This window comes from Amycolatopsis sp. NPDC051061 (assembly GCF_040682935.1).
In the GTDB taxonomy this organism is placed as follows: Bacteria; Actinomycetota; Actinomycetes; order Mycobacteriales; family Pseudonocardiaceae; genus Amycolatopsis.
Genome location: NZ_JBFBBZ010000009.1, coordinates 169,219 through 269,387, shown reverse-complemented (window position 1 = coordinate 269,387; position 100,169 = coordinate 169,219). Strand labels below are relative to the sequence as shown.

The 100,169-nt window shown below is 69.4% G+C and carries 104 protein-coding genes, 4 tRNA genes and 1 pseudogene; 22 read left to right on the top strand and 87 right to left on the bottom strand.

Features of this window, described 5'->3' with window-relative positions; translation table 11 throughout:
* The coding region (locus tag AB0N03_RS15410) for an Hsp70 family protein (RefSeq protein WP_364370990.1) at positions 1 to 1,216 on the bottom strand (1,216 nt) is incomplete at its 3' end.
* Positions 1,217 to 1,352: 136 nt separating this feature from the next.
* Positions 1,353 to 5,366: a type VII secretion protein EccCa gene (gene eccCa, locus AB0N03_RS15405; RefSeq protein ID WP_364370988.1), complete on the bottom strand. Its 4,014-nt coding sequence runs from the start codon at positions 5,364 to 5,366 to the stop codon at positions 1,353 to 1,355.
* 608 nt (positions 5,367 to 5,974) lie between these two features.
* On the opposite strand from eccCa, the gene eccD reads away from it, so the two are divergent.
* Positions 5,975 to 7,339 (top strand): type VII secretion integral membrane protein EccD, encoded by a 1,365-nt coding sequence (gene eccD, locus AB0N03_RS15400; RefSeq protein WP_364370985.1) that lies wholly within the window; start codon positions 5,975 to 5,977, stop codon positions 7,337 to 7,339.
* 20 nt (positions 7,340 to 7,359) lie between these two features.
* Complete coding sequence (locus tag AB0N03_RS15395; protein ID WP_364370982.1) at positions 7,360 to 8,988, top strand: S8 family serine peptidase; 1,629 nt, start codon at positions 7,360 to 7,362, stop codon at positions 8,986 to 8,988.
* Positions 8,989 to 9,019: 31 nt separating this feature from the next.
* Here the strand turns inward: AB0N03_RS15395 and AB0N03_RS15390 are convergent, their stop codons facing one another.
* The 3 genes from AB0N03_RS15390 to eccB all read right to left on the bottom strand — a co-directional run bounded on the left by AB0N03_RS15390 (position 9,020) and on the right by eccB (position 12,176).
* Positions 9,020 to 10,144, bottom strand: coding sequence for a WXG100 family type VII secretion target (locus AB0N03_RS15390; protein ID WP_364370979.1), 1,125 nt, complete (start codon positions 10,142 to 10,144; stop codon positions 9,020 to 9,022).
* Positions 10,144 to 10,461 (bottom strand): hypothetical protein, encoded by a 318-nt coding sequence (locus AB0N03_RS15385; RefSeq protein WP_364370976.1) that lies wholly within the window; start codon positions 10,459 to 10,461, stop codon positions 10,144 to 10,146. The genes AB0N03_RS15390 and AB0N03_RS15385 overlap by 1 nt, the downstream gene beginning before the upstream one ends.
* Positions 10,462 to 10,529: 68 nt before the next feature.
* Complete coding sequence (gene eccB, locus AB0N03_RS15380; protein ID WP_364370973.1) at positions 10,530 to 12,176, bottom strand: type VII secretion protein EccB; 1,647 nt, start codon at positions 12,174 to 12,176, stop codon at positions 10,530 to 10,532.
* Positions 12,177 to 12,427: 251 nt separating this feature from the next.
* Here eccB and AB0N03_RS15375 point away from each other — a divergent pair, with 251 nt between their 5' ends.
* From AB0N03_RS15375 to AB0N03_RS15365, 3 genes are read left to right on the top strand one after another with little or no spacing between them, the layout of a single operon-like run.
* Positions 12,428 to 12,844, top strand: a complete 417-nt coding sequence (locus tag AB0N03_RS15375) for a hypothetical protein (RefSeq protein ID WP_364370970.1) — start codon at positions 12,428 to 12,430, stop codon at positions 12,842 to 12,844.
* Positions 12,808 to 14,043, top strand: a complete 1,236-nt coding sequence (eccE, locus tag AB0N03_RS15370; RefSeq protein ID WP_364370967.1) for a type VII secretion protein EccE — start codon at positions 12,808 to 12,810, stop codon at positions 14,041 to 14,043. Before AB0N03_RS15375 ends, eccE begins: the two co-directional genes overlap by 37 nt.
* Complete coding sequence (locus AB0N03_RS15365) at positions 14,040 to 14,759, top strand: hypothetical protein (protein ID WP_364370965.1); 720 nt, start codon at positions 14,040 to 14,042, stop codon at positions 14,757 to 14,759. The genes eccE and AB0N03_RS15365 overlap by 4 nt, the downstream gene beginning before the upstream one ends.
* 132 nt (positions 14,760 to 14,891) lie before the next feature.
* Here the strand turns inward: AB0N03_RS15365 and AB0N03_RS15360 are convergent, their stop codons facing one another.
* From AB0N03_RS15360 to AB0N03_RS15150, 43 genes and pseudogenes are all read right to left on the bottom strand, one after another.
* On the bottom strand, positions 14,892 to 15,053 hold the full coding sequence (locus AB0N03_RS15360) for a hypothetical protein (RefSeq protein ID WP_364370962.1): 162 nt from the start codon (positions 15,051 to 15,053) through the stop codon (positions 14,892 to 14,894).
* Between the two features lie 62 nt (positions 15,054 to 15,115).
* Positions 15,116 to 15,946 carry a tRNA pseudouridine(38-40) synthase TruA gene (truA, locus tag AB0N03_RS15355; protein ID WP_364371011.1) on the bottom strand — a complete coding sequence of 277 codons (831 nt, stop codon included), beginning with the start codon at positions 15,944 to 15,946 and terminating at the stop codon, positions 15,116 to 15,118.
* Between the two features lie 239 nt (positions 15,947 to 16,185).
* Positions 16,186 to 16,689 (bottom strand): annotated as a pseudogene (gene rplQ / locus AB0N03_RS15350) (50S ribosomal protein L17); the annotation flags it as partial.
* Positions 16,690 to 16,731: 42 nt separating this feature from the next.
* Positions 16,732 to 17,802, bottom strand: coding sequence for a DNA-directed RNA polymerase subunit alpha (locus AB0N03_RS15345; RefSeq protein WP_004558887.1), 1,071 nt, complete (start codon positions 17,800 to 17,802; stop codon positions 16,732 to 16,734).
* Between the two features lie 103 nt (positions 17,803 to 17,905).
* On the bottom strand, positions 17,906 to 18,511 hold the full coding sequence (gene rpsD, locus AB0N03_RS15340) for a 30S ribosomal protein S4 (RefSeq protein ID WP_284745404.1): 606 nt from the start codon (positions 18,509 to 18,511) through the stop codon (positions 17,906 to 17,908).
* A 23-nt stretch (positions 18,512 to 18,534) separates the two neighbouring features.
* A complete protein-coding gene (gene rpsK, locus AB0N03_RS15335) occupies positions 18,535 to 18,942 on the bottom strand; it encodes a 30S ribosomal protein S11 (protein WP_020643222.1) in 408 nt (135 codons plus the stop codon).
* 18 nt (positions 18,943 to 18,960) lie between these two features.
* Complete coding sequence (locus tag AB0N03_RS15330) at positions 18,961 to 19,146, bottom strand: hypothetical protein (protein WP_020643221.1); 186 nt, start codon at positions 19,144 to 19,146, stop codon at positions 18,961 to 18,963.
* Positions 19,143 to 19,523, bottom strand: coding sequence for a 30S ribosomal protein S13 (gene rpsM, locus AB0N03_RS15325; RefSeq protein ID WP_020643220.1), 381 nt, complete (start codon positions 19,521 to 19,523; stop codon positions 19,143 to 19,145). The genes AB0N03_RS15330 and rpsM overlap by 4 nt, the downstream gene beginning before the upstream one ends.
* A gap of 205 nt (positions 19,524 to 19,728) precedes the next feature.
* Entirely contained in the window at positions 19,729 to 19,842 is a 114-nt protein-coding gene (gene rpmJ, locus AB0N03_RS15320) for a 50S ribosomal protein L36 (RefSeq protein ID WP_004558882.1), read from the bottom strand.
* A 100-nt stretch (positions 19,843 to 19,942) separates the two neighbouring features.
* Positions 19,943 to 20,164: a translation initiation factor IF-1 gene (infA, locus tag AB0N03_RS15315; RefSeq protein ID WP_004558881.1), complete on the bottom strand. Its 222-nt coding sequence runs from the start codon at positions 20,162 to 20,164 to the stop codon at positions 19,943 to 19,945.
* A gap of 282 nt (positions 20,165 to 20,446) precedes the next feature.
* Complete coding sequence (gene map, locus AB0N03_RS15310) at positions 20,447 to 21,223, bottom strand: type I methionyl aminopeptidase (RefSeq protein ID WP_364370957.1); 777 nt, start codon at positions 21,221 to 21,223, stop codon at positions 20,447 to 20,449.
* A gap of 44 nt (positions 21,224 to 21,267) precedes the next feature.
* Positions 21,268 to 21,822, bottom strand: a complete 555-nt coding sequence (locus tag AB0N03_RS15305) for an adenylate kinase (RefSeq protein ID WP_364370955.1) — start codon at positions 21,820 to 21,822, stop codon at positions 21,268 to 21,270.
* Positions 21,819 to 23,126, bottom strand: a complete 1,308-nt coding sequence (gene secY / locus AB0N03_RS15300; RefSeq protein ID WP_364371008.1) for a preprotein translocase subunit SecY — start codon at positions 23,124 to 23,126, stop codon at positions 21,819 to 21,821. Before secY ends, AB0N03_RS15305 begins: the two co-directional genes overlap by 4 nt.
* 267 nt (positions 23,127 to 23,393) lie before the next feature.
* Positions 23,394 to 24,026: a LysE family translocator gene (locus tag AB0N03_RS15295; protein ID WP_364370952.1), complete on the bottom strand. Its 633-nt coding sequence runs from the start codon at positions 24,024 to 24,026 to the stop codon at positions 23,394 to 23,396.
* 44 nt (positions 24,027 to 24,070) lie between these two features.
* Entirely contained in the window at positions 24,071 to 25,099 is a 1,029-nt protein-coding gene (locus AB0N03_RS15290; protein ID WP_364370949.1) for a hypothetical protein, read from the bottom strand.
* A 57-nt stretch (positions 25,100 to 25,156) separates the two neighbouring features.
* A complete protein-coding gene (locus AB0N03_RS15285; RefSeq protein WP_364370946.1) occupies positions 25,157 to 25,789 on the bottom strand; it encodes a hypothetical protein in 633 nt (210 codons plus the stop codon).
* A gap of 100 nt (positions 25,790 to 25,889) precedes the next feature.
* A complete protein-coding gene (gene rplO, locus AB0N03_RS15280; RefSeq protein WP_364370943.1) occupies positions 25,890 to 26,336 on the bottom strand; it encodes a 50S ribosomal protein L15 in 447 nt (148 codons plus the stop codon).
* Positions 26,333 to 26,518 (bottom strand): 50S ribosomal protein L30, encoded by a 186-nt coding sequence (rpmD, locus tag AB0N03_RS15275; RefSeq protein WP_155548877.1) that lies wholly within the window; start codon positions 26,516 to 26,518, stop codon positions 26,333 to 26,335. The genes rplO and rpmD overlap by 4 nt, the downstream gene beginning before the upstream one ends.
* 1 nt (position 26,519) lies before the next feature.
* The gene (rpsE, locus tag AB0N03_RS15270; RefSeq protein WP_328445515.1) at positions 26,520 to 27,167 is read right to left on the bottom strand and encodes a 30S ribosomal protein S5; all 648 of its coding nucleotides are present in this window, start codon (positions 27,165 to 27,167) and stop codon (positions 26,520 to 26,522) included.
* 34 nt (positions 27,168 to 27,201) lie between these two features.
* On the bottom strand, positions 27,202 to 27,600 hold the full coding sequence (rplR, locus tag AB0N03_RS15265; protein WP_364370940.1) for a 50S ribosomal protein L18: 399 nt from the start codon (positions 27,598 to 27,600) through the stop codon (positions 27,202 to 27,204).
* Positions 27,601 to 27,602: 2 nt separating this feature from the next.
* Positions 27,603 to 28,142, bottom strand: a complete 540-nt coding sequence (rplF, locus tag AB0N03_RS15260) for a 50S ribosomal protein L6 (RefSeq protein WP_285482331.1) — start codon at positions 28,140 to 28,142, stop codon at positions 27,603 to 27,605.
* A 16-nt stretch (positions 28,143 to 28,158) separates the two neighbouring features.
* The gene (rpsH, locus tag AB0N03_RS15255) at positions 28,159 to 28,557 is read right to left on the bottom strand and encodes a 30S ribosomal protein S8 (RefSeq protein WP_020643211.1); all 399 of its coding nucleotides are present in this window, start codon (positions 28,555 to 28,557) and stop codon (positions 28,159 to 28,161) included.
* 91 nt (positions 28,558 to 28,648) lie between these two features.
* The gene (locus AB0N03_RS15250) at positions 28,649 to 28,834 is read right to left on the bottom strand and encodes a type Z 30S ribosomal protein S14 (RefSeq protein ID WP_284745392.1); all 186 of its coding nucleotides are present in this window, start codon (positions 28,832 to 28,834) and stop codon (positions 28,649 to 28,651) included.
* A gap of 4 nt (positions 28,835 to 28,838) precedes the next feature.
* Positions 28,839 to 29,402, bottom strand: coding sequence for a 50S ribosomal protein L5 (gene rplE / locus AB0N03_RS15245; protein ID WP_284745391.1), 564 nt, complete (start codon positions 29,400 to 29,402; stop codon positions 28,839 to 28,841).
* On the bottom strand, positions 29,402 to 29,716 hold the full coding sequence (gene rplX / locus AB0N03_RS15240; RefSeq protein ID WP_364370935.1) for a 50S ribosomal protein L24: 315 nt from the start codon (positions 29,714 to 29,716) through the stop codon (positions 29,402 to 29,404). The genes rplE and rplX overlap by 1 nt, the downstream gene beginning before the upstream one ends.
* Positions 29,716 to 30,084: a 50S ribosomal protein L14 gene (rplN, locus tag AB0N03_RS15235; RefSeq protein WP_004558867.1), complete on the bottom strand. Its 369-nt coding sequence runs from the start codon at positions 30,082 to 30,084 to the stop codon at positions 29,716 to 29,718. Before rplN ends, rplX begins: the two co-directional genes overlap by 1 nt.
* Positions 30,085 to 30,174: 90 nt before the next feature.
* Entirely contained in the window at positions 30,175 to 30,453 is a 279-nt protein-coding gene (rpsQ, locus tag AB0N03_RS15230; RefSeq protein WP_284745390.1) for a 30S ribosomal protein S17, read from the bottom strand.
* Complete coding sequence (rpmC, locus tag AB0N03_RS15225) at positions 30,450 to 30,695, bottom strand: 50S ribosomal protein L29 (protein ID WP_285482328.1); 246 nt, start codon at positions 30,693 to 30,695, stop codon at positions 30,450 to 30,452. The genes rpsQ and rpmC overlap by 4 nt, the downstream gene beginning before the upstream one ends.
* Positions 30,695 to 31,114 carry a 50S ribosomal protein L16 gene (gene rplP / locus AB0N03_RS15220; protein WP_004558864.1) on the bottom strand — a complete coding sequence of 140 codons (420 nt, stop codon included), beginning with the start codon at positions 31,112 to 31,114 and terminating at the stop codon, positions 30,695 to 30,697. The genes rpmC and rplP overlap by 1 nt, the downstream gene beginning before the upstream one ends.
* A gap of 3 nt (positions 31,115 to 31,117) precedes the next feature.
* On the bottom strand, positions 31,118 to 31,960 hold the full coding sequence (gene rpsC, locus AB0N03_RS15215; protein WP_364370931.1) for a 30S ribosomal protein S3: 843 nt from the start codon (positions 31,958 to 31,960) through the stop codon (positions 31,118 to 31,120).
* Positions 31,960 to 32,373, bottom strand: coding sequence for a 50S ribosomal protein L22 (gene rplV / locus AB0N03_RS15210; protein WP_364370928.1), 414 nt, complete (start codon positions 32,371 to 32,373; stop codon positions 31,960 to 31,962). The genes rpsC and rplV overlap by 1 nt, the downstream gene beginning before the upstream one ends.
* 28 nt (positions 32,374 to 32,401) lie before the next feature.
* Positions 32,402 to 32,683 (bottom strand): 30S ribosomal protein S19, encoded by a 282-nt coding sequence (rpsS, locus tag AB0N03_RS15205; RefSeq protein WP_026468892.1) that lies wholly within the window; start codon positions 32,681 to 32,683, stop codon positions 32,402 to 32,404.
* A gap of 18 nt (positions 32,684 to 32,701) precedes the next feature.
* Entirely contained in the window at positions 32,702 to 33,538 is an 837-nt protein-coding gene (gene rplB / locus AB0N03_RS15200) for a 50S ribosomal protein L2 (RefSeq protein WP_364370926.1), read from the bottom strand.
* A 15-nt stretch (positions 33,539 to 33,553) separates the two neighbouring features.
* Positions 33,554 to 33,865 (bottom strand): 50S ribosomal protein L23, encoded by a 312-nt coding sequence (gene rplW, locus AB0N03_RS15195; protein WP_003102087.1) that lies wholly within the window; start codon positions 33,863 to 33,865, stop codon positions 33,554 to 33,556.
* Positions 33,862 to 34,551 (bottom strand): 50S ribosomal protein L4, encoded by a 690-nt coding sequence (rplD, locus tag AB0N03_RS15190; RefSeq protein WP_364370924.1) that lies wholly within the window; start codon positions 34,549 to 34,551, stop codon positions 33,862 to 33,864. Before rplD ends, rplW begins: the two co-directional genes overlap by 4 nt.
* Positions 34,548 to 35,204, bottom strand: coding sequence for a 50S ribosomal protein L3 (gene rplC / locus AB0N03_RS15185; protein WP_364370922.1), 657 nt, complete (start codon positions 35,202 to 35,204; stop codon positions 34,548 to 34,550). Before rplC ends, rplD begins: the two co-directional genes overlap by 4 nt.
* Positions 35,205 to 35,235: 31 nt before the next feature.
* Complete coding sequence (gene rpsJ / locus AB0N03_RS15180) at positions 35,236 to 35,541, bottom strand: 30S ribosomal protein S10 (RefSeq protein ID WP_003102098.1); 306 nt, start codon at positions 35,539 to 35,541, stop codon at positions 35,236 to 35,238.
* A gap of 394 nt (positions 35,542 to 35,935) precedes the next feature.
* A complete protein-coding gene (gene tuf / locus AB0N03_RS15175) occupies positions 35,936 to 37,129 on the bottom strand; it encodes an elongation factor Tu (RefSeq protein ID WP_364370920.1) in 1,194 nt (397 codons plus the stop codon).
* A 128-nt stretch (positions 37,130 to 37,257) separates the two neighbouring features.
* Complete coding sequence (gene fusA, locus AB0N03_RS15170; protein ID WP_364370918.1) at positions 37,258 to 39,357, bottom strand: elongation factor G; 2,100 nt, start codon at positions 39,355 to 39,357, stop codon at positions 37,258 to 37,260.
* A 63-nt stretch (positions 39,358 to 39,420) separates the two neighbouring features.
* Positions 39,421 to 39,891, bottom strand: a complete 471-nt coding sequence (gene rpsG, locus AB0N03_RS15165) for a 30S ribosomal protein S7 (RefSeq protein ID WP_003102106.1) — start codon at positions 39,889 to 39,891, stop codon at positions 39,421 to 39,423.
* Positions 39,891 to 40,265 carry a 30S ribosomal protein S12 gene (gene rpsL, locus AB0N03_RS15160; protein ID WP_003102113.1) on the bottom strand — a complete coding sequence of 125 codons (375 nt, stop codon included), beginning with the start codon at positions 40,263 to 40,265 and terminating at the stop codon, positions 39,891 to 39,893. The genes rpsG and rpsL overlap by 1 nt, the downstream gene beginning before the upstream one ends.
* 569 nt (positions 40,266 to 40,834) lie before the next feature.
* The gene (locus AB0N03_RS15155) at positions 40,835 to 40,990 is read right to left on the bottom strand and encodes a hypothetical protein (RefSeq protein WP_364370916.1); all 156 of its coding nucleotides are present in this window, start codon (positions 40,988 to 40,990) and stop codon (positions 40,835 to 40,837) included.
* Between the two features lie 224 nt (positions 40,991 to 41,214).
* Complete coding sequence (locus AB0N03_RS15150; protein WP_086675511.1) at positions 41,215 to 41,436, bottom strand: hypothetical protein; 222 nt, start codon at positions 41,434 to 41,436, stop codon at positions 41,215 to 41,217.
* 58 nt (positions 41,437 to 41,494) lie between these two features.
* Between AB0N03_RS15150 and AB0N03_RS15145 the strand changes: the two genes are divergently transcribed.
* Positions 41,495 to 41,974 carry a GNAT family N-acetyltransferase gene (locus tag AB0N03_RS15145; RefSeq protein WP_364370914.1) on the top strand — a complete coding sequence of 160 codons (480 nt, stop codon included), beginning with the start codon at positions 41,495 to 41,497 and terminating at the stop codon, positions 41,972 to 41,974.
* Here the strand turns inward: AB0N03_RS15145 and AB0N03_RS15140 are convergent.
* From AB0N03_RS15140 to AB0N03_RS15110, 7 genes are all read right to left on the bottom strand, one after another.
* The gene (locus AB0N03_RS15140; protein ID WP_364370913.1) at positions 41,967 to 42,131 is read right to left on the bottom strand and encodes a hypothetical protein; all 165 of its coding nucleotides are present in this window, start codon (positions 42,129 to 42,131) and stop codon (positions 41,967 to 41,969) included. The two genes, AB0N03_RS15145 and AB0N03_RS15140, sit on opposite strands and share 8 nt — an antisense overlap.
* A gap of 134 nt (positions 42,132 to 42,265) precedes the next feature.
* Positions 42,266 to 42,496 carry a hypothetical protein gene (locus tag AB0N03_RS15135; RefSeq protein WP_364370911.1) on the bottom strand — a complete coding sequence of 77 codons (231 nt, stop codon included), beginning with the start codon at positions 42,494 to 42,496 and terminating at the stop codon, positions 42,266 to 42,268.
* Positions 42,497 to 42,510: 14 nt separating this feature from the next.
* Entirely contained in the window at positions 42,511 to 42,717 is a 207-nt protein-coding gene (locus AB0N03_RS15130) for a hypothetical protein (RefSeq protein WP_086857720.1), read from the bottom strand.
* A gap of 26 nt (positions 42,718 to 42,743) precedes the next feature.
* Complete coding sequence (locus AB0N03_RS15125; RefSeq protein ID WP_364370909.1) at positions 42,744 to 44,444, bottom strand: hypothetical protein; 1,701 nt, start codon at positions 44,442 to 44,444, stop codon at positions 42,744 to 42,746.
* 54 nt (positions 44,445 to 44,498) lie between these two features.
* Positions 44,499 to 46,355: a hypothetical protein gene (locus AB0N03_RS15120; protein WP_364370907.1), complete on the bottom strand. Its 1,857-nt coding sequence runs from the start codon at positions 46,353 to 46,355 to the stop codon at positions 44,499 to 44,501.
* A gap of 309 nt (positions 46,356 to 46,664) precedes the next feature.
* Entirely contained in the window at positions 46,665 to 47,306 is a 642-nt protein-coding gene (locus AB0N03_RS15115) for a zinc ribbon domain-containing protein (protein WP_364370905.1), read from the bottom strand.
* 61 nt (positions 47,307 to 47,367) lie between these two features.
* Positions 47,368 to 48,540, bottom strand: a complete 1,173-nt coding sequence (locus tag AB0N03_RS15110; protein WP_364370903.1) for an MFS transporter — start codon at positions 48,538 to 48,540, stop codon at positions 47,368 to 47,370.
* Positions 48,541 to 48,635: 95 nt separating this feature from the next.
* Between AB0N03_RS15110 and AB0N03_RS15105 the strand changes: the two genes are divergently transcribed.
* Complete coding sequence (locus tag AB0N03_RS15105) at positions 48,636 to 49,136, top strand: Lrp/AsnC family transcriptional regulator (protein ID WP_364370901.1); 501 nt, start codon at positions 48,636 to 48,638, stop codon at positions 49,134 to 49,136.
* 46 nt (positions 49,137 to 49,182) lie between these two features.
* Positions 49,183 to 49,965, top strand: a complete 783-nt coding sequence (locus tag AB0N03_RS15100; RefSeq protein ID WP_364370899.1) for a M15 family metallopeptidase — start codon at positions 49,183 to 49,185, stop codon at positions 49,963 to 49,965.
* Between the two features lie 53 nt (positions 49,966 to 50,018).
* Here the strand turns inward: AB0N03_RS15100 and AB0N03_RS15095 are convergent, their stop codons facing one another.
* The 17 genes from AB0N03_RS15095 to rplJ all read right to left on the bottom strand — a co-directional run bounded on the left by AB0N03_RS15095 (position 50,019) and on the right by rplJ (position 73,066).
* Complete coding sequence (locus tag AB0N03_RS15095; protein WP_364370897.1) at positions 50,019 to 51,725, bottom strand: hypothetical protein; 1,707 nt, start codon at positions 51,723 to 51,725, stop codon at positions 50,019 to 50,021.
* Positions 51,726 to 51,886: 161 nt separating this feature from the next.
* Positions 51,887 to 55,798 carry a DNA-directed RNA polymerase subunit beta' gene (locus AB0N03_RS15090; protein WP_364370895.1) on the bottom strand — a complete coding sequence of 1,304 codons (3,912 nt, stop codon included), beginning with the start codon at positions 55,796 to 55,798 and terminating at the stop codon, positions 51,887 to 51,889.
* A gap of 95 nt (positions 55,799 to 55,893) precedes the next feature.
* The gene (locus AB0N03_RS15085) at positions 55,894 to 59,397 is read right to left on the bottom strand and encodes a DNA-directed RNA polymerase subunit beta (RefSeq protein WP_364370893.1); all 3,504 of its coding nucleotides are present in this window, start codon (positions 59,395 to 59,397) and stop codon (positions 55,894 to 55,896) included.
* A gap of 678 nt (positions 59,398 to 60,075) precedes the next feature.
* Positions 60,076 to 61,056 carry a hypothetical protein gene (locus tag AB0N03_RS15080; RefSeq protein ID WP_364371005.1) on the bottom strand — a complete coding sequence of 327 codons (981 nt, stop codon included), beginning with the start codon at positions 61,054 to 61,056 and terminating at the stop codon, positions 60,076 to 60,078.
* Between the two features lie 81 nt (positions 61,057 to 61,137).
* Positions 61,138 to 61,725, bottom strand: a complete 588-nt coding sequence (locus AB0N03_RS15075) for a hypothetical protein (RefSeq protein WP_364370891.1) — start codon at positions 61,723 to 61,725, stop codon at positions 61,138 to 61,140.
* Positions 61,726 to 61,761: 36 nt separating this feature from the next.
* The gene (locus AB0N03_RS15070; RefSeq protein ID WP_364370889.1) at positions 61,762 to 63,027 is read right to left on the bottom strand and encodes an MlaD family protein; all 1,266 of its coding nucleotides are present in this window, start codon (positions 63,025 to 63,027) and stop codon (positions 61,762 to 61,764) included.
* Positions 63,027 to 64,205: an MCE family protein gene (locus AB0N03_RS15065; protein ID WP_364370887.1), complete on the bottom strand. Its 1,179-nt coding sequence runs from the start codon at positions 64,203 to 64,205 to the stop codon at positions 63,027 to 63,029. The genes AB0N03_RS15070 and AB0N03_RS15065 overlap by 1 nt, the downstream gene beginning before the upstream one ends.
* The gene (locus AB0N03_RS15060) at positions 64,202 to 65,386 is read right to left on the bottom strand and encodes an MCE family protein (protein WP_364370885.1); all 1,185 of its coding nucleotides are present in this window, start codon (positions 65,384 to 65,386) and stop codon (positions 64,202 to 64,204) included. The genes AB0N03_RS15065 and AB0N03_RS15060 overlap by 4 nt, the downstream gene beginning before the upstream one ends.
* Positions 65,383 to 66,369: an MCE family protein gene (locus AB0N03_RS15055; protein WP_364370883.1), complete on the bottom strand. Its 987-nt coding sequence runs from the start codon at positions 66,367 to 66,369 to the stop codon at positions 65,383 to 65,385. Before AB0N03_RS15055 ends, AB0N03_RS15060 begins: the two co-directional genes overlap by 4 nt.
* The gene (locus AB0N03_RS15050; RefSeq protein ID WP_364370881.1) at positions 66,366 to 67,394 is read right to left on the bottom strand and encodes an MCE family protein; all 1,029 of its coding nucleotides are present in this window, start codon (positions 67,392 to 67,394) and stop codon (positions 66,366 to 66,368) included. The genes AB0N03_RS15055 and AB0N03_RS15050 overlap by 4 nt, the downstream gene beginning before the upstream one ends.
* Positions 67,391 to 68,716 (bottom strand): MCE family protein, encoded by a 1,326-nt coding sequence (locus tag AB0N03_RS15045; protein ID WP_364370879.1) that lies wholly within the window; start codon positions 68,714 to 68,716, stop codon positions 67,391 to 67,393. The genes AB0N03_RS15050 and AB0N03_RS15045 overlap by 4 nt, the downstream gene beginning before the upstream one ends.
* Positions 68,713 to 69,549 carry an ABC transporter permease gene (locus AB0N03_RS15040; RefSeq protein ID WP_003060266.1) on the bottom strand — a complete coding sequence of 279 codons (837 nt, stop codon included), beginning with the start codon at positions 69,547 to 69,549 and terminating at the stop codon, positions 68,713 to 68,715. The genes AB0N03_RS15045 and AB0N03_RS15040 overlap by 4 nt, the downstream gene beginning before the upstream one ends.
* 4 nt (positions 69,550 to 69,553) lie before the next feature.
* Positions 69,554 to 70,306, bottom strand: a complete 753-nt coding sequence (locus tag AB0N03_RS15035) for an ABC transporter permease (RefSeq protein ID WP_360676183.1) — start codon at positions 70,304 to 70,306, stop codon at positions 69,554 to 69,556.
* 38 nt (positions 70,307 to 70,344) lie between these two features.
* Positions 70,345 to 71,541 (bottom strand): ABC transporter ATP-binding protein, encoded by a 1,197-nt coding sequence (locus AB0N03_RS15030; RefSeq protein ID WP_364370877.1) that lies wholly within the window; start codon positions 71,539 to 71,541, stop codon positions 70,345 to 70,347.
* 288 nt (positions 71,542 to 71,829) lie between these two features.
* On the bottom strand, positions 71,830 to 71,973 hold the full coding sequence (locus AB0N03_RS15025) for a hypothetical protein (RefSeq protein ID WP_364370875.1): 144 nt from the start codon (positions 71,971 to 71,973) through the stop codon (positions 71,830 to 71,832).
* Positions 71,974 to 72,074: 101 nt separating this feature from the next.
* Positions 72,075 to 72,461, bottom strand: a complete 387-nt coding sequence (rplL, locus tag AB0N03_RS15020; RefSeq protein WP_364370873.1) for a 50S ribosomal protein L7/L12 — start codon at positions 72,459 to 72,461, stop codon at positions 72,075 to 72,077.
* Between the two features lie 50 nt (positions 72,462 to 72,511).
* Positions 72,512 to 73,066, bottom strand: a complete 555-nt coding sequence (gene rplJ / locus AB0N03_RS15015; protein WP_364370871.1) for a 50S ribosomal protein L10 — start codon at positions 73,064 to 73,066, stop codon at positions 72,512 to 72,514.
* A 276-nt stretch (positions 73,067 to 73,342) separates the two neighbouring features.
* On the opposite strand from rplJ, the gene AB0N03_RS15010 reads away from it, so the two are divergent.
* A complete protein-coding gene (locus tag AB0N03_RS15010; protein WP_364370869.1) occupies positions 73,343 to 74,206 on the top strand; it encodes a hypothetical protein in 864 nt (287 codons plus the stop codon).
* A 1-nt stretch (position 74,207) separates the two neighbouring features.
* On the opposite strand, the gene AB0N03_RS15005 is transcribed toward AB0N03_RS15010, so the two are convergent.
* From AB0N03_RS15005 to AB0N03_RS14980, 6 genes are all read right to left on the bottom strand, one after another.
* Positions 74,208 to 74,981, bottom strand: a complete 774-nt coding sequence (locus AB0N03_RS15005) for an alpha/beta fold hydrolase (RefSeq protein ID WP_364370867.1) — start codon at positions 74,979 to 74,981, stop codon at positions 74,208 to 74,210.
* Positions 74,982 to 75,051: 70 nt separating this feature from the next.
* The gene (gene rplA / locus AB0N03_RS15000; RefSeq protein WP_284747830.1) at positions 75,052 to 75,771 is read right to left on the bottom strand and encodes a 50S ribosomal protein L1; all 720 of its coding nucleotides are present in this window, start codon (positions 75,769 to 75,771) and stop codon (positions 75,052 to 75,054) included.
* A gap of 191 nt (positions 75,772 to 75,962) precedes the next feature.
* Complete coding sequence (gene rplK / locus AB0N03_RS14995; RefSeq protein ID WP_364370865.1) at positions 75,963 to 76,397, bottom strand: 50S ribosomal protein L11; 435 nt, start codon at positions 76,395 to 76,397, stop codon at positions 75,963 to 75,965.
* 73 nt (positions 76,398 to 76,470) lie between these two features.
* Positions 76,471 to 77,313, bottom strand: coding sequence for a transcription termination/antitermination protein NusG (gene nusG, locus AB0N03_RS14990; protein WP_364370863.1), 843 nt, complete (start codon positions 77,311 to 77,313; stop codon positions 76,471 to 76,473).
* 73 nt (positions 77,314 to 77,386) lie between these two features.
* Positions 77,387 to 77,827 (bottom strand): preprotein translocase subunit SecE, encoded by a 441-nt coding sequence (gene secE, locus AB0N03_RS14985; protein WP_364370861.1) that lies wholly within the window; start codon positions 77,825 to 77,827, stop codon positions 77,387 to 77,389.
* A gap of 26 nt (positions 77,828 to 77,853) precedes the next feature.
* A tRNA-Trp gene (locus tag AB0N03_RS14980) sits at positions 77,854 to 77,926 on the bottom strand.
* Positions 77,927 to 78,132: 206 nt separating this feature from the next.
* Between AB0N03_RS14980 and AB0N03_RS14975 the strand changes: the two genes are divergently transcribed.
* Together AB0N03_RS14975 and AB0N03_RS14970 are read left to right on the top strand one after the other, a co-directional pair.
* On the top strand, positions 78,133 to 79,062 hold the full coding sequence (locus AB0N03_RS14975) for a TIGR03619 family F420-dependent LLM class oxidoreductase (RefSeq protein WP_364370859.1): 930 nt from the start codon (positions 78,133 to 78,135) through the stop codon (positions 79,060 to 79,062).
* Positions 79,063 to 79,144: 82 nt separating this feature from the next.
* A complete protein-coding gene (locus tag AB0N03_RS14970) occupies positions 79,145 to 80,047 on the top strand; it encodes an SGNH/GDSL hydrolase family protein (RefSeq protein ID WP_364370857.1) in 903 nt (300 codons plus the stop codon).
* 181 nt (positions 80,048 to 80,228) lie between these two features.
* Here AB0N03_RS14970 and AB0N03_RS14965 read toward each other — a convergent pair whose 3' ends face one another.
* The 6 genes from AB0N03_RS14965 to AB0N03_RS14940 all read right to left on the bottom strand — a co-directional run bounded on the left by AB0N03_RS14965 (position 80,229) and on the right by AB0N03_RS14940 (position 84,290).
* On the bottom strand, positions 80,229 to 80,627 hold the full coding sequence (locus AB0N03_RS14965; RefSeq protein WP_364370854.1) for a MaoC family dehydratase: 399 nt from the start codon (positions 80,625 to 80,627) through the stop codon (positions 80,229 to 80,231).
* A complete protein-coding gene (locus tag AB0N03_RS14960) occupies positions 80,624 to 81,073 on the bottom strand; it encodes a MaoC family dehydratase N-terminal domain-containing protein (RefSeq protein ID WP_364370851.1) in 450 nt (149 codons plus the stop codon). Before AB0N03_RS14960 ends, AB0N03_RS14965 begins: the two co-directional genes overlap by 4 nt.
* Before the next feature lie 80 nt (positions 81,074 to 81,153).
* Positions 81,154 to 81,318, bottom strand: a complete 165-nt coding sequence (rpmG, locus tag AB0N03_RS14955) for a 50S ribosomal protein L33 (RefSeq protein ID WP_005152047.1) — start codon at positions 81,316 to 81,318, stop codon at positions 81,154 to 81,156.
* A gap of 50 nt (positions 81,319 to 81,368) precedes the next feature.
* Positions 81,369 to 81,441 (bottom strand) — tRNA-Met (locus AB0N03_RS14950).
* A 50-nt stretch (positions 81,442 to 81,491) separates the two neighbouring features.
* Positions 81,492 to 81,564: transfer RNA gene (locus AB0N03_RS14945), tRNA-Thr, on the bottom strand.
* 80 nt (positions 81,565 to 81,644) lie between these two features.
* The gene (locus AB0N03_RS14940) at positions 81,645 to 84,290 is read right to left on the bottom strand and encodes an EAL domain-containing protein (protein ID WP_364370848.1); all 2,646 of its coding nucleotides are present in this window, start codon (positions 84,288 to 84,290) and stop codon (positions 81,645 to 81,647) included.
* Between the two features lie 295 nt (positions 84,291 to 84,585).
* Between AB0N03_RS14940 and AB0N03_RS14935 the strand changes: the two genes are divergently transcribed.
* The 4 genes from AB0N03_RS14935 (at position 84,586) to lon (ending at position 89,797) form a co-directional block, all read left to right on the top strand.
* A complete protein-coding gene (locus AB0N03_RS14935; RefSeq protein WP_364370845.1) occupies positions 84,586 to 85,524 on the top strand; it encodes a GNAT family N-acetyltransferase in 939 nt (312 codons plus the stop codon).
* 70 nt (positions 85,525 to 85,594) lie between these two features.
* Entirely contained in the window at positions 85,595 to 86,449 is an 855-nt protein-coding gene (locus tag AB0N03_RS14930) for an SAM-dependent methyltransferase (protein ID WP_364370842.1), read from the top strand.
* The gene (locus AB0N03_RS14925; protein ID WP_364370839.1) at positions 86,446 to 87,294 is read left to right on the top strand and encodes an SAM-dependent methyltransferase; all 849 of its coding nucleotides are present in this window, start codon (positions 86,446 to 86,448) and stop codon (positions 87,292 to 87,294) included. The genes AB0N03_RS14930 and AB0N03_RS14925 overlap by 4 nt, the downstream gene beginning before the upstream one ends.
* Positions 87,295 to 87,394: 100 nt before the next feature.
* Positions 87,395 to 89,797, top strand: a complete 2,403-nt coding sequence (gene lon / locus AB0N03_RS14920; RefSeq protein ID WP_364370836.1) for an endopeptidase La — start codon at positions 87,395 to 87,397, stop codon at positions 89,795 to 89,797.
* Positions 89,798 to 89,857: 60 nt separating this feature from the next.
* On the opposite strand, the gene AB0N03_RS14915 is transcribed toward lon, so the two are convergent.
* Complete coding sequence (locus AB0N03_RS14915; RefSeq protein WP_364370833.1) at positions 89,858 to 90,874, bottom strand: LacI family DNA-binding transcriptional regulator; 1,017 nt, start codon at positions 90,872 to 90,874, stop codon at positions 89,858 to 89,860.
* Positions 90,875 to 91,047: 173 nt separating this feature from the next.
* Here AB0N03_RS14915 and AB0N03_RS14910 point away from each other — a divergent pair, with 173 nt between their 5' ends.
* From AB0N03_RS14910 to AB0N03_RS14890, 5 genes are read left to right on the top strand one after another with little or no spacing between them, the layout of a single operon-like run.
* Entirely contained in the window at positions 91,048 to 92,697 is a 1,650-nt protein-coding gene (locus tag AB0N03_RS14910) for a glycoside hydrolase family 13 protein (RefSeq protein ID WP_364370830.1), read from the top strand.
* A 19-nt stretch (positions 92,698 to 92,716) separates the two neighbouring features.
* The gene (locus tag AB0N03_RS14905; protein ID WP_364370828.1) at positions 92,717 to 94,066 is read left to right on the top strand and encodes a hypothetical protein; all 1,350 of its coding nucleotides are present in this window, start codon (positions 92,717 to 92,719) and stop codon (positions 94,064 to 94,066) included.
* Positions 94,063 to 95,019, top strand: a complete 957-nt coding sequence (locus tag AB0N03_RS14900; RefSeq protein ID WP_364370825.1) for a sugar ABC transporter permease — start codon at positions 94,063 to 94,065, stop codon at positions 95,017 to 95,019. Before AB0N03_RS14905 ends, AB0N03_RS14900 begins: the two co-directional genes overlap by 4 nt.
* Positions 95,016 to 95,876, top strand: a complete 861-nt coding sequence (locus AB0N03_RS14895) for a carbohydrate ABC transporter permease (RefSeq protein WP_364370822.1) — start codon at positions 95,016 to 95,018, stop codon at positions 95,874 to 95,876. The genes AB0N03_RS14900 and AB0N03_RS14895 overlap by 4 nt, the downstream gene beginning before the upstream one ends.
* A 26-nt stretch (positions 95,877 to 95,902) precedes the next feature.
* Positions 95,903 to 98,761 carry a CBM35 domain-containing protein gene (locus tag AB0N03_RS14890; RefSeq protein WP_364370819.1) on the top strand — a complete coding sequence of 953 codons (2,859 nt, stop codon included), beginning with the start codon at positions 95,903 to 95,905 and terminating at the stop codon, positions 98,759 to 98,761.
* Positions 98,762 to 98,809: 48 nt separating this feature from the next.
* On the opposite strand, the gene AB0N03_RS14885 is transcribed toward AB0N03_RS14890, so the two are convergent.
* Positions 98,810 to 98,892, bottom strand: a tRNA-Tyr gene (locus tag AB0N03_RS14885).
* Between the two features lie 118 nt (positions 98,893 to 99,010).
* Between AB0N03_RS14885 and AB0N03_RS14880 the strand changes: the two genes are divergently transcribed.
* Positions 99,011 to 99,502 carry a YajQ family cyclic di-GMP-binding protein gene (locus AB0N03_RS14880; RefSeq protein ID WP_284747809.1) on the top strand — a complete coding sequence of 164 codons (492 nt, stop codon included), beginning with the start codon at positions 99,011 to 99,013 and terminating at the stop codon, positions 99,500 to 99,502.
* A 31-nt stretch (positions 99,503 to 99,533) separates the two neighbouring features.
* Here the strand turns inward: AB0N03_RS14880 and AB0N03_RS14875 are convergent, their stop codons facing one another.
* Positions 99,534 to 99,707 carry a hypothetical protein gene (locus AB0N03_RS14875; RefSeq protein ID WP_364370816.1) on the bottom strand — a complete coding sequence of 58 codons (174 nt, stop codon included), beginning with the start codon at positions 99,705 to 99,707 and terminating at the stop codon, positions 99,534 to 99,536.
* Between the two features lie 12 nt (positions 99,708 to 99,719).
* Here AB0N03_RS14875 and AB0N03_RS14870 point away from each other — a divergent pair, with 12 nt between their 5' ends.
* Positions 99,720 to 100,112 (top strand): UTRA domain-containing protein, encoded by a 393-nt coding sequence (locus AB0N03_RS14870; protein WP_364370814.1) that lies wholly within the window; start codon positions 99,720 to 99,722, stop codon positions 100,110 to 100,112.
* Positions 100,113 to 100,169 lie beyond the last annotated feature (57 nt).

Below are 100,169 nucleotides of genomic sequence, written 5' to 3'. Positions count from 1 at the left end.
CCGGGTTGAGGCCGCCGCCCGGCACCGCGCCGAGCCGGGCCATCGCCTCGCCGGGCAGCGCGCCCGTGCGGTCCGGGTCCACCAGCACCGCCCGCAGCGCGCCGCGCGCGACCACCGTCTCGGGCTGGTCGAGGCTCGTCGGCACGACGCCGGTGCGCTCGTGCACCAGCCGCGAGATCATCGGGATCCGGCTCGATCCGCCGACCAGGAAGATCGCCGTGAGCTGCTTCGGCCGCAGGCCGGCGTCGCCGATCGCCGCGACCGTCAGCTCCACCGCGCGCCCCAGCGGCGCCGTGATCAGCCGTTCGAGGTCTTCGCGGGTCACGTGCGCGTCCGCGAACGGCGGTGGCATCGGCACGTCGGTGTAGGCGTGCCGCGACAGCGTTTCCTTGGCCCCCCGCACGTCCTGCCGCAGCACGCGGCGGCGGCGCCGGTCGACCAGCTCGCGCCCTTCGACGAGCTGGCGCCACGCGTCCTGGTCGGCCCCGGCCACGAGCGCGCCGACGTGCTCCAGCAGCGCCTGGTCGATGTCCGCGCCGCCGAAGGCCGGGTCGCCCCGGGTGGCCAGCACCTGGAAGCCGCCGCGCTGCGGGCGGCCGGCGCGATCGCGCGCGGTGTCCGGCGGCAGCCGCCGCACCACGCTCACGTCGACCGTGCCGCCGCCGAGGTCCAGCACCGCGAGCGCGTCGCCGGGGCGGCCGCTGAACTCGACGGTGCGATCGTTCGTCACGTCCTGCGGCGCGAACGTCGCCGCGTGGTAGACCGCCGCCGCGACCGGCTCGGGCACCAGCGCGACCTCGCGCGCCAGCCCACCGGCCGCCTGCCGCAGCAGCCGGGTGCGGATGGCACCCCAGTCCGCCGGGTGGGTCAGCACCAGCAGGTCGACCTCGGCTTCGCCGGCGAGGCGGCGCGCCTCGGCGACCGCGCGGCCCAGCACGGCGTGCACGACGTCGGTGACGCGCAGGACGCTGTCGCCGAGCAGCAGCTCGCCTTCGTCGATCCGGCGCTTCGGGTTCGGCTCGTACCGCGACGGGTCGACGGCCGCCTGCCGCTCGGCCTCCTGGCCGACGAACAGCGTGCCGTCCGCCGCCGCGAACACCGCCGAGGACATCAGCGGCTGGCCGTCGATCACCACGACCTGCGGATCGCGCCCGTTCACCGAGGCGACGACGCAGGTGCTCGACGTCCCGAAGTCCACCGCAACCCGGACCGTCACCAGCAGCTCCCGCAGATTTTGTCGCGTTCCCCCACGCCCGGCCGACGGGGCGCGCCCTCGGGAAGGAACCTACCCTTCGCCGCCGGGCGCCCCGCCGCCTGTTCCCGAGGGTCGGATCGGGAACGAACGACACAGTTCAGTCGGGCTGGATCCACGACACCTGGACGAGCTGCTTGCCGGCCTTGCGGGTCAGCATGTTGCCCCGGCCCGGCGGCATCGCGCTGGCCTTGATGTTGCCGATCAGCGCGCCCTCGTCCCGCGAGCCGTTCATGACCATGCCCGGCGCCGCGATCTCCTTGAGCTTGCCGATGATCGGGTCGTACATCGCCTTGCTGGCACCACCGGTGCGGCGGACGACCACCAGGTGCAGGCCGACGTCCTTGGCCTGGGCCAGGAAGTCCGAGATCTTCCGCAGCGGGTTGGTGGACGACGTGGCCACCAGGTCGTAGTCGTCGACCAGGATGAACAGCTCCGGCCCCTTCCACCACGAGCGCGTCTTCAGCTGCTCCTGCGTGACGTCCGGGCCCGGCAGGCGCCGCGTCATCGAGTTGAAGACGTCGTTGACCATGCTCTCCAGCTGGGCGGCCGACACCGCGTAGCCGAGCAGCGAGTCGCCCTGGACGAAACCGAGCATCGTGCGCCGGTAGTCGACCAGCAGGATGAGCGCTTCCTTCGAGGTGAACCGGTCCGAGATACCGCGGGCGATCTGCCGCAGCAGGTTCGTCTTCCCCGACTCGCCGTCCGCGAACGCGTAGAAGTGCGGCTCGGCGTTGAAGTCGAGGTAGATCGGCTGCAGGTCCTCTTCGTTGACCCCGATCGGGATCAGCTTGGACTCGCGGGCCTGGTCGAGCTTCAGCACCTCGTCGTAGGTGATCAACTCCGGCAGCAGGCGGACCTGCGGCGCCACCCGGCCCCGCCAGGCACCCTTGATCTTCGCCACGGCGTCGGCCACACCCGCCGCGATCGTCTCCGGGTCGCTCGACCCGTCGATCCGCGGCAACCCGCCCAGCAGGTGCAGCTTCTCCCGCGTCAACCCGCGCCCCGGCCGGCCGGACGGGATGTTCACCGCGACCCGGCGGTCGATGTCCGACTCGGTCGGGTCACCGAGGCGCAGCTCGAACCGGGTACCGATCATGTCCTTGATCGCCGGGCGGATGTCCGCCCACCGGTTGGCGGCGACGATGACGTGCACGCCGTAGGACAGGCCCTGGGTCGCGATCCGGGTGATCGTGGTCTCGAGCTCTTCGAAGTCGTCGCGCAGGGCCCGCCAGCCGTCGACGACGAGGAACGCGTCGCCGAACGGGTCCTGGTCCGGCCGGATCTCGCCGCGGCGCTTGCGGTTGCGGAACTCGGTCATCGAGTCGATGCCCATCGCCCCGAACCGGCCTTCCCGCTCGGTGAGCAGGGTGGTCAGCTCGGCCACGATCCGCCGGGCCTTGTCCGGCTCGCGCCGCGCCACCGCGACGCCACCGACGTGCGGCAGGTCCGCCAGCCCGGCCAGGGTGCCACCACCGAGGTCCAGGCAGTAGAACTGCGCCTCCTCCGGGGTGTGGGTCAGCGCCATCGACATGATCAGCGTCCGCAGCATCGTCGACTTCCCCGACTGCGGGCCGCCGACGATCACACCGTGCCCGGACGCGCCGGAGAAGTCCGCCCACAGCGGGTCACGCCGCTGCTCGTACGGCCGGTCGACGATGCCCAGCGGCACCTGCAGCCGGCCGTTGCCGAAGAAGCCGACCGGGGACAGGCCGCGGTCGTCGGTCGGGTTCAGGTTCGGCAGCAACGTGTCGAGGGAGTTCGGGTCCTTCAGCGGCGGCAGCCACACCTCGTGCGCCGGCGGGCCCTGCCCGATCAGCCGCGAGACGATGACGTCGAGCTCGCTGGGCTCGACCGCCTCTTCGGGCTGCTGTCGCACCGCTTCCTTGGGCGCCTCGGTCAGCTCCGGTTCCGGCTCCTTCGGCAGCTCGACGAAGTCCGGGACGAACAGCTGCGGCCGCTTGTCCGCGCGGACCACGGTCGCCGCCGGGCCCGCCGCCTGGATGCCGGCCGGCCGGTACGGGCCCGAGACGTAGGACGCCTTGAACCGCACCAGCGTGGCGGTGTCGAACTTGAGGTACCCGCCACCGGGGACCGACGGCAGCTCGAACGCGTCCGGCACGCCGATCGCGGCGCGGGATTCCGCGGCCGAGAACGTCTTCAGGCCGATCCGGTACGACAGGTGCGAGTCGAGACCGCGCAGCTTGCCCTCTTCGAGGCGCTGGGAGGCGAGCAGCATGTGCATCTGCAGCGACCGGCCCAGCCGGCCGATCGCGACGAACAGGTCGATGAAGTCCGGCTTCGCCGCCAGCAACTCCGAAAACTCGTCACACACGATGAACAACGCCGGCAACGGGTCGAGGTCGGCGCCGTTCTCGCGCGCTTTCTCGTACTCCCAGACGTTCTTGAAGTTACCGCCGTTCTTCAGCGCTTCCTGACGGCGGTTCATCTCCCCCGCCAACGCGTCCCTCATCCGGTCGACCAGCGTGACCTCGTCCGCGAGGTTGGTGATGACCGCGGAGACGTGCGGGGCCTTGTCGAGACCGAGGAAGGTCGCGCCACCCTTGAAGTCGACGAGGACGAAGTTGAGCGTGCTCGACGAGTGTGTGGCGAGCATGCCCAGCACCAGCGTGCGCAGGAACTCCGACTTGCCGGAACCGGTCGCGCCGATGCACAGGCCGTGCGGGCCCATGCCTTCCGCCGCCGCTTCCTTGATGTCCAGCTCGACCGGCTGGCCGTACTCGCCGACGCCGAACGGGACGCGGTAGCGGTCGCGGATCGGGCGGGGCCGCCACGCCTGCTGCACGTCGAAGGTCATCGGGTCGCCCGGGATGCCGAGCAGCTCCAGCAGCGACGGGTTGGACAGCAGCGGCTCTTCGTCGCCGACGTCCTGCCCCGCCGCGCCACCGACGCGGTACGGCGAGATCAGGCGGGCCAGCGACTCGGTCTCGACCAGGCTCAGCGTGTCCGGCCGGCCGAACCACTCGACGCCGCCGGCACTGCGCGCGCCCAGCCTGTCGGCCTCCACGACCAGCCGCAGGCCGCGGCGGGCGGCGAGGTTGCCGAGGGAGTCCGACAGGTCGACCAGCGTGACGCCGACCAGGCCCTCTTCGAGGACGATCTGCTCTTCGCGGGTGACCTCGGCGTCGTCGATGATGATCACGACGTGCGGCTGGTCCGGCGCCGGTGTGGCGTTGCGGGAGAACCGCTGGCGGTCACGCAGTTCTTCGTCGAGCCAGTTTTCGATCTGGGCCAGCGAACCGGCCATCATGCGGAGCTGGCCGATGCCGTCGGCCAGGGTCGGGTGCTGGGCGTGCGGGAGCCACTTCGCCCACTCCCACTCCTCCTTCGCCCGGCCCGCGGTGGCGACCGCGATCAGCACGTCGTCGGGGCTGTGGAAGGTGACCATCTGCGCGAGCATCGCGCGGGTCAGGCCGCGGGTCAGCGCCCGGTCGCCCTGCATGCTCACCGCGGCGAACCCGCGCAGGGTGATCTGGGTCGGCAGGTCCGGGACGATCGAGTGCGCGCGCACGAACCGGCGCAGCGCGAGGGTGGCGATCGGCTCCAGCTCGTCGACCGGCCCGGTCTGCGGCGGGACCAGCCGCGTCGCGAGGCGGTGCGAGCTGCGCCCGACGCGCAGGTGCAGGAAGTCCTGGTCGTTCTGCCGGCGCTCCCACATGCGGCGGCTGGCGGCCAGCGACCACAGGGACTGGGGGTCGGGGTGCACCCACTCGAGCGCCGCGCGCTGGTCGACCATCGCCTCGCGGGCCCGGTCGCGCATCTGGCCCAGGTAGCGGAGGTAGTCCTTGCGGTCTTCGTCCATCTCGGCGCGCTTGGCGCCGCCGCCCTTGCCGCCACCGCCGGCCATCATCCCGAGCGTGCCGACGACCATCATGCCGCCCATGGCCATCATCATCGGGTTCCGGTTGCTGGCCTGGAACATGAAGACCATCATCCCGAGCGACGCGACGATCATGACGACCGGAAGCGCCTTCATGACGATGTTGCCGGGGATGACGCGGGGCACCTCGGGCGGCGGCTCGAGGTGCACCTCACCGCCCGGCGGGCGCGGTGCCGCCAGCCGCGGCGACTTCTTGAACTGCAGCGTGCTCATCGAAGGACCCCTCATTCAAACTCGACGATGGCGGCCACCGCTTGGTGCGCGAACAACCTATCGAACGCCGCTGAGGAATTCCGGCGGATGCCGGAACCGCTCGTGAGCGCTGCCCCACCCTCGCCTGGCGAGTGTAGGGCCCACCACCGACAGTAACGCCAGGTTCCGGGTCCAGTGCCTCGCTCTGCCGGCGGCCGGATCGCGGTGGGGACGGCGGGCCGGACGTTGTGAACGACTCGTTCATGTCGCCGGACGAGGTGAACGGGTCGTTCATGTCGCCGGTCGGGCGCTCGAAACCGGCTGGGACCGGGCCCTGACCTCGGACAAGGTGATGTCGTCTCGCAGTGGCGACGCGGGCCGCACGACATGAACGACTCGTTCATGTCGCCGGACGAGGTGAACGGGTCGTTCATCACGTGGCCGGGCTTCCGGCGGCCCGGGCGGAACCCGCCCGTCCCGGAACCCGCCCCGGAACCCGACCTGCGGATGACGGTGAATTTCGGACGTTCGATGATGTGGGCACCGGGGTTCGGTATAAGTTCCCCCGGGAGCAGTCTCGACCGAGCGGGGGCAGTGCAGTGGCCACGGGCACGACAGTTTTCAGCAGGGTGACGGTCGTCGCGCCCTCGACGCGGATCGACGTGGCGCTGCCCGCCGACGTCGCGGTGGCCGATCTGCTGCCCATGCTCCTGGACATGGCCAAGGAGTCGTCGCCGGACGGCGGGGCCCGCCACGGCGGCTGGGCGCTGGCCAAGCTCGGGGACGCCCCGCTCGACCCGAGCCGCACCCTGGCTTCGCTCGGCGTCATCGACGGCGAACTGCTCCAGCTGCGCAAGCGCAACGAGAACCCGCCGCCGCCGCTGTACGACGACGTCGTCGACGCCATCGCGGAGTCCTCCCCCGACAGCTTCCGCCCCTGGACCAAGGAGACGGCGAACCGCTTCGGGCACGTCGCGGGTGGGCTGGCGCTGATCACCGCCGCGATCGCGCTGTTCATGAGCGGCTCGCTCTACGGCGGCAACGCGCTCGGCGCCGCCATCGCCGGCGGCATCGGCGCGATCGCGTGCGTCGCGGTCGGCGCGACGCTCGCCAAGGCCTACCACGCCGAGGCGACCGGGGTGCTCATCGCCGCCGCCGGCGGCCTGCCCCTGGCGTTCGTCAGCGGCTTCTACATCGTGCCCGGGCTGTCGATACGGGCGAACCTGCTGCTCGGCGCGGTCCTCGTGATCATCGTCGCGTCCGTCTGCATCATGGTCATCGGCGCGGGCATCACGACGTTCATCGCCGCGGCCACCGCGGGCACCTTCGGCGGGCTGGCGTTCCTGTTCGGCACGCTCGTCGCGCACCCGGCGGCCGGCATCGCGGCCGGCACGGTCGCGGTCGCCCTCGCCTGCATCTCGATCCTGCCGCGCGCCACGATCTGGCTCGCGAAGCTGCCGCTGCCGCACGTCCCGGGCAGCGCGGAGGAGCTCAAGGAAGACTCCGGCTTCCCGGACTACCGGGCGATCGAACGCCGCACGGCGGTCGCGCACAACTACATGACCGGCCTGATGGTCGGCTGCGGCGTCACGGTCGCGGTGTCCGCGATCATCGCCGCGAGCGCCCCCGGCACGTTCGGGATCATCCTGGGCGTCGTCGCCACGCTCGTGCTGCTCCTGCGCGCTCGCGCGTACGCGAACGGCAGCCAAGCGGTCGCCCTGCTCACGACGGGCCTCGTCGCGGCGACCGGGATCGCGGTCGGCTGGCTCGTCTCGGCGAGCGCGCAGAACCGCCTGCTCTACGTCTTCGGCATCCTGATCCTGCTGGCCGCGGGCGCGCTCGTGGTCGGCGTGATCTTCCCGAACCAGCGCTTCTCGCCGCCGCTGCGGCGCACGGTGGAGATCATCGAAGCGCTCTGCATCGCCTCCGTGCTGCCGCTCGCCCTGGGCGTGATGGACCTGTACACCACCCTGCGGCACCTGAACTTCAAGTGACCGGATCGGGTGAATCTCGGATGGCAGTAGGACGGCGTTTCGGCGTCACCCGGCGGACCACGACCGCGTTGCTGACCGGCACGATCGGCTTCCTGTCATCCGTGGCCGTCGCGGTGCCGGTCTGGGCGCAGCAGGCGCCCGCCGACGGCTACTTCGCGACCCCGCCCCCGGTGGACCTGAGCAAGCTGCTCCCGGACGCCGGCCAGCCGGACAAGAAGTACAAGCAGTCGAAGGGCTGCGTCCAGCGCAGCACCCTCGGCCAGAACATCGTGCTCAAGAACCGCCCGTGGGGCCAGGACTACCTGCAGATCTCGAAGGCGCAGGAGATCGTCAAGGCGGCCACGGGCGGCAGCGCCGGCGGTGGCGTCCGGGTCGCGGTCGTCGACACCGGTGTGACCCGCCACCCGTGGTTCCAGGACCGGGTCAAGTCCGGTGGCGAATACGTCGCGACACCGACGAGCGGGCAACCGCCGGGACTCGAGGACTGCGACGGCCACGGCACCGAGGTCGCGGGGATCATCGCGGGCAAGCCGGACAACCCCGAGGTGGGCTTCACCGGCGTCGCCCCGGACGCGACGATCGTGTCCTACCGCCAGCTGAGCGAGAACTACGAGCCCGACACCTCGACGTCGACGCCGCCGGCCAGCAACACCACCGGGGGCACCCCGTCGTCGAGCACCAACCCGCCCACCGGTTCGGGGTCTTCGCTCCCCCCGACCAGCGGCGGTGGCGGTGGCAGCGGCGAGGGCGACCAGACGTCTCCCGGGCAGTCGAACGGCGGGCGGCAGCTGGAAAAGGCCGGCACCGCGGGCACGCTGAAGACGCTGGCCGAGATCATCCGCGGCATCGGTGAGCGGAAGGAGGCCGACATCATCAACATGTCGGTCGACAACTGCCGCACCGCCGACGGCAACATCACCGAAGGCGAGCAGCAAGTCCAGGCCGCGGTGCACTTCGCCGCGTCGCAAGGTGTCGTGATCATCGCCGCCGCGGGCAACGCGACGGACACCTGCCCGCAGAACGACCAGCCGGACACGAAGAAGCCCAAGACGATCGTGACGCCGCCGTGGTTCGCCGACGACGTCCTCTCGGTCGGGGCGATCGACGAGTCCGGCGGGGTGGCGCCGTTCAGCGTGCACGGCCCGTGGGTCGGCGTCGCGGCGCCGGGGACGAAGATCATTTCGCTCGACCCGGCGGAGGGCTCGGACGGCCTGGCGAACCTGACGTTCGAAAGCGGCGACAAGGCCAGCGAAATCCAGGGAACGAGCTTCGCCGCGCCGTACGTCGCCGGCCTGGCCGCCCTGGTCAAGGCCAAGTACCCGAACCTCGACGCCAAGGGCATCATCAACCGCATCAAGGAGACGGCCCAGCACCCGGCCGCACCGGGCGGACGGGACAGCTTCGTCGGGTACGGCGTCGTCGACCCGGTGGCGGCGCTGACGCAGAGCCTGCCGTCGGAGGTGGGCAACCAGGCGCCGATCCCGCCGCCGCAGCTGGCCCAGCTCCCGCCGGCGAACGACCACAGCTCGACCCCGATGATCGTGGCCTTGGCCGGCACCGGCGGTGGGCTCGTGGCGCTGCTGATCACCCTGTTCGTGATGCGCACGATCCGCCGCAACCGGCCCGAAGAAGCCGCTTCCCGCCGCTGACGCTTCCCCGGCCGCGAGCCGGGGAAGCGGGTTACTTCGCCGGCGGCGCCGGGGGTTTCTTCTGCTGCGCCGGCTTCTCTTCCTCGCCGATCACCGGCGGGGCCACCAAACCCGGCTCCCCCAACAGCTCCGACGGTGAAGTCGTCGGGCGTGTCTTCGACTGGCGCCGGCCTTGGCCGCCGCCTCCGCCGAACGAGCCGAAGCCCATCATCGGCATCATCGGCATGCCCGACGACGTCGCGTGGTTCGCCGAGCTGTCCTCGGCCGGCTGCGGCTGTGGTGCCGCGTCGGCGGGCTGAGCGGCGTCCGGCGTGCCCACGCCGGTGTGCTTCGGCTCCGCCGGGTCTCCGCTCGCCGAGGACGGCGTCGTGACCTCGTCCGAAGCCGACTCCGAAGGCGACTCCGTGGTCTCGCCCGCGGCGGCAGGAGCGCCGGATTCCGTTTCGCGCAGCCGGAACCGCTCCTCCGGGTACCGGTGCGCGACCTCGATGCTCCGGGTGGCCGCGTCGGGGTCGTCGACGCCGTCGCAAAGCCGGTCGAACGCCTCGAGGACGTCCCGCGCCGTCTCGTACAGCGCTTTCGCCGAATCTTGCGTCTCCCGCAGCTGAACCCGCGCCCGCTTGGCGCCGCCGCTCGGCAGCGTCATCGTCTCGGAGACCAGGTCCGCGGCGTCGACCAGCACCTCCGCGAGGTCGACGACGACGTGGCGGAGGGTGGTCACCAGCTCGTCGAGCGCGCCGGCGAGGACGGTGAGCGCCTCCTGGAGGTCACCGCCCGCGGCCCCGATCTCCCGCATGTACGCGACGAACGCGTCGGCGTCCCGGCCCTCCCAGCCACCGTCGAGACGGCCGAGGCCGTCGTCGAGCCGCGTGGACACCTCGGCCGCGGCGCTCGCGGCCTGGCGCAGCCGCCCGGCTTCGGCGCCGAGCTCGCCCCAGCGGCCGATCAGCGGACGGAAGTACGTCTCGACGGGGTCGATCACCCCGAGCTGGTGCGAGACATCGGTGAGGTAGGCCAGGTACGGCTCGGCCGTGGCGGCGATCTGGTCGCCTTCCTCGTCCGGGGCGGACGCCACCACGGGCGCGGCGGGCGCCGGGGCGGCCTTCTTGGCCAGTGGGTGCGGGATGGAGTCCGTGGCTTCCGGTTCGGCGAACATCATTCGACCCGCCCGGCGCGCTCGATCAGCTCCGCGGCCTCCGCGTCCTGCCCGCTGTGGCGGACCGTGACGTGCCGTAGCGCTTCCGCCGCCGACTTCAGCGCCTCGGCGCCGTCGGCCAGCTGGCGCCGCAGCGCGCCGGCCGCGCGGCCGTACGACTCACCGAGCCCGATCTGCGCCCCCAGCGCGCCGTAGGACTCGCCGGAAACCCCTTCGCCCCCCACGACAGCCGCCGCCGCGTGCAGGTCGTCAGCGGCCTCCTCGGCCGTCCGGGCGTACTCGGCGACGACCACGCCGTCCATCCTCAAGCCGGCCATGGCACCTCTCCGCTCACCGGAAGAATCCTTCGGGCGTGTGACGTGCGCCGCCGCCCGATGGTTCCGCCTCAGCCGCCGGCCTGCGGAGTCTGGCTCGGGAACGAGCCGGCGTTCGGGTCGATCGGCACCGAGTCGAACTGCTTGAGCACGTCCTGGGTGTTCAGCGAAGCCCCGGTCGGCAGCAGGCCGATGATCGACTCGGGCGCGGGCTGCCGGTTGTTCAGGCCGATCGCGTCGGCGGTCGCGGCGTCCGGGACGCTGTAGCGGATGCCGCGGTCGGAGATCAGCTGGATCGCGCCCTTGCCGAAGCTGGCCTTGCCGGTGGCGGACTGCACCACCGCGCCGAAGCCGGGCTGGAGGTAGAAGCCGTTGATGGGCACGCGGTTCGGGCCCGGCGTGGTGACCTTGGTCGTGCCGAACTTCGCACCGCGGCTGTTCTGGCCCGGCAGCTGGGTTTCGATGTAGACCGAGGTGTGGGCGTCGCGGTTGTCGCCGTCGCCGACGACGGACCAGCCGAGGCAGGCGACCGCCGAGTTCTTCGTCGCGTCGAGGACCGTCGGGACCGACCGCGGGAACTCGTCGACCGGGATGTAGCTCGGGTCGCCGGGCTTGAGAACGCTGACGCCGGACAGCTTGTCGAGGCCGAGCGTCCGGAGCTTGCTCGCGCTGCCGTGCTTCGCGACGCGCATGATGTCGGCGACCGCGTTCGACACCTGCTGGATGCCGTTCGTGGTGATCGCCCAGTACTGCGGCGCGGCACCGGTCGGCTGCGTGGAGAAGACGTCGCCCGCGGTCAGCCCGTCGAAGTCGCCCGGGGCCACACCCTCCGGAACCTGCGGCGGGGTCAGGGGCGGGACCTCGGGGATCGCGTTCAGCAATCCCTGCGTGATCTTCCGCGGCTTCTGGTTCAGCTGCAGGGCCGTCGAAACCGCGTTGCGCGTGTCGCTGGCGTCGATCTCGGCGCGGACGGTGTTGGCGTTCGGGCGGTTCTGGGTGCTCGGCAGGCGGTAGATCAGGTAGGTCTTGCCGTTGTCCCCCTTCGCCAGCAGGGCCTCGTTGTCGCCCAGCTCGGTGCCGAGGGCACTCGGCGCGACGCCGCCGAAGACGTAGGTGTTGGTCTGGTCGACGCTGTCGGGCACCGGCAGCGTCGGGTCGAGCTGAACCTGGTCGCACACCGCCCAATTGGGCGAAATCCGCTGGGAATCGGTCGGGATCAGCTGCGGTCCGTCCGGAATTCCGGTCAGTTTTCCGCGCGGAATGTCCTTCAGCTGGTCGTCGGAAACGACCGTGGGATTCTTCACACTCTGGGTGCTCGCCGCGGCCGGCGCGGCGGCCGCGGGCGCGCCGGCGGTGCCGCCCGAGTTCGACTGCTGCTTCTGCTGGGCCAGCAGAAGCAGCCGCGCCGACGCGAGGTTGAACGTCGGGACGAGCATCTTCGGGTTCCCCCCCATCACCACGTAGACCGTGCCGGACTGCTCGCCGATCACGATCCCACCGGCTTCCGGGACCGACGGGGCCGGGCTGAGCAGCCCCCAGACGACGAACACGATCATGCCGAGGGCGCCGAGCACCACCCCGACGATCGTGGCCCTCGTGTGGGTGCGCATGGGGTCGTGCAGCATCACGGCGTCGCGCCGGACCAGCGCCGACTGCATCCGGCGCAGGACGAACTTGTACGCCTGAACCTGAGACTTAGTCGTGGGTGTTGATGGCATTCTCGACCTACAGCTCTCCCCGTCGCGGTACGGTTCCGCAGGATAGCCGTACGGGGACCGTCTGGTGTGGGGTTTCTACCAACTCCGGCTAGGGTCGGACTCCCCGGGACCCGGCTTCCGGGTACGCAGCAAGCACCGAGGGGAAGAGAAAGCGCGGATGTCCGTCACCACTCCTCCACGTCCGCCTGGCCCGCCCGGGCCCCCGCCTCCCGGCCGCCCGCCGGGCCCGCCGCCGCGGCCGGGGAGACCCGGTGGTCCCGGCGGTCCGGGAGCTGTGCCCGGCGGTCCCGGCGGTGTTCCCGGTGGACCCGGTGGTGGCCCTGGCGGACCCGGCATGCCCCCGCGCGGTCCCGGCGGCCCCGGTCCGGGCCCTGGTGGCCCCGGCGGACGTCCCGGCGGACCCGGTGGCCCGGGCGGCGGCGGTCCTGGTGGCCCCGGTGGGCCTGGTGGCCCCGGCGGCGGCAGTCCTGGTGGACCTGGCGGTCCTGGTGGGCCTGGCGGACCCGGCGGCGGCGGTCCTGGTGGCCCCGGTGGACCTGGTGGGCCCGGCGGTGGTGGACCCGGCGGTCCCGGCGGTCCGCAGGGACCCGACGACAGCGGCCCCGCCACTCCCCCGCCCAGTCCGGTGCGGATGGCGCCCCCCGCGCGGCGCCGGTCCTCGGGGGTGACCCTCGGCCCGCTCCCCGTGGCGAACCTCGTCGTGCTCGAGGTCGGCCTCGCGGTCGGGCTCGTGCTGCTCGCCATCAACATGTCGATGAAGTACGTCGCGATCGGCGTCGTCGGCTTCGCCCTCATCGTCGCGCTGCTGCGCTGGCGCGGCCGCTGGTTCACCCAGTGGATCGGGCTGACGATGCGCTACTCCTTCCGCTCGCACGACCGCGTCGCGGAGCCACTGCCGCCGAGCACGGTCGAGGAGCTCGCCGCCGAAGAGACCACGGTCACCGGCCCGGACGACGCCCGCGTGAACCTGCTCCGCATCGCCGTGCCGGACCTCGTCGTCGCGCACGGCGTCGACCACGAACGCCAGCAGGTCGGGCTCGCCTGGAACGACGGCACCTGGACGGCGGTGCTGCTCGTCGAGCCGGCGCCCGCGCTGATCACCCAGGCGGGTGGCGCGCCGAGCCTGCCCCTGTCGGCGCTCGCGCCGTGCCTCGAGGACCGCGGCGTGGTCCTCGACTCGATCCAGATGATCTGGCACTGCTACCCGGGCAGCGCGGCGCTGCCGGCGGATTCGCCCGCGCTGAGCTCCTACATGGAGGTGCTCGGGCCGCTGCCCGCGGCGGCGCGGCGGACGACGTGGGTCGCGATCCGGCTGGACCCGAGGCGGTGCCCGGCGGCGATCCGGGAGCGCGGCGGCGGCGTCGTCGGCGCCCACCGCGCGCTGATCGGCGCGCTTTCGCGGGTCCGCAACGCGCTGGAGTCGCAGGGCGTGCCGACCCGGCCGCTCGACCCGGACGAGCTGCTGCGCGCGAGCATTTCGGCCGCGGAGCTCACGTCCGTCGCCGGCTCGCCGAGCAAGGTCACGCTGCAAGAGCGGTGGTCCGGCGTGACCGCGGCCGGCATCGGCCACGCGAGCTACGCGATCACCGGCTGGCCGAAGGGCAAGATCACCGGCAGCCTCGACGCGCTGACGAGCGTCCGCGCGCTGTCGGCGACGCTCGCGATGTCGATTTCCCCCGCGTCCGACGAGGGCAAGATCGGGCTGCGCGGCGTGGTCCGGCTGAGCGCGCGCAACCCGCGTGAGCTCGACGCCGCCGACCAGCGGCTGAACGGGCTGTCCGAGCGGCTGAACGTGAGCCTGACGCCGCTGCGCGGGCTGCAGGTCTCCGCGTTCGCCGCGACGCTGCCGATCGGAGGTACCGCATGAGCTCCCGCGTCCGTGACGCCGGGCAGAACACCGGGATGGCACCGGAGTTCACCGTGGACCCGGCCATGCTCGACGCGGTCAGCCCCTCGGGCGACCGCGGCGGCATCGTGCTTGGCTCGGGCCTGAAGGGCGAGCCGCTGACGATCTCGGCGCTGCGCTCGACGCCGACCCGCATCGTGCTGGTGGGCGGGCTGTACCTGGCCCGCCAGGTGGCGATGCGCGCGATGGCGGTCGGCGCGTGGGTCGTGGTCGCGACCGGGCGCCCGACCGAGTGGCAGGTCCTGTCCCGCGCGGCCGGCAGCCGCGACGGCCGTCCGTCGCCGCTGGTGCAGATCCGGCGGCTGTCGCCGGTCGAGCTGCCGCGGCCGTCGGAGGACGCGCCGCTGCTGGTCGTGACCGACGGCGGCCCGACCCCGCAGGACCTGTTCCCGCCCCGGTCGCCCTGGCAGACGACGGTGTACGTGCTGCCGTACCTGCACCCCCAGGCGGGCGTGACGGCGAACGCGGCGGACTTGGTGCTGATGCAGCGCCTCCCGGCCGGCCAGGCCGAGCTGGCGGGCCGCATCTGGAACCTGCCGCCGCAGATGATGCGCCAGCTGACGATGCTGAAGGACGACCAGGTGGTGGCCCTGGGCCGCAACCTGTGGCGGCCGCTGCGGCTGGTGACGACGGGCAAGGAGCAGCAGCTCCTGGGCCCGGTCCGCCGCGGCGACTGAGGCCACTCCGACCAAAGCCGTGAAGGCCACCTTGAGGAACTTTAAGTTCCTGAAGGTGGCCTTCACGGCTTTTGGCCACGGGTCAGGCGTCCGGCTGGGACGCGCTGCAGATCAGGTTGCCGGCGGAGTTCTTCAGCAGGTGTTGGCGCAGTGCCGGTAGTGCGCGTCCATCCCCTGTGAGCTGTACCCACAGGGGAAGGCGGCCGGCACCGCGGTGGCGGTGGCGGGGATGGCCAGAACGGCGCCGAAGGTGGCCGCGATTCCCGCGGTGATGCGACGAAGACTTGTCGACATGCTTCGAACATGCCACATCCCGAACGGCGTGCTCGCCGCCTTCACCCGATCCGATGATCTTGTCAGGACGGTGCCGTGCGGACGTTCCTGGTCTGCTCCGCCCGGGCGGCCAGCTCCTCGTCCGGCGGGTAGTCCACCGCCGTCAAGGTCAGTCCGTGGGCCGGCGCCACCGCGCTGTCGCGGACCCCGCTCGCCAGCACCTCCGCGGGCCAGTCACGCCCTCGCCGGCCGTCGCCCACCAGGAGGAGGGCGCCGACCAGGCTGCGGACCATCGAGTGGCAGAACGCGTCCGCCGAGACCGCGACCTCCAGCAGGTGCTCGTCCACCCGCCGCCACTCCAGGCGCTGCAGCTCACGGATCGTCGTGCCCGTGTCGCGCTGCTTGCAGTACGCCGCGAAGTCCTGCAGTCCCAGCAGAGCTGACGCTGCCTCGTTCATCGCGTCCGTCGACAGTGGACGGTTCCACGCCAGCGTGTCGCTGCGGCGCAATGGGTCTGCGCCCCACGGAGCGTCGGAAACGCGGTAGCGGTAGTGGCGGCGGATCGCCGAGAACCGCGCGTCGAAACCCTCCGGGGCCACGCGGGCGCCGAGCACCCGGACGTCGCCCGGCAGGAGGCGGTTCCAGCGCCCGGCCATGCGGCTCAGGTCCGGGATGCCCTCCGACGACACCGGAATCCGGCCCGAAGGCTCCGAAAGCGGGACGACGTCGACGTGCACCACCTGGCCCGTCGCGTGTACCCCGGCGTCCGTGCGGCCCGCGACCACCACGGACTTGGGGATCGACGCCCCTGGCGGCTGCCGCTGCAAGGCCTCTTCCAGAACGCCCTGGACCGTGCGACGCGAGGGCTGACGGGCCCAGCCCGAGAAGTCCGTGCCGTCGTAGGAGACGTCCAGGCGCAGACGAACGAGCCCGCCCTCCCCGGGGGGAGTGGCGGGCTCGTTCGGAACGGCTTCCGTCGTCAGGACTCGTCGTCCTGCTGCGACGGCGGCAGCGAGAAGCCCGCGGCTTCGGCAGCCTCGGTCGAGGCGAACCACACCTCGGCGTTGGTCTGCTCGTAGTACGGGCTTTCCTCGGTGTGGTAGTACTTCGACTCGTCGTTGCCCTTGATCGGGAAGCCCTCGGGCTGCGTCCCGTCCTCGAGCGGCGCGTGGCTGCCCTCGCCGTAGGGAGCCTCGGTAGCGGCTTCCTCGGTGACAGCAGGCACAGCCTCCGCGGCGGTCTTCTTCTCGTCCTTGGCGAACTTCGTCTTCCGAGCGCGCTCGGCTTCCGAGGTCACGGTCTTCTCGGGCACCAGTTCGATGACCGCCATCTTGGCGTTGTCACCCTTGCGGGGCATCGTCTTGGTGATCCGGGTGTAGCCACCCGGACGCTCCGCGAAGTGCGGACCGATCTCGGCGAACAGCTTGTGGACGACGTCCTTGTCACGGACGACGCGCTGAACCTGACGACGGTTGTGCAGGTCGCCCCGCTTCGCCTTCGTGATCAGCTTCTCGGCCAGCGGACGGACCCGCTTCGCCTTCGCCTCGGTCGTCGTGATCTTGCCGTGCTCGAACAGCTGCGTGGCCAAGTTGGCCAGGATCAGCCGCTCGTGCGCGGACGACCCGCCGAGCCGGGCTCCCTTGGTAGGGGTGGGCATTGGTTCTCCTACTAGTTCAGCTCACAGCGTCCGGGCGAAGGCCTAGAGCTGCTCGGTCTCTGCGTAGTCCTGGCCATCGTCGTGGCCGTCCGAAATCCCGTCGGCGATGCCACCGACACCCTCCGACCAGCCTTCACCGTCGTAGCTGGCGGCCGCCGCGGTCGGGTCGAACCCGGGCGGGCTGTCCTTCAGCGCGAGGCCGAGGCCGACGAGCTTGAGCTTGACCTCGTCGATCGACTTGGCGCCGAAGTTGCGGATGTCGAGCAGGTCCGCCTCGCTGCGCGAGACCAGCTCGCCCACCGTGTGGATGCCCTCGCGCTTGAGGCAGTTGTACGACCGGACGGTGAGGTCCAGATCCTCGATCGGCATCGCGTAGGCGGCGATGGTGTCCGCTTCCTGCGGCGACGGGCCGATCTCGATGCCCTCGGCGTCGACGTTCAGCTCGCGGGCGAGACCGAACAGCTCCACCAGCGTCTTGCCGGCCGACGCGACCGCGTCGCGCGGCGTGATCGACGGCTTGGTCTCGACGTCCAGGATCAGCTTGTCGAAGTCGGTGCGCTGCTCGACACGGGTGGCCTCGACCTTGTACGTCACCTTGAGCACCGGCGAGTAGATCGAGTCGACCGGGATCCGGCCGATCTCCGCGCCCGCCTGCTTGTTCTGCAGGGCCGGAACGTAACCGCGGCCGCGCTCGACGACGAGCTCGATCTCGAGCTTGCCCTTGCCGTTCAGCGACGCGATGTGCAGATCCGGGTTGTGCACGGTGACACCGGCCGGCGGCACGATGTCGGCTGCCGTGACCTCACCGGGGCCCTGCTTGCGCAGGTACATGGTGACCGGCTCGTCCTCTTCCGAGGACACCACGAGCTCCTTGAGGTTCAGGATGATGTCGGTGACGTCTTCCTTCACCCCCGGGACGGTGGTGAACTCGTGCAGCACGCCGTCGATGCGGATGCTCGTCACGGCCGCGCCCGGGATGGACGACAGCAGCGTACGACGCAGCGAGTTGCCGAGCGTGTAGCCGAAGCCGGGCTCCAGCGGTTCGATGGTGAACCGGGAGCGGGTCTCGTTGACCGTCTCTTCGCCGAGAGCCGGCCGCTGGGAAATCAGCATTCTTCCAATTCCTTTCCAAACGGCGACCGCCATATGACGCCGAAAGGGGTGGCGAGGCGGCGGCGCACCTGTTGCGCCGCCGCCCGGTCCGACCGGGGCCGGACTACTTCGAGTAGAGCTCGACGATCAGCTGTTCCTGAACCGGAACGTCGATCTGCGCGCGCTCCGGCAGCTGGTGGACCAGCACGCGGAGGTTGGACTGGACGACCTGCAGCCACGCCGGGATCGGGCGGTCGCCGTAGGACTCCTTGGCCACGACCAGGGGCAGCATCGTGAACGACTTCGGCCGCACGTCGATGATGTCCCACTTCGAGACCTGGTAGGACGGGACGTTGACCTTGACGCCGTTGACCAGGAAGTGGCCGTGGCTCACCAGCTGACGCGCCTGACGGCGGGTGCGGGCGATGCCGGCGCGGTAGATCACGTTGTCCAGGCGGGACTCGAGGATCTGCAGCAGGTTCTCACCGGTCTTGCCAGGACGCCGGACGGCTTCCTTGTAGTACCGGACGAACTGACGCTCGAGAACGCCGTAGGTGTAGCGAGCCTTCTGCTTCTCCTGCGACTGCAGGAGGTACTCGGACTCCTTGATGCGCCCGCGGCCGTGCTGGCCCGGCGGGTAGGGGCGACGCTCGAAAGCCTGGTCGCCGCCGATGAGGTCAACCTTGAGGCGACGCGAAATACGCGTCGCGGGGCCGGTGTAACGAGCCATTTCTTCTTACTCCTCCCCGTTCCTCAGACCCGGCGCCGCTTGGGCGGGCGGCAGCCGTTGTGAGGCTGCGGGGTCACGTCCTGGATGGTGCCGACCTCGAGGCCGGCGGCCTGCAGCGAGCGGATCGCCGTCTCGCGGCCCGAACCCGGGCCCTTCACGAAGACGTCGACCTTCTTCATGCCGTGCTCGGCGGCCTTGCGGGCAGCGCTCTCGGCGGCCATCTGCGCGGCGAACGGAGTGGACTTACGCGAGCCCTTGAAGCCCACGTGACCACTCGACGCCCACGCGATCACGGCACCGGTCGGGTCCGTGATCGAGACGATGGTGTTGTTGAAGGTGCTCTTGATGTGCGCGTGACCGTGCGCGACATTCTTCTTTTCCTTGCGGCGGACCTTCTTGGCCCCCGCCGCAGTACGAGACTTCGGTGGCATGTTGTGAGGGATCTCCTGTTAGCGCGCGTTCTCTTGGTGAGCGGCGACCGCTTCGGCCTGGCCGCGCCGGATGATCGATCCGGCGTCGGTGTACAGGTTGCGGAGCGCCATCGGGCGGGCGTAGAGCGCCTTGGGCGAGACACAGGCCGAGCCGCGACGCTGGGCGCCGCCCATCTGCACGACCTTCTTGCCCTGGACGCTCACTTCTTGCCAGCCTTCTTCTTGCCGGCGACCGTCTTCTTCGGACCCTTGCGGGTACGGGCGTTGGTCTTCGTGCGCTGACCGCGGACGGGCAGTCCGCGACGCCACCGAATGCCTTCGTAACACCCGATCTCGATCTTCCGACGGATGTCGGCGTTCACCTCGCGGCGAAGGTCACCCTCGACCTTGAAGTTCTCTTCGATGTAGACACGCAGCTTCGCGAGGTCGTCATCTCCGAGATCCTTCACGCGGGTGTCCGCGTTGAGCTCGGCAGCCTTGATCAGCTGCTTCGAGCGGGTACGGCCGATGCCGTAGATGTAGGTAAGCGCGATCTCCAACCGCTTTTCGCGGGGGAGGTCTACGCCAGCGAGTCGTGCCATTGGCGTTGATGCTCCTTCATAGGATTCGTCTTCAGGTCTGCTCCCCGTCCGGTTCCGGGACCGACTCGCCTGTCGTGCCCTCGGCTTGCGCTTCGGGTGTCCCGGCCCCGGCCTGAAGCCCGGGGGTGAACCGGCCCACTCGCGTGGACCGGCAGGTGCGGGGAGGTTGTGTAGCCGTCAATCCGCTCTGCTCGAGTGCGGGTGATCAGCCCTGCCGCTGCTTGTGCCGCAGGTTCTCGCAGATCACCATGATCCGGCCGTGACGGCGGATCACCTTGCACTTGTCGCAGATCTTCTTGACGCTCGGCTGAACCTTCACGTCTTCTGCTCTCCTGCTTCTGTAACAGCCGGGGCTTCGCCCCGGGCCGGGGGCTCCGCCACCCGGACCCCCGAAACCTCCGCTGAGCTGCTCTTCGTGATCACTTGTAGCGGTAGACGATGCGACCACGAGAGAGGTCGTAGGGCGAGAGCTCCACGACAACCCTGTCCTCGGGCAGGATGCGGATGTAGTGCTGCCGCATCTTGCCGCTGATGTGTGCCAGGACCTTGTGACCGTTCTCCAACTCGACGCGGAACATCGCGTTGGGGAGCGGCTCGACTACGCGGCCTTCGACCTCGATGGCCCCGTCTTTCTTCGCCATGTCCTCCGCTTTTCCTTGTCGACAACTCTGCTGTCGCAGTACTGCCTGTCGCTACACTGTGTGATCAGATGAGCACGAGTGCCTGTCTGGGTGGAACGTCGGCACACTGGTGCCCGAGTCCCATGACCGTGAATTCACGAACGCGCAGGATCCGGGCGCGATAAGTGCGCCGACTTGATAGTGTACGCATCTCGTGTCGCGACCCCCAAACCGGGGGTGACCGTGCTAGATGACGGTGCAGGTGGGCGAGAATATGCTCGCCACGACAGGTGAAAGCGCAGGTCAGGCTTCTTCAGGAGCCGTCAGAACCCACGGGCCGTCGTCGGTGATCGCGACGGTGTGCTCCCAGTGGGCGGCGCGGGAGCCGTCGGCCGTGACGACCGTCCAGCCGTCGTCCAGCTCGCGGGTCTCCCCGCCGCCGCCGGTCAGCATCGGCTCGATCGCCAGCGCCATGCCGGGCTTCAGCCGCGGGCCCTTGCCCGGCTTGCCGATGTTCGGCAGGAACGGGTCCATGTGCATCTGGCGCCCGATGCCGTGGCCGCCGTACTCGACGATCATCCCGTAGTCGATGCCGTCGTCGCGGCCCGCGCGTTCGGCGGCCGACTGGACGGCGTAGGAGATGTCGGTGAGCCGGCCGCCGGCGCTGACCGCCTCGATGCCGGCCCACATCGCCGCTTCGGTCGCCGCGGACAGCGCCAGGTCGGCGCCGGAGACGTCACCGATCGCCAGCGTGACGGCGGAGTCGCCGTGCCAGCCGTCGAGGATCGCCCCGCAGTCGACGGAGATGATGTCGCCGTCGGCCAGCACCTGGGTCTTCGCCGGGATGCCGTGGACGATCTGCTCGTTCACCGACGCGCAGATCGACGCCGGGAAGCCGTGGTAGCCCTTGAAGGACGGCACCGCGCCGGCGTCCCGGATCGTCTGCTCGGCCAGCTCGTCGAGCTCGGCCGTGCTGACGCCCGGTTTCGCTGCGGCGTGGACCGCCGCGAGCGTGCGGGCGACGACGAGCCCCGCGGCCCGCATCGCCTGGAGCTCGTCCGAGGTCTTGACCTCGATCATGCGCCCACGCCGGAGCACTTGCAGAACACGCAACCCTCCGAGATTCACGTGCGGTCGCGCAGCGCTTTCAGCACGCGGCCGGAGATCTCCTCGACGCTGCCGACGCCGTCGACGGTCACCAGGATGCCGGCGTAGTACTCGAGCAGCGGCGCGGTGTCCGACACGTAGATCTGCTGGCGGCGGCGGATGACCTCTTCGGTGTCGTCCGCGCGGCCGCGGGACATGAGGCGCCCGACGACGACGTCCTCCGGCACCTCGAGCTGGATCACGGCGTCGAGCGAAACGTCGGCGTCGCCGAGGATCTCGCCGAGGACCTCGGCCTGCTTGGTGTTGCGGGGGAAGCCGTCGAGCAGGAAGCCGGCCTTCGCGTCCGGCTCCGCCAGCCGCTCCCGGACCATTTCGTTCGTCACCGAGTCGGGCACGAGCTCGCCCGAGTCCAGGTAGCGCTTGGCTTCCTGGCCCAGCGGGGTCTCCTGGCCGACGTGCGCGCGGAACAGTTCACCCGTGGAGATGTGCGGGACGCGCAGCTGCTCCGACAGAGCCTCCGCCTGCGTACCTTTGCCCGCGCCTGGCGGACCGACGAGAACCAGCCGCGTCACTTCAAGAACCCTTCGTAGTTGCGCTGCATCAGCTGGCTTTCGATCTGCTTCACGGTGTCGAGCCCGACACCGACCATGATCAGCACAGCCGTGCCACCGAACGGGAAGTTCTGGTTGTTCCCGCTACCGGTCACCGACAGGAAGAAGTTCGGAAGAATCGCGATGATGCCCAGGTACAGCGAACCCGGAAGGGTGATCCGGCCGAGCACGAAGCTCAAGTACTCGGCGGTGGGGCGGCCCGGGCGGATGCCCGGGATGAAGCCACCGAACTTCTTCATCTCGTCCGCGCGCTCGTCCACGTTGAACGTGATGGTGATGTAGAAGTACGTGAAGAAGATGATCAGCGCGAAGTACAGCGCGATGTGCACCCAGCTGGACTGGTTCACGACGTAGTTCTTGATGAAGACCTGCCAGCCGGAGTTGCTGTTCTGGTCGCCGACGAGGCGGCTGATCAGGTCCGGCAGGTACAGCAGGGACGACGCGAAGATGACCGGGATGACGCCGGCCTGGTTCACCTTGATCGGCAGGTAGGTCGACGTGCCGCCGTACATCCGGCGGCCGATCATGCGCTTGGCGTACTGCACCGGGATCCGGCGCTGCCCCTGCTCGACGAAGATGACGCTCGCGATGATCACGAGGCCGAAGACGCAGATCATCGTCAGCGCGACGCCACCGCCGTTGCTGAGGATGTTGCCGCCCTCGACCGGGATGCGCGCCGCGATGTTCAGGAAGATCAGGACGGACATGCCGTTGCCGACACCGCGTTCGGTGATCAGCTCGCCCAGCCACATCATGACGGCGGTGCCCGCGGTCATGGTGATCACGATGATGGCGAGCGAGTAGACGCTGTTGTCCGGGATGATCGGCTGGTCGCAGTCCGGGAAGAGCTGCTTGCGGTCCGCGAGCGCGACCACGCCGGTGGCCTGCAGGATCGCCAGCGCGACCGTCAGGTACCGGGTGTACTGGGTCAGCTTGCCCTGGCCGGCCTGGCCTTCCTTCTTCAGCTCCTCGAACCGCGGGATGACCACGGTCAGCAGCTGGATGATGATGCTCGCCGTGATGTACGGCATGATGCCGGTCGAGAAGAGCGACAGCTGCAGCAGCGCACCGCCGCTGAACAGGTTCAGCAGCTGGTAGACGCCTTCCTGCTGCGCCTGGGAACTACAGGCCTGTACCGCCCCGTAGGAGATCCCGGGTGCCGGAATGGTCGCACCGATTCGGTAGACCGCGACGATGGCTAGCGTGAACAGGATCTTCTTGCGTAGATCCGGCGTCGCGAGAGCCGAGCGGAAGGCGCTGAACACGCGGGGGACCTCCTCGGCGTCGTCGGCCGTCCTCAACCGACGATCGGCTTGGCCGGCACGGGCGGCCGGCAGGAACACACAGCACTACTGGCACGCAAGCCAGGAACGCTTCGGGGCACACTCGTCCCGAAGCGTGTCGCCGACTCTAACAGCTTCACAGGGCGTGTCCGCAGTGCGTGTGCGTTTTCCGTACCAAGGTTGCTCCGGCGGGTTGATCCACATCGCCGTCTTGCCCGTAATCCTTGACACACGAGGACAAGAACGGGATCAAGCGCTCGACGTCGCGAGCACGCCGGCGAGGCCGACGAGGACCACGCCGGTGCCGCGGTCGACGTTGCGCCGGGCCCGCCGCGTGAGCTCGACCGACTTCACCGCGGCGCCGACGCCGACGTACACCGAGCCGGCCAGGAACTCGGCGAGGAGGTAGACGCCGCCCAGCAGCGCGATTTGCGCCGAAAATGGTCCGTGACCTGCGTCGATGAACTGCGGGACGAACGCGGTGAAGATGAGGATCGCCTTCGGGTTGGTGATCGCGACGCCGAATTCCTTGCGCGCGACGCGCCACGCCGTGGCCGGTGCCGTGGTCGTCCGGGCGGCTTCGGGTTCGCCGTCCGCGCGCCGGATGGTGGACCACAGGATCCGCACGCCGAGGTAGAGCAGGTAGGCCGCGCCGGCCCACTTGATGATCGTGAGGGCGGTCTCGGACGCGGCCAGCAGCTGCCCCAGCCCGGCCGCGACGGCGGTGATCAACAGGGTGAACGCGGTCAGCCGGCCGAGCAGTCCGGCGAGGCCGCGGCGGACACCGTGCGTCATCCCGTGGTGGAGACCGAGCAGGTTGTTCGCCCCTGGCGTAAGCGCGATGAGCACGGACGCCCCGAAGAAGACCAGCAGCCACGACACGACGACCACCTCCGGTCCCCACGGTAGCGCCGGGGGCGAGCGGGTTATCCGGATTGCCGGGGTTGTTCGGGTTCGTCCGGCGGCAGCACTGTGATGGCGACGCCGGTGGGCGGGGTCGGGGCGTCGGCGTAGGCGAGGGTCGGATCGGCCCAGTCGTCATCGACGCGCCGCCAGGCGGGCAGGTAGGCCAGCACGGCCGCGACGGCGACCAGGACGGTGGCCCCGATCAGCAGCCACATGCCGGCCGCGGTGATGACTTCGAGGTCCAGGTTCTCCGCCATGTCGGACCACCCGACACCGCTCATGCCGACGGTGGTGACGACGCCGGCGGTGAAGAAGGCGCCCGCGGCGATCAGCCACCGGCCGCGCTCCGGCCGCGAGAAAGCCGTGAAAGCGGCGGCGGCCAGCACCAGGGCGGCGAGGATCAGCGGGATGCCGACGGGCGAGCCTCCCTGGTCGACGGCGTCCTGCCCGGGGATTTCGATGCGGCGGCCCCAGGCGGTTTCGGTGATGGTGAGCTGGGCTTCGAAGGACCGCTGCCGGACGCTGACGTGCTGCTGGAGCCGGACGAGGGGGAAGAAGAGGCCGCCGACGGTCATGAGCGCCGCGACGGCGGTGAGGAGGGGCGGGAGGAAGCGGAGGAGGCCGGAAGGGGGGTTTGCGGCTGCCGCCGTGGCCGGGATCGGTGCGGGCCCGGCGGCTGGGAGGGGCGGAGGGACGGCGGTGGCTCCGCCGGGCAGTTCGGCGACCGGGAACGGCAGTTGTGCGGGCGGGTGGGGTGCTCGCGTGGCCTGGGCCGGGAAGGCGAGCGGATCGGCGGACGCCGCTGCGGTTGCGGCCGGGTAGGCCGGTGGAGCAGCAGGCAGCGGCGTGGCTTCCGTCGGGAAGCTCAGCGGATTCGCGGGCGGCGACGCGGCTTGCCCCGGAACAAGCGGGTCAGCAGGCGCGGCTTCCGCCGGAACAGGCGATGCGTCGACGGGCGAGGCGACCTCGACCGGAAAGCTCAACGGCGACTCCGCGGCCTCGGACGGCGGGCCCGGCCGCTCGGGCGGCTCCTGCGACGGTCTGTCCACCCTGTGATCCTCCGTCCGGATCCGCGCCACGGCAAGGAAGGCCACGAACCTGTCCGGTCAGTCGTCCGCCGGGGGAAGCACCGTGATCGAGACCCCGGACGGGGGTGTCGTCGTGTCCGCGAACGCCACCGCGGGATCCGCCCACTCCGGGCGGCCCGCGGGCGGGCGGCGGTGGCTCAGCACCGCGGCCGCGGCGGCGGCCACCACCGCCGCCAGGAGCACCCACAGGCCGGCCAGGAAGGTCATCTCCGTCTGGGGCGGGCCGTCGTCCAGGAGGCGGCGGGCGCTCTGCATCCCGATCGTGCAGACCGCGCCGGCCAGGAAGGCCGCGGCGCCGAACGTCGTCGCGCTCGCGGCCGCGCCCGGGTGGCGGGTCGCCGCCTGCCGGATGCCGAGGACCAGCGCCGCCAGGAGGATCGCGCTCGCCAGCAGCAGCGGGAGCCCGAGCGGCGCGGACGGCGAGCCGATCTCCGCCTGGCCCGGGAACGTGAAGTCGATCCGCCAGGCGCTCACGGTCGTCCGCGCGACCCCGCCCGTCTCCCAGCCGACCGGCTGCTCGGTGCGGTAGAACGGCAGGAAGGTCCCGGCGACCGTCAGGGCGAGGGCGAGCGCGACGAGCCCAGGCGCCAGGAAGGCACCGCCACGACGAGCCCGTGCGGGCGATACCGGCGGTTCAGGAGTCAGGTCCACCCCCGCGATCCTTCCGCCGGGACGCGGCGGCCACAAGCGAACCCGGGAACGCCGATGGCCCGCCTGGCGAACCAGGCGGGCCATCGGAGGAAGAACGAGCTCAGTTGGTGGTGGCGGTGCCACCGGCCGCTTCGAGCTTCTCCTTGGCGGAGCCGGAGAAACCGTCGGCGGTGATGTCGAGCTTGACGCCGTTCAGGTCGCCGTTGCCGAGGACCTTGACGAGCTTGCCCTTGCGGACGAGACCGTTCGAGGCGAGCTCCTCGACGCCGACCTTGCCACCGTCCGGGAAGACGCGGGCGATGTCGCCCAGGTTCACCGGCTGGTACTCGGTACGGAAGCGGTTCTTGAAGCCGCGAAGCTTCGGGAGCCGCATGTGGATGGGCATCTGCCCACCCTCGAAGCCGGCGGGCACGTTCTTCCGGGCCTTGGTGCCCTTCGTACCGCGACCGGCGGTCTTACCCTTCGAACCCTCACCACGACCGACGCGCATCTTCTCGCGCTTCGCGCCCGGAGCCGGACGCAGGTGGTGGATCTTGATGGCCGTCATGCCTTGACCTCCTCGACCTCCACCAGGTGGCGGACGGTGTGGATCAGGCCGCGCACCTGGGGGGTGTCTTCCCGCACGACGCTCTGGCGGATCTTGCGCAGCCCGAGGGTGCGCAGCGACTCGCGGTGAGCGTGCTTCGTGCCGATCTTGCTCTTGACCTGCGTGACCTTGAGCTCAGCCATGTCAGACCCCCTGGCCCGCGCGCTGGCGCAGCATCCGGGCCGGCGCGACGTCCTCGAGCGGGAGACCGCGGCGGGCCGCGACCTCTTCGGGACGCTGCAGGCCCTTCAGGGCCGCCACGGTCGCGTGCACGATGTTGATCGCGTTGTCGGAGCCGAGCGACTTCGACAGCACGTCGTGGACACCCGCGCACTCCAGCACGGCGCGCACCGGGCCACCGGCGATGACGCCGGTACCGGCGGACGCCGGGCGGAGCAGCACGACCCCGGCGGACGCCTCACCCGTGATCGGGTGGGGAATGGTGCCGCCGACGCGGGGAACGCGGAAGAAGTTCTTCTTCGCTTCCTCGACGCCCTTGGCGATCGCCGCGGGAACTTCCTTGGCCTTGCCGTAGCCGACGCCGACCTGACCGTCACCGTCACCGACGACGACGAGGGCGGTGAAGCTGAAGCGACGACCACCCTTGACGACCTTGGCGACGCGGTTGATCGTCACGACCTTCTCGAGGTGCGGGGTCTTGTCCTGGCCGGCCCCGCCACGGCCGCTGTCGCGCCGGTCCCGGCCGCCACCGCGACGGTCATTGCGGTCGTTGCCGCCCTGCCCGCCGGGTCCGCCCTGTCCGCCGCCGAATTGCCGTGTACGTCCCGGCATCAGGCTTTCCTTCCGTTAACAAGCTTCTGCATCGTCAGAACTCCAACCCCGCCTCACGGGCGGCGTCGGCGAGCGCGGCGATGCGGCCGTGGTAGGCGTTGCCCCCACGGTCGAACACCACAGCCGAGATCCCGGCGTTCTTGGCACGCGCGGCGACGAGTTCCCCGACCTTCGCGGCCTTGGCCTTCTTGTCGCCCTCGAGTGCCCGGACGTCCGCCTCGAGGGTGGACGCCGACACCAGCGTGTGGCCGACCAGGTCGTCGATGACCTGCACGGCGATGTGCCGCGAGGACCGCTTGACGACCAGGCGGGGACGCTGCTCGGTGCCCGAAACCTTCTTGCGGAGCCGGAAGTGCCGACGGGCCTTCGCGACGCGGCGGCGGGTCGAGATGTCCTTGCCCACCGGCTTGCGCTTCGTAGTCGTGTCGCTCATGATCACTTACCCGTCTTTCCGACCTTGCGGCGGATCTTCTCACCCTCGTAGCGCAGGCCCTTGCCCTTGTAGGGGTCCGGGCGCCGCAGCTTGCGGATGACGGCCGAGATCTGGCCGACCTTCTGCTTGTCGATACCGGAAACCGAGAACCGGGTCGGGGTCTCCACCTTGAAGGTGATGCCCTCCGGCGCCTCGATCTTCACCGGGTGCGAGTAGCCGAGGGCGAACTCGAGGTCCGAGCCCTTGGCCTGCACGCGGTAACCGACACCGTGGATCTCGAGCTTCTTCTCGTAGCCCGCGGTCACACCCACGACCAGGTTGTTCACCAGGGTGCGGGTGAGGCCGTGCAGGGCCTTGCTGGTGCGCTCGTCGTCCGGGCGCTTCACCAGCAGGGTGCCGTCGTCGTCGCGCTCGACCGTGATCGGCTCGGCGATGGTGTGCTCCAGGGTCCCCTTGGGGCCCTTGACGCTGATGTGCTGACCATCGATGGTCACCTCGACCCCGGAGGGGACGGCGACCGGCAGCTTTCCGATGCGTGACATGTCTGTGCCCCCTTCCTTACCAGACGTAGGCGAGGACTTCGCCGCCCACGCTGTTGCGCTTGGCCTGACGGTCCGTCTGCAGCCCCGAAGACGTCGAGATGATCGCGACGCCGAGGCCACCGAGAACGGACGGCAGTTCGGTCGATTTTGCGTAGACCCGCAGACCCGGCTTGGAGACGCGCCGGAGGCCGGCGATGCTCCGCTCGCGGTTGGGGCCGTACTTGAGTTCGACGACGAGGTTCTTGTGCTTTTCGCCCGGCTCGTCGTGGTAGCCCGCGATGTAGCCCTCGCGCTTGAGGATCTCGGCGATGTTCGCCTTGAGCTTCGAGTGCGGGAGCTTGACCTCGTCGTGGTACGCCGAGTTCGCGTTACGCAGACGCGTCAAGAAGTCTGCGATGGGGTCGGTCATCGTCATGGTGACCTGTCAACCTTTCTCGCCCTGGTTCCCCGCCGCCCGGTGAAGGGCGGCAGGGCCTGTGGCGAAGTGGGAGTTAAAGAAAAAACTCTTACCAGCTGGACTTGCGGACGCCGGGCAGTTCGCCCGCGTGCGCCATCTCGCGAAGGCAGATCCGGCAGAGCCCGAACTTGCGGAACACGGCGTGCGGGCGGCCGCACCGCTGGCAGCGGGTGTAGCCGCGCACGGCGAACTTCGGCTTCTTCGCGGCCTTGTGGACCAGTGCTTTCTTGGCCATCGGCTCAGTTCTCCTTGAACGGGAAGCCGAGCTTGCGCAGCAGCGCCCGGCCCTCGTCGTCGTTCGTGGCGGTCGTGACGACGGTGACGTCCATGCCGCGCGGGCGGTCGATGGAGTCGGGGTCGATCTCGTGGAACATCGACTGCTCGTTGAGACCGAACGTGTAGTTGCCGTGGCCGTCGAACTGCTTGGGCGAAAGCCCGCGGAAGTCGCGGATACGCGGCAGCGCGATGGTCAGCAGCCGGTCGAGGAACTCCCACATCCGGTCGCCGCGCAGCGTGACGCGCGCACCGATCGGCTGGCCCTCGCGCAGCTTGAACTGCGCGATGGACTTGCGGGCCTTCCGGACCTCGGGCTTCTGGCCGGTGATCAGGGCGAGGTCCTTGACCGCGCCCTCGATCAGCTTGCTGTCGCGGGCGGCGTCACCGACGCCCATGTTCACGACGACCTTCACGACGCCCGGGATCTGGTGGACGTTGACGAAGGAGAACTCCGCCTGCAGCTGGCCCTTGATCTCTTCGCGGTAGCGCACCTTGAGGCGCGGCGCGACCTTCTCTGCGGTGGTCATCAGATGTCCTTACCGTTCCGGCGCGAAACCCGGACCTTCTTGCCGTCCTCGCCGAAGCGGTAACCCACCCGGGTCGGCTTGCCGTCCCCGTCGACCACCATCACGTTCGAGACGTGGATGGGGGCCTCCTGGGTGACGATGCCACCGGACTGCGCACCGCGCTGGGTCTGGGTGATCCGCGTGTGCTTCTTGATCCGGTTCACGCCCTCGACCAGCACGCGGTCGCGCTCCGGGTAAGCCTGGATGACCTTGCCCTTGGCGCCCTTGTCCTTGCCGGCGATGACGACGACCGTGTCGCCCTTCTTCACCTTCATCACAGCACCTCCGGCGCGAGCGAAATGATCTTCATGAACTTTCGGTCGCGCAGCTCGCGGCCCACCGGGCCGAAGATGCGGGTGCCCCGGGGCTCGTTGTCGTTCTTGATGAGCACGGCGGCGTTCTCGTCGAACCGGATGTAGGAACCGTCCGGACGACGACGCTCCTTGACCGTGCGGACGATGACGGCCTTGACGACATCGCCCTTCTTCACCCCGGCGGCCGGGATGGCGTCCTTCACGGTGGCGACGATGATGTCGCCGATGCCGGCGTAGCGCCGCCCGGAACCACCGAGAACGCGGATGCAGAGGATTTCCTTCGCACCCGTGTTGTCGGCTACCCGAAGCCGCGACTCCTGCTGGATCACGTCAACTCCTGTATGTCGCGCCGGTTCTCGCCCGCTTGTGAGGTCCACATTGGCGAGCCTTGCGGAACTAAGGACTCCGAAGAGCCCTGCTTACTTGGCCTTCTCCACGATCTGCACCAGGCGCCACCGCTTCGTCGCCGACAGCGGGCGGGTCTCCATCAGGGTGACCCGGTCGCCCACGCCCGCCTCGTTGTTCTCGTCGTGCACCTTGACCTTGGTGGTGCTGCGGAGAACCTTCGAGTAACGGGGGTGCTTCTTGCGGTCTTCGAGCTCGACCACGATCGTCTTGTTCATCTTGCCCGAGACGACGTAGCCCTCGCGAACCTTGCGGTCGTTCCGGGCCGGCGTCTCGGAGGTGGGCTCGCTCATGCGGCACCTTCACTCTCGGAGTCGGGGGCAACGGACAGGCCGAGTTCGCGCTCGCGCATGACCGTGTAGATCCGCGCGATGTCCGTACGGACGGTGCGCAGGCGGCGGTTGTTGTCGAGCTGGCCGGTCGCCATCTGGAAGCGGAGGTTGAAGAGCTCCTCCTTGTATTCCTTCAGACGCAGGACGAGCTCTTCCGCGGTGAGCTCACGCAGCTCCGATGCCAAGGCACCTGCGTTCGCCATCAGAACTCACCACCTTCACGGGTCACGATGCGGCACTTCATGGGCAGCTTGTGGATCGCGCGGCGGAGCGCCTCGCGGGCGGTCTCCTCGTTCGGGAACGAGATCTCGAACATCACGCGGCCCGGCTTCACGTTGGCGATCCACCACTCGGGCGAACCCTTACCGGAACCCATGCGGGTTTCGGCCGGCTTCTTGGTCAACGGGCGGTCCGGGTAGATGGTCGTCCACACCTTGCCACCACGCTTGATGTGACGGGTCATGGCGATACGAGCGGACTCGATCTGCCGGTTCGTCACGTAGCTGTGCTCAAGCGCCTGGATGCCGTACTCGCCGAAGCTGACCTTCGTGCCACCCTTGGCGGCGCCGTGGCGCTTCGGGGAGTGCTGCTTCCGGTGCTTGACCCTGCGCGGGATGAGCACGTCTCAGCCCTCCGTCTTTTCTGCGGTCTCGGTGGCCGGGGCCGCCTCGGTCGTGGCGGCCGCGGCGGCGCGACCGGCTTCGGTCGAGGTGGCGGTCGTGCCCGACGCGCCGGAACGACGCGGGCGGGCCGGCCGGTCGCTGCGGTCACGGTCGCCGCGACCGCCACCGCCACGCGGCGCACGCTCGGCGGCGTCACGGGCTTCGCGAGCCTTCAGGCCACCGACGAGCTCACCCTTGTAGATCCACACCTTGACGCCGATGCGACCGAACGTCGTCTTGGCCTCGAAGAAGCCGTAGTCGATGTCGGCGCGCAGCGTGTGCAGCGGGACGCGGCCATCGCGGTAGTGCTCGGAGCGGGACATCTCGGCACCGCCGAGACGACCGCCGCACTGCACGCGGATGCCCTTGACCTGCGGCGAGCGCATGGAGGTCTGGATCGCCTTCCGCATCGCGCGGCGGAACGCCACGCGGTTGGAAAGCTGCTCCGCGACCGCCTGGGCGACCAGCTGGGCGTCGGCCTCGGGGTTCTTGACCTCGAGGATGTTCAGCTGGACCTGCTTCTTGGTCAGCTTCTCCAGCGCGCCGCGGATCCGGTCGGCCTCCGCGCCGCGGCGGCCGATGACGATGCCCGGCCGGGCGGTGTGGATGTCGACGCGGACGCGGTCACGGGTGCGCTCGATCTCGACCTTGGAGATGCCGGCGCGCTCCATGCCCGTCGCCAGCAGCTTGCGGATCTTGACGTCCTCGGCCACGTACTCGGCGTACTGCTTGTCGGCGTACCAGCGCGACTTCCAGTCCGTGGTGATACCCAGGCGGAAGCCGTGCGGGTTGATCTTCTGGCCCACTACCGGCCACCTGCCTTCTTCTTGCTCTGAGCCTTCGGCGCGACGGCCGGACGCGACTCCACCTCGACGGTGATGTGGCTGGTCCGCTTGCGGATCCGGTACGCACGGCCCTGGGCCCGCGGCCGGATGCGCTTGAGGGTCGGGCCCTCGTCGGCGTACGCGTTCTTGACCCAGAGGGTGTCCGGGTCCAGCTGAAGGTTGTTCTCGGCGTTGGCCACGGCGCTGGCGAGCACCTTCGCGACCGGCTCGCTCGCCGCCTGAGGGGCGAAACGGAGCACGGCCAAGGCGTCGGCGGCGCTACGTCCCTTGATGAGCTCGATGACCCGGCGCACCTTGGTAGGCGAGTCCCGGACGAAGCGAGCCCGCGCGTAAGCCACAGGCAGAGCCTCGGCCACGTCGTTCTGGGCGTTCATCGCTAGTTCCTTGATCTCTCGTGCCCGCTCAGCGGCGGCGCGACTTCCGGTCGTCCTTGATGTGACCCTTGAAGGTCCGAGTCGGGGCGAACTCCCCCAGCTTGTGACCCACCATTGCCTCGGTGACGAACACCGGGACGTGCTTGCGGCCGTCGTGCACCGCGATCGTGTGACCCAGGAAGTCCGGGATGATCGTGGAACGACGCGACCAGGTCTTGATCACGGTCTTCTTGCCCGACTCGTTGAGAACGTCCACCTTCTTGAGCAGGTGGTCGTCCACGAAGGGGCCCTTTTTAAGGCTACGTGGCATGTTCTTCTACCTCCCTGCTCAGCGCTTGTTCTTGCCGGTACGGCGGCGGCGGACGATCATCGCGTCGGATGCCTTGCGGCGACGCGTGCGGCCCTCGGGCTTACCGTTCGGGTTGACGGGGTGACGACCACCGGACGTCTTGCCCTCGCCACCACCGTGCGGGTGGTCGACCGGGTTCATCACGACACCACGGACCGTGGGGCGCTTGCCGCGCCAGCGGTTACGGCCCGCCTTGCCCCAGTTGATGTTGGAGTGGTCGGAGTTCCCGACCTCACCGACGGTGGCGCGGTTGCGCACGTCCACGTTGCGGATCTCACCCGAGGGGAGACGCAGCTGGGCGTACGGCCCGTCCTTGGCGACGAGCTGCACCTTCGCGCCGGCCGACCGCGCCATCTTCGCGCCGCCACCGGGGCGGAGCTCGATCGCGTGGATCACGGTACCGACCGGGATGTTGCGCAGCGGCAGGTTGTTGCCCGGCTTGATGTCGGCCCGGGGGCCGTTCTCGACCGTGTCGCCCTGCTTCAGCTTCTCCGGCGCGATGATGTAGCGCTTCTCGCCGTCGGCGTAGTGCAGGAGCGCGATACGAGCGGACCGGTTGGGGTCGTACTCGATGTGCGCGACCTTGGCGGGAACGCCGTCCTTGTCGTTCCGGCGGAAGTCGATCAGCCGGTACGCACGCTTGTGGCCACCACCCTTGTGCCGGGTGGTGATCTTGCCCGACGAGTTGCGCCCACCGGTGCCGCTCAGCGGACGCAGCAGCGACTTCTCGGGAGTCGAGCGGGTGATCTCGGCGAAGTCCGAGACGCTCGAACCGCGACGACCCGGGGTCGTCGGCTTGTACTTGCGGATGCCCATTGTCAGCTCAGTCCTTTACGCGGTGGGTCCGCCGAAGATCTCAATCGCCTTGCTTTCGGGCGAGAGAGTCACGATGGCGCGCTTGGTGTCCTTGCGCTTGCCGAAGCCGGCGCGAGTCCGCTTCCGCTTGCCCTGCCGGTTGGCCGTGTTGACGCTGACCACCTTGACGCCGAACACCTTTTCGACCGCGATCTTGATCTGGGTCTTGTTGGCGTCCGGACGGACGATGAACGTGTACTTGTGGTCCTCGAGCAGCCCGTAGGACTTCTCGGAGATGACCGGCGCGAGCAGGATGTCGCGGGGGTCCGGAATGGCGACCGAACTCACTTCTCGTCACTCCCTTCCGTGACCTCGCCCGACCGCGCGGAAGCCTTGACGGTCTTTCCGCGGGCGGGGCCGGCGACGAACGCGTCGTACGCGGCCTTGGTGAACACGACGTCGTCGTTGACCAGCACGTCGTAGGTGTTGAGCTGGTCGGCCCAGAGCAGGTGCACCTCGGGGAGGTTCCGCAGGGAGACCCAGCTGTACTCGTCGTCCCGGTGCAGCACCACGAGCACGCGCTTCGCCTGCGTAACCGCGGCGAGAACGGCCTTGGCGGCCTTCGTGGACGGCTTCTCACCCGACACCAGCTCGGTGACGATGTGCAGCTGGCCGGCGCGCGCCCGGTCGGAGAGGGCGCCACGCAGAGCGGCGGCCTTCATCTTCTTCGGGGTGCGCTGGGAGTAGTCACGCGGCGTGGGGCCGTGGACGACGCCACCGCCGACGAACTGCGGCGCACGGGTCGAACCCTGGCGGGCACGGCCGGTGCCCTTCTGCCGGTACGGCTTCTTGCCGCCACCGCGAACTTCACCGCGGGTCTTGGTGTCGTGCGTGCCCTGGCGCGCGGCGGCCTGCTGGGCCACCACCACCTGGTGCATCAGCGCGACATTGGCCTGCACGTCGAAGATCTCCTCGGGGAGGTCCACGGTGCCGTCGGCTTTACCGGCCGGGGTCTTCAGCTCGACGCTTGTCATTCGGAGTTACCACCCTTCGCGGCGCTGCGCACGAACAGCAGGCCGCCCTTGGGACCGGGCACGGCGCCCTTGATCAGCAGCAGGCCGTCCTCGGCACGCACCGCGTGCACGGTCAGGTTCTGCGTGGTGACGCGGTCAGAGCCCATCCGGCCTGCCATGCGCACACCCTTGAAAACACGGCCCGGGGTGGCACAGCCACCGATCGAGCCCGGCCTGCGGTGCACGGCCTGGGCACCGTGGCTCGCGCCCTGGCCCTTGAAGCCGTGGCGCTTCATGACGCCCGCGTAGCCCTTGCCCTTGCTGGTACCGGTCACGTCGACCTCGACGCCGGCGGCGAACACCTCGGCGGTGATCTCCTGCCCGATCTCGTAGGTCTCGGCGTCGGTGGTGCGCAGCTCGGCGAGGAACCGGCGCGGCGTCACGCCCGCCTTGTCGTAGTGGCCGGTGCGCGGCTTGTTCACCTTGCGCGGGTCGATCGCGCCGAACGCCAGCTGCACGGCCGTGTAGCCGTCCTTCTCCTGCGTCCGAACCTGGGTCACCACGTTCGGACCGGCCTTCACGACGGTGACCGGGACAATCCGGTTCAGTTCGTCGAAGACCTGGGTCATGCCGAGCTTGGTGCCCAGGATGCCCTTCATTTGCCTGTCAGACATGAGTCTCTTATCTCCGCCGCTCGCCCAACGCTTACTGGATGTTGACGTCGACGCTCGCCGGCAGGTCGATGCGCATGAGCGCGTCGACCGTCTTCGGCGTCGGGTCGAGGATGTCGATCAGACGCTTGTGCGTGCGCATCTCGAAGTGCTCGCGCGAGTCCTTGTACTTGTGCGGCGAGCGGATGACGCAGTAAACGTTCTTCTCGGTGGGCAGCGGCACCGGCCCGACAACACGGGCTCCGGTGCGCGTGACCGTTTCCACGATCTTGCGCGCCGAGGTGTCGATCGCCTCGTGGTCGTAGGCCTTGAGCCGGATGCGGATCTTCTGTCCCGCCATGGTGGCTGCTCGTTCCTTGTCGTCTCGTGCCGCTATCTCACAAAACCCGGCCCCGGTGTCTCCACTTTGGCCTGGGTTTCCGCAGTTCAACGGCCCTGTCCCCGGTCCACGCGGTCGGGCGTGTCGCGCCCGACGCACAGACGGATCCCGCGGGATCGTCGTCTTGCCTGGTCTTCCTCAACGTGAGGAGGCTATGAGCCGGCTGCCCGTCTCACCGCCTTTGCCCGCTCGCCTCACCCGAAGGAAAGTGCTCCGCGGACCGTGGCCACTCGCGCCAGGGCGGCCGGACCCCAAAGGGGATCGGCCGCCCCAGGACGAGCAACCTGAATAGTGTCGCACACGTGATTTGACGCCCCTGACCCGGGGGTGTATTGCCCCCGGGCCGGCGCCTGAATCACTTGATGATCTTGGTGACCTGACCCGCACCGACGGTGCGGCCACCCTCGCGGATGGCGAAGCGCAGGTTCACGTCCATCGCGATCGGCTGGATCAGCGCGACCGAGATGTCGGTGTTGTCGCCCGGCATGACCATCTCGGTGCCCTCGGGGAGGGTCACGACGCCGGTCACGTCGGTGGTGCGGAAGTAGAACTGCGGGCGGTAGTTGTTGAAGAACGGGGTGTGACGGCCACCCTCGTCCTTCGACAGGATGTAGACCCGGCCCTCGAAGTCGGTGTGCGGGGTGGTGGTACCCGGCTTCACGACGACCTGGCCGCGCTCGACGTCCTCGCGCTTGATACCGCGGACGAGGAGGCCGACGTTGTCGCCCGCCTGGCCCTGGTCCAGCAGCTTGCGGAACATCTCGACACCGGTGACAGTCGTCTTGGTCGACTTCTCCTTGATGCCGACGATCTCGACCTCTTCGTTCACGTTGACCACGCCACGCTCGACGCGGCCGGTGACGACGGTGCCACGACCGGTGATCGTGAAGACGTCCTCGATCGGCATGAGGAACGGCTTGTCGAGCTCGCGCACCGGGTCCGGCACGTTGTCGTCGACGGCGGTCATCAGCTCGAGAACGGCCTCGGCCCACTTCTCGTCGCCCTCGAGGGCCTTGAGGCCCGAGACGCGCACGACGGGGGCGTCGTCGCCGGGAAACTCCTGCGAGGACAGCAGCTCGCGGACCTCGAGCTCGACGAGCTCCAGGATCTCCTCGTCGTCGACCATGTCGGCCTTGTTCAGCGCGACCACGATGTAGGGCACGCCGACCTGGCGGGCGAGCAGCACGTGCTCACGGGTCTGCGGCATCGGGCCGTCGGTCGCCGCGACCACGAGGATCGCGCCGTCCATCTGAGCGGCACCGGTGATCATGTTCTTGATGTAGTCCGCGTGACCGGGGGCGTCGACGTGCGCGTAGTGACGCTTCTCGGTCTGGTACTCGACGTGCGAGATGTTGATCGTGATGCCGCGCTGCTTCTCTTCCGGCGCGTTGTCGATCTGGTCGAACGCCCGGGACTCGTTGAGCTCCGGGTACTTGTCGTGCAGAACCTTGGTGATCGCCGCGGTCAGCGTGGTCTTGCCGTGGTCGACGTGACCGATGGTCCCGATGTTGACGTGCGGCTTGCTCCGCTCGAACTTCGCCTTCGCCACTGGAATGTCCTCCTGGACTGATTTCGCTTTGTGCTCGGGGGGCAGCGTGGCTGCCGCCCCCCGAATGTTCCTAGTCTTTGCTGCGGACGTTCAGGAGTTTTCCTTTAAGCCCGCGCGCGGTGGGGGAGTTACTCCCCCGTCGCCTTCGCGATGATTTCCTTCGCGACGTTCGCGGGAACCTCGGCGTAGGAGTCGAACAACATGGAGTAGTTCGCCCGGCCCTGGGTGCGGGACCGAAGGTCGCCGACGTAGCCGAACATCTCCGACAGCGGGACCAGCGCCTTCACGACGCGGATGCCCGCCCGCTCCTCCATGGCCTGGATCTGACCACGACGGGAGTTGAGGTCACCGATGACGTCGCCCATGTAGTCCTCGGGCGTGGTCACCTCGACCGCCATCATCGGCTCCAGGATCACCGGGCCGGCCTTCCTCGCGGCTTCCTTCATCGCCATGGAACCGGCGATCTTGAACGCCATCTCCGAAGAGTCGACCTCGTGGTAAGCACCGTCCAGCAGGGTGAACTTCAACCCGACGAGCGGGTAGCCGGCCAGGACGCCGTACTGCATCGCGTCCTGCGCGCCCGCGTCGACCGACGGGATGTACTCCCGCGGCACGCGGCCACCGGACACCTTGTTGACGAACTCGTAGAGCGCGCCATCGGTGCGCTCGAGCGGCTCCAGCTTCACGATGACCTTCGCGAACTGGCCGGAACCACCGGTCTGCTTCTTGTGGACGAAGTCGAGCTTCTCGACCGTCTTCTTGATCGTCTCGCGGTAGGCGACCTGCGGCTTGCCGATGTTCGCCTCGACCTTGTAGTCGGACTTCATCCGGTTCACCAGCACCTCGAGGTGCAGCTCGCCCATACCCGCGATGATCGTCTGGCCGGTGTCCTCGTCCAGCTTGACCTGGAACGTCGGGTCTTCTTCGGCCAGCTTCTGGATCGCCAGGGACAGCTTCTCCTGGTCGGCCTTCGTCTTCGGTTCGATCGCGACCCGGATGACCGGCTCGGGGAACGTCATCGACTCGAGCACGATCGGGTTCTGCGGGTCCGCCAGGGTGTCACCCGTGGTGGTGTCCTTCAGCCCGATGACCGCGTAGATGTGGCCGACCTGGGCGTCGTTGACCGGGTTCTCCTTGTTGGAGTGCATCTGGAAGATCTTCCCGATGCGCTCCTTCCGGTCCTTGGTCGCGTTGACGACCTGGGCGCCGGCGGCAACCTTGCCCGAGTACACCCGGATGTAGGTCAGCTTGCCGAAGAACGGGTGCGCGGCGATCTTGAACGCGAGCGCGGCGAACGGCTCGTCGACCGACGCCTTGCGGGACGCGACGGTCTCGCCGTCGAGCAGCAGGCCCTCGACGGCCGGGACGTCCAGCGGGGTCGGCAGGTAGTCGATGACCGCGTCGAGCATGGGCTGCACGCCCTTGTTCTTGAACGCGGAACCGGCCAGCACCGGGAAGACCTGGCTGGTGATGGTGAGCTTGCGGATGCCGGACTTGATCTCGGCCTCCGTCAGCTCCACGCCCTCGAGGAACTTCTCCATCAGCGTGTCGTCCGCCTCGGAGACGGTCTCGATGAGCTTTTCGCGGTACTCCGCGGCCAGCTCGGCCAGCTCGGCCGGGATCTCCTCGATCGAGTAGTCCTCGCCCTTCTGGACCTCACCGCGCCAGGTCAGCGCCTTCATGCGGACCAGGTCGACGACGCCTTCGAAGTCGTTCTCGGCGCCGATCGGCAGCTGGATGACCAGCGGGCGGACGCCGAGGCGCTCCACGATGGTCTTCACGGTGTAGTAGAAGTCCGCGCCCAGCTTGTCCATCTTGTTGACGAAGCAGATGCGCGGGACGTCGTACTTGTCCGCCTGCCGCCAGACCTGCTCGGACTGCGGCTCGACGCCTTCCTTGCCGTCGAACACCGCGACCGCGCCGTCGAGCACCCGGAGGTTGCGCTCCACCTCGACGGTGAAGTCGACGTGGCCCGGGGTGTCGATGATGTTGATCTGGTGGTCGTCCCAGAAGGTGGTGGTCGCAGCCGAGGTGATGGTGATACCCCGCTTCTGCTCCTCCTCCATCCAGTCCATGGTGGCGGCGCCGTCGTGGACTTCACCGATCTTGTAGTTGACCCCGGTGTAGAACAGGATCCGCTCGGTGGTGGTCGTCTTGCCGGCGTCGATGTGGGCCATGATGCCGATGTTGCGGACCTTGTTCAGGTCGGTCAGCACGTCACGTGCCACGAGAATGTTCCCCTGTTCTCAAGCTTGGGGCCCGGCATGGCTTGGTCGACAGCCGGGCGGTCATCACCAGCGGTAGTGCGCGAAGGCCCGGTTGGACTCGGCCATCTTGTGCGTGTCCTCGCGACGCTTCACGGAGGCACCGAGGCCGTTGGAAGCGTCCAGGAGCTCGTTCTGCAGGCGCTCGATCATCGTCTTCTCGCGGCGAGCCTGCGAGAAGGAGACCAGCCAGCGCAGGGCCAGCGTGGTGGAGCGACCCGGCTTGACCTCGATCGGCACCTGGTAGGTGGCACCACCGACGCGGCGGCTCTTCACCTCGATGGTGGGCTTCACGTTGTCGAGGGCGCGCTTCAGCGTGACGACCGGGTCGGTGCCCGTCTTCTCGCGAGCGCCTTCGAGCGCGCCGTACACGATGCGCTCGGCCAGGGACCGCTTCCCGTCCTTCAGCACCTTGTTCACCAGCTGGGTGACCAGCGGGGAGGCGTAGACGGGGTCGGAGATCAGCGGCCGCTTCGGGGCCGGACCCTTGCGGGGCATTAGCTCTTCTCCTTCTTCGCGCCGTACCGGCTGCGCGCCTGCTTGCGGTTCTTGACACCCTGCGTGTCGAGCGAACCGCGGATGATCTTGTAACGGACACCCGGAAGGTCCTTCACACGACCACCACGCACGAGCACCATCGAGTGCTCCTGCAGGTTGTGGCCCTCACCGGGGATGTAGGCGGTGACCTCGATGCCGCTGGTCAGCTTCACACGCGCGACCTTGCGAAGCGCCGAGTTCGGCTTCTTGGGGGTCGTGGTGTACACGCGAGTGCACACGCCACGCCGCTGCGGGCTCCCCTTGAGGGCCGCGGTCTTCTGCTTGGCAGCCTTGTCCTGGCGGCCCTTGCGGACCAGCTGCTGGATCGTGGGCAATGGACCAGCTTCCTGTCGTGATCTGCTTCTTCGTGTCTTCACCGGCCCCCGCGGTCGGGCGTGTCGGCCCGCGTCACGGTCTTGCGACCGGTAACTTCCCGGAGGGATTTTCCGTCGGATCCCCGACCTGCCGAAGCCGGTGACCGGGTGCCTGAGCACCCCGCCCATGCCGCACGGCACGCGGAGCGGCCCGACGCCTGCCGGGCACGGTCTCCAAAGATACCCGCCCGGGTCCGGGCAGAGCGCGGCGGGGGGTCCGAAGGTCGGCGAACCTGCAGCCTACCTCTGACCAGCACCGGGCCGCGGGATGTTCCGCCAGGCCGGTCGTACCGGGGCCGCGCCGCGGTTTCCGGCGCTCACCACCGGAGTGATCGCGGCCGGAAACCCCAGCCGCATCCTGCACAACGCGCCCGGCCTGCGGAATGTTCCGAGCCGGAACGGTCGGCTCGCGTACCCGGACGGTCGGCTCACGTACCCACGCAGTCGGCTCACCGGCCGACCCTCCCGGCACGCGGGCCGACCCTCTGGGTACGTGAGCCGACCCTCTGGGTACGTGAGCCGGCCGCGGGTCAGTCCTCGTCGGGCTTCGCGTGGTCCGGCTTGCCCGGGTTCGGGTCGCGCGAGAGGTCGATGAGCGGGTGCACGCCCGCCCCCTCGGGCGCCGCGTGGCTACCGGTCTTCTTCGGCTCTTCGTCGGGCCCCGTGGCCCCTTCGCTGCTGCTCATCACGCACTCCTAGCGCTCTGCCCTGCTTCCCCTTGCGGCCGGAAACCTACCCATTACCCGGTCGGGTGATGCAGTGGGATCGAATCGGACGTTCCGTGCGTCACACTGTCGCCGAGCAGCCACGATGGGTGGTGAGCGCCGGGCGATCGGGGAGGAACGTCGGCGCGATGCGGCGCCGCCGAGGCCGATCACCTCACCGGCCGGCTCCCCGAGGCCTCGGGGGGTCAGCGGCGCCGCGTCGTCAGGTGAGTGAGGCCGGCCGACAGGGCGAACACCAGGCCCAGTCCGACGATGTACGGCCCCGCCAGCAGGGCGAACCCCGCGCCGATGTTGGCGTCGGCCTGCTCGTCCGACCGGAAGCCGATCGCCCCCACCGACAGCAGGATCGCTCCTGCCGTGATCAGCAGGACGGCCACCACCGTCAGGCGCTTCGTGACAGTCGTCATACGCCCATGGTGCCCGGGGCCGGGCGAATTCGCTGGACAGCGACCCCAGGATGAGGACGTGAACTGGAAGATCACCCAGATCGACGTCGCTCACCCGGACGCCGTCGCGATCATGCGCGTGTACATGGACGAAGTCGCTTCGCGCTACTACGGGCGCCCGATCACCGAAGCCGAGCTCACGCGGTACGTGGCCGAGGAACCCGGCACCGACCTGGTGCCGCCCACCGGGGCGTTCCTCATCGGGTACCGCGACGGCGAAGCCGCGGGCTGCGCCGGGACCCGCGTCGTCGCGCCGGGGATCAGCGAGCTGACGAAGGTGTTCGTCAAGCCGGGTCACCGGGGTACCGGCGGCGGCCCCGTACTGGTGAGGGCCGCCGAGGACGCGGCCCGGCGGCTCGGCTCGGACCTCATGCGGCTCGACACCCGCGACGACCTCGTCGAGGCCCGCGCGCTCTACGCGAAGACCGGCTACGACGAGGTCGAGCCCTTCAACGACGGGCAGTTCGCCGAGCACTGGTTCGCGAAGGCCCTCAGCTGAGCCGGCCGGTGCAGGCCGCGACCTCGCCCGGTGCCGACTTCTGCAAGGTGACGACGCGCCCGCCGAGCGCGATGCGGCACTCCACCGCGCCGGTCCCCTGGCCGAGCAGCTGGACCGACCCGGCCGACGGCCACGAGAGCTCCTTCCGCCACGGCAAGGCGACGTCCGGCTCCTGGTGGACCAGGCCGAGCCCGTTCGAGTCGTAGACGACCGAGCCTGCCGATGAGCTGCCGGTTCATGGTGGCTCCCAGAGGAAACGGCGGCCCCTCGGGCGAGGGGCCGCCGGAAGGGTCAGAAGGAGGGCAGGATCTTGCCCGGCACGCCGTTGATCGACTGGATCAGGCCGAGCACCGGGACGCCGAGCGGCGCGAACGTCCAGATGTTGTTCAGCCCACTGGTGTCCGGCTCGTCGACCACGACGACACCGGGGGCGTCGGCGGCCAGCGCGGGCGCCGCCGCGCCGAACAGGGCCGCACCGGCGAGGACCGCGGCACCGGCCGCGCGAGCGAGGTTCTTCTTCATGTGTTCTCTGCCTTTCAGGAAACCGCGGTGATGAGGTCGAAGACGGGGGCGAGCAGGTCGACCGGCTGGCCGAGCGGCCCGAGCACGCCGCCGAGGTCGACGCCGGGCACGAGCCAGACGGAGCCGTCGGTCGGGTCGGCACTCGCGACACCGGCGGCCAGGCCGGTGAACGCCGTCGCCGCGACGAGCGGCAACAGCACGCGGGCAGCAAGACGCTTCATACTTTTCCTTTCGTACCAAGGGTTTTTCAGCGGAGAACCGACGTGATCGGCACGATGGTTCCGTCCGGGACCCACTGGCCCGCGTAGTCGCGGTCCATCACCATTCCCGTGGCGTGGGGTTCGGTGGGGTACATCGGCATGGCGTTGACCTGGGCGGCGGCGAAGATCTGGACGTCCGCCGCCGGCCGGTCGGCGCCCAGCCAGTCGCGGAAGCCGCCGAGCGTCGGGCTTTCGCCGCCGAAGCGGTCGCCGACCGCGACGGCGTACCCGACCGCGGTCGCTTCCCGCGGGTCGAACCGCAGCGGCAGCGACGCGCTCGCGACCGCGTTGACGATCGGCCCGTTCAGCAGCCACGGCGCCAGGTAGAGCCCGTACTGGTGCGTGGGTTCGAGGCGCTGCAGCTCGGCGGCCCGCGTCATCGCCGGGTACCCGGCGGCCCAGCCGGAGACGACGACGAGCGCGGTGTCGGGCCCGGCGTCCGGCCGCACGGCCAGTCCGGTGCGCGACGCCGTCTGACGCACCAGCTTCGCCGCCGCGACCCCGCGCGGGGAGTCGTCCTCGACCAGCGTGAGCGCGGACGGCTTCCGCCCGGCGAGGAACTCGACGAGCTTGACCAGCGCCCCGCCGTCTTCCGGCGTCAACGCGTCGGACGGGCACGACGTCAGCACGTCGGCGCGGCCGGCGACCAGGCCGCCGAGAGCCGCCGACGCGCATTCCGGCGCGTCGGCCTCCGTGATCGCCGGGCCGGGCGCGCTGCCCGCGTCGACTTCGACGACCGTCGTGGTGTCGCCGCGGCGGATCTCCAGGTCACTGCGGCCGGGCGGCAGGTCGACGTCGGCCCACGTGCCCTCGGCGCCGGGCCGCGCGACGGCCTTCGTGACCAGGCCGCCGCGGACGCCGGTGGACAGGTCGTCCCCCGCGCTCGGCGGAAAGTGGACGACGTTGTGCCCCGGCCGTTGCGGGCTGAGCAGCACCGGAAATCCCGGCGCGTCGGCCAGCAGCGGCACGCCGGGCAGCGGCGGCGGCGCGGGGATCGCGCCCAGTGCGGCCCAGGCGAGGAACCCGAGCGCGACGGCGGCGGCACCGAACCGGTAGGCGCGGTCTTTGACCAGCCCGGCGAGGACGCTCACGACAACCGGCAGGACCACGACGGCGAGCACGGCGAGCCCGAAGAGCGTCGTGTAGAGCCGCCGGTCGAAGCCGAGACCGGACAAGCCGAACCGCACCGCGCCGGCCAGGACCAGCAGGCCGCCGAGAGTGCTGGCCAGGGGCCCGGGACGGAGAGCCGGCGTCGTCACCGGCCCGAGCAGCGTGAAGCCGAACCACACGGCCGCACCGGCGACGAACACCGTGTCGATCGCGAACTCGACGCCGGTGCCGCCGAGCGACGTCTCCAGCACGACCAGGGCCAGCAGCGCGACCGACGCCCAGCGGACGGCCCGCGGCCACCGCAGGAGGATCGGCACGGCCACCGCGAGCACAACGTGGATCGCCAGCGCGATCACGTTGATGTCGACCGCGAACTCGGACACCACGGCGAGCAGCGCCGAAAGCCCGCCGAGGACGTACAGGATGAGTTTCGCCCGGCGTGGCAGCTCCCCGATGAGCGGGCGCAGCAGGCCACCGCCGGCGAGGAACGCCGTCGCAAGCAGCAACGCCAGCCGCAGCGTGAGCGCCAGCACGTCCACTGTGGACGAACCGGTCGGCGTGTCGTGGGAGTGCTCCATCAGGGACCTTCCGGGAGAGCGGGCGGGGTCGCGAGCGGCCCCGCCCGCTGGCGGCTACTTGATGTCCGCGTCCGCGACCACGAACAGCTCGGAGTGCGGCTTGGCGTTGCCGAAGTCCCCGTGCGGCCACGACTTGCGGTTGAAGTTGATGCCGACCTGCCCGGTGAACTCGTCCCGGAAGTCCTGGTCGACCGCGACCTTCCCGTCCGGGCCGAGGTTCAGCAGGTTGACCTTGTGGTCACCGTCCAGACCGGACCGCGCGACGAAGTAGTTCGACACCGCGAGGTGCTGCGGCGACGTCGTTTCGCGGTAGAAGCCGTCGCTGCCGAGCGCCCAGTTGTCGTAGGCGCCCCAGTGCGGGCCCGCGCCCGGCGTGCCGGGGTTGATCGGGGCCGCGCCGACGACGGTCGGCAGGTCGCCGCCCCCGCCCTGCTGCGCCTTCGCCTTGGTGTCGACCCGGCCTTCGATGTCCTCGATCCGGTCGCCGGCGTTGACCAGCTTCCGGATGTCGAGGACGTAGACGCCGCCGGTGGTGCCGGGGTCGTCGGCCGAGAGGGTGCCCTTCTGCCGCCCGACGATCGCGCGGTAGAGGTACTTGTCGTCGGGGCTGGTCTGGATCCAGCCGCCGTTGGAGCTGGCGCCGTTGGAATCGTTGGTGGCGTAGATGGACTTGTTCGCGGCGCCGTCGTCGAACACCTCGATCCAGTGCGGCTCGGCCGCGGTGATGTCCGGCGTGTAGAACACCGCCCCGCCCTGCATGGTCTGGGCGAACGCGCCCTTGTGACCGGGCAGGTTCGTCACGGTGGTCTCCATGACCGCGCGGCTCTCGGCGTGCAGCGGGTCGGCGGGATCGGCGCGCGGGCCGTCCTGCAGGTACGACACCGACTTCAGCTTCGGGTGGTTGCGGTCGGAGATGTCCCAGGTCCGCACGGTCGGCCGGCGCAGGTACGGCGACGGCTGCTTCACCGGGTCGAGGATGATGTTGCGCGGCTCGGCGTAGTCGCTCGTGACGAGCGTGTTCAAGTCCTCGCGGGCCTGGATGCCGTGCGGGTTGGCGCAGGTCGGCTTGCCCAGCTGCGGCAGGTTGTCGCACAGCTTCTGGTTGTCGCCCTGCGGCGTCGCCGCCGGGGACTCCGACAGCACCTCGGCGTTCTTCCCGAAGTGGACGACTTCACCGGGGCTGCCCGCGAAGCCGTTGCCGATCTGGGTGGAGCCGTCGGCGTAGGAGTGCGGGCCCGGCACGACCGGGCCGCCCATGTACGTGCCGTACGCGGTGCCGTCCTTCAGAACCCAGTAGGCGTCCGGGACGCTGCCGCCGAGTGTGTTGGTCGGCAGGCTGACGCCCTTGAGCTTCAGCTGCGGCAGCGCGCTGACGTCGAAGGCGTACGTCGCGGCGGCGAACAGCGCGCCGGCGTAGACGGTGTCGCCCTGGTGCCACACGTACTGCATGTGGTGCGGCTCGTTCTCGACCAGCGGGCCGACGGTGGCGGTGTTGACGACCTTGCCGTAGGTCGGCGAACCCTGCGTCGCGTCGATCACGGCGAGGAAGTCCGGGCCGGGCAAGGCGTTCTTGAGCTTGTTGAGGCCCCCGCCGAGGGTGCCGGGCAGGTTCTTGACGTCCTTCACGAGCGTGTCGGCGATGTTCTCGTCACCGGCCCAGACGAGCAGCCACTTCTTCGGCGTGCCGGACGCCGACCGCGACTGCGCCGACAAGTCCTTCGTCACCAGGTGGTTCTGCACCCAGTACTGCTTGCCGTCGGACGCGGTCTTCGCGTCGGTGACGGTCTGGACGTCGGCGTACGCGCCGGTGGACGAACCGGTGTAGGTGACCGCGCCGGCCGCGAGGGCGAGCGCCGCGGCGCCGGTCACCACCTTTCGCCACCGGCCCGGGCGCAACGGAGTTGATCGCATGGTTCCCCCTGTTCTTCGCACGGACGGAAACCGTTGGGACACAACGGAAAGCTGACGTCAGCGGACCCGAACGGGATATTCGCGCCAAGCGGGCAAAGCGTCCAGCCGTGATCAAAGAATGAGACTCGACCCAATCGGGTGAATCTCCCACGACGTGGGCCGAGTTGACGCCGTCCGCAGCGCCGAATGGGTGAGTGAACGACCTGACCCAACCGGCGGCGTCACGGTTGGTCACAATGGAGCAGCCCCGGCACCTGAACGCCGGGGCTGCGAGTTACGAATTCGTTATAAAATGCCGGGAAACTTCGGTCAGAGTTTGCTGCCGCAGTCCGAGCAGAACAGCGCGCCGGGCTTGTTGCCCTCGCTCCCGCAGCCGCCGCAGCGGACCTTCAGCGCCAGCGAAGTCCCGCACGACGAGCAGAACTTGCCACCCTCGGCCTTCAGGCCGCAGCCCGGGCAGGTGACCTTCGCCCGGGTGTCGAGGTCCAGGTCGGACGTCCAGTCCTTCTCGCGGGCCTTGTCCCAGATCTGGTCGCGCTGCGCGGACGCCTGAGCGCGCGAGATCTCCTCGGGGACGCTCGGCGAGCAGCGCAGGCACTGGCCGATCTCCTCGTTCCAGCACTGGTCGTGGCACATCCAGTCGCCGCAGCCGCGGCACTGGCGGAAGCTCGGCGTGATCTCCTCGACCGCCGCGGCCAGCGCGCGGTCCTTGGCGGGCGAGTTCGTCGCGCGGTCGTAGCGCCACTGGTCGGCCGAGTTGCTCAGGTCTCGCAGCGTCCCGCCGAAGAACGACCCGACAGTGCGAAGCACGCTTCGCCCGGTTTCCATGTTGTCGCGCTGGAACGCGGAACGGAAACCGTTGCCGCAGCGTTCGCACCGGAACTCGAACTGGTACCCCTGCGTGTTGGAGAGGTCCGAAAAGTTGTCCGTGAAGGGGACAGAGTCAGCCACGGCCCATCTTCGCCAGTGAACCGCGGAAGCGGCGACGAGAGATTTGCCGACAACGACGCGGCTACCGGCCGTCACGGGATACCAGCAGGGCCAACGGAAGCAGCGCCAAAACGCCGCCGACGACCGCCACGAGCGCGTACCCACCGCCGGCAAACAGCTGTCCGGACCCCAAACCGGCCAAAGCGGACGCCGACCAGACCACCGCGTCCACCGTGCCCTGCGCCCGGCTGCGCGTCTCCGGCGGGAGGTCGCGGCTCAGCTGCGCGCTGCCGCCGACGAACACCAGGTTCCAGCCGTACCCCAGCAGGAACAACGCGACCGGCAGGCCGGACGTGTGCGCGGTCGGCGCCGCGAGCACGGTCGCCGTCGACAGCGCCAGGACACCGAGGCCCGCGTTGATCGTGACGCGCGGGCCCCAGCGGTCGGCGATCCGGCCGGACAGCGGCGCCAGCGCGAACATGCCGAACAGGTGCGCGCTCAGCACCCAGCCGACGACGTCGAGACCGTGCCCGTGGTTCTCCAGCTGCACCGGCGTCATCGTCATGACCGCGACCATCGTCAGCTGCGCGGCGACCATCGCGATCAGCGGGCGGACGACGCCGGTCGCGCGCACCGGCGCGGCTGCCGCCTTTTCCCGTGGGGGCGGGACGTGCCGCGGGAGGAACGCGGCCGCCAGCGCCGCTCCCGCCGTGGCCAGCACCGCGACCGCGACCGGCCCGGACAGCGACGGCCAGCCGAAGCCGGTGACGACGTCCGCCGCCGGGGCCATCAGCGCCGGCCCGGCGAGCGCACCGACGGTCCCGGCCCACACGACGTTCGAGAGCGCACGGCCCCGGCGTTCCTCCGGGTACAGGTCCGCGGCCAGGTAGCGCGACAGCTGCGCGCCGCCGTTGCCGAGGCCGACCAGCAGGATGCCCAGCAGGAGCGGCACCAGTGACGTCGTCAGCGCGCCGGCGAACGCGATCAGCGCGCCGGCCGCGGCGACGCCGTACCCGGCGGCCAGCACGCGACGGCGGCCGTGCCCCGGCAGCAGCAGCCCCGCGCCGAGCGCGCCGGCGGCCGTGCCGAGCACGTTCGCGACGCTCGGCAGGCCGCTCCACCCCGGCCCGCTGCCCGCGGCGACGATCAGCGTGGCCGCGGTGCTCAGGCCGACCGTCGCCGTGTTGAGCAGCGCGACGCCGGCGAACAACGCACCCATCGACCGAGCCCGGCCGGTCACCGTCAAAGTCCCCATGACCGGCAACTTTAGGAACTTCCGACGCTCTTTCGAAGGGCTGGTCGACGGCAAATGCGTCGCCACGGCCGCGATTCGGAAGGAAGATGAGCCCCATGACCTTCCGTTCGGAAAAGCCCCTGGACGACGTCGACTGGCGGCTGCTGGACCTGCTGCAGACCGACGGGAGGCTCTCGTTCAAGGAGCTGGGCCGGCGGATCAACCTTTCGGCGCCGGCGGTGGCCGAGCGGGTGCGTCGGCTGGAGGAGACCGGGGTGATCACCGGCTACCGGGCGCAGGTCGACTCGCGGCGCGCGGGCCAGCCGCTGCAGGCGTTCGTCGAGATGCGCTGCGCGCTGAGCAGCTGCCTGCTCAAGACGTCGAAGTCCGAGGACTACCCGGAGGTCGTCGAGATCCACCGCCTGTCCGGCGACCACTGCACGATGCTGAAGATCCGCGCGGCCTCGCTCGAGCACTTCGAGGGACTGCTGGAGCGGCTCGGCAAGCACGGCGAGCTGCGGTCGTCGGTGGTGCTGTCGACGCAGTTCGAGGGACGGCCGGTGCAGCCGCCCTCCGATGACTTCCTGCGCGCGACGACGTCGGAGGGCTGGTCTTGACCGGTTGGCGGCTGATTGTCCGGTGCCCGGCTGATAGACGAGAGGGATGCCGATCTTCCGTGCGCTGGCCGTGACCCTCACCGCCTTGGCCGCCCTCACCGTCCCCGCTACCGCACAGGCCGCGACGCCGACCGCTCCTCGCGAGTTCGTCGCGCTCTCCGATGTCGCGCCGTCCATCCTGCAGGACATCCGCTACGCCACCCGGCACAACTTCGTCGGCCGGCGCATCGACGGCTACCTCGAGCCCACCTGCATCCTCACCCGGCAGGCCGCCGAAGGCCTGCGGCAGGCGCAGGCGAAGCTGCGGCAGCAGGGCTACACGCTCAAGGTCTACGACTGCTACCGCCCGCAGCGCGCGGTCGACCACTTCGTGCGGTGGGCGAAGGACCTCGCCGACGAGAAGATGAAGGCGGAGTTCTACCCGAACGTCGCCAAGGACCGGCTGTTCGAGGACGGCTACATCGCCGAGAAGTCCGGGCACAGCCGCGGCAGCACCATGGACCTCACCGTCGTGAAGCTCCCGCCGCGCTTCCAGCGCCCGTACGTCCCCGGTGAGCCGCTCGTGGCGTGCTTCGCGCCGCGGAACCAGCGCTTTCCGGACAACATGGTCGACATGGGCACCGGCTACGACTGCTTCGACCCGCTGGCCCACACCGACAACCCGGCGATCACCGGCGTCGCGCGGCAGAACCGCGACCTGCTGCGGACCACGATGATCGCGGCGAGCTTCCACAACCTGCCCGAGGAGTGGTGGCACTACACGCTCGACGGCGAACCGTTCCCGGACACGTACTTCGACTTCCCGGTTTCGCGCTGCAGCCTGCGCTGAACCGGAAAAGCGCCCCTGAGTCCACAGTGGACTCAGGGGCGCTTCGCGTTTCGTCAGGCCGCGTTCCGGCGCCGGCGGGCGCCGATCACCAGGCCACCGCCGAGCGCCAGGGCGATCAACGCGAGCGCGCCGAGCCCGAGCGCGTCGACGCCGGTGCTGGCGAGCCCACTGCCGCTCTCACCACCGCCGGTGCCGCCGGCCGCGCCGGTGGTCGAGGTCGGGGCGGCGGCGGTGCAGTCCGCCGGGTTGGCCGGGACCGTCGGCAGCGGCGCGTCGCCCTGCTCGGCGTCGATCACCACCTGGTTGGGGTGATCGGCCGGCCCGAAGACGTTGATCGAGGTCGGGTTGTCGTACTTGATCTTCCAGCCCTTCGGCGGCAGGAAGAAAAGCCGGTACTCGGGTCCGGGCACGACGTCGTGGAACTCGAAGTGCCCGTTCACGTCGGTCGTCTGCTCCCCGGTGACCGGACAGTGCTGGTCGGACACCAGCACGACCTTGACCCCGGCGACACCGTGCTTCTCGCCGCGGACTGCGACGTCACCGGTGACGGTGGCCTTGGCGCCCGGAACCGCCGCCTGGTCGGAAGCCCGCACGCGGTTGTCGAGGTCGACGCCGCGATACCCGAAGTCACAGGCTGCCATGACGTAACCGCGGTTGAGGGCGGCTTGCGGCACCGTCTCGGACACGTCGACCGTCCGAGTCTGCCCGGGCGCGATCGTCACCCCGCCTGCGGCGAGGTCACCCCACCCCGGACCCCGGCCGCTGAGGATGTAGTCGTTCCCGACCTGGTTGCACTCGGCCACGATGCCGGTGAGCGGGATCGGGCCGGAGTTGGCCAGCGTCACGGTGACGTGCGCGAGGTCGCCGGTCTGGTAGGTGTCCTGGGTGAAAGCCATCGACGCCTTGAGTGCGCCGTCCAGCGGCGGCGCGCCGCGGACGACCAGTTTGGTGTCCGAGCCGACCTGCACGGTCTCGAAGGGGAACAGCCAGCCGTCGATCACCTCGCCGCCGATGACGTACTCACCCGCCGGGACCTCGCCGAAGTCGAGGGCGCCGCTCTCGTCGCTCGTGGCTTTGTAAGTGAGGTTGCGGTGCTGGAGGGTGACGGTGGTGCCCTTCAGCTCTTCACCCCGGTCGAGCCGGCCGTCGCCGTTCCGGTCGCCGTACACGACACCGGACGCGTGACCGGTCTTCGTCGCGAGGTGGACCGTCTCGTCGAAGCTGGGCGCGACGCCGTGGCCGTCCTTGTCGAACACGAAGCCGCGGACCTTCGCGTGGTCCTGGCTGATGTCCTGGATCTGCCCGACGACGGCCCGCTCGAAGGTCTGCCCCGGCTGCAACGTCACCCCGGGCTTCTGGCTGAGCGGGCCCCAGCCGTCGAGGAACGGGACCACCAGATCATCCGGGTTGAAGAAGAACTGGGTGATCTGCAGACCTTCCACCGGGACGCTGCGGGTGTTCGTGATCTTGATGCTGAAGTGGACGTCCTCGTTGGTCGGGTACGACGGCTTGAAGTCGAACGACACGGCGAGGTCCGGCTGCGGGACGGGATCGTCCTGCGGCTGCGCCGCCGCCGGCTTGCTCTCCGGCGCGCCGGAGGCCGGCTGCGCGGAGCTGCTCGGCGCTTCCTCCGATGTGGACGGTGCGGCCGACGTCGGCTCTTCCGCTCCGGCCGGCGCGGCGAACACGCCGGTCAACGCCGACGCGGTGGCGAGCGCGGCGGCGTAGACCGCCGCTCTTCGCACGATGGATCTGTTCACGAACAGTCACCCCTGAATACCCGTTGGATACGCGCAAAGCCCCCGAACCGCGTGAACCTGATCAATCTAGCCGGGTGGGCCGTCGATTTGGATGACACTTCGGAAACGGGAAAGGCCCCCGCCGGAATCCCGGCGAGGGCCTTTCCCGTGGTTCGGCTTCGTCAGCGGAAGTCGCGGCCGAAGTCGTAGTCGTCCAGCGGAACCGCGGCACCGGTGCCCGTACCGAACACGTCCGGGGTGTAGTAACCGTCGTCGTAGGACGGGATCGCGTACGCCGCGACCCGGGCCTCTTCCGTCGGCTGCACCTGGATGTTGCGGTACTTGTTGATGCCCGTACCGGCCGGGATCAGCTTACCGATGATCACGTTCTCCTTGAGGCCCACGAGCCGGTCCGAGCGGCCGTTGATGGCCGCGTCGGTCAGGACGCGCGTGGTCTCCTGGAACGACGCCGCCGACAGCCACGAGTCCGTGGTGAGCGACGCCTTCGTGATCCCCATCAGCACCGGACGACCCGAAGCCGGCTCGCCGCCTTCGGCGACCGACGCCCGGTTCGTCGCCTCGAACTTGGTCCGCTCGGGCAGCTCGCCCGGCAGGAAGTCCGTGCCGCCCGAATCGATGACCGTCACCCGGCGCAGCATCTGCCGGACGATGACCTCGATGTGCTTGTCGTGGATCGACACACCCTGCGCCCGGTACACCTTCTGGACCTCGTCCGTCAGGTGCATCTGCGCCTCGCGCGGCCCCATGACCCGCAGGACCTCGTGCGGGTCCGGCGTGCCCTCGAGCAGCTGCTGGCCGACGTTGACGTGGTCGCCGTCGCCCAGCGGGCCGTTCGGGGTGTTCGCGAGCCGCTGACGCTTGGACAGCTTGTCGAAGACGATCTCTTCGCCGCCGTCGTCCGGGATCAGCGTGATCTTCCAGAACCGCTCGCTCTCCTCGATGCGCACGCGGCCATCGACGTCGGCGATCGGCGCCTTGCCCTTCGGGACACGAGCTTCGAAGAGCTCCTGCACCCGGGGCAGACCGGTCGTGATGTCGTCACCGGCGACACCACCCTGGTGGAACGTACGCATCGTCAGCTGCGTACCCGGCTCACCGATCGACTGGGCCGCGACGATACCCACGGCCTCGCCGACGTCGACGAGCAGACCGGTCGCCATCGAGCGGCCGTAGCAGGTCGCGCAGATACCGACGACCGACTCGCAGGTCAGCACCGAGCGGACCTTGACCTTCGAGATGCCGCTGGAGAGCAGCTTGTCGAGGGCCGGGTCGCCGATGTCGTCGCCCGCGTTCAGCACGACGTTGCCCTTGGCGTCCACCGCGTCCGTCGCGAGGTTCCGCGCGTACACGGAGGTCTCGACGTGCTGGTCGCGCAGCACCTTGCCGTCGCCGATGTCCTCGCCGATCGGCATCATGATGCCGCGGGTGGTGCCGCAGTCGGTCTCGCGGACGATGACGTCCTGCGAGACGTCCACCAGACGCCGGGTCAGGTAACCCGAGTCGGCGGTCCGCAGCGCCGTGTCCGCCAGGCCCTTCCGGGCACCGTGCGTCGCGATGAAGTACTCCGCCACCGACAGGCCTTCACGGAAGTTGGCCTTGATCGGACGCGGGATGTACTCACCCTTCGGGTTCGACACCAGGCCACGCATGCCGGCCAGCGACCGGACCTGCGTCATGTTGCCCGCCGCGCCCGACTTCACGATCACGGCGATCGGGTTGTCGTCCGGCAGCGCCGTCTCCATGATCTTGTGGACCTCTTCGGTGGCCTGCGTCCACACCTTGACGAGCTCGTTGTTGCGCTCGGTGTGCGACAGCTGACCACGCTGGTAGCGCTTCTCCACCTGGGAGGCCTTGCCCTCGTACTCGTCGAGGATGGCCGCCTTGCCCACCGGGGTGAGCACGTCCGAGATGGCGATGGTGACGCCCGAGCGGGTCGCCCAGTAGAAACCGGCGTCCTTCAGGCGGTCCAGGGTCTGCGCGACCTGGGTCATCGAGTACCGCTCGGCGAGGTCGTTCACGATCGCGGCCTGACGCTTCTTCGGCATCGGCTCGTTGATGAACGGGTAGTCCGCCGGCAGCAGCTCGTTGAACAGCACGCGGCCCAGGGTCGTCTCGGCCAGCCACATCTTGCCCGGCTCCCAGCCCTTCTCCGCGAGCGCCGCTTCGTCGGCCTTCGCCGGCTGACGGTCGGTGATGCGGATCTTGACCGGGGCGTGCAGGCTCAGCGCCTTGCGGTCGAAGGCCATGATGGCCTCGGACGTCGACGAGTACGCGTTGCCCGCACCCTCGGCGTCCTCGGTGAGGCGGGTCAGGTGGAACAGGCCCGTCACCATGTCCAGGCGCGGCATGGCGAGCGGACGGCCCGACGCCGGCGACAGGATGTTGTTCGCCGACAGCATCAGGATCCGGGCCTCGGCCTGCGCCTCGGCCGACAGCGGCAGGTGCACCGCCATCTGGTCACCGTCGAAGTCCGCGTTGAACGCCTCGCAGACCAGCGGGTGCAGCTGGATGGCCTTGCCCTCGACCAGCTGCGGCTCGAAGGCCTGGATGCCGAGGCGGTGCAGCGTCGGCGCGCGGTTCAGCATCACCGGGTGGCCGGTGATGACCTCTTCGAGCACGTCCCACACCTGCGGCCGCGAGCGCTCCACCATCCGCTTGGCGGACTTGATGTTCTGCGCGTGGTTCAGGTCGACCAGCCGCTTCATGACGAACGGCTTGAACAGCTCGAGCGCCATGTCCTTCGGCAGGCCGCACTGGTGCAGCTTCAGCTGCGGGCCGACGATGATGACCGAACGGCCCGAGTAGTCGACACGCTTGCCGAGCAGGTTCTGGCGGAACCGGCCCTGCTTGCCCTTGAGGAGGTCGGACAGCGACTTCAGCGGCCGGTTGCCCGGGCCGGTGACCGGACGCCCGCGGCGGCCGTTGTCGAACAGCGCGTCGACGGCCTCCTGCAGCATCCGCTTCTCGTTGTTGACGATGATCTCGGGCGCACCGAGGTCGATCAGCCGCTTGAGGCGGTTGTTGCGGTTGATCACGCGGCGGTACAGGTCGTTCAGGTCCGACGTCGCGAACCGGCCACCGTCGAGCTGCACCATCGGGCGCAGGTCCGGCGGGATGACCGGGACGGCGTCGAGCACCATGCCGCGCGGGTCGTTGCCGGTGGCCTGGAACGCCGCGACGACCTTGAGCCGCTTCAGCGCGCGGAGCTTCTTCTGCCCCTTGCCGTTGCGGATGGTGTCGCGCAGGTTGTCGGCCTCGGCCGCGACGTCGAACTCGGCGGCCAGCTTCTGGATGGCCTCCGCGCCCATGCCGCCGGTGAAGTACTCGCCGTAGCGGTCGACGAGCTCGCGGTAGAGCAGCTCGTCGGCGATCAGCTGACGCACGTCCAGCTTCGTGAAGGTCGTCCAGACCTCTTCGAGGCGGTCCAGCTCGCGGCCGGCGCGGTCGCGCAGCTGGCGCATCTCACGCTCGCCGCCCTCCTTGACCTTGCGGCGGACGTCGGACTTGGCGCCCTCGGCCTCCAGCTCGGCCAGGTCGGCTTCCAGCTTCTGCGCCCGGATCTCGATGTCCGAGTCACGCTTGGTCTCGAGGTTCTTGCGCTCGACGCCGATCTCGTTCTCGAGGGTCGGCAGGTCGTTGTGGCGCAGCTCCGTGTTCACGCCCGTGATGACGTAAGCAGCGAAGTAGATGATCTTCTCGAGGTCCTTCGGCGCCAGGTCCAGCAGGTAGCCGAGGCGCGAGGGAACACCCTTGAAGTACCAGATGTGGGTGACCGGGGCGGCCAGCTCGATGTGGCCCATCCGCTCGCGGCGCACCTTGGCGCGAGTCACCTCGACGCCGCAGCGCTCACAGATGATGCCCTTGAAGCGGACGCGCTTGTACTTGCCGCAGTAGCACTCCCAGTCCCGGGTCGGACCGAAGATCTTCTCGCAGAAGAGGCCGTCCTTCTCGGGCTTGAGCGTCCGGTAGTTGATGGTCTCCGGCTTCTTGACCTCGCCGTAGGACCACTGACGGATGTCGTCAGCAGTGGCGAGACCAATGCGGAGCTCATCGAAAAAGTTGACGTCCAGCACGTCTAGATCCCCTTGGGGTTGTTTCGGCTAGAGAGGGGGTGGCGGGCGAGCGAGGGGGGCCTGCGGGAGGCCGGTCCCCCTCGCTCAGCTCGCGATCAGTGCACGACGTCGTCCACCGAGGGCGACTCGTTGCGGGACAGGTTGATGCCGAGGTTCGCCGCGGCGCGCTCAAGGTCCTCGTCGTCGGAGTCGCGCATCTCGATCGCCGCGCCGTCGCTGGAGAGCACCTCGACGTTGAGGCACAGCGACTGGAGCTCCTTGAGGAGCACCTTGAACGACTCCGGGATGCCCGGCTCGGGGATGTTCTCCCCCTTGACGATGGCCTCGTACACCTTGACGCGGCCGACCACGTCGTCCGACTTGATCGTCAGCAGCTCCTGCAGCGTGTAGGCAGCGCCGTACGCCTGCATCGCCCAGCACTCCATCTCACCGAAGCGCTGGCCACCGAACTGCGCCTTACCACCCAGCGGCTGCTGCGTGATCATCGAGTACGGACCGGTGGAGCGGGCGTGGATCTTGTCGTCGACCAGGTGGTGCAGCTTCAGGATGTACATGTAGCCGACCGCGACCGGGTACGGGTACGGCTCGCCGGAACGGCCGTCGAGCAGCGTGGCCTTGCCGTTCTCCTTGACCATGCGCTCGCCGTCACGGTTCGGCTTGGTCGCGCTGAGCAGCCCGGTGAGCTCCTCTTCCTTCGCGCCGTCGAACACCGGGGTCGCGGTGTTCGTGCCGGGCGCGACGTCGTAGAGCTCCTCGTTGAGGTTCTTGGCCCAGCTCGGGTTGCCTTCGATCGTCCAGCCCTGCGACGCCAGCCAGCCCAGGTGCAGCTCGAGGATCTGGCCGATGTTCATCCGTCGCGGCACACCGTGCGTGTTCAGGATGATGTCGACCGGGGTGCCGTCCTCCATGAACGGCATGTCCTCGACCGGCAGGATCTTGCCGATGACGCCCTTGTTGCCGTGGCGGCCGGCGAGCTTGTCGCCCGGCTGGATCTTGCGCTTCTGGGCCACGTAGACGCGGACCAGCTCGTTGACGCCCGGGGGCAGCTCGTCGTCGTCCTCGCGCGAGAACACGCGGATGCCGATGACCTTGCCGGTCTCGCCGTGCGGCACCTTCAGCGAGGTGTCGCGGACTTCGCGGGCCTTCTCGCCGAAGATCGCGCGGAGCAGGCGCTCCTCCGGGGTCAGCTCGGTCTCGCCCTTCGGCGTGACCTTGCCGACCAGGATGTCGCCGTCGCGGACCTCGGCACCGATCCGGATGATGCCGCGCTCGTCGAGGTCGGCCAGGACCTCTTCGGAGACGTTCGGGATGTCCCGGGTGATCTCCTCGGCGCCCAGCTTCGTGTCGCGGGCGTCGATCTCGTGCTCCTCGATGTGGATCGACGTCAAGACGTCGTCCTGCACCAGGCGCTCCGAGAGGATGATCGCGTCCTCGTAGTTGTGGCCCTCCCACGGCATGACCGCGACGAGCAGGTTCTTGCCGAGCGCCATCTCACCGTTCTCGGTGGACGGGCCGTCGGCGATGACCTGACCCTGCTCGACCCGGTCGCCCTCGTTCACGATCGGGCGGTGGTTGAAGCAGGTGCCGTGGTTGGAGCGGCGGAACTTGTACAGTCCGTAGCTCTTCCGCGTGCCGTCGTCGTGCATGATCGTGATCAGGTCCGCCGAGAGCTCCTCGACGACACCCGACTGCTCGGCGACGAGCACGTCACCGGCGTCGACCGCGGCCCGCAGCTCCATCCCGGTGCCGACGTACGGCGCCTGGTTGCGGAGCAGCGGCACGGCCTGGCGCTGCATGTTCGCACCCATCAGGGCGCGGTTCGCGTCGTCGTGCTCGAGGAACGGGATCATCGCCGTCGCGACCGAGACCATCTGCCGCGGCGAGACGTCCATGTAGTCGATGTCGAGCGGGTCGATCAGCTCGACCTCGCCGCCCTTGCGGCGGGCCATGACCCGGTCTTCGACGAAGGTGCCGTCGTCGGAGATCGGCGCGTTGGCCTGGGCCTTGACGTACCGGTCCTCTTCGTCCGCGGTCAGGTAGTCGACCTGGTCGGTGACCCGGCCTTCGACGACCTTGCGGTACGGCGTCTCGATGAAGCCGAACGGGTTGACCCGCGCGTAGGAGCAGAGCGAGCCGATCAGGCCGATGTTCGGGCCTTCCGGCGTCTCGATCGGGCACATCCGGCCGTAGTGCGACGGGTGGACGTCCCGGACCTCCATGCCGGCGCGCTCACGGGACAGACCACCCGGGCCGAGGGCCGACAGACGACGCTTGTGCGTCAGGCCCGACAGCGGGTTGTTCTGGTCCATGAACTGCGACAGCTGCGAGGTGCCGAAGAACTCCTTGATCGCCGCGCCGATCGGGCGGATGTTGATCAGGGTCTGCGGGGTGATCGCCTCGACGTCCTGCGTGGTCATGCGCTCACGCACGACGCGCTCGGTGCGCGACAGGCCGACCCGGATCTGGTTCTGGATCAGCTCGCCGACCGTGCGCAGGCGCCGGTTGCCGAAGTGGTCGATGTCGTCGGTCTCGACCGGGATCTCGGTGCCGTTCGCCGCGACCACCTTGTCCTCGCCGGCGTGCAGCCGGACCAGGTACTCGATGGTGGTGACGATGTCCTCTTCGGTCAGCGTCCCGGCGTCGTACGGCGACTCGAGGCCCAGCTTCTTGTTGACCTTGTACCGGCCGACCTTGGCCAGGTCGTAGCGCTTCGCCTTGAAGAACAGGTTCTCCAGCAGGGTCTGCGCGCTCTCCTTCGTGGGCGGCTCGCCCGGGCGCAGCTTGCGGTAGATGTCGAGCAGCGCCTCGTCGGTGCCGGCGGTGTGGTCCTTCTCGAGGGTCGCCAGCAGCGTCTCCGAGAAGGAGAAGCGCTCGCGGATCGCCTCGGTGGTCCAGCCCAGGGCCTTCAGCAGCACGGTGACCGGCTGGCGGCGCTTGCGGTCGATGCGGACGCCGACGGTGTCGCGCTTGTCGACGTCGAACTCGAGCCACGCGCCGCGGCTCGGGATCACGCGGACGCTGAAGACGTCCTTGTCGGTCGTCTTGTCGACGTCCCTCGAGTAGTAGACGCCCGGCGAGCGGACCAGCTGGGACACGACGACACGCTCGGTGCCGTTGATGATGAACGTGCCCTTGTCGGTCATGACCGGGAAGTCGCCGAGGAAGACCGTCTGGCTCTTGATCTCGCCCGTGTTGTTGTTGACGAACTCGGCCGTGACGAACAGCGGCGCGGCGTACGTCATGTCCTTGTCCTTGCACTCCTCGATCGAGGCCTTGACCTCGTCGAAGCGCGGGGCGGAGAAGGACAGGGACATCGAGCCGGAGAAGTCCTCGATCGGGGAGATCTCGTTCAGGACCTCTTCGAGGCCGCCGACCGGGTTTTCTTCTCCTTCTTCGACACGGCGTTCGAACCACGCTTCGTCCCCGGTGAACCACTGGAACGACTGGATCTGGACGTCGAGCAGGTTGGGCGTGTTGAGCGGTTCGCGAATCTTTGCGAAGGAAACCCGCTTGGGCGCGCCGGGGATTCCCGTGGACTCCGAGCGAGATTCAGCCGAGGTGGTCGCAGCAGTGGCCTGGTTCGCGGGAGAGACTGCCAAGATGCGTCCTTCCGGGGACAATGAGCGGTGACGGCCGCCATAGCAACAGCTATGAGCGACTGTCAAGGGTGCCGTGTGCCCACTATCCTAACTACCGGCTCCGGGCAGCCTGAAAGAGGGCAGCGCAAAGAGGCAGTCTAGCCCGAACGGCGCGGTCTGTCCAGGGGGCGCTCCCGATGGGGCCCAGCCTGCCTCGCGACGTCTTCAGGTATGCCTCCAGGCGAACCGGTTGTCCCTCCCGCAAGGGCCGCCGGTTTCGCCGTTCGGGAGTAAGCGTGAACCCACCGGGCCCGAGAGTCAAGATGCCACACGGGGGTCCCGCCGGTTGGCGCAGCGTGGAAGAGGGTCAGCGGAGCGTGAGCGGCCGTATAGTGTTCCAGTTACCGGCCGGTAGCGCCAGTAATAGGGGTCAGACCTGGGGTTTTCGGTATTTTCTCGGAGGCGCAGCCTGTGTTCCAGGCCACTTCGGACGGCACCGGTTCCGCCGTCGACGGCGTGTCGCGGCGCTTTCCGGTAACCGCCCGGCGCCGTGCGGGGGGTGTCACAGCGACCCCAGGCGTCGCACGCGTCCCGGGCCTCGTGACGCCCCCACACGCGTCCGGAGCGACCCTCCGGTGTACCGCCGGGCCCGGGTGGTCCTTCGGGCCGCAGAGCGGCCGAGGAGGCCCGGACACGGCTCTACTTCGTCGGCGAGGGCGACGCCGACGGCGCGGAGGACGCCGGTGCCTGGGTGGCCGCCGGGACCTTGGGCGCGTTGTACGTGTCCATGTCCGTGATCTTCCACTTGTCGCCCTGGAGCTGGGCGTTCAGGTGGAGCTGGGCGGTGCCGGCGGTCGTCTTCTTCGTGTCCGTGCGGGTCGAGGTCTGGTCGACGAAGACCATCACCTTCGCCAGGTCGCCGTTGAGCATGATCACCGCCGCGCGGGTGACCTTGCAGGTCACGACCATCTTCTGCGTCGGCGCGAGGCGCTTCACCTCGCCCATCAGCGAGTTGTACTTGTTCTTGACGTCGTCGTTGGCGAGCAGGTCGTTCGCCGCGTCCTCGGTCTTCTTGATGTTGTTGAAGTCGTAGGAGAACAGCGCCTCGGCCGCCTTCGACACGGCGTCCTTGACCTGGGCCGTCTTCGCGACGTCCAGCAGCGCCGTGTTGCTGGTCGCCGAGGAGACCTGGACCTCCTCCGACTTGAACCAGAACGCGAGGCCACCCAGGATCAGCGCGACGAGCACCAGCGCGCCCGCGACCACGTACGGCCGCTGCACCGTCGGGCCCGCGGGCTTCGACGGCTCCTCGTCCTCGTCGGCGACGAGGACCTCGGAGACGTCGGTCGGCTTCGCGATCCCGGTGTCGCGCTTCTTCCGCCGCGGCGCCGGCCGCGCGGGAGCGTCTTCCTCGTCGGGCTCGCCGGAGAGGGCGTCGACCTTCGGCTCGTCCTCGGTGCCGACCGCCGCGAACACCGCCGTGTCCTCGGCGGACGGCGCGGTGTCGAGCTGCCCGCTCGCGCCTTCGAACGACTTCGCGGGCTTGGCGGCCGGCTTCGGCGCCGGACGCGGCGCGGGCCGGGGCCGCGGCTTGCGCGCCCCTTCGGGCGGCACCGCGGGGAGCTGGCCGGTCCGTTCGGCGGGCGACTCGTCGGTCGACGGCTTGCGCAGGCCGGCCACGCGGGGCCGGCGCGGCGGCGGGGTGCTGCTGCGAGGCGGCTGGCGGCGGGAGGGGGGCACTACGACTCCTTCTGCGTGACGCTACTGGCCCGCGGCGACGAGCGGGACGCTGTCGATGCCGGACAGCTTCCAGTCGTCGCCCACGCGGGTCATCGACACCTCGAGGCGCAGCGGCTTCGCGCTGCTCTTGTCCCCCTGGGTGACGGTCGTGGCGATGGCGGCGAGGAAGCTGGCCTTGCCTTCGTGGTCGTCCAGCTCCTCGACGGCGATGTCCTGGACGTCCGTGGTGACCTTCGTCTTGGCGTCGGCGAGCGCCTTGCGGAACGTCGGCGCCGACTGGTCGATCTGCTGCGACATCTTGTCGTCCGACACGGACTTCTGCCGGGCGAAGAAGCCGTCCAGGTCCGTGTAGTCGACCTCGGTGTAGGCCTTCAGCGCGTTGGTGCCCGCCTTGACCACCGCCTCGCGCGAGGCCGCCAGGCCGGCGTTGTCGTCGTTCGCGGCCACCCACCACTGGACGCCGAAGATCGCCGCCGCGATCAGCGCGGCCAGGGCCAGCGCCGCGGCGCCGAGCACCAGGATCCGCGAGGACGGTTCCTTCGACGGCGTCTCGGGGGCCGGCTCCTCGGCCTCCGCCACCGCCACGGCGGCCGGCTCGTCCGAACTCATAGCACTCCAGGGTAGGTAGCGGTCATCAAATCCACGTCAGGCGAGGCCGAGCAGCGAACCCAGGCTGTTCAGGCTGACGCCGGGGCTGCCGACGATGCCCGGGACACCGCGGGTGTCGCGCTCCTCCGCGAGCTCCTCGGCCGGCCGGTTCGCGTTGGCCGACACGTCGCTCGAGGACGGCGCGACCGGCACCCCGCCGTACGGCGCGTTCTGCGCACCCCGCACGTTGATCGGGCTGCCCTTCGGTTCGGCACAGTACGCGTCCTCCTTCGCCGCCTTCGGCGAAGTCTCGGCTCCGGTGCGGTACTGCGAGTACGGCAGGTACCCCTTCGTGCACGCCGGCGGGTTGAAGAGGTTGAGCACCAGGCCGAGGTGCGCGGTGCCGTCGCCGGGCGCCACGCTGCTCGCCGCGCCGGCCAGCGCCGGGTAGGTGACCAGGCCCTGCTCGATGCCGTCGAGCCGGGTCACGGTCAGGTTGGCCGTGGTGAGCAGGTTCGCCGTCAGCGCGCCGAGGCCCGGGCCGGACTCCCGCAGCACCTGGCTGATCTGCGTCGCCACCTGCGGCGTGATGCCGATGAGCTTGCGCAGGTCGCCGTCGGAGTTCTTCAGGGTGCCGGTGAGCTCGTTGAGGCTCTTGCTGAACGACGCGAAGTTCTCCGCCTCGTCGTTCTGCGTGTCCAGCACCTTGCCGCCCTGGTCGAGCAGCTGGATCGTCTGCGGCAGGTACTCCTGCGCGGTCGCGGTGAAGCTGCGCGCGGTGTCGAGCAGCTTCTGCAGGTCGCCGCCGGTGCCGCGGAAGGCGTCGTAGGACTCGTCGACGACCGTGCGCAGCGAGTCGACCGGGACCGAGGCGGCCAGCGTGTCGAGGTCGCCGATCAGCCGGTCGGTGCTGACCGGGGTGGTCGTCTTCGACGCCGGGATGACCGAGCCGCCCGCCAGGTACGGGCCCTTGTCGGCCTTCGGCTTGAGGTCGACGTACTGCTCGCCGACCGCCGACCGGTTGGCGACGACCGCGTCGAGGTCCGCCGGCACCTGCGGCGCCGACGGGTCGATGTTCAGGTCGGCCTCGAGCCCCGTCTGGGTCAGCCGCATCTCCCCGACCCGGCCGATGTTGTAGCCGCGGTAGGTGACTTCGGCGTTGGTGAAGATGCCGCCCGACTCGTTGAGCTGCAGCTTCACCGTGTAGCCGTCGTTGCCGAACACGGTGCCGAGCCCGGCGAACCGGATCAGCGCGTACACGATCGCGACGATCGAAATGATCGCGAAGGCGATCAACTGGATCTTCGTCCGGCGAACCAGCATCAGCCCGCACCTCCCGACAGGAGCCCGAAGAGGTTGCCGAGCCCCGGCTTCGACTGCCCGGACTGCGGCTGGCCGCTCTGCCCGGGGATCGGCAGCGGCGGGTTGCCCGCCGCGCCTTCGGTGCCGCCGGTCAGCCCGGCCAGCGGCAGCTGCCCGGACAGGATGTTCTGGCGGCTGCTGCCCAGGTTCTCGACGACGGTCTTCAAGTTCAGGTCCACCTTCGCGAACAGGTTGAAGTAGTCGCCCTTGACGCCGTTGACGGCCTGGTCGCTGAACGGGAACGTCAGCAGGATCTGCAGGGCCTTCGGCAGGTCGTTGCCCGCCTCCCCGAGCTTCTGCAGCGTCGGCGTCAGCGCTTTCAGGTCGGCGACGAGGTCCTTCTGCGACCGGTTCACGGTGTCGGTGGCGACGCCGGAGAGGTTGTCCAGCGCCTGCAGCATCGTGACCAGCTGGCCGCGCTGCTGTTCGAGCACACCAAGACCGGGCCCGAGGTTGTCGACCGCGCCGACCAGCTTGTCCTTCTGGCCGTTCAGGGTCGAGGACAGCCGGTTGAGCCCGTCGATGGCCCGGGTGATGTTGCGCGACTGCTGGTCGAGGTTCGTGACCAGCTGGTTCGCGTTGTCCAGCAGCGCCTTGATGTCCGGCTCGCGGCCGGACGTGGCGTTGTTGAGCTCCTTGGTGATGGTGTTGAGCTGGTCGACCCCACCGCCGTTGAGCAGCAGCGACAGCGCGCCGAGCAGCTCTTCGACCTCGACGCTGCGGTTCGTCCGGGCCAGCGGGATGGTCGCGTTGTCGGCGAGCTTGCCCTGGGCCTGGTCGTCGCCGGGCGAGGCCAGCTCGACGTACTTCTCGCCGAGCAGGCTCGACTGCTTCACGTTGGCCAGCGCGTTGGCCGGCAGCTTGATGTCGCCGTTGACCTTCAGCGTCACCAGCGCGTGCCAGCCGTCCTTGGTGAGCCCGACGTTCTCGACCCGGCCGACCGGCACCTCGTCGACCTTCACCCCGGCCTGCGGGGTCAGGTCGAGCACGTCCCGGAACTCGACGTTCACCGTGTACGGGTGGTCGCCCAGGTCGGCGCCACCGGGCAGCGGCAGATCGTAGATGCCGTTGAACGCGCAGCCCGAGAGCATCAGCGCGGACACGGTGGCCAGCGCTCCGACGGTCAGCAGCTTCTTCACTGGCCACCTCCGTAGAGCTGCCCGGCGATGGGCAGCGGCAGCGGCGGCAGCTGACCGGCCTGCAGGGCCTGCACGGTCTGCGCCACGGACGGCAGCGGGATCACCTTGTCGACCACGCCGGCGATGCTCTCGCAGGCGTTGCCGAGCACGTCCGGAATGCTCTTGGTGCCGACCTGCTTGAGCAGGCGGCAGATCATCACCAGCGGCGGCTGGGTCAGCTCGTTGAGGTTCGGCCGGGCATCGAGCGTGCCGGACGAGCCGTTGTAGGTGTTGACCAGGTTGCTCAGGCCGACCGGCGCGACGTCGAGGATCTCGGCGAGCGAGCTGCGCTGGTCGACGAGCACCTTGGTGATGCCGGCCAGCTTGTCCACGTTGGACTTGAGCCGGTCGTGGTTCTGGTCGATGAACGCCTGCACCGCGGTGAGCGTCGTCCCCAGCTGCTGCACGGTCGCGGCGAGGTTGTCCTTTTCGGACGCCAGGTAGCCGCTGACGTCGGCGAGCTGGCTGTCGAAGCTGCGGACCTGCTTGTCGCTGTCGGCCAGCGTCTGCGAGAACTTGCCGAGGTTCTCCACGGTGGAGAACAGGTCGTCCTTGTTGCCGGCCAGCGTGCCGGCCGCCTGGCCGAGCTTGGTGATCGTGTCGTGCAGGGCCTGGCCGTTGCCGTCGACGTTCGCCGCCGCGGTGTTCAGCAGGTTCGACAGCGACCCTTCCTTGTTGGCGCCGTTCGGGCCGAGGGTCTCGCTGACCCGGGCCAGGCTGGACGCGAGCTGGTCGACCTCGAGGGGCACCTCGGTGCGGTCGAGGCCGATCACCGCGCCGTCGGAGATCCGCGGGCCGCCGACGTAGGCCGGGGCGAGCTGGACGTAGCGGTCGGACACCAGCGACGGCGCCACGATGAGCGCCTTGGCGTCGGCCGGGACGGCGACCGAGCGGTCGTACTCGAACTCGACCTTCACCTGGTTGCCCATGGGCTGGATCTTGGTGACCGTGCCCATGTCGACGCCGAGCATCCGCACGCTGTTGCCCTCGTACAGGCCGACGGCGCCGGCGAAGTACGCGGTCAGGTGGTTGCGGCCGGCGTCCTTGAGCGTCCACCAGATCCCGCCGGCGACGACGAGCGCGAGGACGATCGCGATGGTGAAGCCCCGGGTCAGGGCCATGCCGAAGCGGGTGTCACTCATTTCGTGTAGCACCCCTCTTCGTTGATCGGGCCGAACGACGGCAGCACCAGGCCGCAGATGTAGTTGTCGAACCAGCGGCCGTTGCCGATGGTGTTGGTGAAGACGCGGATGAACGGCGCGAACTTCGCGATGCCCTGGGCCAGCGAGTCCTGGTTGCGCTGCAGCATCGACGTCAGCTGGTCCAGCGACGTGAGCACCGGGTCGAGCTGCTTGCCGTTGTCGTCGATCAGGCCCTGCAGCTGCGTCGCCAGCTCGCGGGAGCCGTTCAGCAGCGACGTGATCGCGTCTTCGCGCTGGGACAGCTCGTCGAGCAGCTTGGTGCCGTCGGTGAGCAGCTTCTGCACCTCGGCGTCGCGGTCGACCAGGGTCTGGGACACCTCACGGGTGTTGGCCAGCAGGTTCGACAGCTGCGTGTCACGCGAAGCGATCGTGTCCGACAGCTTCGACAGCCCGGACAGCGCGCCCTTCACGTCTTCCGGCGTGTTGGCGAAGGTCCCCGAGATGGTGTCGAAGCTCTTCGCCAGCTGCTGGGTGTCGATGTTGTCCACGGTCTGCGACAGCCCGCGGAACGCGTCGAGCACGTCGTAGGGGGCCATCGTCCGGTCCCGCGGGATCGCGGCGGCCGGGCTCAGCGAGCCCTGGCCCTGCGGGTCCAGCGACAGGTACTTCTGGCCGAGCAGCGTCTTGATCTTGATCGCGGCGCTGGTCCGGTCGCCGAGCCAGGCGTCCTTGACCTTGAACGACACCTTGACCGACGCGCCGTCGAGCTCGATGTCGCTGACCTTGCCGACCTTGACGCCGGCGACCCGGACGTCGTTGTCGACCTGCAGCCCGGAGGCCTCGCTGAACTCGGCGGAGTAGGTCGTGCCGCCGCCGATCACCGGCAGGTCGTCGGAGTTCAGCGCGGCGATGAAGCCCAGGGCCAGGACGGCGATGCCGACCAGCGCGATCGGGACGGGGTTGCGCTTCTGGAAGGACTTCATCCCGAGCACCTCTCCCGGTTGACCGGGATCAGCGGGATCGGCACATCGTTGATCAAGGGGGGCAAGCTGACGCTCCCGGAGAACTCGCAGGCGTAGAAGTTGAACCAGGAGCCGTAGTCCGCGGTGCGGGTCAGCGTGCTCACCTTGGTCGGCAGGAACTGGATGAAGTGCTCCAGCTCCGGCTCGTTCTTGTTGAGCTGGTCCGTGAGGTTCCCGAGGGCGCTGATGTCGTTCTTCAGCGGCTCCCGGACATCGCCCAGCAGGCCGGACGTCGTCTCGGCCAGGTTGCCCAGGCTCTCGATCGCGTCGCCGATCGGCTTGCGGTCCGCGGCCAGCCCGGAGACCAGCTGCTGCAGCTTGACGATCAGGTCGTTGAGCTGCGGCGTGTGCGCGTTGACCGTGTCGAGCACCGAGTTGAGGTTGTCGATGACCTGGCCGATCACCTGGTCCTTGTCGGCGATCGTGGTGGCCAGCGACGCCGTGTGCGACAGCAGGCTCTCCACGGTGCCGCCCTCGCCCTGCAGGACCTGGATGACCTCGTAGGACAGCTTGTTGACGTCGTCCGGGTTGAGCGCGGTGAACAGCGGCTTGAAGCCGTTGAACAGCTCGGTCAGGTCCAGCGCCGGGGTGGTGCGGTCCAGCGGGATGGTGCCGCCGGGCTGCAGGGTCTTCCCGGCGCTGTCGTCTCCCTCGCCGAGGGAGACGTAGCGCTGCCCGACCAGGTTGCGGAACTTGATCTGCGCGGTCACCCCGGCCGGCAGCGTGCGCCCGGCGTCGACCTCGAACTCGACTTCGGCCTGGCGCTTGTCGACGATCTTGACGTCCTTGACCTGCCCGACGCGGACGCCGGCGATGCGGACGTCGTCGTTGGGCAGCACGAGCGTCGCGTCGGTGAAGCGCGCCTTGTAGGCGTTGGTGCTGGTGGTGTTGATGTTGGCGATGCTGATCCCGAGGATCGTCGTGAGCACCACGGTGACGACCACGAAGACGCAGAGCTTGATCAGCGGCGCGAGCAGGCCCCTCACTTCACCGTCACCTCCGCCCCGCGGTAGAGCGGTCCGACGAGCAGCGAGCTCCAGCCCGGGACGTCGGCCGCGTTCATGCCGAGCTGCGGGCCGAGGAGGTCGGCGAGGAAGCCCTGCTCCGCGGGCGAGTAGGCCAGGTCACCGCCGCTACCGTTGCCGCCGGCCGCGTCCTGCTTGAACTTGGCCGGGTTGAGGCCCTCGCCCACGGTCTTCGGCGCGGCCTGGTGCTTGGTGCCGTCCTGGAACGCGCCGTCCGGCGGCTCCGACGGGAACGGCTTCGGGATGTCCTTCATGTCGTAGCACCGCGGGCCCCGCTTGTCCTCGAACCGCGGCTCCTCCTTGCCCGCTTCGTACGGCGCGCGCGGCACGATGATCTCGATCGTCGCGTGCAGGCCGGGCTGGTTCGTGCCCTTGCCGAGCGCCTGGTCGATCAGCGGCACGTTGTCGGCCATCTGGGAGATCACGCAGGGGTACTCCGGCGCGTACTTCGCCAGCAGCTCGGCCGTCGGCCGGGCGGTGTCGGCGAGGGAGATGATGTTCTCCTTGTTGTTCTGCAGGAACGTCTGCAGGTCCACCGAGGCCTGGGTCAGGCTGCCGTAGAGGTTCGACAGGTTCTGCTGCTCGTCGACCACGGTCCGGGTCGTCGTGCTCAGGTTGTCGAGGCTCTGGACCAGGTCGGGCGCGGCGTCCTTCAGGTTGTCCGAGAACTCCGCGAGCGCCTTCAGGTTGTGCTGCAGCTCGGGTTCGTGCGGGTTCAGCTCGCCGATGTAGGTGCCCAGCTGCGTCAGCGTGTCGCCGAGCTGATCGCCGCGGCCCTGCAGCGCGGTCGAGATCGCGGTGAGCGTCGCCGACAGCTTCTGCGGCTGCACCGCCTGCAGCACCGGCATCAGGTGCTCGAAGGCCTGGTCCAGCTCGATCGCGCTGGACGTGCGGTCCTGCGGGATGACGTCGCCGCTGGCGAGGGTCTTGGCCGACGGATCCTTCGGGATCTCCAGCGAGACGAACCGCTCGCCGAAGAGGGTCTTCGGCAGGAACCGCGCCGAGACGTTCTCCGGGATCAGCTTCACCGACTCCGGGTCGAGCGCGAGGGTCAGCTCGGCGCCGTGGTCGGTGGCGACGATGTCCTGGACCGAGCCGACGATCAGCCCGCGCACCTTGACGTCGGACTGCTTGATCAGCTGGTTGCCGATCTTGTCGGCCTGCAGCTTGACCGTGACCACGGACGTGAAGGCCTTGTCGTACATGGCGATCGACAGCGCCACCCCGCCGACCATCACGGCGATGAGCGCCAGGCCGAGCAGCCTGCGTCGGAGCGTCCTCATCCCGCGATCCTTACCGTGACGTCGGTTCCCCAGATGGCGAAGCCGATGAAGAAGTTCATGATCGACACCGTGACGATGGACAGGCGCACGGCCTTGCCGACCGCGACGCCGACGCCGGCCGGGCCGCCGGTCGCCCGGTACCCGAAGTAGCAGTGCGACAGGATGATCAAGACGCTGAAGAGCAGCACCTTGATGAACGAATAGAGCACGTCCTGCGGTGGTAAGAACAGGTCGAAGTAGTGGTCGTAAGTGCCGGCCGACTGGTTGTAGATGTAGATGACGACCAGTCGTGACGCGAGGTACGAGCTCAGCAAGCCGATGATGTAGAGCGGGATGACCGCGACGAACCCGGCGATGATCCGCGTCGTCACCAGGTACGGCAGGCTCGGCACGCCCATGACTTCCAGCGCGTCGATCTCCTCGGAGATCCGCATCGCGCCGAGCTGCGCGGTGAACCCGGCACCGACGGTGGCGCTCAAGGCGAGGCCGGCGACCAGCGGGGCGATCTCACGCGTGTTGAAGAACGCCGTCAGGAAGCCGGTGAAGGCCGACGTCCCGATCGAGTTCAGCGCCGAGTAGCCCTGGAGGCCGACGAGGACACCGGTGAACAGTGTCAGGCCGACCATCACGCCGACCGTGCCGCCGATGACCGCGAGCGAGCCGGAGCCGAAGCTCACCTCGGCCAGCAGCCGGAGGACTTCCTTGGTGTAGCGACGCAGCGTCCGCGGCGTCCACAGCAGCGCCCGGCCGTAGAACGACATCTGGTCACCGAGGGTGTCCAGCGTCTGGAGGGGTCGGTTGGCGACGCGCTTGGCGCCCTGGAGGAACGTCATGGCGCTAGTCCAGCTTTCCGGGCACGATCTGCAGGTAGATCAGGGTGATCACGAAGTTCACGACGAAGAGCATGAGGAACGTGATGACCACCGACTGGTTCACCGCGTCCCCGACACCCTTCGGGCCGCCGGAGGGGTTGAGACCTCGGTAGGACGCGACGACGGCGGCGATGAACCCGAAGATCAGCGCCTTGAACTCACCGACCCAGAGGTCGGGCAGCTGCGCGAGGGCGGAGAAGCTCGCCAGGTACGCACCCGGCGTCCCGCCCTGCAGCACGACGTTGAAGAAGTAGCCGCCCAGCACGCCGATGACGCTGACCATGCCGTTGAGCAGCAGGGCGACGAGCATCATCGCGAGGGTGCGCGGCACGATCAGCCGCTGCACCGCGGAGACGCCGAGCACCTCCATCGCGGCGATCTCTTCGCGGATGGTCCGCGCGCCGATGTCGGCGCAGACGGCGGAGCCGCCCGCACCCGCCACCAGCAGCGCGGTGACCAGCGGACTGGCCTGCTGCACGGTGGCGAGCACGGAGCCCGCGCCGGTGTAGGACTGCGCACCCAGCTGGCGGGCGAGCGACCCGAACTGCAGCGAGATGACCGCGCCGAACGGGATCGCCACGAGGGCCGTCGGCAGGATGGTCACGCTCGCGATGAACCACGACTGCTGGATGAACTCCCGCAGCTGGAACGGGCGCTGGAACAGGCCACGGATGATGTCGAGGCCGAGGGCGAACAGGTTCCCGGTTTCGCGGAGCATGCCGATCCCGGGAATCTTCGCCTGTGATGCGGGAGAACTCACCGGCCACCTGGCCCATTGCTCGGTGGCATCCGGTGCGTGCCGGATCTCGGCGGCTGGCCGCCGCCCGGGATCCGGGCGACCTGGTCGGCGGGCAGCTGGCCGTGGTGCTGGTTCGGGACGCCGTCACCCTGCCGGGCGCCCGTCGGGACCTGCTGCTGTTGCTGCTGCTGGGCCTGCGCGACCCGCCGCGGGCTGACGCCGTAATGGCGCTGCTCCTCGGGCGACAGGGAGGCGATGATGCTCTGCTGCGCGGCATCCGGCAGCCGGTGCATGATCTCCATGACCCGGTCCTTGCGGCGGACCCCGCCCATCCGCGTCGGCACGCCCGGCGTCGTCTGCATCTGCGGCGGCACCCCGGTGACGTCTTCGACCCCGCCCGCGTGGTGCCCGGCGTCGAACATCGCCTGCTCGGCGGCCATCTGCGCGGAGTCCTTCTCCTCGGACATGCCGATCGGACCCTGCATCTTGCCGTTGAGGAACTGCTTGACGACCGGCTCCTCGCTGGTCAGCAGCACCTCGCGCGGGCCGAACATGACCAGTTCCTTGCGGAAGAGCATGCCCAGGTTGTCCGGCACCGTGCGGGCCAGGTTGATGTTGTGCGTGACGATCAGGAACGTCGCGTCGATCTGCGCGTTGACGTCGAGGAACAGCTGCGAGATATAGGTGGTGCGAACCGGGTCGAGGCCCGAGTCCGGCTCGTCGACCAGGATGATCTCCGGGTCCAGCACGAGGGCACGGGCGAGGCCCGCGCGCTTGCGCATACCGCCGGAGATCTCGCCGGGGAGCTTCTTGTCGGCGCCGTTCAGACCGGTCATGTCGAGCTTCTCGAGGACGATCCGGCGGATTTCCGTCTCGGACTTCTTCGTGTGCTCGCGCAGCGGGAAGGCGACGTTGTCGTAGAGGTTCATCGAGCCGAACAGCGCGCCGTCCTGGAAGAGGACGCCGAAGAGCTTCCGGATCTCGTACAGCTTGTGCTCGGAGCAGGTGACGATGTCGACACCGTTGATCACGCAGCGGCCGCGGTCGGGCTTGAGCAGCCCGATCATCGACTTGAGGAACACCGACTTGCCGGTTCCCGACGGTCCGAGCATCGCCGACACTTCGCCCGGAGGCAGCGTCAGCGTGACGTCCCGCCAGATGGCCTGCTTACCGAAGGACTTCGTCAGACCTTCGATGACCACCTCGGCACCCATCGCACCTCCAGGAGCTGTTCCGCGTCATTGCGCCCGCTGCCACACCCATGCCACCCCATGCCGGCGGCGGGTGCGGGCCTGGCGCCCCAAGAACCCGCGTCAACCAGGTGCAACGAGCTGAGTGCGAACAGGTTACTCACCAGTTTTCTTTTCTGGCCAGCCCTGGTTCCATCGTCACCCCGCCGTGATCGGCAACTGCAGGCACGGTAGTCCATTCGGGGCAACGACGCAGATCTCCGAGGCCCGGAACCCTCGATTTAGGGACCCGGGGCTATTCGGACACCACTCCTAGGGGATCACGGTGAAAGCGGCGACGACCAGCAGGAACAGCACGGGTGTGAGCACGGCCGCCGCGGAAAGCGTCAGCAGGGGCCGGGGTGCGCAGAGCTGCTGCGCGAGGAGCTCGACGTGCTCGGGATCGGTCATGGTCATCGAGTCGCTCCGGGGGCCGTCCGTGCAACACGGAAAGGGCGGGCACCCGAGTGGGTGCCCGCCCTTTCGCGGGTGATGCTTCGGCGCTTACGCGCCCGAGATCACTTGATGGAGATCTTGGCGCCCGCGGCCTCGAGCTTCTCCTTGGCGGCCTCGGCGGCCTCCTTGTCGACCTTCTCCAGGAGGGCCTTGGGAGCGGCCTCGACCAGCTCCTTGGCCTCCTTCAGGCCCAGACCGGAGACGACCTCGCGGACGACCTTGATGACCTGGATCTTCTTGTCGCCGGCGCCCTCGAGGACGACGTCGAACTCGTCCTGCTCCTCGGCGACCGGGGCAGCGGCGCCGGCCGGGCCGGCAGCGGCGACGGCGACCGGCGCGGCGGCGGTCACGTCGAAGACCTCTTCGAACTCCTTCACGAACTCGGACAGCTCGAGGAGGGTCAGCTCCTTGAAGGCGTCGATCAGCTCGGCGGTGCTCAGCTTCGCCATGATGGCTTCCTCTCAGAAAAACGAACTAGACGTTCGGGGTGGGGGATGGTTCAGCTCTCGGCGGGTGCTTCGGCTGCTTCGGTACCGGTGGCTTCGCGCTGCTTCTCCTCCAGCGCGGCAGCCAGGCGGGCGACCTGGGACGCCGGCGCCTGGAACAGCGCGGCGGCCTGGGACAGCTTCGCCTTGAACGCGCCCGCTGCCTTGGAGAGCAGGACCTCACGGCTGTCGAGATCGGCGATCTTGTTGATCTCGTCCACGGACAGCGCTTTGCCGTCCATGTAGCCGCCCTTGATCACAAGCGCGTTGTTGTCCTTCGCGAAGTCGCGAAGCGCCTTGGCGGCGTCGACCGCTTCACCCTCGACGAAGGCGATGGCGGTCGCGCCGACGAACAGGTTCTCGAGACCGGTGATGCCGGCGTCTTCGGCAGCACGCTTGACGAGGGTGTTCTTCGCGACCCGGTACTTGGCACTGGTGCCGAGAGCGCGGCGCAGCTGGGACAGCTGGGACACGGAGAGGCCGGTGTACTGGGTAACGACGGTGGCCGAGCTGGTGCGGAAGCTCTCCGCGATCTCGGCGACGGCCGCCACCTTGTCGGGCTTCGCCATGGTCGCCTCCTCTCTTGGCTAGTGTTTCCACTGGCGCCGAGGGGCCCCCGAACGACGAAACGCCCTCGCGCGAGCAGGCGCGGGGCGTTGTTCCGGCACAGAGCCGGGGCCTCGTTCCTCCTGCGCGGGCCGCCCCGGCGAGTGCGGGACCTTCGTTCCCCGTCTGGGACGAGGAAAACCAGCGGTCTTCGGTAGAACGTCGTCAAGAATACCTCGTCAAGTCGACAAGCCTTCTCCGACCCCCACCTTCGCGGCGGCGTGGGGCATCATGGTCACGTGGCGGAGCAGCGCGATGACGGAAAGCCGGGCTCGGAAGTCGAACCGGCGGGCTCGAACCCGCCCGCCGCACCGTCGCCGGGTCAGCCGCCGATGGACCAGGCGCAGCTGGAGCAGTTCAGGCAGTTCCAGCAGTTCCAGGACTATTTGCGGTTCACGCAGTCCCAGCAGGGCGACCAGCCGGCGCCCCCGCCGGACGCGGGAGTGGTGCAAGCTCCGGCGTCGCAGCCGGCCACGCAGAATTCCGGTGCGGGCCAGCCGCCGGTCATTCCCCCGGGTTACCAGCTGGTCCCCACCGAGCGCCGTCGGGCGCCGAAGTGGGTCAGCTGGCTGGGCAAAAAGGTGATCGCGTGGGTGCTGGCGATCGTGATCCTCGGCTTGGCCGGGACGTGGCTGTACAACCACTTCTTCCCGAACGACGCGGGCAAGTCGTCGGCCCAGCTGGCCCAAGAGGGCGGCGGGACCTATCACACCAACCGCATCCTCTCGACCAGCCCGTACGAAGCCGTCCGCGAGGTCTACGACGCCATCGCGCAGAACCTGGTGCCGCAGGCCTGCGGGCGGATGGACGAGCCCATCCAGCAGAAGTTCGCCCAGGACCTGGGCTACGCCGACTGCCAGGTCGCGGTGCACGAGCTGAACCGCAAGGTCACCAGCAAGAACGACTACGCCGAGTCGATGCCGTCGTACGTGTCCGAGCCGCTGCCCGGCGACCGGTTCACGATCAGTTCGTGCCGGTTCGGCATCAAGGGCGGGCCCGCCCTCGGCGCGTTCACCGTGCAGAAGGTCGACAAGAGCCAGTGGCTCATCACGGCGCACACCAACGAATCCACGCCGTGCCCGGCGGCGCCACCGACCAGCTGACTCAGCGGAGGTGCGGGGCGGTCAAGAACGTCACCAGCGCCTCCGAGAACGCCGACGACATCACCGCCGTCATGTGGTCGCCCGGGATCCGGACCAGCCGGGCCCCCGCGATGGCCGCCGCCAACCGCTCCGGCTCCGCCGCCAGCAAATCCTGGTCCCCCGCCAAGACCAACGTCGGCACGCCGATCGACGACAGGTCGAGGTGACCGTCCTGCGAAGCCAACGCCACCGCCGCCAACGCCTGGCGATCCCCACCCACCGCATCAGCCAGCAGCCGGAACGGCACTCCCGACGGCGGAACCGTCGACGGGTCCGCCGCCAGCAAAGCCGAAGCGATGTCGGCCGGCTTCACCACCCGCAGGTCGACGCCGCCGAAGTCGACGATGCCCGATCCCACTCCGCCCGTGGCCAAGCGGCGGATGCGCTTGTCCGCCGCCGCGGCCGCCAGGGCGATGATCGCGCCCATCGAGTAGCCGACCAGGGAGACCTCGTCCAGGCGTAGCTCGTCGAGCAGGGCCGAAATGTCGCGGGCCATGCTGTCGCCCGTGTAGCGGGACTCGTCGTGGGGCTTCTCCGAACGGCCGTGGCCGCGAGCGTCCAGGGAGAGCACCGTCAGGCCGGCCTTGCGCAGCGCCGCCACCACACCGGTGGAGATCCAGTTCGCGTTCGTGTCGGCCGCGAAGCCGTGTTGCAGCAGCACCGGGTGGTGGGCGGTGTCGCCCTCCCAGAGGGTGTAGTTCAACCGGAGGCCGTCGAACGACGCGAAAGTCGGCATGACCTCCATGAGACACGAAGAAAGGGCGCCCCCGCAGCAAGCGGGGACGCCCTTTCCGGTGATGTCCGACTCAGACGTTCGCGTCCTCGGAAAGGAGGTTGCGGGTCCGCAGCGGGTCGACCGGGATGCCCGGGCCCATCGTCGTGGTGAAGGTGACCTTCTTCAGGTAGCGGCCCTTCGCCGACGACGGCTTGGCGCGGAGGATCTCGTCCAGCGCGGCCGCGTAGTTCTCGACCAGCTTCTCCGTGTCGAAGGAAGCCTTGCCGATCACCAGGTGCAGGTTGGCCTGCTTGTCGACGCGGAAGTTGATCTTGCCGCCCTTGATGTCCTTCACGGCCTTCTCGACCGCGGGGGTCACCGTGCCGGTCTTCGGGTTCGGCATCAGGCCACGCGGGCCGAGGATGCGGGCGATGCGGCCCACCTTGGCCATCTGGTCCGGCGTCGCGATCGCGGCGTCGAAGTCGAGCCAGCCACCCTGGATGCGCTCGATCAGCTCGTCGGTGCCGACCGCGTCCGCGCCGGCGGCCTCGGCCTCGGCGGCCTTGTCGCCGACGGCGAAGACGATGACGCGGGCGGTCTTACCGGTGCCGTGCGGCAGGTTCACGGTGCCGCGGACCATCTGGTCGGCCTTGCGCGGGTCCACACCCAGACGCATCGCGACCTCGACGGTCGCGTCCATCTTGGTCTTGGAGGTCTCCTTCGCCAGCTTCGCGGCATCGAGGGGCGCGTACAGCCGCGCCTTGTCGATGAGCTCCGCAGCCTGGCGGTAAGCCTTGCTGTGCTTGGTCATGCTTCTGTCCTTAACTTCGAAAACGGATCAGTGTGGTGCGAGCCGCACTCGGCTCTCCCACTCGAGCTAGCGCGAAATCGCGCCGGTTTCTGGACCGAGCGATTCGATCGGCCCCTCGGGCCGAGCGGATCGGAAGGGAAGAAATCGGCTTAGAGCGATTTCGCCGCCTCGACGGAGTCGAGGCAGAAAACTCAGTCGACGACCGTGATGCCCATGGAGCGGGCGGTGCCGGCGATGATCTTCGCCGCCTGGTCGATGTCGTGCGCGTTGAGGTCGGTCTCCTTGGTCTTGGCGATCTCGCGGACCTGGTCCCAGGTGACCTTGGCGACCTTGGTCTTGTGCGGCTCGCCGGAGCCCTTCTCGACACCAGCGGCCTTGAGCAGCAGGCGCGCGGCCGGCGGCGTCTTCAGCTTGAAGTCGAACGACCGGTCCTCGTACACGGAGATCTCGACCGGGACGACGTCCCCGCGCTGCGACTCGGTCGCGGCGTTGTAGGCCTTGCAGAACTCCATGATGTTGACGCCGTGCTGACCCAGAGCCGGGCCGACCGGGGGCGCGGGGTTGGCCGCGCCCGCCTTGATCTGCAGCTTGATGATCGCCGCAAGCTTCTTCTTCTTGGGAGGCATTCTTTTCCTGTCCTGTACTACGTTCCCCGCGTACCTGCCGTGGACGTGGGGACTGCGGCCGGCTAGGCGACCGTCAGATCTTGGAGACCTGGGTGAACGACAGCTCGACCGGGGTCTCCCGGCCGAAGATCGACACCAGGACCTTCAGCTTCTGCCCGTCGATGTTGACCTCGGAGATCGTCGCCGGCAGCGTGGCGAACGGGCCGTCCATGACCGTGACCGACTCGCCGATCTCGAAGTCGACCTCGACGGCCGGGCCACCGAGCGGGGCCGCGTTCGTGGCGGAGTCGCCCTTGCCGCCCTTCGCGGGGGCTTCGTTCTCGACCTTCGGGGCGAGGAACTTCAGCACCTCGTCCACGGTCAGCGGCGACGGCCGCGAGGTGGCGCCGACGAACCCGGTGACGCCCGGCGTGTTGCGCACCGCGCTCCACGAGGCGTCGTTCAGGTCCATCCGGACCAGGATGTAGCCGGGCAGCACCTTGCGCTGCACCTGCTTGCGCTGGCCGTTCTTGATCTCGGTGACCTCTTCGGTCGGGACCTCGATCTGGAAGATGTAGTCCTCGACGTCCAGGGTCGTGGTCCGGGTCTCGAGGTTGGTCTTCACCTTGTTCTCGTACCCGGCGTAGGAGTGCACGACGTACCACTCGCCGGGTGCGGCGACCAGCTCGGCGCGCAGCTTCGCGACCGGGTCCTCGTCGTCCTCGGCGGGTTCGGCCTCGTCGGCGGCTTCCTCCGGCGCGGCCTCGGCCACGTCTTCGGTGCCGTCCTCTTCGCTGGAAGCGGCTTCGTCGACCTCGTCGGACACCTCGACGGGCTCGAGGTGCGCGGACTCCTCGTCACCGAGTGCCGCGTGCACCTGCTCGTCGGAAAGCTCGGTCAGGTCGTGACCGGCTGATGTGCCGTTGTCGGAGGTCACGTTCCGTCCTCTCAGTTGATCATTGCCGGGGTCAGGCCGGGACCTGAGCCCCATCGGCGCGCGCCGAGGCGCGTCAGCCGAAGATCTTGCCGATGCCCCATTTGAATGCCAGATCGAGCACGCTGACGAGGGCCACCATGAACACCACGAAGGCCAGCACGACCGCGGTGTAGGTGACCATCTGTTTGCGGTTCGGCCAGATGACCTTGCGCAGCTCCGCCCACACCTCGCGGATGAAGCGGATCAGCCGCGCGAACACCGACGCCTTCTTCGGCTTCTGGTCCCGCTTCGGGGTCGGAGCGCCCTTCGCGTCGGAGGCGGTCTTCTCCCCCGATTTCCCGGCCGGCCGGGACTTGTCGTCCGCACGTGCCGCGGACTTGCCCGCCGGACGAGCGGTCGCGCGGCGTTCACGCCGGGCAGCGGCTGTGACCGGGCGAGACGGGTTCTCGGGCTTGGACCCGGTACCGTCCTGCTCCTGCTCGCCGCCACTGGCGTCGCTGTCGCTCACGACCACTCCTTCGCTCCACCAGTTCCGTTACGCAGGGGTGACAGGACTTGAACCTGCAACCTGCGGTTTTGGAGACCGCTGCTCTGCCAATTGAGCTACACCCCTGTGGAGCCCCGATCGCTCGGAGCCCCCGAGGACGCATTCCATCATCCCCACCATCCAGGCGGGGATGACCGTAGTGCGTTCCAAGTCCCGAAGTCTACGGCAAGCCTCACGAGAGCCCGCAACCGCGCCCCCCGATCGACCGCCGAACCCCGGCCGGCCTGCGGAATACTCCCCGCCAGCCACCCGATCATGCCAGGATGTCCGCCATGACGAGCAACCCGGAGTCCCGCTCACCGGTGAGCGGGACGCGGCTCGGCCTCGCGCTGCCCCAGTACGGCGCGCTCGCCGACCCCGCGGCCGTCGCGCGTTTCGCGACCGCCGCGGAGGACCTCGGCTTCGGCTCGCTGTGGGTCGGCGACCGGATCCTGACGCCGCGGGAGCCGTCCGACCTGTACCCGGGCGGCGGGACGCCGGCGCACCCGTACCCCCGGGAGTTCGAGACCTTCGCGGACCCGTTCACCACGCTCGCGACCGCGGCCGCGGTGACGCGGACCGCGCGCCTGGGGATGAGCGCCCTGACCGGCCCGGTCTATTCCCCGGTGCTGCTCGCCAGGGCCCTGACTTCGCTCGACCTCGCCAGCGGCGGCCGGCTGGACGTCGGCCTCGGGCTCGGCTGGCTGCGCGAGGAGTACTTCGCCACCGGCGTCCCGTGGGAGGGCCGCGGCCGGCGGCTCGACGCGGTGCTCGACGCGCTCGACGCGATCTGGACCGGCGACCCGGTGGCGCACGAGGGCCCGCAGTGGCGGATCGCGCCGTCGACGGTCGGCCTGCGCCCGGCGCAGGACCCGCGCCCGCCGGTGCTGCTCGGCGGCTTCTCCCCGCCGGCGCTGGCCCGCATCGGGCGGCGGGCCGACGGCTGGCTGGCCGGCTGGATGCCGCGCCAGTACCTGACCGGCCTCTGGTCGGTCGCGCTCGAAGCGGCCGAGAAAGCCGGCCGCGACCCCGGCACCCTGCGGCGGGTGCTGCGGATCAACCCGCGCGCGGGCACCGGGGTCGAGTCGGTCGCGGACGTCCCGCCGTGCCTGGACGTGGCCCGCGAGGAGGGCATCACCGAGGTCCTGGTCGACCTGCACTTCGTCGCGAAGGACGTCGACCACGCCCTGGAGCTCGCGGCCGAGCTCGTCAACTCCCGGTAGCGGTCAATCCCTCCCTGGAGTTTTCCCTAGTCACCCGGATCGCCGCAGTAATCGGGGGCCTACTTTCGGTACAAACGAAGGTGTGGCGAAGAACAGCGGGGGCGGCTGCCTCGTCGTGGTGCTCGTGGTCGGGCTCCTGGCGTTCGGGTATTACAAGTGGGACCACGGCTCGTCGTCCGCACCGCCGGCGGGCGCGGCCACCGGGGACGGCGCCGGCCGCTACGTCGCACTGGGTGACTCCTACACGGCCTCGCCGCGCACCGGGAAGAACGTCGGGGCCCCGCCCGGCTGCGACCGGTCCGACGACAACTACCCCCGCCTCGTCTCTGCGGACCTGAAGCCGGCCGAGTTCGCCGACGTCAGCTGCAGCGGCGCGACGACCGCGAACATGGCCGGCGCGCAGAAGACGGGCAACGGCTCGAACCCGCCCCAGCTGGACGCGGTGACCGCGAAGACGACGCTGGTGACCCTCGGCATCGGCGGCAACGACATCGGCTTCCTGTCGCTGGCGTCGTCCTGCGCGACGGCGCACCGGTCCGGGTCGCCCTGCAAGGACAAGCTGACCGCCGGTGGGCACGATCAGCTCTCCGAGCGGATCGACGCCACCGCGCCGAAGGTGGGCGCCGTGCTGGATCGGATCCACAAGCAGGCTCCGAAGGCGAAGGTGGTCGTCGTCGGGTACCCGTCCGTGCTCCCTGACGGTGATGGGTGCTGGCCGGTTCTGCCGATCGGCTCGGGGGATGTCGCGTACTTCCGCGGGGCGTTGGGGAAGCTGAACAAGATGCTCGAGGACCAGGCGGATGGGCATGAGGCTGGGTATGCCGATACCGCTACGCCGGGGAAGGGGCATGACGTCTGTACCGCGTCGGATACCCGGTGGGTGGAGGGCGTGATTCCGACGCTGCATGGGACGGCGCTGCATCCCAACGCTCGGGGGGAGCAGGGCATGGCTGATGCCGTCTTGGGGGCGTTGAAGCCGTTTTAGACGTTGCGTCTGCCGTGGTTTCCAGCACCCCGAAGCCCGATTGTGACTACGGCCGGCGGCACCGCGTCAAGGCGGGAAAGATGCCTTGACCCGGTGGCGGCGGCCGTGTTCTGGCTTCGGATCGGGGTGCGGGGGGCGGTCTGGGTTCTCGGTTCCCTGCGTTCCGATACCGTCCTGCCTTTTAGACGCGGACCAGCGCCTGCGGCTTGCCCAGGACCGTCTTGCCGTCGTACTTGACCACCAGGTCCACGCGTGCGATGCCTTCGTCGTTGACGGCCGCTACCTTGCCCGTGATCTCCACCAGGGCGCCGTCGGGGGTGTTCGGGACCACGACTGGGCGGGTGAAGCGGGCGCTGAAGTCGACCAGGCGGCCCGGGTCGCCCAGCCAGTCCGTCACCACTCGGCCGGCCACCGCCATCGTGAGCATTCCGTGCGCGATGACGTCGGGGAGGCCGACCTCCTTCGCGAACGTCTCGTTCCAGTGGATCGGGTTGAAGTCCAGCGCCGCGCCGGCGTAGCGCACCAGCTGGTCGCGGGTGATGCGGACTTCGAGGGCGGGCAGTTCGTCTCCGGCGTTCACGCGCTCTCCCCCCGCACCACGAGCTGCGCCTTCGTGGTGGCGATGTGCGCGCCGTCGCCGTCGGTGATCTCGGCGCGCAGGTTGATGAAGTCGTTGCCGGCCCGGGCCATGATCCGGTCGATGTGCGTCGTCAGCAGCAGCGTGTCCCCGGCGTGCGCCGGGCGGCTGTAGGTGAACTGCTGGTCGCCGTGGACCATGCGCGAGTAGTCGAGGCCCAGCTCGGGGTCGGAGACGATCGAGTTGATCGACGCCAGGTTGATGATCGTGAGGAACGTCGGGGGCGCGATGACGTCCGGGTAGCCGGCCGCTTTCGCGGCTTCGGGATCCCGGTAGAGCGGGTTCGCGTCGCCGATCGCGTCGGCGAACTCCCTGATCTTCTCCCGGCTCACTTCGTAGCTGGTCTGCGGCGGGTACACCCGCCCGGTGAACGACTCGTCCAAGGGCACCGGGAGAGGCTACCAACAGCAAAGAGCCGCCCCGGTGGTCCAAGGCGGCTCTTCGAAGCTGGTGCGAACGCGCTACGCGGTCAGCGGGTTTCCTTGTGCGTCCGGTGCGTACCGCAGTTCGGGCAGAACTTCTTCATCTCCAGGCGATCCGGGTTGTTGCGCCGGTTCTTCTTGGTGATGTAGTTGCGGTGCTTGCACTCTTCGCACGCCAGCGTGATCTTGGGTCGCACGTCGGTGGCAGCCACAGCGTTTCCTTCTCTCTCAGGTCCCGGGGCGAGCCCCAGTCGTTACCGCGTAGCGGTGGCCGGACTTGAACCGGCGACACAGCGATTATGAGCCGCTTGCTCTGCCAACTGAGCTACACCGCCCTTACATGACCCAAGCCGCGACACGCAGGCGTGACGCGGCTGAGGTCGTGAGCCCCTTTACGGAATCGAACCGTAGACCTTCTCCTTACCATGGAGACGCTCTGCCGACTGAGCTAAAGGGGCCTCGCCTCTCGCGAGGACTTCGAAAGATTACCAACCCCCGTCACCCCGTCGTGCAACCGGGGTCCCGAAAGAGCAAAACCTCAGGTCAGCAACGTCAGCACGGTCTCCGAGTGGCGCCCCGGCGAGCGCGCCGTGCGGGCCTGCAGCCACGCCTCCAGACGATCCTCGGGCAGCGGCCGCGAGATCAGGTACCCCTGGGCGACGTCACAGCCCATCGCCTCGAGCTGGTCGCGCGCCACGTCCTCTTCGACGCCTTCCGCGACCACCGTCAGCCCGAGCGAGTGCCCCAGCTCGACGATCGACCGCACCACCGCGAGGTCGCCGAGGTCGGTGCCCATGCCGAGGACGAAGCTCTTGTCGATCTTGACTTGGTCGACCGGCAGCTGCCGCAGGTAGGCCAGCGACGAGTAGCCGGTGCCGAAGTCGTCCACGGCGAGGGTGATGCCCAGCGAGTGCAGTTCGCGCAGGATCGGGAGCGCCTTCTGCGGGTCGGACATCACGCCGGACTCGGTCAGCTCGAACGTCAGCAGCTCCGGCGGGATGCCGACGCGCTCCAGCTCGCGGGCCACCTTGTTCGGGAAGTCCTCGTCGGCGAGGTTGCGCACCGACAGGTTGACCGCCACCGAGATCCGCAGGCCCTCGTCGAGCCACTTGCGGCAGCGCTTCAGCGCCTCGCCGAGCACGAACGACGTCAGCACGCCGATCAGGCCGGCCGCTTCGATGGCCGGGACGAACTCGTCCGGGCCGAGCCGGCCGAACTCCGGGTGCACCCAGCGGACCAGCGCCTCGACGCCCGCCACCTGCCGGTTCGGCAAGGTGATCTTCGGCTGGTAGTGCACGCTGACCTGGCCGTCTTCGAGGGACTGCCGGAACTGCGTGACCATCTGGAAGCGGCGCAGGAAGATCTGGCCCATGCTCGGCACGTACCCGCGGACCTCTTCGCCGCCCTTGGTCGCGCGAACCGCGACATCGGCGCGCTGCAGCAGGCCTTCGATGTCGACGACGTCGCCGGACTCCTCGGGCGTCGTCGTCGCGTAGCCGATCATCGCGTTGGCCTCGACCGACAGCCGGTCCACCGGGTAGGGCGCGGAAAGCTCTTCGCGCAGCCGTTCCGCCGCGGTGTGGGCGTCCTCGGGCGGGCAGCCGACGAGCAGCGCCGCGAACGACGCGCCTTCGAGGCGGGCGAGCGGGACGTCGGGGCCGAGCGCGTCGCGGATGCGGCGGCCGGCGGCGATCACCATCCGGTCGGCCCAGGCGTAGCCCAGCGCGTCGCTGACCGTCGAAAAGACGTCGAGGTCGATCCGCAGCACCACGGCGTTCGCGAAGTCCCGCAACGGTTCCTTCGCCACCTGCCGGAAGCCCGGCCGGTTGAGGTGCCCGGTGAGCGGGTCGTGGTAGGCGTCGTGGCGCAGGGTCGCGAGCAGGCGCCGGTTGTCCAGCGACGTCGCGAGGTGGCTGGCCATCGTGCCGAGCAGCTGGACGTCGTACTTGCCGAAGCCGCGCCAGCGGGACAGCCGGTCGTGCGCCTCGACGACGCCGAGCAGCTGGTTCGCGCTGCGCAGCGGGACGACGAGCGCCTCCTGCGCGCCGCGGTCGAGCAGCGCCGCGCGGACGTCGGGATTGGCCTCGGTGATCCGGAAGTGCCGGACGTGCGCGCCGGGCAGGCGCAGCAGCGGGTCGTCGGCGGCCGGATCGGCGGGCGGCAGGTCGTCGCCGGCGACGACGACGCGCATGGTGTCCTTCGGCTCGAGCCGGAGTCTCAGCACGACGCGGCCGGCGGCCAGCTGGTCCTTGATGCGCTCGGCGATCGTGGCCCACTCGCGGACGTCGACGCCGCCGACGAGCTCGTCGGCGCGGCTGGCCGGGCGCGCCGCCGCCTGCTGGCCGGAGCGGGCCACCATCAGGCTGACGTCCGAGAGCGCCTCCATGTCCCGCTGCTCGCGCAGCAGGTCGGAGTAGGCCCAGTACAGCGCGGTCAGGCCGAGGAACACGGCGAGCACCAGCGGCCACGCCTTGGGCGTGTTGGAGATGACGAGGTAGCCGGACAGGCCGACGGACGCGTTGACGAACCCGACGACCAGGATCCGCGCGGTGAGCCGGACCGCGGTGCTGACCCGCATCCGGCGGCGCAGCACGCGCACCGCGGCGAGCGCGAGCAGCGTGCTGACGAGCGGCGCGGTCAGCGTGCCGGCGAGCGCGGCGACCCACGGGATCTCGCTGCCGGAACCGGCGCCGAGGGCCACCTTCACCAGGCCGGCGACCGCGAAGGCGCCGGTGATCTCGAGCAGGAACGCGCCCGCGTTGTAGAGGACGCGCCCGGCGACCTTGCGGGCGAGCAGCGTGCCGATGCCGGCGATCAGATGCGCGGCCAGCACGACTTCGAACGGCGCGACGAAGAACCCGATGACGAGCGGGATCTCGGTGAAGGAGATGGTCCACGAGATGCCGCTGCGGACGTCGACGTTGATGCCGAGCTGCTCGGCGAGCAGGAAGGCGACCGCGAGCACCGGCCCGATCCACAGCAGCCGGCTGTCCCAGTGGAACGGCAGCCAGGACCCGACGGCGAACGCGGCGACGAGCCCGATGCTCAGGACGGCGAAGGTGTACGCGCGGAACCGGCGCTCGTCGGTGCGGGCCTCGGCGGAAACGGGAGGTGTGCCGGAAGCGGCCCCCGGCCCGGGCTGCGCCTGCGCTACGGCGTGGCCGTGGGCGTTGGTGTCCGGCATCCGACCTTCCCTCCCAGCTTGTCCACCGGTGCTGATCCGTGACTTCGGGTGTGGACAAGGGCCATACCGTACCCCGTAGGGCGTACCCGCGTCCCTTTCGAGACAGTAGGAGATCACCCCAGGGTTAACAATGCCTCGATGGCGCTGACCTGCGTGGACCAAGGGGTGAAACTCTGCGACCACCGGGGCTTCGCCCCGGGCCGGGGGCTCCGCCACCCGGACCCCCTTGACATGGGTGGCGGAATCAAGGGTAGTTCTCTGCGCACGACGTCCGGCATAGCGCTTCAATGTGTTCATGCACAGCGACGTGATTGCCACCGAACACGCGGCCCGGCTCGCGGCGGTGGACTCCCTGCTCCCCGGTTCTTATCCCTTCGAAGCGGCCGAAGGCGCCGTGGTGCTGGAGGTGGCGACGGCCGGCTCGGCCGCGTCCGGCCTCGCCTCGCGCATCCAGGTCGACCAGGACGCCCCGAACGCGCCTTGGCGGGCGCTGACCGAGCACCGGCTCGACCTTCAGCTGGCCGGCCCGCAGCCCGCCGCGGCGCTCGACGCCCTCCTCACCCGATGGGATGAACATCTGCGCGCGGTCGCCGAGCGTGGCGACACCGAAACCGCGGCGATCGTCCCGCGCGCCAGCCGGGACGCCGCCGGCACGCGCGAAATGCTGCACCACGGCTTCGCGCCGCTGCGGGTGATCGCGGTCCGCCCGGCCGACCGGATGGTCCCGGCGGGCCCGCGCGGCACGCCCGGGGTCAAGATTCGCCGCGCCGAGCCCGGCGACCTCGAAACCGTCGTCTCGCTGGGCCTCGAGCTGCACTCCTTCGACGCGCAGTACGGCACGGTCAACCTGCGCAAGGGCGTCGAGGACATCATGGCCAAGGACCTGGCCGAACAGCTGGAGCGCCCGGAACCGCCGCTGTGGATCGCCGAGCTGTACGGCCGTCCGCTCGGCATGGTGAACGTCCAGCACCCGGGTGAGACCGGCTGGATCAGCGACCGGGTTTCCGCGGGCCGCGTCGGCTACCTGTCGTCGCTGGCCGTCGCGAAGGAGGCGCGGTCGTCCGGTGTCGGTACGGCGCTGGCCACCCACGCCCACCACGTCCTCGACGAGGAAGGCGCCGACGCCGTGCTCCTGCACCACGCCGCGGCGAACCCGCTGTCGACGCCGTTCTGGTACGCGCAGGGGTACCGCCCGCTGTGGACGTACTGGCAGCGTCGACCGGCCGTTCGGTGAACCAGTGGCGGCTTACCCCCGGTCGCCCGTCTCTATAGGCTGGCTTCCGGAGCAGCGAGGGGAGCCGGAAGTGACCGATCAGCGGGATTCCGCGCCGAGAGCGCCCGAAGGCGTCGACACCGAGAAGCCGTCCGCGGCCCGGATCTACGACTGGTACCTGGGCGGCACGCAGAACTGGGCCGTGGACCGCGAGTTCGGCCGGCGCATGGAGCAGCAGTGGCCGCTGGTGCGCCCTGGGTCGAAGCAGAACCGCGAGTTCATGAACCGCGCGGTGCGGGCGGCGCTGCGGGCCGGGATCCGGCAGTTCGTCGACCTCGGCTCCGGGGTCCCGACGGCCGGGAACGTGCACGAGGTCGTCGAGGCCGAGCTGCCCGAGGACCACGACGCGACGGTCGTGTACGTCGACTACGAGCCGGTCGCGGTCGCGCACGCGACGCTGATCCTCGAAGAGGAGGCGGCGACGGACTGGGCGGGCATCGTCCAGGCCGACATGCGTGACGCGAAGGCCGTGCTGCGCGCCGAGGAGACGAAGCGGCTCATCGACTTCTCGAAGCCCGTCTGCTTGATGATGATGGCGGTGCTGCACTTCGTCGGGCCGGACGACGACCCCATCGGCATCCTCAAGGCGTACCGCGACAAGCTCGCGCCCGGCAGCTGGCTGGCCATCTCGCAGATGAGCGAGGGCGACGGCACCGGCGAGACCCTGGCCGGGCTGCGCTGGTTCGTCGAGCAGTACCGGAAGACGAGCAACCCGGTGTGGCTGCGCGACCGCGAGGAGATCGAGCCGCTGTTCGGCGACTGGCCGCTGCTCGAACCGGGCATCGTGCACCTGCCGGACTGGCGGCCCGACCGGAAGCTCAACGCGCTGGAAGCGGAAGCCCGCCCGTACGCGTGGTGCGGCATCGCGGAGAAACCCGGCGCATGAGCGAAGGAGCGCCGATCGCCCCCGCCGGCGTGGACACCGACAAGCCGTCCGCGGCGCGCGTCTACGACTGGTACCTCGGCGGCGACCACCACTGGGCGGTCGACCGCGAGTTCGGCCGGCGCGTGGAGAAGGTGTGGCCGCTGATCCGGCCGATCTCGCGGCAGAACCGGGCGTTCATGAACCGGGTGGTCTCGGCGGCCATGGACGCCGGCGTCCGCCAGTTCGTCGACCTCGGCTCCGGCGTACCGACCGCGGGCAACGTGCACGAGATCGTCCGCGACCGGCTGCCCACCGGCGAACGCGCGTCGGTCGTCTACGTCGACTACGAGCCGGTGGCGGCCGCGCATTCGCGGCTGATCCTGGAGCGCGAAGGCGCGACGGCGTGGGCGGGCCTGGTCGAGCGGGACATCCGGCGGCCGAAGGAGATCTTCGCCGACCCGGTGACGTCGTCGCTCATCGACTGGTCGCGGCCGGTGTGCCTGCTGCTGATCACGGTCATGCACTTCGTCGGGCCGTCCGACGATCCGGACGGGCTGATGGCGACGTACCGGTCGAAGCTCGCGCCGGGCAGCTGGCTGGCGCTGACGCACGGCACGTGCCGCGACGACGCGCCGCCCGAGCGCGCCGCGGAGGTGAAGCGGTTCATCGACGCCTACCGCGACACGTCGAACCCGGCGTGGCTGCGCTCGGCCGAGGAGCTGCTCCCCTGGTTCGGCGGCTGGCCGCTGCTCCCGCCGGGGATGACATCGTTGCCGGACTGGCGTCCCGAAGAGCGTCCGACGGTGCTGGACCTCGAGACCCGGCCCTTCGCCTGGTGCGCGGTCGGCCGTCGGCCAAGCCTCTGACCTGCGGTTACCTCCTTCGCTGTGGGCGAACGCACTCTCGGAAACAAACACACCCATCGGAGAGTTGAGCTAGGCAGACTCAACTACCCGAGGAGTGCACATGTCCGACACCCGCCTCCTGCCCGTGCTCCCGCTCGATGACGACGTCGTGCTGCCGGGCATGGTCGTCCCGCTCGACCTCACCGACACCGAGACGCGGGCCGCGGTGGAGTCCGCACAGGCCAACACGCCGAGCCAGGCTTCGTTCCCCGGCATCCGATCGACCGGCGCCACCAAGGCCGAGGTCCTGATCGTGCCGCGCGTCCACGGTGAGTACGCCGAGTTCGGCACCGTCGCGACGGTCGAGCGCATCGGCCGCGTGCCCGGCGGCAAGGCCGCCGTCCTGCTGCGCGGCACGGCCCGCGCGCTCGTCGGCCGGATGGCCGACGGCCCCGGCGCGGCCCGCTGGGTGCACGCCGAGGACGCCCCCGAGACCACCGACGACCAGACCGCGAAGCTCGCGGCCGAGTACAAGGCCGTCGTCATCTCGATCCTCCAGCAGCGCGGCGGCTGGCAGCTGATCGACGCCGTCCAGCAGGTCGAGGACGGTTCCGCGATCGCCGACCTGTCCGGCAACGCGCCGTACCTGGACACCGACCAGAAGGTCGAGCTGCTGACCACGCTCGACGTCACCGCGCGTCTCGAGAAGGCGCTCGAGTGGAGCAAGGAACACCTGGCCGAGCTCGAGGTCACCGACACGATCCGCAAGGACGTCGCCGAGGGCATGGAGAAGCAGCAGAAGGAGTTCCTGCTGCGCCGCCAGCTCGAGGCCATCCGCAAGGAGCTCGGCGAGCTCGACGGCACCGCGCAGGACGACGACTACCGCGCCCGCGTCGAAGGTGCCGAGCTGCCCGACGCCGTCAAGAAGGCCGCGCTGGCCGAAGTGGACAAGCTGGACCGGACGTCCGAGCAGTCCCCCGAGGGCGGCTGGATCCGCACCTGGCTGGACACCGTCCTGGAGCTGCCGTGGAACGAGCGCACCGAGGACAGTTACGACATCGCCGCCGCGCGCGCGGTCCTGGACGCCGACCACGCCGGTCTCGACGACGTCAAGGAACGCATCATCGAGTACTTGGCGGTGCGCAAGCGTCGCGCCGAGTCGGGCCTGGGCCCGGTCGGTGGACGTCGTTCCGGCGCGGTGCTCGCCCTCGCGGGCCCTCCCGGGGTCGGCAAGACGTCGCTGGGTGAGTCCGTCGCGAAGGCGATGGGGCGCAAGTTCGTCCGCGTCGCCCTGGGCGGCATCCGCGACGAGGCGGAGATCCGCGGCCACCGCCGCACCTACGTCGGCGCGCTGCCCGGCCGGATCGTCCGCGCCATCAAGGAAGCCGGCTCGATGAACCCGGTCGTCCTGCTCGACGAGATCGACAAGGTCGGCGCCGACTACCGCGGCGACCCGACCGCGGCGCTGCTCGAAGTGCTGGACCCGGAGCAGAACCACACGTTCCGCGACCACTACCTCGAGGTCGAACTGGACCTGTCCGACGTCGTGTTCCTGGCGACGGCCAACGCGCTGGAAACCATCCCCGGCCCGCTGCTGGACCGCATGGAGCTCGTCACGCTGGACGGCTACACCGAGCACGAGAAGGTCACCATCGCCCGCGACCACCTGCTCCCCCGGGAGCTGGAGCGAGCCGGCCTGGCCACGGCGGACGTCAGCCTGACCGACGCCGCGTTCAGCCGGATCGCGGCCGAGTACACCCGCGAGGCGGGCGTGCGCGACGTGAACCGCACGATCGCGAAGGTGCTGCGCAAGATCGCGACGAAGGTGGCTTTGGACGAGGTTTCGCTGCCGCTTTCCCTCGATGCTCCCGATTTGGAGACCTACCTGGGCCGTCCGCGGCACGTGCCGGAGTCGTCGCTGCCCGCGTCGACCCAGCGGACCGCGACCCCGGGGGTGGCGACGGGCCTGGCGGTGACGGGTGCCGGCGGTGACGTCCTCTACATCGAGGCGTCGCTGGCGGACCAGGAGTCCGGCGCGTCCGGGCTGCAGCTGACCGGCCAGCTCGGCGACGTGATGAAGGAGTCCGTCCAGATCGCGCTGTCCTACCTGCGTTCGCACGGCGCGGAGCTGGAGCTGCCGGTGGGCGACCTACGCGAGCGCGGCATCCACGTCCACGTCCCGGCGGGCGCGGTCCCGAAGGACGGGCCGTCGGCGGGCGTCACGATGACGACGGCGCTGGCGTCGCTGCTCTCGGGCCGCGTGGTGCGGCCGGACGTCGCGATGACCGGCGAGGTGTCCCTGACCGGACGCGTCCTCCCGATCGGCGGCGTCAAGCAGAAGCTGCTGGCGGCCCACCGGGCGGGGATGAAGACGGTGATCATCCCGCAGCGCAACGAGCCGGACCTCGACGACGTCCCGGCCGAGGTGCTGTCCCAGCTGGACGTCCACGCGGTGGCGAACGTCCGCGAGGTCCTCGACCTCGCTTTGACCCCGGCTTCGACGCCGGTTCCCCAGGCGGCGTAACCCCGAACGCCGCCACCTGAACGGCCGGTTTCCCTCTCCCCCAGGGAAACCGGCCGTTTTCTACGCCCGGACCGGGGCGGTGGACTCGCGCTCGACGAGCGAGACGTCGATCGTCACCGGCCGCTTCGGGCGCTCGCCCTTCTCGATCGAGTCCAGCAGGATCGACACCGCCGTCGACGCCTTGCGCGCGATGTCCTGCGAGATCGTCGTCAGCTTCGGGGTCACGTAGTTGCACAGGTCCAGGTCGTCGAAGCCGACCACCGAGACGTCTTCCGGCACGCGCGCGCCCGCCTCGGTCAGGCCGTGGACGATGCCGACCGCCAGGATGTCCGCCGTCGCGAACACCGCCGTCACGTCGTGGCGCTCCCGCAGGACCAGCCCCAGTTCCCGGCCCTCCTCGTACGTCGTGTTGACCGTCTCGACCACGTCGTCACGCGAGACCCCGGCGTCCGCGAACGCCTGGCAGAAGCCCTCGAAGCGTTCGTGGACCACGCCGACGCCGCTGAACGCCGGACCAGCGAACAGGATCCGGCGGTGGCCGAGGTCGAGCAGGTGCCGGGCCGCGAGCCGGGCGCCCGCGAAGTCGTCCGAACGCGTGCCCGTCGTCAAGCGGTTCGCCGAGTAGCTGTCGATCGCGACGACGTGGACCGCGCCGATGGTCTTCTTGGTCAGCTTGCCGACCTCTTCGTCGAGGAACCCCAGCAGGATCGCGCCGTCGAGGCTCCACGAGCGCAGCGCTTCGGCCACCTCGTCCGGGTGCGCGACCCCGCGCAGCAGCAGGTGGTAGCCGTACTTGCGCAGCTCGCGTTCGATCATGCCGACGATCGCCATGGTGTGCGGGCTGATCATCAGGCTGTCCTCGTCGGCGGCCGGCACCAGCAGGCCGACCAGCCGGGACGCCTTCGTCGCGAGGCTGCGGGCCGACGCGCTCGGGACGTACCCGAGCTCGTCCGCGATGCGCTGGACCTTCTCGATGGTCCCGGGCGAGACCCGCGCGCGGTTGCCGTTCATCACGTTCGACACCGTCATCATGCTCACGCCCGCCTGCTCGGCGACCTCCCGCAGCGTGACGCGCACCCTCGGACTCCTCTCGCTCACCCCGGGCCTCAAGGTTACGGGACCGGCCGTTGACAAGTACCTCAGGACGACATTACCGTCTATCGAGGTATAGCGCTAAACCTAATTCGCGCGGACCCCGGTCCGCTTCCCTCGCCGCGCTCCGGAAACCGTTGAGCCAGAACGGGAGTCCCGTGACCACAGACGTCTCGACCGACCCGCTGACCGCACCCGCCGAACAGACGGCGCCGTGGTGGCGCGGCGCGGTCATCTACCAGATCTACCCGCGCAGTTTCGCCGACGGCAACGGCGACGGCACCGGTGACCTCGCCGGCGTCCGCGCCCGCCTGCCCTACCTGAAGAGCCTCGGCGTGGACGCCCTCTGGTTCACCCCGTGGTACTCCTCGCCGCTGGCCGACGGCGGCTACGACGTCGCCGACTACCGTGCGATCGACCCGGCGTTCGGCGCCCTCGCGGAGGCCGAGCGGCTGATCGCCGAGGCGTCCGCGCTCGGCATCCGGACCATTGTGGACATCGTCCCCAACCACGTCTCCGACCGGCACGAGTGGTTCCGCGCCGCGCTCGCCGCTGGGCCGGGATCGCCCGAGCGGCAACGGTTTTGGTTTCGCGAAGGCCGCGGCGAGCACGGTGAGCTGCCGCCGACGGACTGGGAGTCCAGCTTCTCCGGCGGCACCTGGACCCGCGTCACCGAGCCCGGCGGCGCGCCCGGCGAGTGGTACCTGCACCTGTTCGCGCCCGAGCAGCCGGACCTGAACTGGAACCACCCCGACGTCCGCCACGAGCACGAGCAGGTGCTGCGGTTCTGGTTCGACCGGGGCGTCGCGGGCATCCGCATCGACTCCGCGACCATGCCGGTCAAGGACCCCGCACTGCCGAACGAGGTGACGCCGGACGCGCACCCGTTCGTCGACCGCGACGAGATCCACGACATCTACCGGAGCTGGCGGGCCGTCGCCGACTCCTACGCCGAGCCGCGCGTCCTGGTCGGCGAGGTTTGGCTGGCCGACCCGCACCGCTTCGCCCGCTACCTGCGCACCGACGAGATGCACACGGCGTTCAACTTCGACTTCATGATGCGCCCGTGGGACGCCGCCGAGCTGCGCACCGCCATCGTGTCCACTTTGGACGCGCACGGCCCGGTCGGCGCGCCGCCGACGTGGGTGCTGTCCAACCACGACGTCACCCGCGCGGCCACCCGCTACGGCCGTGAGGACAGCTCGTTCGGCTTCGTCGCCCGGGCCTTCGGCATCCGCACCGACTTGGCGAAGGCGCAGCGCCGGGCCCGCGCGGCCGCGTTGCTGTCCGCGGCTCTGCCCGGCTCGCTCTATATCTACCAAGGTGACGAGCTGGGCCTGCCCGAAGTCGAGGACCTGCCACTGGAAGTGCTGCAGGACCCGATGCACTTCCGCTCCGGCGGCACCGACCCCGGCCGGGACGGCTGCCGCGTCCCCCTCCCCTGGACGTCCGACGCGGGCAGCGCGTACGGCTTCGGCGCCGGGGCGCCGTGGCTGCCCCAGCCGGCGAACTGGGGTGACTACTCGGTCGAGCGGCAGGACGGCGATCCCCGGTCGATGCTGACGCTCTACCGGACCATGCTCGCGCTGCGCCGGTCCGAGCCGGCGCTGCGCGGGGAGGAGTTCGCCTGGGCGGCCAATGATACTGCCGCAATCCTCGCCTTCCGCCGCGGCGACGACCTGCTCTGCCTGGTCAACTTCGGCGACACCCCGATCGACCTGCCCGCCCACCTCGAAATCCTGCTCGCCAGCGGCGAGCCGGCCGACTCCCAGTTGCCCACCGACACAGCCGTCTGGCTGCGAGTCTGAAACCCCGCCAGGAGAGACGATGAAGTCCTCGAAGATCGCCGCGGTGTGCCTGTGCGCCGCCGCACTGACCGCCTGCTCGGGTGGCGACGCCACCACCGCCGACGGCAAGACCGTCGTCAAGGTGTCCATCGAACCGGGCCTGGACCAGGGCGCGGTCGCCGCGTTCACCGCCCGGGTGACGCAGTTCGAGACCGCGAACCCGACGATCGACCTGGTCCCGCAGGAGTTCAAGTGGGACGCGACGACGTTCACCGCGCAGCTGGCAGGCGGCACGCTCCCGGACGTCCTCACGATGCCCTTCACCGACGGCCGCGGCCTGATCGAACGCCGTCAGATCGCCGACATCAGCGATCTGGTCGCCGGCCTGCCGTACGCGAAGAAGTTCAACCCCGAGGTCGCGAAGGCCGGCTCGGCTGACGACGGCAAGATGTGGGCGATCCCGATCGCCGCGCACGGCCAGGCGCTGCACTACAACCGCACGCTCTTCAAGCAAGCGGGCCTCGACCCGGACAAGCCACCGTCCACTTGGGACGAGATCCGCGTGGACGCGAAGCAGATCGCCGAGAAGACCGGCCAGGCCGGGTACGCCCAGCTGACCACGGACAACACCGGCGGCTGGGTCCTCGCCACCCTCGACTACGCCTTCGGCGGCCGCACCGAGCAGCTGGCCGGCGACCAGGCGACGGCGTCGCTGAACACCCCGCAGATGACCCGGGCGCTGCAGACCATCCACACCATGCGCTGGGACGACAACAGCATGGGCGCCAACTTCCTCTACGACTGGAACGGCATCAACCAGGACTTCGCCGCCGGCCGGATCGGGATGTACGTCTCCGGCGGCGGCAACTACGGCTCGCTGAAGGCGCAGAACGCGATCAAGGCGGACGACTACGGCGTCACGGCCCTCCCCCTCGACGGCCCGGACGCCGGGGTGCTCGGCGGCGGCACCCTCGCCGCCGTCAACGCCAAGGCCAAGGACGCCACGAAGGCCGCGGCCGTGAAGTGGATCGACTTCTACTACCTGCGGAAGCAGGCCGACCAGGCCGCCGCGGTCGCCGACGCGAAGACCACCGCCGACTCCGGTGAGGCCGTCGGCTCGCCCGAGCTGCCGGTGTTCGACAAGGCGACCTACGACCAGCGGATGGGCTGGATCGCGCAGTACGTCAACGTGCCGGTGAAGCAGATGACGCCGTACACGGACAGGATGTTCGCCCAGCCCCTGGTTCCGGAGCCGACGCGGTCCACCCAGCAGGTCTACGGCCTGCTCGACCCGGTCGCGCAGAAGGTCCTGACCGACCGCGGCGCCGACATCCCGGCCCTGCTCGCCGACGCGCAGACGCAGGCCCAGGCGTTGCTGGACCGGCCGTGACGCTCACGGCGGCCCGGCCGGCGACGGTGCCCCCGCGCCCGGCCCGGGCCCGCCGCCGGCGCACCCCGCTGACCTGGGTGCGCGGCGGCGGCCTCGGCACGGTGCTGTTCCTGCTGCCGATGCTGGCGGTGTTCGGGCTGTTCTCGTGGCGGCCGATCGGCCAGGCCGTCGTGATGAGCTTCCAGCAGACGAACCTCGTCTCGGACCCGGTGTTCGTCGGGCTGGACAACTACGTCGCCGTGCTCAGCGACCCGCAGCTGTGGAACGCCGTCGGCAACACACTGTGGTTCGCCGTCCTCGCGCTGCTGCTCGGCTACCCGATCCCGCTGGTCGCCGCGGTGCTGATGAGCGAGGTCCGCCGGGCGAAGGGGCTCTACAGCGCGCTGGCCTACCTGCCGGTGGTGATCCCGCCGGTGGTGGCCGTGCTGCTGTGGAAGTTCTTCTACGACGCCAGTCCGAGCGGGGTGTTCAACTCCGTGCTGGGTGCCGTCGGGCTGGGTCCGTCGCCGTGGCTGCAATCGGCGTCAACGGCGATGTTCTCGCTGGTCGCGGAGGCGACATGGGCCGCGGCCGGCGCCACGATCATCATCTACCTGGCCGCCCTGACCAGCGTCCCGCCCGAGCAGTACGAGGCGGCCGAGATCGACGGCGCGTCGGTCCGGGGCAAGGTCTGGCACGTCACGCTGCCACACCTGCGCGGGGTCCTGCTGATCACGTTCATCCTGCAGATCGTCGGCACCGCGCAGGTCTTCCTCGAGCCGTTCCTGTTCACCGGCGGCGGCCCGGCGCGGTCGACGACCACGATCCTGCTGCTCGTCTACAACTACGCCTTCGCCGACAGCCTCGGCGGCGACTACGGCGCCGCGACCGCGTTGAGCGTGCTGCTCGCCGCGGTGCTGGGCCTGTTCTCCGCGGTGTACTTCCGCCTGACCCGGTCCTGGAGCAAGTCATGACGCGCGCCCTGCTCTCGCCGTCGGACTGGCGACGTCCCGGCGTCCGCCGCACGACGCGGGCCTTGCACGCGCTCCTGCTCGCGGCCCTGTTCCTCGCCGGGCTGGGCCCGATGCTGTGGCTGGCGAAGGCCGCGGTCACGCCGACCCAGGACACGCTGCGCGACCCCCTATCCCTGTGGCCGCACGGGATCGACTTCGCCAACCTCTCCACGGCGTGGACCCGCGTCCAGATCGACAAGTACTTCCTCAACACGGTCTGGGTCGCCGCCGGGTCGTGGCTGGTGCAGCTGATCGTCGCGACCACGGCCGGGTTCGCCCTGTCGGTCCTGCGGCCGCGCTACCGGAAGGCGCTCACCGGCGTCGTGCTGGCCACGCTGTTCGTACCGGCGATCGTGCTGCTCGTGCCGCTCTACCTGTCCATGGTGGACTTCTCGCTGATCAACTCGTTCTGGGCGGTCTGGCTGCCGTCGGGCGCCAGCGCGTTCAACATCCTGCTGGTGCAACGGTTCTTCGACAACCTCCCGCGTGAGGTGTTCGAGGCGGCGCGAGTCGACGGCGCCGGACCGCTACGGCTGTTCTGGTCGGTCGTGCTGCCGATGTCCCGGCCGATCCTCGGCGTCGTTTCGGTGTTCGCGATCGTGGCGGCCTGGAAGGACTTCCTGTGGCCGATGCTGGTGCTGCCCGACCCGGCGGTCCAGCCCCTTTCGGTCCGGCTGCCGGCGTTGCAGAAGTTCGTCGAACTGGACGTCTTCCTCGCCGCGCTCGCCATTTCGACGGTCATCCCCGTCGTGTTGTTCCTCGTGTTCCAGCGGATGTTCCTGCGCGGCAACGCCTTGAGCGGAGCCGTCAAGGGCTGATCCCTTCACTGGTTGGGAGAAAACAGATGCGCACATCCCCTGTCCTGGCCGTCGCGGTGCTCACCTTCACCGCGTTGGTGTCCACGGTCCCGGCGCACGCCGCGACCACCCGCCTGGAAGCCGAATCCGCCGTCCTTTCGGGCGGCGCTGTGGTCGAAGGCGATCATCCCGGCTACAGCGGTTCCGGATTCGTCGGCGGCTTCACCGACACCCACCGCGGCACGGCCCGGACGACGTTCGCCGTCTCCGCGGCCTCGGCCGGTTCGTACACCCTCGCGCTCGGCTATGCGAACGGCACCGGCTCTTCCCGGACCCTCACGCTGACCGTCGATTCCGGTGCGGCTCAACAGGTTTCCCTGCCCGCCACGGCTTCCTGGGACAGCTGGGGTTCGGCGAGCGTGGCCGTCTCCCTCGGCGCGGGCGCGCACAGCGTGTCGTACACCTTCGGCTCGGGCGACAGCGGGAACGTCAACCTCGACCGCCTCGACGTCACGCCGTCCGCGACCGGGCAGGCGGGTCCCCTGTTCGAGGCCGAGAACGCGACGTTGTCCGGTGGTGCGGTCGTCGCGACCGACCACCCGGGCTACAGCGGGAGCGGGTTCGTCGGCGGCTACACCGACGCGAACAAGGGTGCCGCGCGGACGTCGTTCGCCGTCAAGGTGACGACCGCCGGGCCGCAGTCGCTCGCCCTCCGGTACGCGAACGGCACCGGAGCCGCCATGACGCTTTCGCTCTATGTCGACAGTGTCCGCCAGCGTCAGGTGTCGCTACCGCCGTCGGCGAACTGGGACACCTGGGCGTCGGCGACCGAGTCCTTGACACTGACCGCGGGCGACCACACGGTGGCTTATGCCTTCGACAGCACCGACTCCGGCAACGTGAACCTGGACAGCCTCACGGTGACGCCCTCGGTTCCGGCTGGTCCGGGCGAGGCGGAAGCCGCGTTCCTCTCCGGCGGCGCGACCGTCGGTGCCACGACCGCGGGCTACACCGGACCCGGCTATGTGACGGGCTTCGCGACGCCGGGCGCGCGTCTGGTGCGCACCTTCGCGATGGCTTCCGCAGGTACGGCGACCGCGACGATCCGGTTCGGCAACGCGGGCACCCTCGCGGTGTCGACGAACGGCCGTGACACCGGATCCGCTTCGCTGCCTTCGGGCGCGGGCTGGCGGACGGCCACGGTTTCGGTGCCGGTACGCGCGGGCGTCAACACGCTGCAGCTGGCCGGGACCGGCACCGACGTGCTGGTCGACAGCGTGGTCGTCGCGAACGAGACGGCGCTGGCCGCGCGTGGCGCGACGACGCCCTACACCGAGTACGAAGCCGAAGCCGGGACGACCACCGGGACCGTGCTCGCGGCGAGCCGGACGTTCCACACGGTCCAAGCCGAGTCGAGCGGGCGCCGCGCGGTGCGGCTGAGCGCGACCGGACAGTCCGTGAGCGTCACGCTGACGAGGCCCGCGAACGCCGTCACCGTGCGGTTCTCGATCCCGGACACCGCGGACGGCGCCGGGCAGACCGCGCCGCTGGCGTTGTACGCGAACGGGACGAAGGTCCGCGACCTGTCGCTGACGTCGAACTACAGCTGGGTCTACGGCGCGTACCCGTACACGAACGTGCCGTCGCAGGGCAGCCCGCACCGGTTCTACGACGAGACCCGGGCGCTGATCGGCGACTGGCCCGCGGGCACGGTCTTGAAGCTGCAGAAGGACGCGTCGAGCACGGCCGCGTACTACGACGTCGACCTGCTGGACGCCGAGCAGGCTCCGGCCGCGGCGACGGCTCCGCCGGGTGCGCTGTCCATCACGTCGTACGGCGCGGTGCCGGACAACGGATCGGACGCGACGTCGGCGATCAACCAGGCGATCGCGGCGGGCGCGGCCCAGAACAAGCCGGTGTGGATCCCGGCGGGGACGTTCCGGATCAGCTCGAAGATCAACGTCGCGAACGTGCGCGTTTACGGGGCCGGGCCGTGGTCCTCGGTGATCCAGGGCACCGGGCCGCGCGGTGGCTTCTTCGGCACGGGCAACAACGTCACGCTGGCCGACTTCGCGATCTTCGGCGACGTCCGGGTCCGCGACGACAACGGCTCGGACGGCGCGCTGGACGGCAACTTCGGGGCCGGGTCGCTGATCCAGAACCTGTGGATCGAGCACACCAAGGTCGGGCTGTGGGCCGATTCGGGCACGAACGGGCTGTACGTGGTCGGCACGCGGATCCGCGACACGTTCGCGGACGGCGTCAACATCCACGCGAAGGACGCGGGCACGAGCAACGTCCGGGTGGACCAGTCCATGGTCCGCAACACGGGCGACGACGGGCTGGCGATGTTCTCCGAAGGCACCACGGTGTCCGGCAGCGCGTACACGTTCAACACGGTCCAGTCGCCGGCGCTGGCCAACGGCATCGGCATCTTCGGCGGCGCCGGCAACCGGGCGGAGGACAACGTCGTCGCGGACAGCGTCGCGGCGGGTTCCGGTATCACGGTGGGCACCCGGTTCAACCCGGTGCCGCTGTCCGGCACGACGTCGATCCGGCGCAACACGCTGCTGCGGACGGGCAGTTTCGAGGACAACTGGAACTCGGCGATCGGTGCGCTCTGGATCTACGCGGATTCGGCGCCCATCGCGGCCCCGATCGTCGTCGAGGACCTGACGGTCACCGACAGCACGTACCAGGGTGTGCTGCTGAGCTTCCAGAAGTCGATCACGCAGCTGAGCTTCGACCGCGTGACGATCGCGGGAGCGGGCACGTACGGCATCGAGACGAACGCGACGGGCAGCGCGTCGATCGCGCACACCTCGGTGACGGGAGCCACAGCCGGCGGTCTGCTCGACGACGGTGGCTACACGCTGGTGCGCGGGGCCGGGAACACCGGCTTCTAGCAGCGGAAAAGCCCGGTGACCTCGTCGGTCACCGGGCTTCTTCGTGGGTGGCGGGTGAGGGATTCGAACCCCCGTAGGCGTAAGCCAACTGGTTTACAGCCAGTCCCCTTTGGCCACTCGGGTAACCCGCCCAAGCCGGTCGCACCGGCCGGAAAGAAGCTTACCCAACGGCTCCCGGTGGGGGTCAACCGGGATACCCGGGGCTAGGGTGGGTGGCCCCTGACAAGCGAGTACGAGGTGTGAGGACACGTGGCGGATCCCTCTTTCGACGTCGTGAGCAAGGTCGACCGCCAGGAGGTGGACAACGCGCTGAACCAGGCAAGCAAGGAGCTCGGCACGCGCTTCGACTTCCGCGGCACGGGCACGACGATCAACTGGTCCGGCGAGGAGGCGATCGCGATCGAGTCCGAGACGGAGGAGCGCGCGCTGGCCGCGGTCGAGGTGTTCAAGGAGAAGCTGATCAAGCGCAGCATCTCGTTGAAGGCCTTCGAAGCCGACGAGCCGGCCCTCTCGGGCAAGATCTACAAGCTCAGCGGCAAGATCATCCAGGGCATCGCGTCGGACAAGGCGAAGCAGATCGCCAAGTTCATCCGCGACGAAGGCCCGAAGGGCGTCCAGGCCCAGATCCAGGGTGACCAGCTGCGGGTGTCGGGCAAGAAGAAGGACCAGCTGCAGGACGTCATCGCGTTGCTGAAGGGCAAGGACTTCGAGATCGCGCTGCAGTTCACCAACTACCGGTGACAAACCCTCGTTGACCTGCGGGTATCTGGTTTCAGGTGCCCGTGGGTACAACGTCGGTACAACCGAGCGCGGAGTCGACGAGCGTCCGCGTCTGGTCCACGGCGTCCGGCCAGTAGCCGACGTAGGTGTTGAGCGTCACCGTGGGCGTGGTGTGGCCCATCGCGAGCTGAACGGTCTTGACGTTCGCTCCGCCGAAGATCAGCACGGTGGCGAAGTAGTGCCCGCCGCCTCGTCCGGCGATGAGGTGGTGGTACGTCGTCGCTTGCAGTTCCTCGACGAAGAGCCGGTCGTGGTCTCCGCGAGCTACTACCCGCTGTGGCTTGCAGCAGACATCCGCCTCGAATCTCCCGACGCACTGCCGGAAGGACCGGACGAGCTGATCGAGTCGCTCGGGCACACGTTCTTCCGAGGAGCCGAGGTGTTCAGTGCGCTCATGCCGACCCCGGAGGAGACGGAGCTGCTCAACCTCCACGCGGGGGTGCCGGTCATGCACATGTGGGACGTCGACTACGACAAGGACGGCAGGCCATTGCAGGCCGCTCACGACGTCTACGCGGGCGACAAGCACGAGTTCATCTACGAATGGAACGAAGGCGACATTCAGCCATGACGAGCGAGTGCCAGGCAACTGGGCGGACCGGATCAGCGGCCAAGCCTGTGAGATGTG

Bases quoted from the DNA above. Each gene is read 5' to 3' on its own strand.
- eccCa (WP_364370988.1), bottom strand. From the start codon at position 5,366: ATGAGCACGCTGCAGTTCAAGAAGTCGCCGCGGCTGGCGGCACCGCGC.
- AB0N03_RS15395 (WP_364370982.1), top strand. From the start codon at position 7,360: ATGGCAGTAGGACGGCGTTTCGGCGTCACCCGGCGGACCACGACCGCG.
- AB0N03_RS15390 (WP_364370979.1), bottom strand. From the start codon at position 10,144: ATGTTCGCCGAACCGGAAGCCACGGACTCCATCCCGCACCCACTGGCC.
- AB0N03_RS15385 (WP_364370976.1), bottom strand. From the start codon at position 10,461: ATGGCCGGCTTGAGGATGGACGGCGTGGTCGTCGCCGAGTACGCCCGG.
- eccB (WP_364370973.1), bottom strand. From the start codon at position 12,176: ATGCCATCAACACCCACGACTAAGTCTCAGGTTCAGGCGTACAAGTTC.
- eccE (WP_364370967.1), top strand. From the start codon at position 12,808: ATGGCGCCCCCCGCGCGGCGCCGGTCCTCGGGGGTGACCCTCGGCCCG.
- AB0N03_RS15365 (WP_364370965.1), top strand. From the start codon at position 14,040: ATGAGCTCCCGCGTCCGTGACGCCGGGCAGAACACCGGGATGGCACCG.
- AB0N03_RS15360 (WP_364370962.1), bottom strand. From the start codon at position 15,053: ATGTCGACAAGTCTTCGTCGCATCACCGCGGGAATCGCGGCCACCTTC.
- AB0N03_RS15345 (WP_004558887.1), bottom strand. From the start codon at position 17,802: ATGCTGATTTCCCAGCGGCCGGCTCTCGGCGAAGAGACGGTCAACGAG.
- rpsD (WP_284745404.1), bottom strand. From the start codon at position 18,511: ATGGCTCGTTACACCGGCCCCGCGACGCGTATTTCGCGTCGCCTCAAG.
- rpsK (WP_020643222.1), bottom strand. From the start codon at position 18,942: ATGCCACCGAAGTCTCGTACTGCGGCGGGGGCCAAGAAGGTCCGCCGC.
- rpsM (WP_020643220.1), bottom strand. From the start codon at position 19,523: ATGGCACGACTCGCTGGCGTAGACCTCCCCCGCGAAAAGCGGTTGGAG.
- infA (WP_004558881.1), bottom strand. From the start codon at position 20,164: ATGGCGAAGAAAGACGGGGCCATCGAGGTCGAAGGCCGCGTAGTCGAG.
- map (WP_364370957.1), bottom strand. From the start codon at position 21,223: ATGATCGAGGTCAAGACCTCGGACGAGCTCCAGGCGATGCGGGCCGCG.
- rplO (WP_364370943.1), bottom strand. From the start codon at position 26,336: ATGACGGCCATCAAGATCCACCACCTGCGTCCGGCTCCGGGCGCGAAG.
- rpmD (WP_155548877.1), bottom strand. From the start codon at position 26,518: ATGGCTGAGCTCAAGGTCACGCAGGTCAAGAGCAAGATCGGCACGAAG.
- rpsE (WP_328445515.1), bottom strand. From the start codon at position 27,167: ATGCCGGGACGTACACGGCAATTCGGCGGCGGACAGGGCGGACCCGGC.
- rplR (WP_364370940.1), bottom strand. From the start codon at position 27,600: ATGAGCGACACGACTACGAAGCGCAAGCCGGTGGGCAAGGACATCTCG.
- rplF (WP_285482331.1), bottom strand. From the start codon at position 28,142: ATGTCACGCATCGGAAAGCTGCCGGTCGCCGTCCCCTCCGGGGTCGAG.
- rpsH (WP_020643211.1), bottom strand. From the start codon at position 28,557: ATGACGATGACCGACCCCATCGCAGACTTCTTGACGCGTCTGCGTAAC.
- AB0N03_RS15250 (WP_284745392.1), bottom strand. From the start codon at position 28,834: ATGGCCAAGAAAGCACTGGTCCACAAGGCCGCGAAGAAGCCGAAGTTC.
- rplE (WP_284745391.1), bottom strand. From the start codon at position 29,402: ATGACCACCGCAGAGAAGGTCGCGCCGCGCCTCAAGGTGCGCTACCGC.
- rplX (WP_364370935.1), bottom strand. From the start codon at position 29,716: ATGAAGGTGAAGAAGGGCGACACGGTCGTCGTCATCGCCGGCAAGGAC.
- rpsQ (WP_284745390.1), bottom strand. From the start codon at position 30,453: ATGAGCGAGCCCACCTCCGAGACGCCGGCCCGGAACGACCGCAAGGTT.
- rpmC (WP_285482328.1), bottom strand. From the start codon at position 30,695: ATGGCGAACGCAGGTGCCTTGGCATCGGAGCTGCGTGAGCTCACCGCG.
- rplV (WP_364370928.1), bottom strand. From the start codon at position 32,373: ATGAACGCCCAGAACGACGTGGCCGAGGCTCTGCCTGTGGCTTACGCG.
- rpsS (WP_026468892.1), bottom strand. From the start codon at position 32,683: ATGCCACGTAGCCTTAAAAAGGGCCCCTTCGTGGACGACCACCTGCTC.
- rplB (WP_364370926.1), bottom strand. From the start codon at position 33,538: ATGGGCATCCGCAAGTACAAGCCGACGACCCCGGGTCGTCGCGGTTCG.
- rplD (WP_364370924.1), bottom strand. From the start codon at position 34,551: ATGACAAGCGTCGAGCTGAAGACCCCGGCCGGTAAAGCCGACGGCACC.
- rplC (WP_364370922.1), bottom strand. From the start codon at position 35,204: ATGTCTGACAGGCAAATGAAGGGCATCCTGGGCACCAAGCTCGGCATG.
- rpsJ (WP_003102098.1), bottom strand. From the start codon at position 35,541: ATGGCGGGACAGAAGATCCGCATCCGGCTCAAGGCCTACGACCACGAG.
- rpsG (WP_003102106.1), bottom strand. From the start codon at position 39,891: ATGCCCCGCAAGGGTCCGGCCCCGAAGCGGCCGCTGATCTCCGACCCC.
- AB0N03_RS15155 (WP_364370916.1), bottom strand. From the start codon at position 40,990: ATGAGCAGCAGCGAAGGGGCCACGGGGCCCGACGAAGAGCCGAAGAAG.
- AB0N03_RS15150 (WP_086675511.1), bottom strand. From the start codon at position 41,436: ATGACGACTGTCACGAAGCGCCTGACGGTGGTGGCCGTCCTGCTGATC.
- AB0N03_RS15135 (WP_364370911.1), bottom strand. From the start codon at position 42,496: ATGAAGAAGAACCTCGCTCGCGCGGCCGGTGCCGCGGTCCTCGCCGGT.
- AB0N03_RS15130 (WP_086857720.1), bottom strand. From the start codon at position 42,717: ATGAAGCGTCTTGCTGCCCGCGTGCTGTTGCCGCTCGTCGCGGCGACG.
- AB0N03_RS15125 (WP_364370909.1), bottom strand. From the start codon at position 44,444: ATGGAGCACTCCCACGACACGCCGACCGGTTCGTCCACAGTGGACGTG.
- AB0N03_RS15120 (WP_364370907.1), bottom strand. From the start codon at position 46,355: ATGCGATCAACTCCGTTGCGCCCGGGCCGGTGGCGAAAGGTGGTGACC.
- AB0N03_RS15110 (WP_364370903.1), bottom strand. From the start codon at position 48,540: ATGGGGACTTTGACGGTGACCGGCCGGGCTCGGTCGATGGGTGCGTTG.
- AB0N03_RS15105 (WP_364370901.1), top strand. From the start codon at position 48,636: ATGACCTTCCGTTCGGAAAAGCCCCTGGACGACGTCGACTGGCGGCTG.
- AB0N03_RS15100 (WP_364370899.1), top strand. From the start codon at position 49,183: ATGCCGATCTTCCGTGCGCTGGCCGTGACCCTCACCGCCTTGGCCGCC.
- AB0N03_RS15075 (WP_364370891.1), bottom strand. From the start codon at position 61,725: ATGAGTTCGGACGAGCCGGCCGCCGTGGCGGTGGCGGAGGCCGAGGAG.
- AB0N03_RS15070 (WP_364370889.1), bottom strand. From the start codon at position 63,027: ATGCTGGTTCGCCGGACGAAGATCCAGTTGATCGCCTTCGCGATCATT.
- AB0N03_RS15060 (WP_364370885.1), bottom strand. From the start codon at position 65,386: ATGAGTGACACCCGCTTCGGCATGGCCCTGACCCGGGGCTTCACCATC.
- AB0N03_RS15055 (WP_364370883.1), bottom strand. From the start codon at position 66,369: ATGAAGTCCTTCCAGAAGCGCAACCCCGTCCCGATCGCGCTGGTCGGC.
- AB0N03_RS15045 (WP_364370879.1), bottom strand. From the start codon at position 68,716: ATGAGGACGCTCCGACGCAGGCTGCTCGGCCTGGCGCTCATCGCCGTG.
- AB0N03_RS15040 (WP_003060266.1), bottom strand. From the start codon at position 69,549: ATGACGTTCCTCCAGGGCGCCAAGCGCGTCGCCAACCGACCCCTCCAG.
- AB0N03_RS15035 (WP_360676183.1), bottom strand. From the start codon at position 70,306: ATGCTCCGCGAAACCGGGAACCTGTTCGCCCTCGGCCTCGACATCATC.
- AB0N03_RS15030 (WP_364370877.1), bottom strand. From the start codon at position 71,541: ATGGGTGCCGAGGTGGTCATCGAAGGTCTGACGAAGTCCTTCGGTAAG.
- AB0N03_RS15025 (WP_364370875.1), bottom strand. From the start codon at position 71,973: ATGACCATGACCGATCCCGAGCACGTCGAGCTCCTCGCGCAGCAGCTC.
- rplL (WP_364370873.1), bottom strand. From the start codon at position 72,461: ATGGCGAAGCTGAGCACCGCCGAGCTGATCGACGCCTTCAAGGAGCTG.
- rplJ (WP_364370871.1), bottom strand. From the start codon at position 73,066: ATGGCGAAGCCCGACAAGGTGGCGGCCGTCGCCGAGATCGCGGAGAGC.
- AB0N03_RS15005 (WP_364370867.1), bottom strand. From the start codon at position 74,981: ATGCCGACTTTCGCGTCGTTCGACGGCCTCCGGTTGAACTACACCCTC.
- rplA (WP_284747830.1), bottom strand. From the start codon at position 75,771: ATGACCAAGCACAGCAAGGCTTACCGCCAGGCTGCGGAGCTCATCGAC.
- rplK (WP_364370865.1), bottom strand. From the start codon at position 76,397: ATGCCTCCCAAGAAGAAGAAGCTTGCGGCGATCATCAAGCTGCAGATC.
- AB0N03_RS14975 (WP_364370859.1), top strand. From the start codon at position 78,133: ATGACGAGCAACCCGGAGTCCCGCTCACCGGTGAGCGGGACGCGGCTC.
- AB0N03_RS14940 (WP_364370848.1), bottom strand. From the start codon at position 84,290: ATGCCGGACACCAACGCCCACGGCCACGCCGTAGCGCAGGCGCAGCCC.
- AB0N03_RS14935 (WP_364370845.1), top strand. From the start codon at position 84,586: ATGCACAGCGACGTGATTGCCACCGAACACGCGGCCCGGCTCGCGGCG.
- AB0N03_RS14925 (WP_364370839.1), top strand. From the start codon at position 86,446: ATGAGCGAAGGAGCGCCGATCGCCCCCGCCGGCGTGGACACCGACAAG.
- lon (WP_364370836.1), top strand. From the start codon at position 87,395: ATGTCCGACACCCGCCTCCTGCCCGTGCTCCCGCTCGATGACGACGTC.
- AB0N03_RS14905 (WP_364370828.1), top strand. From the start codon at position 92,717: ATGAAGTCCTCGAAGATCGCCGCGGTGTGCCTGTGCGCCGCCGCACTG.
- AB0N03_RS14895 (WP_364370822.1), top strand. From the start codon at position 95,016: ATGACGCGCGCCCTGCTCTCGCCGTCGGACTGGCGACGTCCCGGCGTC.
- AB0N03_RS14890 (WP_364370819.1), top strand. From the start codon at position 95,903: ATGCGCACATCCCCTGTCCTGGCCGTCGCGGTGCTCACCTTCACCGCG.